The organism is Streptomyces sp. NK08204, assembly GCF_020400585.1.
Taxonomy (GTDB): domain Bacteria; phylum Actinomycetota; class Actinomycetes; order Streptomycetales; family Streptomycetaceae; genus Streptomyces.
This window is the reverse complement of record NZ_JAINVF010000012.1, coordinates 111,526-217,659: the sequence shown is the minus strand read 5'-3', so window position 1 is coordinate 217,659 and position 106,134 is coordinate 111,526. Positions and strand designations below refer to the sequence as shown.

General features: G+C 70.3%; 91 protein-coding genes, 2 pseudogenes and 1 riboswitch (1 of these 94 only partly in view). Of the genes and pseudogenes, 37 read left to right on the top strand and 56 right to left on the bottom strand.

Annotation, left to right across the window (positions count from 1 at the left end; translation table 11 throughout):
- Positions 1-246 (bottom strand): FAD-dependent monooxygenase (locus K7G59_RS20450; protein WP_308295066.1); only part of this gene is annotated, 246 nt, incomplete at its 3' end.
- Positions 247-764: 518 nt separating this feature from the next.
- Here K7G59_RS20450 and K7G59_RS20445 point away from each other — a divergent pair.
- Together K7G59_RS20445 and K7G59_RS20440 are read left to right on the top strand one after the other, a co-directional pair.
- Positions 765-1,553 (top strand): metalloregulator ArsR/SmtB family transcription factor, encoded by a 789-nt coding sequence (locus tag K7G59_RS20445; RefSeq protein WP_225836254.1) that lies wholly within the window; start codon positions 765-767, stop codon positions 1,551-1,553.
- A 65-nt stretch (positions 1,554-1,618) separates the two neighbouring features.
- Complete coding sequence (locus K7G59_RS20440; RefSeq protein ID WP_225836232.1) at positions 1,619-2,134, top strand: hypothetical protein; 516 nt, start codon at positions 1,619-1,621, stop codon at positions 2,132-2,134.
- 246 nt (positions 2,135-2,380) lie between these two features.
- Here the strand turns inward: K7G59_RS20440 and K7G59_RS20435 are convergent, their stop codons facing one another.
- From K7G59_RS20435 to K7G59_RS20395, 9 genes are all read right to left on the bottom strand, one after another.
- The gene (locus K7G59_RS20435) at positions 2,381-2,962 is read right to left on the bottom strand and encodes a hypothetical protein (RefSeq protein WP_225836230.1); all 582 of its coding nucleotides are present in this window, start codon (positions 2,960-2,962) and stop codon (positions 2,381-2,383) included.
- Between the two features lie 79 nt (positions 2,963-3,041).
- Entirely contained in the window at positions 3,042-3,503 is a 462-nt protein-coding gene (locus K7G59_RS20430) for a hypothetical protein (protein ID WP_225836229.1), read from the bottom strand.
- A gap of 401 nt (positions 3,504-3,904) precedes the next feature.
- Positions 3,905-4,732, bottom strand: a complete 828-nt coding sequence (locus K7G59_RS20425) for a hypothetical protein (protein WP_225836227.1) — start codon at positions 4,730-4,732, stop codon at positions 3,905-3,907.
- 116 nt (positions 4,733-4,848) lie between these two features.
- Positions 4,849-6,687: an alpha/beta hydrolase gene (locus K7G59_RS20420; protein ID WP_225836226.1), complete on the bottom strand. Its 1,839-nt coding sequence runs from the start codon at positions 6,685-6,687 to the stop codon at positions 4,849-4,851.
- A gap of 9 nt (positions 6,688-6,696) precedes the next feature.
- Entirely contained in the window at positions 6,697-7,161 is a 465-nt protein-coding gene (locus tag K7G59_RS20415; protein WP_225836225.1) for a hypothetical protein, read from the bottom strand.
- A gap of 123 nt (positions 7,162-7,284) precedes the next feature.
- Positions 7,285-8,580: a hypothetical protein gene (locus tag K7G59_RS20410; protein ID WP_225836224.1), complete on the bottom strand. Its 1,296-nt coding sequence runs from the start codon at positions 8,578-8,580 to the stop codon at positions 7,285-7,287.
- A gap of 55 nt (positions 8,581-8,635) precedes the next feature.
- A complete protein-coding gene (locus K7G59_RS20405; protein WP_225836223.1) occupies positions 8,636-9,574 on the bottom strand; it encodes an N-acetylneuraminate synthase family protein in 939 nt (312 codons plus the stop codon).
- Positions 9,575-9,588: 14 nt separating this feature from the next.
- Positions 9,589-10,806: an N-acylneuraminate cytidylyltransferase gene (locus K7G59_RS20400; protein ID WP_225836222.1), complete on the bottom strand. Its 1,218-nt coding sequence runs from the start codon at positions 10,804-10,806 to the stop codon at positions 9,589-9,591.
- A 35-nt stretch (positions 10,807-10,841) separates the two neighbouring features.
- Positions 10,842-12,188, bottom strand: coding sequence for a DUF6716 putative glycosyltransferase (locus K7G59_RS20395; RefSeq protein WP_225836221.1), 1,347 nt, complete (start codon positions 12,186-12,188; stop codon positions 10,842-10,844).
- A gap of 198 nt (positions 12,189-12,386) precedes the next feature.
- Here K7G59_RS20395 and K7G59_RS20390 point away from each other — a divergent pair, with 198 nt between their 5' ends.
- Positions 12,387-13,367: a glycosyltransferase family 2 protein gene (locus tag K7G59_RS20390; RefSeq protein ID WP_225836220.1), complete on the top strand. Its 981-nt coding sequence runs from the start codon at positions 12,387-12,389 to the stop codon at positions 13,365-13,367.
- On the top strand, positions 13,367-14,740 hold the full coding sequence (locus K7G59_RS20385; protein WP_225836219.1) for an alpha-2,8-polysialyltransferase family protein: 1,374 nt from the start codon (positions 13,367-13,369) through the stop codon (positions 14,738-14,740). The genes K7G59_RS20390 and K7G59_RS20385 overlap by 1 nt, the downstream gene beginning before the upstream one ends.
- 353 nt (positions 14,741-15,093) lie before the next feature.
- Here the strand turns inward: K7G59_RS20385 and K7G59_RS20380 are convergent, their stop codons facing one another.
- Both K7G59_RS20380 and K7G59_RS20375 read right to left on the bottom strand, forming a co-directional pair.
- Positions 15,094-16,443, bottom strand: coding sequence for an alpha-2,8-polysialyltransferase family protein (locus K7G59_RS20380; protein WP_225836218.1), 1,350 nt, complete (start codon positions 16,441-16,443; stop codon positions 15,094-15,096).
- Entirely contained in the window at positions 16,440-17,426 is a 987-nt protein-coding gene (locus K7G59_RS20375) for a glycosyltransferase family 2 protein (protein ID WP_225836216.1), read from the bottom strand. The genes K7G59_RS20380 and K7G59_RS20375 overlap by 4 nt, the downstream gene beginning before the upstream one ends.
- A gap of 194 nt (positions 17,427-17,620) precedes the next feature.
- Here K7G59_RS20375 and K7G59_RS20370 point away from each other — a divergent pair, with 194 nt between their 5' ends.
- The 4 genes from K7G59_RS20370 to K7G59_RS20355 all read left to right on the top strand — a co-directional run bounded on the left by K7G59_RS20370 (position 17,621) and on the right by K7G59_RS20355 (position 21,378).
- Positions 17,621-18,574, top strand: coding sequence for a helix-turn-helix domain-containing protein (locus tag K7G59_RS20370; RefSeq protein ID WP_225836214.1), 954 nt, complete (start codon positions 17,621-17,623; stop codon positions 18,572-18,574).
- Between the two features lie 89 nt (positions 18,575-18,663).
- A complete protein-coding gene (locus K7G59_RS20365; RefSeq protein ID WP_308295065.1) occupies positions 18,664-19,563 on the top strand; it encodes a helix-turn-helix domain-containing protein in 900 nt (299 codons plus the stop codon).
- Between the two features lie 132 nt (positions 19,564-19,695).
- Positions 19,696-20,187 (top strand): RICIN domain-containing protein, encoded by a 492-nt coding sequence (locus K7G59_RS20360; protein ID WP_225836212.1) that lies wholly within the window; start codon positions 19,696-19,698, stop codon positions 20,185-20,187.
- A 90-nt stretch (positions 20,188-20,277) separates the two neighbouring features.
- Positions 20,278-21,378 carry a S1 family peptidase gene (locus K7G59_RS20355; RefSeq protein ID WP_225836210.1) on the top strand — a complete coding sequence of 367 codons (1,101 nt, stop codon included), beginning with the start codon at positions 20,278-20,280 and terminating at the stop codon, positions 21,376-21,378.
- A gap of 9 nt (positions 21,379-21,387) precedes the next feature.
- On the opposite strand, the gene leuE is transcribed toward K7G59_RS20355, so the two are convergent.
- Entirely contained in the window at positions 21,388-22,041 is a 654-nt protein-coding gene (gene leuE, locus K7G59_RS20350) for a leucine efflux protein LeuE (protein WP_225836207.1), read from the bottom strand.
- A 57-nt stretch (positions 22,042-22,098) separates the two neighbouring features.
- A complete protein-coding gene (locus tag K7G59_RS20345; protein WP_225836205.1) occupies positions 22,099-23,679 on the bottom strand; it encodes a methylmalonyl-CoA mutase in 1,581 nt (526 codons plus the stop codon).
- Positions 23,680-23,766: 87 nt separating this feature from the next.
- Here K7G59_RS20345 and K7G59_RS20340 point away from each other — a divergent pair, with 87 nt between their 5' ends.
- On the top strand, positions 23,767-24,585 hold the full coding sequence (locus K7G59_RS20340; RefSeq protein ID WP_225836203.1) for a L,D-transpeptidase family protein: 819 nt from the start codon (positions 23,767-23,769) through the stop codon (positions 24,583-24,585).
- 250 nt (positions 24,586-24,835) lie between these two features.
- Here the strand turns inward: K7G59_RS20340 and K7G59_RS20335 are convergent, their stop codons facing one another.
- The 6 genes from K7G59_RS20335 to K7G59_RS20310 all read right to left on the bottom strand — a co-directional run bounded on the left by K7G59_RS20335 (position 24,836) and on the right by K7G59_RS20310 (position 31,179).
- Entirely contained in the window at positions 24,836-25,972 is a 1,137-nt protein-coding gene (locus K7G59_RS20335; protein ID WP_225836201.1) for a hypothetical protein, read from the bottom strand.
- Complete coding sequence (locus K7G59_RS20330; protein WP_225836199.1) at positions 25,972-26,634, bottom strand: RNA polymerase sigma factor; 663 nt, start codon at positions 26,632-26,634, stop codon at positions 25,972-25,974. The genes K7G59_RS20335 and K7G59_RS20330 overlap by 1 nt, the downstream gene beginning before the upstream one ends.
- A 764-nt stretch (positions 26,635-27,398) precedes the next feature.
- Positions 27,399-28,055, bottom strand: a complete 657-nt coding sequence (locus K7G59_RS20325) for an RNA polymerase sigma factor (RefSeq protein ID WP_225836197.1) — start codon at positions 28,053-28,055, stop codon at positions 27,399-27,401.
- A 431-nt stretch (positions 28,056-28,486) separates the two neighbouring features.
- Positions 28,487-29,458: an RNA polymerase sigma-70 factor gene (locus K7G59_RS20320; RefSeq protein WP_225836196.1), complete on the bottom strand. Its 972-nt coding sequence runs from the start codon at positions 29,456-29,458 to the stop codon at positions 28,487-28,489.
- A 205-nt stretch (positions 29,459-29,663) separates the two neighbouring features.
- Positions 29,664-30,089 carry a hypothetical protein gene (locus tag K7G59_RS20315; protein ID WP_225836195.1) on the bottom strand — a complete coding sequence of 142 codons (426 nt, stop codon included), beginning with the start codon at positions 30,087-30,089 and terminating at the stop codon, positions 29,664-29,666.
- Positions 30,090-30,297: 208 nt separating this feature from the next.
- On the bottom strand, positions 30,298-31,179 hold the full coding sequence (locus K7G59_RS20310) for a hypothetical protein (protein WP_225836194.1): 882 nt from the start codon (positions 31,177-31,179) through the stop codon (positions 30,298-30,300).
- Between the two features lie 290 nt (positions 31,180-31,469).
- On the opposite strand from K7G59_RS20310, the gene K7G59_RS20305 reads away from it, so the two are divergent.
- Positions 31,470-32,630 carry a hypothetical protein gene (locus K7G59_RS20305; RefSeq protein ID WP_225836193.1) on the top strand — a complete coding sequence of 387 codons (1,161 nt, stop codon included), beginning with the start codon at positions 31,470-31,472 and terminating at the stop codon, positions 32,628-32,630.
- A 66-nt stretch (positions 32,631-32,696) separates the two neighbouring features.
- Here the strand turns inward: K7G59_RS20305 and K7G59_RS20300 are convergent, their stop codons facing one another.
- Together K7G59_RS20300 and K7G59_RS20295 are read right to left on the bottom strand one after the other, a co-directional pair.
- Entirely contained in the window at positions 32,697-33,146 is a 450-nt protein-coding gene (locus K7G59_RS20300) for a DUF5959 family protein (RefSeq protein ID WP_225836192.1), read from the bottom strand.
- Between the two features lie 99 nt (positions 33,147-33,245).
- The gene (locus K7G59_RS20295; RefSeq protein ID WP_225836191.1) at positions 33,246-34,493 is read right to left on the bottom strand and encodes a hypothetical protein; all 1,248 of its coding nucleotides are present in this window, start codon (positions 34,491-34,493) and stop codon (positions 33,246-33,248) included.
- A 353-nt stretch (positions 34,494-34,846) separates the two neighbouring features.
- Between K7G59_RS20295 and K7G59_RS20290 the strand changes: the two genes are divergently transcribed.
- Positions 34,847-37,564: an FG-GAP-like repeat-containing protein gene (locus K7G59_RS20290; protein WP_225836190.1), complete on the top strand. Its 2,718-nt coding sequence runs from the start codon at positions 34,847-34,849 to the stop codon at positions 37,562-37,564.
- 114 nt (positions 37,565-37,678) lie between these two features.
- On the opposite strand, the gene K7G59_RS20285 is transcribed toward K7G59_RS20290, so the two are convergent.
- The 3 genes from K7G59_RS20285 to K7G59_RS20275 all read right to left on the bottom strand — a co-directional run bounded on the left by K7G59_RS20285 (position 37,679) and on the right by K7G59_RS20275 (position 40,570).
- Positions 37,679-38,065 (bottom strand): hypothetical protein, encoded by a 387-nt coding sequence (locus K7G59_RS20285; protein ID WP_225836189.1) that lies wholly within the window; start codon positions 38,063-38,065, stop codon positions 37,679-37,681.
- Positions 38,066-38,190: 125 nt separating this feature from the next.
- Positions 38,191-38,808 (bottom strand): hypothetical protein, encoded by a 618-nt coding sequence (locus K7G59_RS20280; protein WP_225836187.1) that lies wholly within the window; start codon positions 38,806-38,808, stop codon positions 38,191-38,193.
- A 106-nt stretch (positions 38,809-38,914) separates the two neighbouring features.
- Positions 38,915-40,570: a glycoside hydrolase family 20 protein gene (locus K7G59_RS20275; RefSeq protein ID WP_374114255.1), complete on the bottom strand. Its 1,656-nt coding sequence runs from the start codon at positions 40,568-40,570 to the stop codon at positions 38,915-38,917.
- Positions 40,571-40,724: 154 nt separating this feature from the next.
- On the opposite strand from K7G59_RS20275, the gene K7G59_RS20270 reads away from it, so the two are divergent.
- From K7G59_RS20270 to K7G59_RS20240, 7 genes are all read left to right on the top strand, one after another.
- Positions 40,725-41,297: a 2-oxo-4-hydroxy-4-carboxy-5-ureidoimidazoline decarboxylase gene (locus K7G59_RS20270; protein WP_225836185.1), complete on the top strand. Its 573-nt coding sequence runs from the start codon at positions 40,725-40,727 to the stop codon at positions 41,295-41,297.
- A gap of 192 nt (positions 41,298-41,489) precedes the next feature.
- Positions 41,490-41,870, top strand: coding sequence for a succinate dehydrogenase, cytochrome b556 subunit (sdhC, locus tag K7G59_RS20265; RefSeq protein WP_225836182.1), 381 nt, complete (start codon positions 41,490-41,492; stop codon positions 41,868-41,870).
- A gap of 5 nt (positions 41,871-41,875) precedes the next feature.
- Positions 41,876-42,355: a succinate dehydrogenase hydrophobic membrane anchor subunit gene (locus K7G59_RS20260; protein ID WP_225836180.1), complete on the top strand. Its 480-nt coding sequence runs from the start codon at positions 41,876-41,878 to the stop codon at positions 42,353-42,355.
- Positions 42,356-42,374: 19 nt separating this feature from the next.
- The gene (sdhA, locus tag K7G59_RS20255; protein ID WP_225836178.1) at positions 42,375-44,129 is read left to right on the top strand and encodes a succinate dehydrogenase flavoprotein subunit; all 1,755 of its coding nucleotides are present in this window, start codon (positions 42,375-42,377) and stop codon (positions 44,127-44,129) included.
- A complete protein-coding gene (locus K7G59_RS20250) occupies positions 44,129-44,893 on the top strand; it encodes a succinate dehydrogenase iron-sulfur subunit (RefSeq protein ID WP_225836176.1) in 765 nt (254 codons plus the stop codon). Before sdhA ends, K7G59_RS20250 begins: the two co-directional genes overlap by 1 nt.
- Before the next feature lie 153 nt (positions 44,894-45,046).
- Positions 45,047-45,676, top strand: coding sequence for a Uma2 family endonuclease (locus tag K7G59_RS20245; protein ID WP_225836175.1), 630 nt, complete (start codon positions 45,047-45,049; stop codon positions 45,674-45,676).
- A 52-nt stretch (positions 45,677-45,728) separates the two neighbouring features.
- Complete coding sequence (locus K7G59_RS20240; protein ID WP_225836174.1) at positions 45,729-47,099, top strand: FG-GAP and VCBS repeat-containing protein; 1,371 nt, start codon at positions 45,729-45,731, stop codon at positions 47,097-47,099.
- Between the two features lie 7 nt (positions 47,100-47,106).
- Here K7G59_RS20240 and K7G59_RS20235 read toward each other — a convergent pair.
- From K7G59_RS20235 to K7G59_RS20225, 3 genes and pseudogenes are all read right to left on the bottom strand, one after another.
- Positions 47,107-47,496: pseudogene (locus K7G59_RS20235) on the bottom strand (Uma2 family endonuclease); the annotation flags it as partial.
- A 105-nt stretch (positions 47,497-47,601) separates the two neighbouring features.
- Positions 47,602-47,919, bottom strand: coding sequence for a hypothetical protein (locus K7G59_RS20230; RefSeq protein ID WP_225836173.1), 318 nt, complete (start codon positions 47,917-47,919; stop codon positions 47,602-47,604).
- 12 nt (positions 47,920-47,931) lie between these two features.
- Positions 47,932-55,242 (bottom strand): polymorphic toxin-type HINT domain-containing protein, encoded by a 7,311-nt coding sequence (locus K7G59_RS20225; protein ID WP_374114254.1) that lies wholly within the window; start codon positions 55,240-55,242, stop codon positions 47,932-47,934.
- A 493-nt stretch (positions 55,243-55,735) separates the two neighbouring features.
- On the opposite strand from K7G59_RS20225, the gene K7G59_RS20220 reads away from it, so the two are divergent.
- The 5 genes and pseudogenes from K7G59_RS20220 to K7G59_RS35375 all read left to right on the top strand — a co-directional run.
- Positions 55,736-59,227, top strand: coding sequence for a DNRLRE domain-containing protein (locus K7G59_RS20220; protein WP_225836172.1), 3,492 nt, complete (start codon positions 55,736-55,738; stop codon positions 59,225-59,227).
- Between the two features lie 102 nt (positions 59,228-59,329).
- Positions 59,330-59,740 (top strand): VOC family protein, encoded by a 411-nt coding sequence (locus tag K7G59_RS20215; protein ID WP_225836171.1) that lies wholly within the window; start codon positions 59,330-59,332, stop codon positions 59,738-59,740.
- A 61-nt stretch (positions 59,741-59,801) separates the two neighbouring features.
- The gene (locus K7G59_RS20210; RefSeq protein ID WP_225836170.1) at positions 59,802-60,548 is read left to right on the top strand and encodes a TetR/AcrR family transcriptional regulator; all 747 of its coding nucleotides are present in this window, start codon (positions 59,802-59,804) and stop codon (positions 60,546-60,548) included.
- 32 nt (positions 60,549-60,580) lie between these two features.
- Positions 60,581-61,006 (top strand): Uma2 family endonuclease, encoded by a 426-nt coding sequence (locus K7G59_RS35380; RefSeq protein ID WP_374114253.1) that lies wholly within the window; start codon positions 60,581-60,583, stop codon positions 61,004-61,006.
- A gap of 13 nt (positions 61,007-61,019) precedes the next feature.
- Positions 61,020-61,085, top strand: a pseudogene (locus K7G59_RS35375) (Uma2 family endonuclease); the annotation flags it as partial.
- A 180-nt stretch (positions 61,086-61,265) separates the two neighbouring features.
- Here the strand turns inward: K7G59_RS35375 and K7G59_RS20200 are convergent.
- Positions 61,266-62,825, bottom strand: coding sequence for an ABC transporter substrate-binding protein (locus tag K7G59_RS20200; RefSeq protein WP_225836169.1), 1,560 nt, complete (start codon positions 62,823-62,825; stop codon positions 61,266-61,268).
- Positions 62,826-63,046: 221 nt separating this feature from the next.
- A complete protein-coding gene (locus K7G59_RS20195; protein ID WP_225836168.1) occupies positions 63,047-63,286 on the bottom strand; it encodes an SCO4848 family membrane protein in 240 nt (79 codons plus the stop codon).
- A gap of 91 nt (positions 63,287-63,377) precedes the next feature.
- On the opposite strand from K7G59_RS20195, the gene K7G59_RS20190 reads away from it, so the two are divergent.
- Positions 63,378-64,622 (top strand): D-alanyl-D-alanine carboxypeptidase, encoded by a 1,245-nt coding sequence (locus tag K7G59_RS20190; protein ID WP_308295064.1) that lies wholly within the window; start codon positions 63,378-63,380, stop codon positions 64,620-64,622.
- On the opposite strand, the gene K7G59_RS20185 is transcribed toward K7G59_RS20190, so the two are convergent.
- The 4 genes from K7G59_RS20185 to K7G59_RS20170 all read right to left on the bottom strand — a co-directional run bounded on the left by K7G59_RS20185 (position 64,570) and on the right by K7G59_RS20170 (position 69,173).
- Positions 64,570-65,628, bottom strand: a complete 1,059-nt coding sequence (locus tag K7G59_RS20185) for a YihY/virulence factor BrkB family protein (protein WP_225836163.1) — start codon at positions 65,626-65,628, stop codon at positions 64,570-64,572. The genes K7G59_RS20190 and K7G59_RS20185 overlap by 53 nt on opposite strands.
- A 216-nt stretch (positions 65,629-65,844) precedes the next feature.
- Positions 65,845-66,429 (bottom strand): 2'-5' RNA ligase family protein, encoded by a 585-nt coding sequence (locus K7G59_RS20180; RefSeq protein ID WP_225836161.1) that lies wholly within the window; start codon positions 66,427-66,429, stop codon positions 65,845-65,847.
- Positions 66,430-66,598: 169 nt separating this feature from the next.
- Entirely contained in the window at positions 66,599-67,612 is a 1,014-nt protein-coding gene (gene trpS, locus K7G59_RS20175) for a tryptophan--tRNA ligase (protein ID WP_225836150.1), read from the bottom strand.
- 109 nt (positions 67,613-67,721) lie between these two features.
- Positions 67,722-69,173, bottom strand: coding sequence for a glycine hydroxymethyltransferase (locus tag K7G59_RS20170; protein ID WP_225836148.1), 1,452 nt, complete (start codon positions 69,171-69,173; stop codon positions 67,722-67,724).
- Between the two features lie 32 nt (positions 69,174-69,205).
- Positions 69,206-69,294, bottom strand: a riboswitch (ZMP/ZTP riboswitch).
- Between the two features lie 122 nt (positions 69,295-69,416).
- On the opposite strand from K7G59_RS20170, the gene rocD reads away from it, so the two are divergent.
- Positions 69,417-70,622 (top strand): ornithine--oxo-acid transaminase, encoded by a 1,206-nt coding sequence (gene rocD / locus K7G59_RS20165; protein ID WP_225836146.1) that lies wholly within the window; start codon positions 69,417-69,419, stop codon positions 70,620-70,622.
- A gap of 21 nt (positions 70,623-70,643) precedes the next feature.
- Here the strand turns inward: rocD and K7G59_RS20160 are convergent, their stop codons facing one another.
- Together K7G59_RS20160 and K7G59_RS20155 are read right to left on the bottom strand one after the other, a co-directional pair.
- The gene (locus K7G59_RS20160) at positions 70,644-71,828 is read right to left on the bottom strand and encodes a glutathionylspermidine synthase family protein (RefSeq protein WP_225836141.1); all 1,185 of its coding nucleotides are present in this window, start codon (positions 71,826-71,828) and stop codon (positions 70,644-70,646) included.
- 11 nt (positions 71,829-71,839) lie between these two features.
- Positions 71,840-72,268: a hypothetical protein gene (locus K7G59_RS20155; RefSeq protein WP_225836139.1), complete on the bottom strand. Its 429-nt coding sequence runs from the start codon at positions 72,266-72,268 to the stop codon at positions 71,840-71,842.
- A gap of 116 nt (positions 72,269-72,384) precedes the next feature.
- Here K7G59_RS20155 and K7G59_RS20150 point away from each other — a divergent pair, with 116 nt between their 5' ends.
- Positions 72,385-73,245, top strand: a complete 861-nt coding sequence (locus K7G59_RS20150) for a DMT family transporter (protein ID WP_225836244.1) — start codon at positions 72,385-72,387, stop codon at positions 73,243-73,245.
- Positions 73,246-73,298: 53 nt separating this feature from the next.
- On the opposite strand, the gene K7G59_RS20145 is transcribed toward K7G59_RS20150, so the two are convergent.
- Positions 73,299-74,693, bottom strand: coding sequence for a PLP-dependent aminotransferase family protein (locus K7G59_RS20145; protein WP_225836137.1), 1,395 nt, complete (start codon positions 74,691-74,693; stop codon positions 73,299-73,301).
- 47 nt (positions 74,694-74,740) lie between these two features.
- On the opposite strand from K7G59_RS20145, the gene K7G59_RS20140 reads away from it, so the two are divergent.
- From K7G59_RS20140 to K7G59_RS20130, 3 genes are read left to right on the top strand one after another with little or no spacing between them, the layout of a single operon-like run.
- Positions 74,741-75,241, top strand: coding sequence for a carboxymuconolactone decarboxylase family protein (locus tag K7G59_RS20140; RefSeq protein WP_225836135.1), 501 nt, complete (start codon positions 74,741-74,743; stop codon positions 75,239-75,241).
- Positions 75,238-75,681: a carboxymuconolactone decarboxylase family protein gene (locus K7G59_RS20135; protein WP_308295063.1), complete on the top strand. Its 444-nt coding sequence runs from the start codon at positions 75,238-75,240 to the stop codon at positions 75,679-75,681. The genes K7G59_RS20140 and K7G59_RS20135 overlap by 4 nt, the downstream gene beginning before the upstream one ends.
- Positions 75,678-76,400 (top strand): isocitrate lyase/phosphoenolpyruvate mutase family protein, encoded by a 723-nt coding sequence (locus tag K7G59_RS20130; protein ID WP_225836133.1) that lies wholly within the window; start codon positions 75,678-75,680, stop codon positions 76,398-76,400. Before K7G59_RS20135 ends, K7G59_RS20130 begins: the two co-directional genes overlap by 4 nt.
- Before the next feature lie 122 nt (positions 76,401-76,522).
- Here the strand turns inward: K7G59_RS20130 and K7G59_RS34740 are convergent, their stop codons facing one another.
- The 8 genes from K7G59_RS34740 to K7G59_RS20090 all read right to left on the bottom strand — a co-directional run bounded on the left by K7G59_RS34740 (position 76,523) and on the right by K7G59_RS20090 (position 84,276).
- Positions 76,523-77,743, bottom strand: a complete 1,221-nt coding sequence (locus K7G59_RS34740; RefSeq protein ID WP_263976524.1) for a hypothetical protein — start codon at positions 77,741-77,743, stop codon at positions 76,523-76,525.
- A gap of 10 nt (positions 77,744-77,753) precedes the next feature.
- The gene (locus tag K7G59_RS20120; protein ID WP_225836131.1) at positions 77,754-78,107 is read right to left on the bottom strand and encodes a hypothetical protein; all 354 of its coding nucleotides are present in this window, start codon (positions 78,105-78,107) and stop codon (positions 77,754-77,756) included.
- The gene (locus K7G59_RS20115) at positions 78,094-79,881 is read right to left on the bottom strand and encodes a hypothetical protein (RefSeq protein ID WP_225836129.1); all 1,788 of its coding nucleotides are present in this window, start codon (positions 79,879-79,881) and stop codon (positions 78,094-78,096) included. The genes K7G59_RS20120 and K7G59_RS20115 overlap by 14 nt, the downstream gene beginning before the upstream one ends.
- A gap of 132 nt (positions 79,882-80,013) precedes the next feature.
- Entirely contained in the window at positions 80,014-80,232 is a 219-nt protein-coding gene (locus K7G59_RS20110; protein ID WP_374114252.1) for a DUF664 domain-containing protein, read from the bottom strand.
- An 84-nt stretch (positions 80,233-80,316) separates the two neighbouring features.
- Entirely contained in the window at positions 80,317-81,306 is a 990-nt protein-coding gene (locus K7G59_RS20105; RefSeq protein WP_225836128.1) for a malate dehydrogenase, read from the bottom strand.
- A 372-nt stretch (positions 81,307-81,678) separates the two neighbouring features.
- A complete protein-coding gene (locus tag K7G59_RS20100; protein ID WP_225836125.1) occupies positions 81,679-82,692 on the bottom strand; it encodes an XRE family transcriptional regulator in 1,014 nt (337 codons plus the stop codon).
- Positions 82,693-83,012: 320 nt separating this feature from the next.
- Positions 83,013-83,432 (bottom strand): DUF3017 domain-containing protein, encoded by a 420-nt coding sequence (locus K7G59_RS20095; protein ID WP_225836123.1) that lies wholly within the window; start codon positions 83,430-83,432, stop codon positions 83,013-83,015.
- On the bottom strand, positions 83,422-84,276 hold the full coding sequence (locus tag K7G59_RS20090) for a bifunctional methylenetetrahydrofolate dehydrogenase/methenyltetrahydrofolate cyclohydrolase (RefSeq protein WP_225836121.1): 855 nt from the start codon (positions 84,274-84,276) through the stop codon (positions 83,422-83,424). The genes K7G59_RS20095 and K7G59_RS20090 overlap by 11 nt, the downstream gene beginning before the upstream one ends.
- Positions 84,277-84,554: 278 nt before the next feature.
- Between K7G59_RS20090 and K7G59_RS20085 the strand changes: the two genes are divergently transcribed.
- On the top strand, positions 84,555-85,220 hold the full coding sequence (locus tag K7G59_RS20085; protein WP_225836118.1) for an RDD family protein: 666 nt from the start codon (positions 84,555-84,557) through the stop codon (positions 85,218-85,220).
- A gap of 81 nt (positions 85,221-85,301) precedes the next feature.
- Here K7G59_RS20085 and K7G59_RS20080 read toward each other — a convergent pair whose 3' ends face one another.
- The gene (locus K7G59_RS20080) at positions 85,302-85,526 is read right to left on the bottom strand and encodes a DUF397 domain-containing protein (RefSeq protein WP_225836116.1); all 225 of its coding nucleotides are present in this window, start codon (positions 85,524-85,526) and stop codon (positions 85,302-85,304) included.
- Positions 85,504-86,358 carry a helix-turn-helix transcriptional regulator gene (locus K7G59_RS20075; protein WP_225836113.1) on the bottom strand — a complete coding sequence of 285 codons (855 nt, stop codon included), beginning with the start codon at positions 86,356-86,358 and terminating at the stop codon, positions 85,504-85,506. Before K7G59_RS20075 ends, K7G59_RS20080 begins: the two co-directional genes overlap by 23 nt.
- Before the next feature lie 121 nt (positions 86,359-86,479).
- Between K7G59_RS20075 and K7G59_RS20070 the strand changes: the two genes are divergently transcribed.
- The gene (locus K7G59_RS20070) at positions 86,480-86,686 is read left to right on the top strand and encodes a hypothetical protein (protein WP_225836111.1); all 207 of its coding nucleotides are present in this window, start codon (positions 86,480-86,482) and stop codon (positions 86,684-86,686) included.
- Complete coding sequence (locus K7G59_RS20065) at positions 86,683-87,093, top strand: ATP-binding protein (RefSeq protein ID WP_225836109.1); 411 nt, start codon at positions 86,683-86,685, stop codon at positions 87,091-87,093. The genes K7G59_RS20070 and K7G59_RS20065 overlap by 4 nt, the downstream gene beginning before the upstream one ends.
- Here the strand turns inward: K7G59_RS20065 and purH are convergent.
- Positions 87,065-88,648 carry a bifunctional phosphoribosylaminoimidazolecarboxamide formyltransferase/IMP cyclohydrolase gene (gene purH, locus K7G59_RS20060; protein ID WP_225836107.1) on the bottom strand — a complete coding sequence of 528 codons (1,584 nt, stop codon included), beginning with the start codon at positions 88,646-88,648 and terminating at the stop codon, positions 87,065-87,067. The two genes, K7G59_RS20065 and purH, sit on opposite strands and share 29 nt — an antisense overlap.
- Positions 88,645-89,283: a phosphoribosylglycinamide formyltransferase gene (purN, locus tag K7G59_RS20055; protein ID WP_225836106.1), complete on the bottom strand. Its 639-nt coding sequence runs from the start codon at positions 89,281-89,283 to the stop codon at positions 88,645-88,647. The genes purH and purN overlap by 4 nt, the downstream gene beginning before the upstream one ends.
- A gap of 306 nt (positions 89,284-89,589) precedes the next feature.
- Between purN and K7G59_RS20050 the strand changes: the two genes are divergently transcribed.
- Positions 89,590-90,387: a hypothetical protein gene (locus K7G59_RS20050; RefSeq protein ID WP_225836104.1), complete on the top strand. Its 798-nt coding sequence runs from the start codon at positions 89,590-89,592 to the stop codon at positions 90,385-90,387.
- A 77-nt stretch (positions 90,388-90,464) separates the two neighbouring features.
- Here K7G59_RS20050 and K7G59_RS20045 read toward each other — a convergent pair whose 3' ends face one another.
- A complete protein-coding gene (locus tag K7G59_RS20045) occupies positions 90,465-92,315 on the bottom strand; it encodes a DUF6350 family protein (RefSeq protein ID WP_225836102.1) in 1,851 nt (616 codons plus the stop codon).
- Positions 92,316-92,396: 81 nt separating this feature from the next.
- Here K7G59_RS20045 and K7G59_RS20040 point away from each other — a divergent pair, with 81 nt between their 5' ends.
- The gene (locus tag K7G59_RS20040) at positions 92,397-93,734 is read left to right on the top strand and encodes a helix-turn-helix domain-containing protein (protein ID WP_374114256.1); all 1,338 of its coding nucleotides are present in this window, start codon (positions 92,397-92,399) and stop codon (positions 93,732-93,734) included.
- Between the two features lie 118 nt (positions 93,735-93,852).
- Here the strand turns inward: K7G59_RS20040 and sucD are convergent, their stop codons facing one another.
- The 5 genes from sucD to K7G59_RS20015 form a co-directional block, all read right to left on the bottom strand.
- Positions 93,853-94,737: a succinate--CoA ligase subunit alpha gene (gene sucD / locus K7G59_RS20035; RefSeq protein WP_225836097.1), complete on the bottom strand. Its 885-nt coding sequence runs from the start codon at positions 94,735-94,737 to the stop codon at positions 93,853-93,855.
- Positions 94,738-94,764: 27 nt separating this feature from the next.
- Entirely contained in the window at positions 94,765-95,946 is a 1,182-nt protein-coding gene (gene sucC, locus K7G59_RS20030; RefSeq protein WP_225836095.1) for an ADP-forming succinate--CoA ligase subunit beta, read from the bottom strand.
- Positions 95,947-96,759: 813 nt separating this feature from the next.
- Positions 96,760-98,028, bottom strand: coding sequence for a VWA domain-containing protein (locus K7G59_RS20025; protein ID WP_225836094.1), 1,269 nt, complete (start codon positions 98,026-98,028; stop codon positions 96,760-96,762).
- Positions 98,025-100,487 (bottom strand): DUF5682 family protein, encoded by a 2,463-nt coding sequence (locus K7G59_RS20020; RefSeq protein ID WP_225836093.1) that lies wholly within the window; start codon positions 100,485-100,487, stop codon positions 98,025-98,027. Before K7G59_RS20020 ends, K7G59_RS20025 begins: the two co-directional genes overlap by 4 nt.
- Positions 100,484-101,659 (bottom strand): AAA family ATPase, encoded by a 1,176-nt coding sequence (locus K7G59_RS20015; RefSeq protein ID WP_225836241.1) that lies wholly within the window; start codon positions 101,657-101,659, stop codon positions 100,484-100,486. The genes K7G59_RS20020 and K7G59_RS20015 overlap by 4 nt, the downstream gene beginning before the upstream one ends.
- Before the next feature lie 133 nt (positions 101,660-101,792).
- On the opposite strand from K7G59_RS20015, the gene K7G59_RS20010 reads away from it, so the two are divergent.
- Together K7G59_RS20010 and K7G59_RS20005 are read left to right on the top strand one after the other, a co-directional pair.
- On the top strand, positions 101,793-103,166 hold the full coding sequence (locus tag K7G59_RS20010; RefSeq protein ID WP_225836092.1) for an SWIM zinc finger family protein: 1,374 nt from the start codon (positions 101,793-101,795) through the stop codon (positions 103,164-103,166).
- A gap of 55 nt (positions 103,167-103,221) precedes the next feature.
- On the top strand, positions 103,222-104,916 hold the full coding sequence (locus K7G59_RS20005; RefSeq protein ID WP_225836091.1) for a DUF5691 domain-containing protein: 1,695 nt from the start codon (positions 103,222-103,224) through the stop codon (positions 104,914-104,916).
- Positions 104,917-104,995: 79 nt separating this feature from the next.
- Here K7G59_RS20005 and K7G59_RS20000 read toward each other — a convergent pair whose 3' ends face one another.
- Positions 104,996-105,412, bottom strand: a complete 417-nt coding sequence (locus K7G59_RS20000) for a cobalamin B12-binding domain-containing protein (protein ID WP_225836090.1) — start codon at positions 105,410-105,412, stop codon at positions 104,996-104,998.
- A 224-nt stretch (positions 105,413-105,636) separates the two neighbouring features.
- On the opposite strand from K7G59_RS20000, the gene K7G59_RS19995 reads away from it, so the two are divergent.
- Positions 105,637-106,134, top strand: partial view of a triacylglycerol lipase gene (locus K7G59_RS19995; protein ID WP_225836089.1) — the 5' portion only. Its footprint extends 357 nt past the window's final position; only the first 498 of its 855 coding nucleotides appear in the window; the start codon lies at positions 105,637-105,639; its stop codon lies off the right edge, out of view.

Here is a 106,134-nt window from a genome sequence, read left to right as displayed (position 1 = left end):
ACTGTCACAGAAGACGTGCTCGGCCGTGGCCACTCCGAGGGCGGCGAGGTCGTCGCCGAGGCCGAGTTCGGTCAGCTCCCGGACCCCGTGCGGAAGGAGGTTCATCCCGACGCCGAGCGGCCGGATATCGCGGGCGCTCTCCAGTACGACCGCGTCGATACCCGCGGCGTGCAGGCTCAGCGCCGCTGTGAGCCCGCCGATCCCGGCGCCGGCTATGAGCACAGGCGCCTTGGTCATGTCTTTCATTTTCCGCCTCCCCCAGGCGTTGAATTACTCATGCTGTGTCCGGACGACGGCTTGACACCATCGACACCATTGACACCATCGCCACCGTATGAACGTGGACTTGGCGGCGACTTGGTCCGCGGCCTGGTATCGGCCTCGACAACGGCCCTGCCGAGGCCGACGCCGCCGCCCGGCAAACGCCGACTCGTCGGTCAGTTCAGGCCAAGTCAGTAGCGAATGCTGTGACAGCGCGGCATCGGGAAGAGGGGCGCCGTCAGCCACCGACCACCGGTCCGGATGGAGGTCTCATGAGGCTCAGCTGTGAGTGCCGCTCTTCCCCGGTGGGGGCCGTCAAACATCGCGCTCACCGACTTCGGCTTGTCAGTGTGACGTAGGGGCATCGAGCAGGACAGGCGTGCTGGGGCGGCCCTGGAGGTCGGTGCACATCGCTGCGCTCAGCTCGCACGGCTGGCCTCGTCCTTGACGATAGGCAGGCGAACGCCTGCATAATGTCGAACGTGAGCCTCGAAGCAACAGCGATGGACTTGGTGTTCAAGGCGCTTGCCGATCCCACCCGGCGGCTCCTGCTTGACCGGCTACGCGAGCACAACGGGCAGACACTGCGCGAACTGTGCGAACGCCTTGAGATGACGCGCCAGTCGGCGACGCAGCACCTGGACATGCTCGTGCGGGCCAACCTCGTCACCGTGGTTCGGCGGGGCCGGGAGCGGCTGCACTACCTCAACCCGGCCCCGATCCATGAGATCGAGGAGCGCTGGATCTCCGGCTTCGACAAGCCCCGCCTGCAAGCGATCAGCGCCATCAAGCACCAGGCAGAGGAGTACACCATGACCGACGCACCCACACCGGTGCCGGATTACGTATACGTCACCTACATCCGCGCCAGTGCGGAGCGGGTGTGGCAGGCCCTGACCGACGCCGACCTGACGGCGCGCTACTGGGGACACGCCAACGTCTCCGACTGGCAGCCGGGTTCGGCCTGGGAACACCGGCGAGCCGACGGCTCAGGCAAGATCGACGTGGTGGGCCGTGTCCTGGAGGCCGAGCCCCCGACCCGGCTGGTCATCACCTTTGATGACGTCCCCGATGCCGAATCGCCGCGAGAGCCGTCGGTCGTCACCTTCCTCGTCGAACCGCATCAGGACATCGTTCGCCTCACCGTGACCCACGAGAACCTCCCCAACCAGGAGATGCTGGGCGGCATCTCGGCCGGCTGGCCGGCCGTGCTGGCGAACCTCAAGTCGATGCTGGAGACCGGCGAGGTCCTGCCGCAGGCGCCCTGGGAGATGAACCGTGCCCACAGCTGAGCCGCGCCTCTCCGCCCCTTGTCCATTCCGTTTCCGTATGACGCCCGCATAGAGAGGTACACGACATGCTGGACGCGGCCCCACTCCAGGACGCCTACCGGGCACTGCTCGACGCCGCCACCACCGTGGCCAACGCCGATGACCCCAGCCCCGCCCCGCCAGACGGTGAGTGGAACGCCGACCAGATCCTTGCGCACGTCTCTCTCGTCAGCGCTGCCACCATCGCCGCTGTCGCAGGTGTCGCAGCGGGGGGCAACACGACGTACGACAACCGGATCGCCCTCGACGCCTGGACTATCGAGCAAACCATCGCGCACGCCGGCGGCAACGCCGGGCTCCGGGACCGCATACGCTGCCAGGCAGCCGCCCTGTGCGCACTCGCCGGAAGTGCGGCGCTCAGCGATGCCGAGCTCAGTACCCCTGCACCCGCCCGGCTCCTGTCCAACGGCACCCTCATGGTCGATCAGCCCATGCCGCTGCGCGACATCGTCACTGGACTGGCGGAGGCAGAACTGCCCGGCCACACGAAACAGCTCCTCGCCCTCCTCCCCGACCGGGCCGAGGCCGAGGCCACGCGGTGACCAGGTCGTAGCGACCTGACTTCGGCTCGTCAGTGAGATGTCCGGGGAACTTGCCGCTACTGATGGACTGTCGGCTGTAATCCACGATGTGTGAGGCGGACGGGGGCGGGTTGACGCCGGAGGCACGTCGACGCCGAGAGGCGGGGCGGATGCCGGCGGTGGCACTGTTCGCCCAGCTGACGGTCTTCCCTGACGCTCACTCCCAAAGGGCTCGAGAGCGGCGCTCGGCCTGCTCGTCGGTGGGGCTCATTGAAAGGAGGCGGGGTCGGCCGTGCTGGAGCTGTCCGCGGCGAAACAGGGGGAGGTCACGCTGATCGCTGCCAAGCCCTCCCCCTTGGCCCTGTCCACGACACCGGTGAGTGCGGTCATCCAGAAGTCGTCAGGGACGGTACGCATGCTCACGGATGGGAAGGGGTCGGACCAGTCGCCATCCGAATTCTGGAATGTGTAGCCGCGCTTCACCCAAGCATCCCTGGCCTGACGCACGAGCTTCTTCGCCGCACTGCCTGGCACCCCCGTCAGTTGGTACGTGACATGGGCCTGCATGCGCTTGCCTGAGCTGTTGTCGTCGGCGAGGCATGGGCCGAGCGACTCGAGCGGAGTGCGCTTGAGGGTCGGCTTCGGGGACATGCCATCCACGGCCTCGTGGACGATTGCTTCTGCGCGATCGGTTGCGTGCTGCGCATCCATCCTGGCCTGCTCCGTTGGTGTGCCGTCGCCCTTGTTGCCCGTCTGCCCCGTTCCGCACGCCGCCAGCCCGATCGCCATGGCCAACGCGGCAACAACCGACATCGTCCGTGGCAGCCACACTGGGTTGCCTCCGGTCATGGTCTTCGCATTGTTTTTAGGGAGTTCCTCTCCCTGGTCTTCGAGTGGGCGGGTATGACGCCGTCGGCAGCTCACCGCGTCAGCCGTTGCCGACCGCAGTTCCGGGCTTGCTCCGGAAACAGTCAGACACCACGGTGACTTCAATCATGGACGAACGCTCGCTCTCGGAGGGCTCGATCCACAGTCTGAGGTCGGCGGACATGTGGCCGTCAGGCGAGTTCGCCACAATCTGGGGAACTTTAGCCGGACTCTTGTCGGGGCCATCCTTGACGATCTTCCAACCCTTCACTGGAAGCTCCTTTCGCAGGCGATCCATCACTCCCTTGAGGGCTTCGCCCGATACGTCATAAATGCTCCACGGATGATGCATGCGGTGTACTTTCTCATCCGAATCGTAGGACGAGCAGGGGACGGAAAAGGCGCCCGACTCGATCACCTTGCCCTTCACCGCCATAACGCCGAGAATCTCACTCGATGCATGCTCAATACTTTCCTTGACTCTTTGCTCGTCGCGGAGTTCGGCCTTTTTCTCGTCGCTCACCTGAGAGCACCCTCCCAAGAAGACAGACACCAATGCCATAGACGCAGCAACAGTCCGAGTCATACGTTTATTCACGAGTCACCTTGCCATACCGTCCCGCGATTACGAGACCTTGATCGCGTAGGCTCTTCGAACCCTCATCCCAGAAGGCTCTAGAGCTCCGGCGACCGATTCCATGATGCTGGCTCCGATTTCAGGATCGGTAGGATTGGCTCGCCCGCGCCAAAAGCCGCCAGAAGGGAGGGTCCGCCGTGCCGGCGGGCCTCGTGGCGAAACAGGGTGATGAACACTGGTGACCGCGACCCCTCGCCCTTGGCCTTGTGTCGACGCCACCGGCGAGTGCGGTCATCCCGAAGTCGTCAGGCACGGTAAGCCGATTCCAGATATTGGCGGTCGCGCTGTCACGCAGTCGCGGTCCTCGGGCGTTCCACGGGAGTCGTCACTGCCACCCGCAACGCGCCGTCGACGGACGGGGCCAACTGGGCCACTGTCCCGTCAGCGGTGTTGCGGGCCAGGAGTGCAGGGGCACGCGTTGCCGTCGGGACGTGCCGTACCATCCAGCCGCTGCTCTGGAAGTAGGCGCGCCCCCGCTCCAATACCTTGGCCGTAGCCTCCTCCCCCAGCGGCCGGGTCGACCAGGTGTGGTGGGCGTAGGTGTCGTCGCCCTCCTGGTAAGTGGCCAAGCGCTCTCCCTCCCGTGTCGGCGCGTGTGGCACCCGGAGCGCGTCGTAGATGCGGCTGGAGTGGTCGAGGGCGCGGCGCTCTGCCAGTTCGTCGGTGGGGGCCTGCTGGAAGGAGGCGGGGTCAGCCGTGGAGGCAGCATTGGACGCAAAACAAGGTGAGGTCACCCCTATGGTTGCCAGACCTTCCCCTTTTGACCTGTCCAGGACACCAGTGATGGCGTACATCCAGAAGTCGTCGGGCTCTGTACGCATGTTCACCGTGGGGAAAGGGTCGGACCAGTCGCCATCCGACGACTGGAACTTGTAGCCCAGTTTCACCCAGGCGTCCCGCGCCTGCCGGACAAGGTTCTTGGCCTGGCTGCCCGGCACTCCGGTCAGCTGGTAAGAGAGGCTGACCTGTTGACGCTCGCCAGAGCTGTGGTCATCGGCAAGACAGGTTCCAATCGGCACGGGCCCGATCCGTTTGAGGGTCGGCCTCGGCGACATGCCGTCCACTGCCTGATGAATGATCTCCTCCGCGCGCTTCATTGCTTGCTGCTCATCCATGGCAACCTGTTTCGATGCGTCCTTCCCCGCCCTGCCCGTGCCCTGATCCGATCCGCATGCAGCTACCGCGACCACCGTGATCAGTAGTGCGACAGCCGATACCGCTCTGCGTGTTTTCACGGCCTTCCTCCGGTTACGATCTTCGCCATATTCTCCAGGGAGTCGCCATCCCAGTACTGCGAGTGAGCAGGCACCTTCCCACTCCATGTAGGCGGCTTGCCGTCAGCTACATGGAACGTCTGTCCACCGAAATCATCGGACGTTGGATCATTTCCATACATAATTGAGTGATCGTTAAAGAGGCGCCAGTACGCCATCGGGTTCAGTGGTGCAAGCGTTCCGGCCGGCGGCGGCACGAGGTTCACGAGGTCGTTTTTGGCGGTAGCCGCCCAGACATGGTCGGCGCCGATATGCAGGTCCTTGGCGTGATTCACTCCCGCACCGGGGCTGCCCACCAGGATCGCGTTGTCCACGGGTAGGTCTGGGTGGTCGCGCATCGTCTCTCCAGCGACGAGGCTTCCGTAACTGTGACCCAACAACGTGGAATTTACGGGCCCATCGTGGGCCGTGTCGATGCCCGTCAGGAAGTTACTCAGCGGCTCGCGTGCGTGGTCGGCGAAACTGGTGTTATATGCCGCATCACCAACGAGGCTCTGCGGCGCGTCGTAGCCGAGCCAGAGGAGCGATGCCGTCGAATGGCTGGGGTCCAAATACTGCGCTTTTGCCTGAAGCGCCTGGGCACGATTGATGTCACCATCAATATTGTTCAGATTAGCACCGGTTCCCGGCACATAGGTGACCACGTTGTCCGCAGTGTCAGGATTTCCTATCGACACGATAGCGTGACCCCGGTTCTTGGTATCGAAGCCGAGTAAGTAGGGCCGAGCGTCCTCGCCTGTGGAGGTGTCGAAGTGTTTCTGGATCGCCTCCATGCCGTCGAGCCCACCACGGGCCTTCTTCCGCGCCTTGTCCCAGTCCTTCCATTCCTGGGTCTCGACCAACGCCCCCTTCACTTCCGTACCTGTCATCGGGTTGAAGTAGTTTTCATACCGCTTGGGTTCAGGGTGCTTCTTCAACCAGTCCTCGTAGTCCAGTTGCGCCTGTGCGTGAGTCTCGTCGAGCACAGTTCGGTTGGCCTGGTCCCGCACGGTAGCTGGCAGCCCGTCCATCGCGCCGATCGAGTCGGGGTGTACGGACAGGTAGTCCGCCTGCTGCTGTGGAGTGAGCTGATCCCACCAGACCTTGTTGTCCTTCGGGCTGTCGCCCTGGGGCGGGTGGGGCAGGGAGTCAAGGTAGTTCTTGCCCGCATCGCGGACACCGTCCGTGTCCGACGTGACGTCGGTCCAGTCCCGGTTGGAGACCACCAGGTCGTCGTCGGCCTTCAGGGCGCGCAGCTTCGGCGCCCACTTCGCGTCCGCGTCGGTCGCCTCCTTCAGGGCGTCACCTACGCGGTAGGCCAGTTCTATCGCCTTGCCGAAGTTCGGATTGGGGTTGATGTTGGCCGCCTGCCGGTCGACCGCCACCACCATCGGGTCCGCCGGGGTCACTCCAGGCGGGACCGTGCCGCCCTCCGGCGTCTTGCCGTCGGCCTCCTTGCCGCCCGCCGGGTAGTTGACCGAACCGTCCGGGCCGACTGTGCAGTTGGTCGCCCGGGCGTCCTCCAGGGCTGCCTCCAGCTTCTGCTTCGCCACGGCCAAGTCGAAGGCGAAGCCGTCCAGCGCGGTGCTGACCAGCGCGCACTCGGCCTGGACGTAGTGAAAGTTCTTCGACAGTTTCTTCAGCTCTCGCAGCGCGGCGTCCGCCGTCTCTCCCCTGAGCTGGTTGCGGATCCCCGCGCTGATCTTGTTGTCGATCGTTTCCTTGGCCGTACCGGCCATCTCACTCGTGGCTCGGTATCCATCTGCGGCCTGTTGGTATTCGTTCGGCTCGAGAGCCTGCAGCGTGGCGAGATCCATGACCGTCGATCACCGCCCGCTCGCCTGGCCACCGACGGGCTCGGTGTCCTGGTATTTGAGCTTGAGCTTGTCCAGTTCGGCTTTGACGTCCGCGTCGGTCATCGACAAGTCAGTTCCGGACCGCGCCAGCAGTCCGCCCAACTCAGCACAGCGGGCGCTCACGTCGCCGACGTATTTCTTCCAGGAGTCGTACAACTCCTTCTGTGTCGCCGCGGACTGGCATCCGGCCGTGTCCCCCAGGCCATCCTGCCCGGAGTCCAGCTTCGTCAGCGCCTTCGTGACATCGTCTGTCAGCCCGTTGGTGTCCCCGCCTGCTTGGGCCCATGCCTTCTTGTCCGACTGCAGCCGGCCCGCACCGGCGCCGGGCGCAGGGCCACCGCCGCTCCCGTCGGCCACCGCCTGATTCAGCTGCATGTGAGTGGACCCACGCGCCGCCGCGTCCGCCTTTAACTGCTCCCACTCGTCCCAGGACATGCGTGTACCACTCCCCGTTTCCCCGCTGCCGCCTTTTCTGCGGTCGTCGGCACCGTAACGGCGCGCCAAGGGCAGTCGACTGAGTATTCGTACTCATGTCTGGGAAAATGACGGAAAGCCGTCCTAGGCCAAGCCGGTCACCGCCGCCAGCCGATGCACGTCCCGTGCGGTCCCGGTCACCCCGGACAGGAAGCCCTGGGCCCTCGGCGAGGCGTTCTCGGTCAGCCACGACGGGTCGATGTCGCATACCGCGACGCGGACACCCGTACCGGCCAGAGCCAGGGGCAGGGTGTGGACGACCGTCGACGGGAAGCTGAGGATCGTGCGGCCGATGGGGCCCCGGCGGGCTATCAGTTCCAGGGGGAGGTCGGGGCGGACTATCTCCAGGCCCGTCTCCGCGGCCAGGCGGTGGAGTTTCTCCACGCTCTCCCTGCGGTGGGCGAAGTAGCGCTTCACGCCGTGGGCCCTGGACAGGGCACGGACCGCCTCCAGATAGCGGTCGCCGTCCACGACCCCGGTCTCCACCAGGGACGTGCCGACCATGTCCGCGCCCCTGGTGATGCGTGGCGGGCCGAAGCGGGCGCGGGTCCAGGAGAAGTCGTTGGCGGTGACGGTGACGCCTTCCGGGGTCTCCTCGACCGGCATGGAGGAGAAGACCTCGACCCGGCGGCCGACACTGGGCGTCAGACGGCGGCGGGCCGAGGAGGAGACCGGGGCGAACAGCAGGTCCCTGGGCCCAGGACGGCCGCCCTTGCGGTGCCAGCGGACCAGGCGCTCGCCCCGGGCCAGCTGGGCCACGAACTCCATCGTCGCCGTGCCGTCGTCCACCACGACCAGGTCCTTCGCCCGGGTGATGGTCAGCAAGAGCTGTACGTAACGGGAGAAGGGGTCCCCCATGACGATCCGGTCGGCCCGGCGGAGCGGGCCCGCCAGGCCGCCGATCGTCGAGAAGGGCGCCGTCGTGCCGCCCCGCGCCTCCTCCCAGCGCACCCGGTACCCCTCGTCCCGGGCCAGGTCCGCCATGCGGCGCAGCTGGCCCCGGGTCATGGGGTCCCTCGGGGACAGGACGACGACCGTGAGCTCGGCGCCGGCCGGCAGCGACGAGTCGCCGACCGGGAGCGACGCCTCACCGGCCGACGACGACTCACCGGCCAGCGGTGACTCACCGGCCGACGGCGGCGAGTCGTCGACCGATTGCGGCGACTCGTCGACCGATTGCGGCGACTCGTCGGCCGACGGCGGCGAGTCACCGGCCCCCGCCCGCCGCACCTGCGCAGGCACGGACGGCAGGATGTCCGGCTCCGCGCCGCGCAGGCCGTGCAGGTGTGCCCACTCCAGTACGTTCAGCAGCTGGACCGGGCTCTCCACGAAGGCGAGCGTGCGGGGAGACTGGCCGGCGCGACCGGCGCGGGGGCTCATCGGCGTACGACCGTCCCGTCGTAAGGGAAGTGAGGGCCTCAAGGAGCCGACGGGGTCAGACCGCGACCGGCTCGCCCGCCGCCGCCGCGATCTCCGCCTCGGCGACGACACCGGCGACGCGGCGCAGCTTCTTCATCGGGCCCAGCTCCGAGTCGTAGACCTTCTTGACGCCGTCACCGAGGGAGGCCTCGATGGTGCGGATGTCGCGCACCAGGCGCGTGAGACCCTGCGGCTCGACGGAGGCGGCCTGGTCGGAGCCCCACATCGCGCGGTCCAGGGTGATGTGGCGCTCGACGAACACGGCGCCCAGGGCGACCGCGGCCAGCGTGGTCTGCAGGCCGGTCTCGTGGCCGGAGTAGCCGATCGGGACGTTCGGGTACTCCTTCTCCAGCGTGTTGATCACACGGAGGTTCAGCTCCTCGGCCTTGGCCGGGTAGGTCGAGGTGGCGTGGCACATGACGATGTTGTCGCTGCCCAGGACCTCGACCGCGTGGCGGATCTGCTTCGGGGTCGACATGCCGGTGGAGAGGATGACCGAGCGGCCTGTCGCACGCAGGGCGCGGAGCAGTTCGTCGTCCGTCAGGGAGGCGCTCGCCACCTTGTGGGCGGGGACGTCGAACTTCTCCAGGAAGGCGACGGCCTCGGTGTCCCACGGGGAGGCGAACCAGTCGATCCCCTTCTCCTTGCAGTACGCGTCGATCTGGCGGTACTCGTCCTCGCCGAACTCCACCCGGTGGCGGTAGTCGATGTAGGTCATCCGGCCCCAGGGCGTGTCGCGCTCGATGTCCCACTGGTCGCGCGGGGTGCAGATCTCCGGGGTGCGCTTCTGGAACTTGACGGCGTCGCAGCCGGCCTCGGCGGCCACGTCGATCAGCTTGAAGGCGTTCTCCAGCTCACCGTTGTGGTTGATGCCGATCTCGCCACAGATGTAGACGGGACGGCCGGGGCCGACCTCGCGCGAACCGAACGTGCGCAGACGGGAGTTGGTGCTCATGGCAGGAGATGTCCTTACTTGGGGAGGGAATCGAGAGAGGGGCCGAGGATCCAGCTGGCGATCTCCCGGATCGCGCCGTCACCGCCGGGGACGGTGGTGACCGCGCGTGCGGCGCCGCGTACGACGTCATGGGCGCTCGCGACCGCCACGGGCCAGCCGACGAGGGCGAAGCACGGGAGGTCGTTGACGTCGTTGCCGACGTAGAGCACGCGCTCCGGCGCGATGCCCTGCTCCTCGCACCACTGCTTGAGGGCGAGGTCCTTGCGGTCGATGCCGTGCAGCACCGGGAGCTTGAGCTTCCGGGCGCGGGCGGCGACCACCGGGTTCTGTTCCGTGGACAGGATCAGCATCTTCAGGCCGCTCCGGCGGAGGGCCGCGATGCCGAGTCCGTCGCCGCGGTGCACGGAGACGAACTCCCGTCCCTCGGAGTCGATCAGCACCCGGTCGTCGGTCTGGGTGCCGTCGAAGTCGAGGACGACGGCGTCGATGTCGTCGTGGGTCGGCAGCGAACCGGGGCGGTCCGCGTCGAAGAGAGGGGCCAGGGCACGTGCCCGGGCCAGGTCGTGCGGGTCGTCGATCTCCAGCACCCGGGCGGGGTCGGTGCGGACGAGTTCCGTACGTCCGAAGAAGCGGTGCTGGTGCTTGCGGAAGCCGGACGCGTCCATCGCGTAGGCGGCGCCGGTCTCCAGGAAGTCCTGGGGGCGGTCCTGGCGGCGCGGGCGGAAGGACTTGTCGTGGTTGACGCCGAGGCCGCCCTCGTCCGCCTCGTCCGAGTGTCGCCAGACGAAGCCGTGGAAGGGAGCGACGGTGACGGCGGTGTCCGCACCCTGCTCGGCGACCGCGCCGGCCACGCCGTCGATGTCCTCGCGGACCAGGAAGGGGCTGGTGCACTGCACCAGCAGGACGACGTCGACGGGGGCGCCGTGCAGGGCCTCATGGGTGTCCATGGCGTGCAGGACCGCCGCCTCGGAGGTCGCGGTGTCACCGGCGATGACGGCGGGGCGCAGCACGACCTCGGCGCCCGCCTCGCGGGCCGCGGCGGCGATGGCCTGGTCGTCGGTGGAGACGACCACGTCCGTGACGAACCGGGTGGCCAGGCACTCGCGGACCGCGCGGGCGACCAGCGGCACGCCGCCGACGGGCGCCAGGTTCTTGGCGGGCACTCCCTTGGAGCCGCCGCGCGCGGGAATCACTGCGAGGACACGGCGTATCCCGACTGCGTTGTCGGACATGGGTATCTCTCCTTGAAAGCTCAGAGCTTGAAAGCTCACAGCTCCCCCATCCGCCGGATCACGGGTGCCACGCGCTGGACACCGTGCCGGTAGGCGCCGCGCGCGGCCCGGCGCACGATCTGGCGGACCGGTCCGGGCGCCTTGTCGGCGGCGGGGGCGCCGGGCAGCGGGGCGCCGTCGGGGCCGAGGTGGTGGCGGGCGAGGATGCCGGGCAGGTAGCCGGGCGCGGTCTCGGGGGTGTAGTAGGGGTTCAGGGGCGGCAGACCGCCGGAGCGCTCCAGGAGCCCCGCGATGCGCTCACGGGCGGTGTCGAAGGCGGTCGCGTACGAGCCGCCCCCAGAGGGGGTACCCCCAGCGGCGACGCCCTGCCGGGCCACCCACTCCTCGTCCGGCACCGGGCGGTGCCCGGCGTCGAGCTGGTCCCAGGAGGCGAGGCACCCGGAGCCGGTGAAGTGGTGGTTTCCGAGCACCTCGCGCACACCGAGGTCGGTCAGCACGACCGTCGGGATGCGCCGGTGCAGGGCCTCCAGGGCGGCCGTTGAACTGACCGTGACCAGCAGGTCGGTACGGTCGAGCACCTCGCCCATGTGGCCGTACACGAGGCTGAAGTTGGCCGGCACGTCCCTGCCCTGGACCAGCTTCTGGTACGGCAACTCCTCGATGTGGGTGGTGTGTTCGCCGGGCTTGGAGCGCAGCTTGAGCAGCACCTCGCGCTCCGGGTGCCTGCGGGCGTGCTCGATCAGCCGGTCCAGCAGGTACGCACGGTCCTTCCGGTTGTCCGGCACGGACGGCTGGGCCGCGAACACCACGGTGTACGGGTCGTGTTCACCGGTGTACGGCTCCCCGCCGAGGAACGGCAGGGCCACCTCGGTGACCGCGGAGGCGTCGGCGCCGACCCCCTCGAACACGGCCCGGAACCGGTCCGCGTCGTGGCGGGAGTTGGCGAGGACGAGGTCCGCGCCGTGCCGCAGCAGCAGCCCGTCGGTGAGCTTCTCGTAGACGACACCGACGTAGCCGGTGACGACGACGGGGCGCTCGCCGCAGCCGCCCCAGATGTTGCGCAGGCCGTGCAGCATGGCCTGCACTCCGCCGCCGACCAGGGCGAGGACGAGGATGTCGTACGAGTCCTCGCCCGTCGTCCGCTCGGTCATCTCGCGCAGGAACTCGACGCCGGTGACCTCGCGGAGGGAGTCGGCGCGGACGCCGACCTCCTCGAGCTGACGGGCGGTCGGGGTGGCGCGGCCCCGCAGGAGGTAGCCGTCGAGCCGGATCCCGGCATCCGCGGGAGTGAGACGCTGGGCGGTGAGCGCCCCCCACTTCCATCGGGTGTCGGAATCCGCGAGGACGGCGACCCGCAGGGCCTTCGTTGCACTGGCTGGCACGTCGCAGACGCTAGGAAGCCATTCCGAGGTTCCGCCCAACCCGAATGCAACAAACGGTTAACAGCACATCGCCGAATGGGGAATCAGGCCGCGAATGCCCCTGGGAATCACCTGATTCACAGGCTCGCCATGTTCAGTTCACCCAATATCAAGCACACGGTCAGGCCGAATGACGGGCAGCCCCCTAGCGTGAGGCAGGTGGTGAAGCTCTCGGTCATCGTGCCGTTCTACAACGTCCAGCAATACGCACCGGACACGCTGAAGAGCCTGCGTGCGAACGCGCGCCAGGACTTTGAATTCATCCTCGTCGACGACTGCTCGCGCGACGGGACGCCAGAAATCCTTGAGCACGCGGAGCAGGAGCTTCCGGGTGCCGTGCTGGTCCGGCACGAACAGAACGGAGGTCTGGCGACCGCGCGCAACACCGGAATCGACAGGGCGCGCGGCGAGTACCTGACGTTCCTCGACGGCGACGACTGGCTCGCCCCCGGTCACTTTCCCCGACTGGTCGCGGCCATCGAGGAGTTGGGCTGTGACTTCGTACGTACGGACCATGTGCAGTGCACGGGCCGGGCGCGTTCGCTCCACAGGGTCCCGCACGGCCGGCGGGGGGTCGTGATGAACCCGCGGGACGCGATCCTGCCCGCCGACCGCTCCACCTCTGTCGACTACGCGTATGCGTGGGCGGGTGTCTACCACCGCCGGCTGGTCGACCGGGGTTTGCTGCACTTCACGCACGGGCTGCGCACGGCGGAGGACCGGCCGTGGATCTGGAAACTGCACCGGGAGGCGGATTCCTTCGCCACGGTGGGCCTGCTGGGCGTTTATTACCGGCGCGGCGTCGCCTCGTCACTCACCCAGATCGGCGATGTGCGGCAACTGGATTTCATTCGCGCGTTCGACCAGGTGATCGAGGAAACCGCACGAGACCCGGAGGCCGATAAGCTCCTGCCGAAAGCCGTCCGCACATATTGCGCGGTCATGGCCCACCACCTGGGTTCGATCGAGAGGTTCGAACCCGCCGTGGCTCGACAACTGCGCTCCATGAGCTCAGCCGCCCTGAAGCGACTGCCGCAGGATGTGCTGGCGCAGGTGATGGAATCGATGGACCCCCAGCGCGCCGACCGGCTGCGCCGAGTGAAGCGCCGGCCCCTGACCGGCCGGACGGTGGCCGCCTGATGCCTCGTACGACCCACATCTTCTGCGCGTCGACCCTGTACGGTGCCGCGACCTTGGCTGCGGCCCTCGACGCCGGACTGTTCGAACCGGCCGACCGACGCCTGCTCCTGGTCACGAACAACGCGGCCATTCCCGAGACCACCCCCTCCGTCGACACGGTGCCGGGCTTCGAGCGGGTACGTGAGCGCTTCGACGGCGTGCTGTCCTGGAACGACACCATCGCCCCTTTCCATCCGAGCGGCTGGGGTCCGCGAGCCGGTGACGTTCCCATGTGGGAGCGGTACGTACGGCTGCTGTGGCGGCTCGGTGATGATGAGATCCGGCTGACCGTGGAGTCCGTGCAGGTCAATCCGGCGCTTGCGCTGTGCCAGGTGTTCACCGGCGCTCCCGTGGATGTCTATGCGGATGGCCTCATAAGCTATGGCCCCACTCGCGACAAGATCGACCCGCTGGTCGGCACCCGCATCGGCCGACTGCTGCACCTCGATCTCGTCCCTGGGCTGACCCCGCTGCTGCTCACCGAGTTCGGCGTACGGCCTGAACTGGTTCCGGCGGAGGCCTTCCTGAAGGTGCTCGGGGAGATCGCCGAGACCGAGGCCGTCGGAACCGGTCCGGCCGAACTGCCCGCGACCGGCGGCATACAGGGCGACACGCGACCGGCCCTGCTGCTCGGCCAGTACCTCTCGGCGCTGGGCATCCTCAGCGTCGCCGAGGAGGAGGAACTGCACCTGCGGATGGTGCGCGGCGCCGTGGCGCTCGGGCACCGCACGCTCGCCTTCAAGCCGCACCCTGTGGCCCCCGCCGGCTGGTCGCGGCGCCTTGCGGACGAGGCGTCCCGGCTGGGCGCCGAACTCACCATGCTGGAAGGGCACGTGCTCGCCGAGGTCGCCTTCCAGCGGATACGGCCCGCCCTGGTGGTCGGCTGTTTCTCCACGGCCCTGTTCACCGCGGCCGGTCTGTACGGCATCCCGGTCGCCCGCGTCGGCACCGACACCGTGCTGGCCCGCATCGCGCCCTACCAGAACAGCAACCGCGTGCCGGTCACCATCGCCGCCGAACTGCTGCCCGACCTGGGCGAGAAAGACGTGGTGGCCGACTGGTCGATGCCCCCGCGGGAGCGAGTGGAGGAGCTGAACGCACTGCTGACGGCGGTCGGCTTCGCCATGCAGCCGAAGATCTACCCGCAGCTGCGGGAGGCAGCCGAGAGCTACCTCTCCCAGCATCTGAACCCGCACACTTGGCAGTACTTCAAGCGCCGCCGGCTGACCTCGCTGGCACTGCCGGGCGGCGTACCGGCCCAGCTGTCGTTCATCCCGCGCAACGCGACCGTACGTCGGCTCGCGCGCAGGGCCAAGGCTCTTTCGAAGCGTTAGGCGCCGCCAGGTACCCCGCTCCATCAGGGAGCGGGGTTCTGTGTGCCCTCCCTTGCCCCAGAGGTCAGGCCACCACCCGGTCCGGCGCGATGCCGGTCGGCCCGCGGGCGGCAGGACTGCACAACGTGGATGTGCGCGCACGGCCTGGACGTCGGCAAGACCGCCTTCTGTCTGATCCACGAGCACCTGGCTGGTTCGGCATCCGGGTGCTGCGCCGCGGCCTCCGTCTCGCTCCACGGCCGACGTTCCCGCCACCGTGACGAGTCTGCTGGTCCTGGCCGACGCGCTGAACGCCAGAAGGCCGGCGAGTGCTCCTCGCGCCCGCCGGCCTTCGCGTTGCCCGTGTGACCGGGTCAGCGCTGTCGTGCCCTGATCTGTCGCACGGCCTTGCGCACCGCCGGATGGCGGCGCAGCGCCTCGGTCCGGATCGGGCTCCCGCCGGGCAGGCGGAGCGCGGTCAGGCGGCGCTTCTTGAAGTACTGCGGGTGCTCCGCGAGGTGCGCGGTGAGCCAGGAAGCCGCCTCGTCGTGCAGACCTGGGTGCTTGCGGGACTGCATGCAGTAGCCAACAGTCCGCACGAGTGGCCCCAGATTCTCCGCCAGAGCGTCGAGTTCGAGCGGAAGGCCGAGGGTTTCCCGCTCCGCGTCGGGCAGCGCCGCGTCGATGATGGTGAGCGGAACCCGGTTGCTGTTCTCGTACGGGGTGATGCGGTCGAGGAGCAGTTCCGTGCCGACGCGGGCGACCGGTATGCCGTAGAAGGCGGCGGCGGTCATGAGGGCGGTGGAGAAACAGCCGATGACGAGTTCCGGCTTCAGATGGGCGAAGACGGTCTCGGCGAGGACGGGCTCGTTCAGGATTGTCAGCCGGGCCCCGAGTTCCGCTGCTGCCGCCTCCAGCGACTTGTTGTAGACGGAGGGGGCGCTGGGGTGGGGCTTGAACAGCACGCTCTGGTGTCCGGCGCGGACGGCGGCGTGCAGCATGCGGACGTGGAGCTCTTCTTCCTCTTCCTGCGTGATGAGATTGATGGCGGAGAGGTACTGGCCGAGGAGCACGGCAGTGGGTCGGTGCGCGGCGGGGATCCTGTCGGCGAGGGCACCAGCACCCTCGTCGCCGATCTCGGCGAGCACCTCCACGATGGCCTTGTTCGGAACGGGCTCGGGCTCGACCCCGTACTCGGACAGGAGCATCGGGCGCAATCCGGGTATCAGGTCGAGGTGCAGCACACGCGCGATGCGGCTGCTCATGCCGTGCGGAATGCGGTTGCGGGTGGGGCCGTAGCTCATCAGGCCGTCCGCGTACACGTGGATCGGGCTGTCGGCGAAGATGTCGGCGACCGCGCGGGAGGGGTTGGCCTGGATGGACTCGCAGGCGATCTCGACCGGCTCGTCGCCCAGGTTCCAGGCGAGGCGTACGGCCTTCTCCCACAGCAGGGCGTCCTGGGCCCGCGGGGACCAGCCGGCCGGGTGGTGCGGAGAGATGAAATCGTTCCAGGAGCGCACCTCGTCGAATTCGGGACGCAGCTTCTCGAAGCCGGCCATCCGGTCCAGCGGGGTACCGACCTCGGGAACGGCGGCGGTGTTGCTGACGACGAGAATGCGACGGTGGACCTCGCGGGGACCGAACAGTCCGGCGCGGATCGCAGCGGTGACGGTGGCAGCCGCGTACTGGGTGGCCGAGAAGAATATCTGGGTCGTATCCCTCATGCCGCGACTCCCTTCATGCCGCCGCGTATGCGCCGCAGCGTGTGTACACGTTCTTCGCCCATACCGACGAGGGCCTCGTTCAGCTCTTCCTCGGTCATCCTGCCCAGGGCCTCGGCGGCCAGCTGCCGCAGCTTGGCGGCGACGCTGCGTTCGAAGCGGCTTCGGTCGGCGAGTTGGTGGGCGATGACCACGCAGTAGTTGCGCAGCGCCTTCATACGCAGCTTCCGGGCTTCGGGGTCCTCGGCGAGTTCGGCCAGGACGAGATCGAAGGAGCGGAAGAAGTCCAGCTGGCGGACGTCGCCGATCTGGGTCAGCGAAGTGGCCACACCCCGGCGGTAGAAGACGCCGCGCAGGCCGGCGACCACGTAGGAGTCGGCCTTGCGGTGGAGTTCCCAGATCCAGGGACGGTCCTCGGCGGTGCGCAGTCCGTCGTGGAAGCGCAGCAGGCCGCGGTCGAGCAGTCGGCGGTGGTAGACGCCTGCCCAGGCGTAGGGGTAGTCGACCATGGTCGTGTCGTCGACGGGCAAGATCGAGGAGCGCGGGTCGAGCGGAGTGTGCCGACGTCCTTCCGGGGCCCGGTGGACGGCGCGTTCGATGCCGGTGACCTGGACGTGGTCGGTGCGGACGAAGTCGACGTCGAAGCGTTCGGCGCAGTCGAGCAGGTCGGTCAGATAGCCGGGGGCCAGCCAGTCGTCGCCGTCGAGGAAAGTGAGGTAGGTACCTTCGGCCGCATCGATGCCCGTGTTGCGTGCGGTGGCCAGTCCGCCGTTCTGTTCATGCCGGATCACCCTGCTGTTCGGGAGCCGCTTCGTCAGCTCCAGCAACGCCTCGTAGGTGTAGTCCTTCGTCGACCGGTCCTCGACGAATATGAACTCGAATTCGTCCCGGGCGTTGTTGACGAGGCTGGTCACGGTGTCCGAAACGTACGTCTCGATATTGAAACAAGGAACGATCACGGACAGTTTCGGGGGCCGGTTGGTCACGCGAACACCTGTGCTCTCTGTGGGCAGATCCCTGCGACGGTAAGAGATCTTCGACGCGGTTCACCGACCCTTCAGCGAACATCAGGTGAACGTGAGGTGATGCCACGGCCTTCCTTTCCTGGGAAGACACCGGTGATCCACTCATACTCCCCTCGTGCATATGATCGACGGCTGGATGTCCGAGGAGGGATTCCGTGATCACCACGGTGTTTTGCAGTGAGGACCTGCCTCCGGCCGAGCGACTGCCCTACTTCGACGGCTTCCTGCTCAACAGCGGGTATCCGATGCGGGTGACCAGCACGAGTCCCGAGCACTTCCGGGCCACGGTGCGGGCGCTGTTCCTCGGACCGGTGACCGTCATGGAGCTGACCTGCTCGCCGTCCGTCGTACGGCGCACCGCCGCACTGATCCGCCGGTCCGATCCCGAGATGTACTCGGTGGTGTTCCCGCGGCGAGGCGACCTGATGGTGACCCAGGCAGGCCGCGAGGCGATGCTGAGCGGGCGGGACTTCGCGCTCTGTGACAGTTCGCAGCCGTTCGAGACACGGATCCCCGGCGAGGGGACGACGACCCTGGTGTACGCGCACGCACCCCGCGCGCTGCTCCCGTTCCCGGCAGAACGGACCCGTCGGCTGCTCGGCACACGACTGCCCGGGCAGATGGGGGTGGGGGCACTGCTCACCCAGTTCCTGACCGACATGACCGTCGACTCCGCCTCCCTGGCTGTCGGTGCCACGCAGCTGAGCACGACGGCCCTGGACCTGATGGCTGCCTCGCTGGCCCATCACCTCGACGGCTTCGCCTGGGCCGAGGACGACTCGGACCAGCACGCCATGCTCCTGCGCATCGAGTCCTTCATCCACGAGCACCTGTCCGATCCGGATCTCTCCCCGCAGGCCGTCGCCACCGCCCACCACATCTCGGTCAGCTATCTGCACCGCCTCTTCCGTGTCCGCGACACCACGGTCATGGAACTGATCCGCCGGCAGCGCCTGGAACGCGCCCGCCGCGATCTCGCCGACCTGCGGCTGCGGGACATTCCGGTCCACCGCATAGCGGCCAGCTGGGGGTTCAGGGACCACGCCACTTTCACCCGGGCGTTCCGCGCTGCTTATGGCATGCCCCCGTCGATTGCGCGACGCAATTAGGAAACGCACCGTTCACCCGAAGGGCTCAACTCCCCTTTTACCTTCCTTGGGTCTCGATACGCACAGCACGTGATTCGGCGGGGGAGATCATGAGGGCGTTCACAGACATGTACGGCTGTTGTTTGACGGACCTCTCAGGGGAGTTACAACTCACCGAGCTCGGGGCGATGTCGGTGTGGGCGGCGACCTTGCCACCGCACATCCACGAAGGAACCCTTGAATCGGCTGTGGGCTCCACTGCCAGGCACTACCACTTGGCGCTTCTCCTCTCGGGTGATGCGGTGGTCAGCCATGAGAACCGGGAAACGGCCCTCTCTGCCGGCGACTTCTGCTGGCTCGACTGCTCCCGGCCGTACGAGCTCCAGACCAGTCTGATCAGTGCCGTGGGTATCGTCGTCCCCGAGGCCCTTCTGCCCCTGCGCCGGGGCGAGGCCGACCTGACGCTGGGCCGCCGCATCGGAAGCCGCGACGGTGTGGGCGCCCTGCTCGCCCGGTTCCTCAAGCAGGTGACCGGAGACACCGGCGCCCACAAGCCCACCGACGGACCGCGTCTGGCCATCGTCCTCGGTGACATGGTCGCCGCGCTGCTCGTCGGTGCCCTGGAATCCGACCGCCGTCTCCCGACGCGGCAGCCGCACCTCACCCTGACGCCACGCATCGAACGATTCGTCCAACAACACCTCTGGGACTCGCAGTTGACTCCCCGGAGCATCGCTGCCGCGCACGGCATCTCCCTGAGCTATCTGCACCGGCTGTTCCAGGACCAGAAGGAGACCGTCGCCGCCTACATCCGCAGGCAACGCCTCGAGCGTGCACGCTTCGACCTGGCCGACCCGGCTCAGGGCACCACTCCCGTCCACGCCATCGCCACCCGCTGGGGCTTCTCGCGCGCCACCGACTTCACCCGCGCTTTCCGCGCCGCGTACGGCATCCCGCCCACCGTCTACCGTCGCCACTCCCATGCCCTCGGTCGACGGATTGCCATATGAGTGTGCTCTGACCGCCAAGGCCTCAACCGCGCTGGCTTGGCACGCTGTTCATCCGGACGGCACCGGCACCCCACACCCGCGGGACCGCTGCCCTCCGAGCTCTCCACTGGCAGCACTCAGGAAGAGGTTCTGGTGAAGAAACTCCGTCTCGCGGCCGTCACCGCCGTCAGCACCCTCGCCGCCGGCGCGGGCCTCATGTTCCCGGCCTCCGCCCAGGCGACACCCACCTACTGGACGTTCCAGAACGAGCGGTTCGGCACCTGTCTGACCGCCGGCGACAGCGGATCGGCTTACGCCACCTACTGCCAGGGCTGGAACCGCCAGCAGTGGGACTGGGTGGGCAGCGGCCACAACGGCTACCTCCAGCTCAAGAACCGCGAGACCGGCCGGTGTCTGATGACCGACAACAAGACGAACACCAATGCGGTCTGGATGAGCGACTGCAGCACCGGGGCCGCCGGTCAGTGGTGGTACTACGACGCTTCCTACAAGGAGCTGTTCAACGAGCTCGGCACGACGAACGACGGTTACTTGAGGACGAGTGACGTCAAGGACGCCGTCTACTCCACCGACCTGGGCCAGGTGGACATCTCCTACTACCACTGGACCGGCAGGACCGTCTGACGGACCAAGCGGCTGGTGCTCGGGGGTTGGACAACCTCCGAGCACCAGCCGTTCGTCCAGTTCCACCCATTCGACGTAAGGACCGCATGCATGTCCAGGATGCTCGCTTCCACCGGTAAGACCCTGGTGGCCGTCTCCCTTCTCGGCGCTGCGCTGACCGTGGCGCCCGAAGCGAGCGCCCACACCGAGCCGGCCGCTCGGCAGACGCATGACGTCCCGGTGGCCGGAGGCCCGAGCGGCGACGCGAGCCAGAAGCTCGCCGACCGTCTTGGCATATCCCACACCGCCGGTATCTATCTCGACCGCACCAGACGTCGGTTCGTCGTCACCGTCACCGACGACAAGACCGCGCAGGCGGTGAAGGACGCCGGCGCCATCCCACGGCGGGTGGCCTACGACACCGCCTACCTGAATGGCATCAAGACCAAGCTCGACGCCGGCTTCCGAACTCCCGGGACCATGTGGGGCGTGGACATCCCTGCCAACCAGGTGGTGGTCCGCGCGGACAGCACGGTCAAGGCCGACGACTTCGCGGCACTGAAGAAGTTCGTCGCGCCCTACGGCAAGGCCGCTCGTGTCGTACGCATGACGGGTAGGACCGAGCGGACAGCGGGGGCCATCAACGGCGGGGACTACATCGAGAATGGTGTGGTCTCGTGCTCCTACGGTTTCACCGTACGCAGTAAGACGGATTCGAGCTACAAGGCGTTTCTCACCGCAGGCCACTGCACCAACACGTCCGGGACAGACTGGCGGAAGTCCGATGGAACTTACATCGGCTACACCACCGGGCACAACGTCGCCAACGGGAACGACTTCGGCCTTGTCCGGGCCTACAACGCAAATGTGACGTACTACGGCAACGTCGAAGGCGCGAACGGCGTGTCCCAGGACATCACCTACTCGCGCGACAGCAAGGTCTACGAGACCGTGTGCGCCTCCGGTTACCGCAGCGGATACGGCTGCGGCGAGCTCGGTCTCAAGAACCAGACCATCAACTACACCGACGGTATGACGGTCACCGGCATGGACGTCGCGAGCATCTGCCGCAATCACGGCGACAGCGGTGGACCGCTCTACGCCCAAGACGCCGCGCTGGGTCTGCTGTCCGGTTCCAACGACAGCGAGTGCTTCAGCTACTACCAGCCGGTCAACGAGGCCCTGGCCTGGTACGGGATGGAAGTCTTCTGATCCTTTGGCCTACGCGCCCGCCATCGACAGCTTCACCGCGAAGCCGAGGAACAGCGCACCCGCCGCCGTCGTGGCCGTCGCCGACAGCCGCTTGCGGCGGCGGAAGGCGGCGGCCAGGCGGGTGCCGCCGAATATCAGCGCGCTCAGGTAGAGGACGCTGGCCAGCTGCGCGAAGGTGCCGAGGACGGCGAAGGACAGCGCCGGGTAGGCGTAGCCCGGGTCCACGAACTGCACGAAGAAGGCGACGAAGAACAGGATCGCCTTGGGGTTGAAGAGGCTGACGACGAAGGCGCGCCGGAAGGGCCGCTCGTCGGTGGCAGCGGCGGCCGGACCGCCCTCGTCGGCGGCAGGCTCCCGCCTGGTGCGCCACATCTGCCAGGCGGCGCGCAGCATCCCCACCGCCAGCCAGCTCAGATATCCGGCACCGGCGTACTTCACGATCCCGAACAGCACGGCGTTGGCCTTCAGCAGCGAGGCGACCCCGGCCGCGGACAGCGTCATCAGCACGGTGTCCCCGCACCAGACGCCGGCGGCGGCGGTGTACCCGGCCCGCACTCCGCGGCGGGCGGCCACGGACAGCACGTACAGCGAGTTGGGGCCTGGCAGCAGGACGATGAGGGCGAGACCTGCCAGGTAGGTGGGGAGATCGATGACGCCGAACATGAGAGGGAGTGTCGCACGCGGGTACGACACCCTGGCGTCGGTGCCCAGAACGCGGACTCAGAAGGCATCGCTCGGCTCGTAGCTGCTCCACACCTCCCGGAGCGCGTTGCACACCTCCCCCACGGTCGCCTGTGCCCGCAGCGCCTCCTTCATCGGGTACAGCACGTTGTCCTCGCCCTGCGCGGCCTCCTTGAGGCGGGTCAGTGCCGCGTCCACCGCCCCCTGGTCCCGTCCGGCGCGCAGCTTCGCGAGCCGTTCCGCCTGCCGCGCCTCGATCGCCGGGTCCACGCGCAGCGGCTGGTAGGGCTCCTCCTCGTCGAGCCGGAAGCGGTTGACGCCGACCACCACCCGCTCCCCGGAGTCCGTCTCCTGGGCGATGCGGTAGGCGTTCCGCTCGATCTCGGCCTTCTGGAAGCCCCGCTCGATCGCCGCGACCGCCCCGCCCAGGTCCTCCACCCGCCGCATCAGGTCCAGGGCGGCCTCCTCCACGGCATCCGTGAGGCTCTCGACGGCGTAGGAGCCCGCGAACGGGTCCACCGTCGCCGTCACGTCCGTCTCGTACGCCAGCACCTGCTGGGTGCGCAGCGCGAGCCGCGCGCTCCTGTCCGTCGGCAGGGCGATCGCCTCGTCGAAGGAGTTGGTGTGCAGGGACTGGGTGCCGCCGAGCACGGCCGCCAGGGCTTGCACGGCCACCCTGACCAGGTTCACCTCCGGCTGCTGGGCCGTCAGCTGGACCCCGGCCGTCTGGGTGTGGAAGCGCAGCATCAGCGACTTCGGATTCCGCGCGCCGAACTCCTCCCGCATCACGCGGGCCCAGATCCGCCGTGCCGCGCGGAACTTGGCGACCTCCTCCAGCAGCGTCGTACGGGCCACGAAGAAGAAGGACAGTCGGGGTGCGAAGTCGTCCACGTCCATGCCCGCCGCCACCGCCGTACGGACGTACTCGATGCCGTCGGCGAGGGTGAAGGCGATCTCCTGCGCGGGGGACGCGCCCGCCTCCGCCATGTGGTAGCCGGAGATCGAGATCGTGTTCCACTTCGGGATCTCGGCGGTGCAGTACCTGAAGATGTCCGCGGTCAGACGCAGCGACGGCTTCGGCGGGAAGATGTACGTCCCGCGCGCGATGTACTCCTTCAGCACGTCGTTCTGGATCGTGCCCGTCAGCCGGTCGGCGCTCACTCCCTGTTCCTCCGCCACCAGCTGGTACAGGAGCAGCAGCAGTGCGGCCGGGGCGTTGATCGTCATCGAGGTGGAGACCTGGTCCAGCGGGATGCCGTCGAACAGCACCCGCATGTCCTCGACCGAGTCGATCGCCACGCCCACCTTGCCGACCTCGCCGTGCGCGAGGGGTGCGTCGGAGTCGTGGCCCATCTGGGTGGGCAGGTCGAAGGCCACCGACAGGCCCGTGGTGCCGTGGGCGATCAGCTGCCGGTAGCGGGCGTTGGACTCGGCCGCCGTGCCGAAGCCGGCGTACTGGCGCATGGTCCAGGGGCGGCCCGTGTACATGCTGGAGTAGACCCCCCGGGTGAAGGGGTACGCCCCCGGTTCGCCCAGTTTCGCGTCCGGGTCCCAGGTCTCCAGGGCCTGCGGCCCGTAGACCGGCTCGATCGGCAGTCCCGACTCCGACTCACGCGTCATGGATGCCTCCGCAGTACGCAGTACGTCGTATCCCCCCTCACCATGCCCTGTAGTTCGGCGGCGGTCACGCTGGGAAGCATCCCCGGCATGAGGATCACGGGCAGACTCGCCGCCGTACTCGCCTCGGCCGCCGCGCTCGCCGCCCTCTGCGGCTGCACCGTGCAGCCCGCGCCCGCAGACGGCAGGCCCCCGGCATCCGCGCGGCTCCGGACCCCGGGGAGCCACGCTGCCGGTCCCACCCGTACGGCCCAGCAGCCGCCGGCCGCACCCGCACCCCGGGTGCTGTGGTCTCGGGGTGACAGCGGAACCGGGGTGCGGGAGCTGCAGGCGCGGCTGCGGCAGGTGGGCTGGCTGTTCGACGGACCGACGGGGTCGTACGACGATCTGACCGAGCGGGCCGTCAAGGGCTTCCAGGGCAAGCGCGGGCTGCCGCGTACGGGGCAGACGGACACGGTGACCTGGCGGCGGCTGCTGGCGATGACGCGTCCGCCGGGCCGCTGGGAGCTGTATCTGATGGGCGGCCAGCCGGCAGCCGCGCCCGATGTGCGCTGTCTGAGCGGGCGGGTGCTGTGCATCAGCAAGACCAGCCGGACACTGCGCTGGATGGTGGACGGACGGACGCTGTCGACGATGTCCGTGCGCTTCGGCACGCAGTACACCCCCACCCGCGAGGGTGTGTTCCAGGTCTACTGGAAGTCACGGCACCATGTGTCGACGCTCTACCACTCGCCGATGCCGTACGCGATGTTCTTCAGCGGCGGGGAGGCGGTGCACTATTCGTACGACTTCGCGGCGCGCGGCTACGCGGGCGGCTCGCACGGATGCGTGAACGTGCGGGACGAGACGGCGATCGCCCGGTTGTTCGCGCAGGTACGGGTGGGCGACAAAGTCGTCATCTCCTGGTGAGGGTCTGCCGACGAGCGTCCCTGGGGGAGATGCGGGGCGCGGGCGGGACCGGGGGAACGTGTCCCGCCCGCGCCATGTGCACGAGCCTCGGGTACGGGGGGAACCCCGGCTCAGTGCGACGGCCGATGACCAGTCGGCTCACTCAGTACTGCGTCGCGGGCTCCGAAAACGTCACACCTTGAGCGAAGAAATTTTTCGCCGGGCCCGAAGACCCCTCGGCAAGGCACATCGGAAGGCGTGGGAACGCAGGTCAGCGTGTGCGGGAGGACCGGCTCGGCGACGGCGTCGGCGAGGCGTCGACGGTCCGTGCGTGGCGGCTCGGGGCGAGGGCCGAGGGGGTCGGCGCGACCCCGCTCAGGTGCCGGTCCTTGCCGCCGCCCCTGCCCTTGTCGTCACCGCGCCGGCCGGGGTGGCTCTCGTCGTCACCGCTCTGGCCGTTCCCGTCGCCCTTGCCGCCGCCGTCGGAGCCGGTGCCGCTCTTGTCACTGTCCTTGCCGGAAGCACCGGCGGAGGCATCGTCCGCGGCCAACAGGGCCTTGCAGTAGCTGCTCACACGAGTCGAGCCGCCCGCCAGGCTCTCGAGGCTGCGCCTGCGGACGGCGTCCAGCTCCTTGCCGTCGCGGATGTCACGGCAGGCGGCACCGGCGTCGCGCCACCAGGTGCCGGCGGTCCCGGAAGGCTTGACGGCGCCGGAGACGCCCTGGTCGGCGCCCCCTGCGCTCTGGCCGGTGCCCTTGTGGGTTCCGGAGGTGCGGCCGGTGCCGTCGCGGTCCGCTCCGCCCGTGCCGGCGTCGGGCGTGCCGGAGGGGGCGCCGCTGCCCGCGGTGGCCCGCGGGGACGTCGAGGCGAGCAGGCGGTCGGGACCCTGGGCCGTGGAGGTCGAGGAGGCGGGGCCGGGCCGGCCGCCGCCGAACGGCACGGGCAGCACCCCGGTCCCGGCGGCCACGGCGACCCCGCCGAGCGTGCCCGCGGCCAGCGCCGCGGCGAGCGCCAGCCGCACCGGGCGGGCCCAGTGGGGCCGGCCGGAGCGGGGGCGGGTGCGGGCCGGAGTTCCGGTTCGGGCGCGGGTGCCGCTGCGGACCGTGCCCTCGCCGACGCCGGGCGCAGGCACGGCGGAGCGCCGGCCAGGGGAGCCATCGGCCAGGGCGGCGGCGGTCCGCTCGGCCTCGGCGGCCTCGCGGGCCTTGCGGAACGCGGCCAGCGCGGCCTGCTCGCCGGGGAGTTCGCCGGTGGTGGGGGCCGCCTGCACGGACAGGGCGCCGAGCGCCTCGGAGAGACGTTCGGCCTGGTCACGGGCGGCGGCGTCGACGGCTTCGTCCAGCGGCTCCCCGCGCAGCAGCCGTTCGGCCGTCTCACGGTTCAGCCACTTGTAGTGCTCGTCGGCCATCACATGTCCTTCTGCGTCCGTGCTCGCGTATGCGTCACACTCACGGACGTCGCCGCGCCGCGGCTTGGTTCACGCTGGGGCGGGAGTGCGTCGAGCACACCCGAGGATTCCGGATCGTCGCCGAGGAGTTCCGCGAGCCGTTTCAGCCCGCGGTGCGCGGCGGTGCGTACGGCGCCCGCGCGCTTGCCGAGCGTGTCCGCGGCGGTCTTGGCGTCGAGTCCCACCACCACGCGCAGGACGACCGCCTCGGCCTGGTCCTGCGGGAGCCGCGCGATGAGGGAGAGGGTGCGGTCGGTGGTGAGGGCCTCGATGGCCTCGCCCGCGGTGTCGGACTCGGCGGCCCGGCCGGTCAGCTCCGTCTCGTCGCCGCCTATCGCGGGGCGGCGGCCGCGCATGCGTATGTGGTCCAGGGCACGGTTGCGGGCGATCCGGGCGGCCCAGCCGCGGAAGCGGTCGGCGTCGCCGTCGAACCGGTCCAGATCGCGGGCGATCTGCAACCATGCCTCGGACGCGACGTCCTCGGCGTCCGGATCACCGACCAGTGTGCGCACATAGCCGAGCAGCCGTGGGTGCACCGCGCGATAAACAGTACGGAACGCGGTCTCGTCCCCGTCCTGCGCCGATCGCACCGCGGCGGTCAGCTCCGCGTCGTCCCCCAGCACCTGACTCCCTCTACGCCCGTGTTCGGTCGGCGCGAAAGGCACGTTACGGCGTCAAACCGCCGCTCGTCCACGTCGATAGAAGATGCAACTAACTCGTGACGCAATCGGATGCCGACGGGGTGTGACAGAAAACGCGTGTGCGGCGCTGAAGAGAGTACGGGCCGCCGCGCGGCCCGTGCCGCGCGACGGCCGGGGCCTCTCCTGTGGGGGGTGGCGGCCCCGGCTGTCGTCTCGGCATCGAAGGGGCGGGCGAGTGGCCGCACGAACGGCCTCGCCGATGGCTCCGATCCGCCACACCGTACCCCTTGCCGCTCGTACTGCTGTTGCTGCCGTTGGCGGTGTCGCGTCCTTCGTCGGCGTTCCGCCCCGCGCACGCACCGCTTGCTCGGCGCAGTGGGCGGCGGCCTGCTCCCCGCCGCCCGCGGCAAGGACGAGCCGCCGCCAGACCGTGGCGTCCAGGGCGGGGGCCGGTACCGGCTCCTGGGTGGGCGACCGGCGGGGATCGCCGATCCGCCGGTGGTCCCGGCGCCGGGTACGCGCCTGGTGTGCGCCGGCGACGTGCGGCCACGGCCAGGCGCTCCCCCGGCTCTCACAGCCGGCCGTCACGCTCCCGCTCGCCCCTGCCCGTTCCCGTGCCCCTGCGGCCCGTCCGCCGGTCGCCGGAAGCCCCCGAGCCGGCCACTGTGTCCGGCTTCTTGGTTCGTACGGCCCTCAGCCGCTCCGCGTTCCGGGGGTGTCCGAGGCCGGCCGTCGCCGTTCACCGTTCATGCCGACTCCTGCGACGTCCCGGGAGCCTCGCCCGTCACGCCGCCGTCCACGCCCCGCTCCGCACCCTGCTCTGCGGCGGTCCGGATGCCCAGCTGCCTGGAGAGACGTTTCAGCCCGCGGTGCGCGGCCGTACGGACCGCGCCTGGGCGCTTGCCGAGGACCCGCGCGGCGGCGGGGCCGTCGAGACCGACGACCACCCGGAGGAGCACGGCCTCGGCCTGGTCGCGCGGCAGCCCCCGGACCAGTTCCAGGGCGCGGGCGGTGGAGAGGGACTCCTGGGCCTGCTCGTACGTGCCGTGCTGTCCGGGCAGCTCCAGCACGTCCTGCTCGAGCGTGCCCGTCCGGGGCCGTACCCGCTGTCTGCGCAGGTGATCCAGGGCCCGGTGCCGGGCGATGGTGGCGGTCCAGCCGCGGAAGCCGGCGCCGTCGCCCTTGAACCTCCCCAGATCCCGGGCGATCTGCAGCCAGGCGTCGGAGGCCACGTCCTCGGCGTCCTCACCGACGAGGCCGTGCAGATAGCCGAGCATGCCGGGCTGCACGATCCGGTAGGCGACCGCGAAGGCGGTCTCGTCACCGTCCTGGGCCCGCGCGACGGCCGCGCCCAGCTCCCCGTCGTACGCCTGCCGGCGGCCGGGTTCCCCTCCGTGGCCCAAGAACCGTCCTCGTCCATGCCGAGCACGTGCCCCTCGTCGGACCTGTGCTCGCGCTCGTAGCAATCCCCGGCGAATCCCCACGGCGGGACACGACGTGCCCTATCCCGCAGCCCCCAGGGACATCAGCGTCACGGCTCACGGAAGTGTCACAGCTTCCGTGCCGCGCAGACTTCGTCAGCCGATGGGGATGCGGGGGTGGGCGCCGGGCCGGTTCCGGGCCATGATCCGGTCCGTGGTGGTGCGCGGCACCGACACGCGACCGGCCGTGGCTCCGCTGCCGTTGACGTGCAGGAAGATACCGGCTCACCGACCGGGCTGGCCGGGCCACCGATCGAAGCTGATGACGAGCGCCTTGGCGTACGGGGACCGGGGGTCCTCCACCCATTGGTCGGAGCTGTTGACGACGTGGTACGGCATGCTCGTCCGCCTCTTCACAGGAAGGACCGCCCCACCGAGACGGACCGGCCCTCAGTCCCGGACTCCTGCCACCTGTGACGGGCCTGCTTCACCTCGCGATTGACGGCCCAGGCGTCCGCGACCGGGCCGAGATGGCCTAGTTTGTCGGGATTGACCACCGCACGGATGGCCTGGATCCGCCCGTCGAGCACATCGAGGACCATGGTGCTCAGGATCCTGCCGTCCTTGTCGCGGAAGATCCCGCCGGGCTGGCCGTTGAGCTCGCGCGCTTCGAACGTCACACCGATCCGCATCTTCACGGGGAAGACCGCACCCAGGACCCGGGCCACGTTCTCCGCTCCCGCGACGGCGTTGGCCAGCTGCGGGGCCTTGCCACCGCCGTCCCCGACCAGTTGCACGTCGGCAGCCAGAAGGTTGCGCAGGCCGCCCACGTCGCCGTTCTTCAACGCGTCGAAGAACCGCGTCGCCAGCTCCTGCCGCTCCTGCCGGTCCGCCGCGAACCGCGGGCGCCCGGCCTCCATATGGCGACGCGCCCGTACCAGCAGCTGGCGGCAGGCCGATTCCGAACGTCCCACCGCCGCGGCGACCTCGTCGAACCCGAAGCCGAACACCTCCCGCAGCACGAACACCGCCCGCTCCAGCGGGCTGAGCCGCTCCAGGAGCAGCAGCGCCGCCATCGAGACCGAGTCGGCCAGCTCCACCGACCGCGCCGGATCCTGGTAGGGATCGCTCAGCAGCGGCTCGGGGAACCACGGGCCCATGTACTCCTCCCGCCGTACCCGCGCGGAACGCAGTACGTCGATCGAGATCCGGGTCACCGCGGCCGACAGATAGGCCTTCGTCGACGTGGGCCGGGTCGCCGAGTTGTCGAAGCGCAGCCATGTCTCCTGCACCGCGTCCTCGGCCTCGCCCACGCTGCCCAGAATCCGATAGGCGATCGAGAACAGCAGGGGCCTCAGTTCCTCGAACTCCTCGACCTTGCTCACGCCGGATCACCCCTCCTCAAGTCGTCACTGACCCCACCGGCCGCTTCCGCCACCGGGATCTGACTCACGCGCAGCGCATCAGTTCGCGGTTCGTCAGTGGCCACCCCTTGGACGGGGTGGCCCGACCCCCTGTGACACGTACGAGAGTGACCTGCGTCTCCCCGTCGTCCGCCGGAACAGCGCCCGCCGCGAGCATGAGGCACGGTCACTCATCTGAAGCACACCCTGGGGCCGAGGCTCGGCCGGCGTCCTGCCGCACCCGCCCGTGCAGCTTCAGCCAGAAGGCCTGCAAGGACTCCTCCGGGGCGTCGGCGTCGAAGCGGTTGCGCACCTTGCCCAGCGGATTCCACACCCGCCCGTCCGGCATGCGCACCCCCACCCGCTGTCCGAAGTACGCCTGCTGATCGGCGTCGAAGTCCACCCACACCGCCCCCGCCCGGCGCACGAGCACCTCGCCGACGTACGCGCCGAGCCCGAAGAGCACATCACGCGCACGCTCACGGTCACCCCCGCCCTTGCGCAACCCGTCGATCAGGAAGTCGACGACGCGCAGGCTGCGCTCGGAGTAGTCCAGTGGCAGCCGGCTGCGAACGGTGGCACGTGCGACGAAGGCCACCGCGTGCGCCCGCATGTCACTCGCACACGGCCGAGTGTCCACTCCACCCATGAGTCCGTTCCCCTTTCGCTCGGACAAAGGGGGATCAGGACCCCTGTCCCCTCCCCCGTTCACCAAGCGGCAGCGGCATCTGCAACATCACGGGTCGCAGACATGTCAAGAAACACACAGGAAGGCCACAGTGGACGTACAACCTTTTCAGAGCCTGGCGCGTCGCACCCCGTCACTGCGCGCCGGCGGGCAAGGCCACGCTCCCGCTGAACACGCCGCGGTTGTCCGCCCGCACCTCCTGGCTGATCGTGATGTCCCCGCCCCTGAAGGGGACCAGGAAGGTGAACGCGTAACGGTGCGCTGTGGGCCGATACCCATGCCTGGCGTCCAGGTCCCACGTCTCCGTGGAACTCTGCAGCGTGATCTGGCCGTCGGTCGCCGTCACCCCGGCCCTGCGCAACTGCGCCAGCGTGGGCTCGACCTCCCGTACCGCTCGCTGGAGCGCTGGCCGGCTCCGGGCAGCCGGCAACTGCCAGCCGGAGGCGGTGACTTCGAGCCGCACGCTCCCGCCGCCGGCCCCCGGACGAGTCACCTTCGCGCTCTTGGAGTAGCCCGCGAACGCGTCCAACTCGGCCACTGGATCCTCGACGTCATTGGCGATGTCGGCCTGGGACACAGGCCCCTTCTTCCACCCCGCGTCCCCCTCCTTCACGTAACCGACCCCACCGACGACGTACACCACCTCGGCCTTGCGCTCCCCCTTGCCGGTGGTGATCGTCCCGGTCTGCTGAAGCGCGGCGGGCGCGGTGGTGCGGTGCACGGTCGCGGCGTACGTGGCGGTGTTGGGCGCCTGCCCCTGCATCACGGCGGACTCGCTGCCCCGTAGCGCGAACGTCCACCCCTTCTCGGCGCTCAGGGCCTGCCGGGCACGGACGACGAACTGCACGGCGGTCTTCGGCGCCGGGGCGGGCACGGCCGTGGTGGGTGACGTGCCGTTCGGCTTCGGATGGGCCTGCGCCGTCCTGGAGGAAGCGTGCCGCCCAGCCGCCCCCTTCCGCTTGCCGCTGTGCGGTGAACACCCCGCCGACACGGCCACGACGGTCGCGACCAGCACGACACCGACGGCACGACACCGGCTCGGGGCGACGGATATTCCGGTTGGGGGCAGCACGATCAACCCTTCAGCAGCACGGCGGACTTCGAGGAGGGACAGGGGCCCGGTTATACAGCAGCCACCGGGGCGCCAGCGAACGACCGGATGAATGACGGCGAACAGGACATCCACACCGCGTCGCGTCGTATGTGCGGCATATCCAGTGGAATGTCCTTCGAATAGACGTACGAATGCAGGCCGTGTTAGCTTCGCGCCCGCTCGACGGACGGCACTCCACTCGGAGGTACTGCATGCACCAGAGGCACCCGCTCCCGACCGGCCCGGCCCGCCACACCGTGGCCCGTGGCTCCGCGACCCTGGCCGCTCTGGCGGCACTCACCCTCGCCACCGCAGGCCTGATCACATCCGCGCCCGCCGCACACGCCGCGCCCGTGCCCGCGGCGGCCCCGGCCCACGGGACCGGCTTCGCCCCGGACACCACCGACCAGGTCCAGTACGCACAGGACGACGTCTACGCCGCAGGAGACCTCGGCTATCTGCACCGCCGGGCCAACGCCGACGGCTCGCCCGGACCGTACACCTGGCACGCCTACGACGGGACGGAGCAGACGCTCGCCTCGTACGGCGGCGCGCTCCCGGGGCAGTACGGCTACTACGGCAACGGCAGCGACACCCTCCTGACCTCCCCGCAGTACTCCGGCGGCCAGGCCCAGCTGCGGAACACGGCCACCGGGGCGACCGTCGACGTCACCGTGCCCGACGGGCAGTACGTGGCCGCCGCCTTCGGATCCACGGTGATCACCCAGGAGTACAACGACGTATGGCAGATCGCACGCCTGCACCTGCTGCACGTCACCGACACCGGCGAGATCACCTCCGACATCCCGGTGGACCCGCCGTCGGACCAGTTCTTCCCCAAGGACCAGGCGGTGCTGGCCGGTGACGGCACGTCCGCGCTCGTCCGCTTCCGCCACGCGACCGCCATCGGCCTGCTCGACCTGAGCACGGGCGCCCTGACCAGCATCAGCACACACGCGACCGACGACGACCCGGTCTACCTCCAGGCCGCCCTGTCTCCGACGCACATCGCCGTGTACCACGAGGGCGCGAGCCAGGCCCGGGTCGTACGCCGCGACGACCCCACCGGCGCCCAGACCGCCGTGAACGTCCCCCAGTCCACGACGGGCACCGCCTTCATCGGCCTGACGGGCGAGTGGCTCCTCACCACCTACCGCCCGCCGGCCGGTACCACCCCCGGCCCCGGCGGCCCGCTCCTCGCCACCCCGCTGTCGGGCGGCACACCCCTGACCCTGCTGCCCTCCGCGGGACCGCAGATCGCGCAGATTCCGGCAGGCGGTGCGATCGCCGTCGGGGAGGCGGCCGACGGCACCTGGACGGCCCACGTCATCACGACCGCCCCCAACGGCAGGCCCACGGCCCAGCCCCTCTGATCCGCACAGTCCACGCCCCGGGGCGCGCCCTCACCCGAGCACCGGGGGCGCGCCCAGGGGGCTGGTTCAGGCGCCGTCCAGGGGCCAGGTCTCCCAGACCGTGTCCAGACGGCGGTACGCGTCGTCGAACCAGGCATCGGTCAAGGGGACGGTCACCGTCACCGCCGTCAGGGACATCGAGTGGTCCTCGATCGTGACACGGCACCGGTCGTCGTCATCGTCGAGTTCGATGAACAGCCACGGGGCCCGTGTGTGCTCGCGCCATGCGCTGTCCAGCCCTGTGTCGAGCCGGTCCAGGGCCTTCTGCCACTGCCGCAGATCCTCCGCCTGGAGCCAGGTCCGCAGACTGCCGCGTACGAAAGGCGTGTCGACGAGGAACTCCGCGGCCAGGACACCGGTCTCGGGAACAGGCCCGGCCCCGTTCCTGCCCGCCCTCGTCTCCCTCCCCGTGATCCGGAGAACGACGCTGTTGCCCTCACCCTCCAGGCGGATCAGATCGATCGGCCCCTCAGCCATGACTGCCCCTCCCGGCTCCCGCATACCGCCGAACACTAGCCCCTGGAAGACGCAGAAGGGTCCCGTCGCTGTCGGAGTCGTCGCAGTCCTCCCGGAGTCTCAGGTCGTACGAACACGGTGCCCGCAACGGTGGGCGGACCAGACGTCGGCGAGCCCGCACGCAGCCACCGTCGTCACCAGGAACGCCGCCGTCGCGGACAGCAGCGTGACCTCGTAGTAGGACCGCGGCGTCAACCGTGCGGCCAGCCAGGCGGCGCCGGTCCCGGTCAGGACGGCGCAGGTCAGTCCCCGGACCAGCAGGAAGCCCGGGGACCGTCGTCCAGCGGAACGCCCGTCCCGGCCGTCCGCCGTCTTCCGCGCCTCGTCCAGAACGTCCCGTGCGGCCAACGCGCACGCCGTCGCGGCCGTCGCCAGTCCCGCGCAGGCCGCCAGTTGTGGTGTCCCGAACAACACGCCGTACCGCACGGCCAGCGCCGGTACGAAGAAGAGACACAGCCAGTAGCACAGGAAGTACCGCAGGAAGGTGAGCGTCAGTCCCTGGCGGGCACGTTCCCCCTGCAGCCGGGACGCCGCCCGGCGCAGACCCAGCAGCGCGCCGGCGGCCGCCAGCGCGAGCGGCAGCCGCTCCGGCAGCCGGCCCAGGTTGTAGAGGAGCGCGGTGTCGTAGACGACCAGGACGAGAACACCCAGAGCACCCAGCGAGCCGATGAACGTCAGCAGCCCGGGCACGGAGGCGGGAGTTCGGGTCGTTCTCCTGTCCCGGGCAGCACAGAGGGCGACGAGGACCGGCGCGAGGACGGCCGAGACGGCCCTTAGCACGAGGTCGTCGACCGTGTAGGGATTGCGCAGGTCCCACTCGACCAGACAGAACACGGCCGTGTACGACACCGACGCCAGCGGCAGGAGGGCGGAGCGGGCGATCCGTCGGTACAGTCCGGCGTCCAGCCAGCGCACCACCGTGGCGAACGCCAGCAGGACGAAGGGGAGTTCCAGAAGGGCCTGCACGCGCAGCACGGTCGGCGCGAGGAGCCCGGGCGCCGGGAACAGCCCGGCCAGGTGGCGCAGGGCGGGACTGTCCGACGCCAGATCGAACCAGCCGGCCGGCAGGTACCGCGCGACGAACGACGGGTCCCCGTCGTGGACGCGCAGGACGTAGACGGTGAACAGGACCTGGTTGACGTAGACCAGGCCGGTCACCAGCGCCAGCGCTGCGGTCGGCGAGAGGACGCGACGGCCCGCGGCCCGGACCTGGCCGGAGCGGCGGGCCAGGACACCAGGGGCGAGGGAGAGGGCCGAGGAGACCGATGCGACCACCACCACGTCCACGAGCATCCGCACGTTCATCATGGCGGTAGGTAACACCCTGCGTCCCGCGCCTGTCCGGCGGGTCACCACGCCCGCCGGCTCGCCTCTGTCCCGAAGGCAGCGCCCGTCCTCGTCCTCGCCGGGCCAGCCTGGCACGCGCGAACACCTGGCCTGACGGCGACGCCCCCTCCCCGGAGGAGGCCTTGCGCGACCCGCTGCCGGAGACGAAGCCGGGCACCGCGGCCTTGAACTCTCCTGCACCACACGGGAAGTGGGGCAGGGCGAGTGACATGAGTCACCTGAGTGACGTCTGGGGCGCCTTGTGCGCTCTACAAGTACCGCCTGTCTGTCTGTGACGGGTGGGTCATCGTGTTCATTTACTAGGGGTGGGACAGTTGAGTCCTCGCAGGACCCATGCGTACAAGCCGCTCAGTCTGAAGAGGCGGGCGTGGCTGACCGCGGGCGCGGTCGTGCTGAGCGGCGCGGGGATCGTGACGTACGCGATCGCGGATCCGGCGGCGCAGTCCGACGGCAAGGGTCAGAGCCGCAAGGCGTCGATCCACACGCTGAAACTCGCGGACAAGGGTTCGGGCCGCAAGGGCCTGGACAAGACGGACACCGACCGGTTCAGCGCGGTGCTGCTGACCTGGGACAACCCCGACGCCAAGAGCAAGGGCACGCCCGAGGTGCGTACCCGGGACGTCGAGACCGGCAAGTGGTCGGGCTGGCAGAAGCTGGTGGACGACCCCTTCCAGGCCGACGGTGCCGAGGGCGACCGGGCCGGCGCCGTGCGCGGCGGTACCGCCTCCGTGTGGACCGGTGACTCCAACGGCGTCCAGGTGCGTCTGGTGAACGCCGACGGCACCGAGGCGCCCGGCCAGCCGGCCGGCATGGACGTCAAGCTGCTCGACCCCGGCACGGATCCCAAGGGGACCACGGAACCCGCCGCGTTCGCGCAGGAGACCACCGCCCCGGCGACGGACTCACCCTCGCCCACCGACACGGCGACTGCCACGGCCTCGTCCTCACCCACCGACACGGCGACCGCCACGGACTCGTCCTCGCCCGCCGGCACGCCGGTGACGAGCGACTCGCCGTCGGCCTCGGTCTCCGACTCCGCGTCCCCGTCCGGCTCCGTCTCCCCCTCCCCCTCGCCTTCCAGCACGGTCCCGGCCCCGCGCCCCTCCACGGTCGTCAAGCCGCCGATCATCACCCAGGCCGAGTGGGGCGCCTCCACCGACTACGACGGCACGCCCAGCTACGGCACCGAGATCAAGGCGGCCGTCATCCACCACACCGGCGTCGACAGCGACAACACGCTGTCCTGCGCCGACTCGCGGGCCCGGATGCGCACCATCCAGCAGGAGCACTTCTCCCGCGGCTACTACGACATCGGCTACAACTTCGTCGTCGACCGCTGCGGGCAGATCTTCGAGGGCCGCAGCGGCGGCATGGACCTGCCGGTGATCGGCGCGCACGACATCGGGTTCAACACGAACACCGTCGGCATCTCCTACATCGGCAACTACATGACCGCCAAGCCCGCCCGGGCCGCGCTGGACTCCATCGCGCGGATCGTGGCGTGGAAGTTCGGGATGTACGGCATCGACCCGACCGGCAAGGTGACGCTCACCTCCGGCAGCCCCAAGGGCGTGGACGGGAACCTGATCGACCAGGGCACCCAGATCACGCTGCCGCGCGTCTTCGGCCACCGGGACACCAACGCCACCGCCTGCCCCGGCGACTACCTCTACAAGAAGCTGTCGCTGATCGCCACGCTCGCCAAGACCCCCGGCATCTCGCACGCCCTGCCCACCTCGGACTACAACCGGGACGGCCTGGCCGATCTGGTCGCGGGTACCCCCAGGGCCAACTCGCTGACGGTCGTGCCGGGCGGGGTCAACGGGCCGGTCGCGTCGAAGAAGGTCACGCTCACCCAGAACAGCTCGGGGGTGCCCGGCACCACCGAGACCGGTGACAACTTCGGCGCCGCCACCGCCTGGGGCGACGTCAACGGGGACGGCTACGCCGACCTCGCGATCGGCGTGCCCGGCGAGGACGACACCAGCGGCCACACCGACCGGGGCGCGGTGACGGTGATGTACGGACCCGCGCTCAACACCGGTTTCTCGTACACCACGTCGGGCACCGTCACGGCGACCGGCGCCAAGCTCGGCTCCACCGTCGCGGTCGGTGACTTCAACGGTGACGGCAAGGCGGACGTGTTCTCGGCCGGCACCGGCAAGGGCGGCAACTGGAACGTCCGGCTCACCGGCGGTACCACCACCTCCGGCACGCTGACCACGGCCACCGGCTCGGTCGCCTACCTGGACGCCGCGACCGGCGACTTCAACCGGGACGGCTACACCGATGTCGCTCTCAACTACCGTGACACGGGCGGCATCGGACGCGTCGTCCGGTTCGCGGGCTCGGCGACCGGCCTGACCAAGGCCGGCGTCATCTCGGTCAAGGGCGGCCGGTCGATCGCGGCCGGTGACATCGACGCCGACGGCTACGACGACATCGTGATCGGGCAGCCGTACACGAGCGAGTCCGGCGGGAAGGCGGGCGGCCAGGTCACGATGGTGCGGGGCTCGTCCACCGGGTTCACCACCACCGGCATGGTCACCATCCACCAGGACACCACCGGCGTCCCCGGCACCGACGTCTCCGGCGACGCGCTCGGCGCCTCGGTCTCCGTCGGCGACTACAACGGCGACGGCTACCCGGACGTCCTGGCGGGCGTCCCCTACAAGGACATCACCCGTGACAGCGTGAAGCAGTCCAACGCGGGCACCACGCTGCTGATCAAGGGCGGCGCCACCGGCCTCACGGGCTCCGGCGCGCTCGCGACCTCGGAGGACACCTCGGGCGTCCCCGGCGTCACCGAGGCCGACGACAAGTTCGGCTCGGCGGTGTCGCTGGCCGACCTGTCCGGATACGGGCGCGCCGACCTGGTCCTCGGCGCGGCGGGCGAGGACAGCGCGGACGGCGTCCTGATGTACCTGCCCAGCAACAGCACGGGTCTGGGCTACACCCAGATGACGGTGCTCAGCAAGACGACCCTCGGCACACCGGCCGGGGCGGGACTGGGGACGAACCTGACACCGTGACGACGAACGCGACGGCGTGACGCGGCAGAACCGTCACGCCGTACCCGCGTCCGGCCGGCCGGGACCCGTCCGAGCAACGGGCCCCGGCCGGCCGAGTGTCAGGCGGCAGTCTCCTCACGCCGAGGCGGTCGCGTCCCGGCACAGCAGACGCAGCGAGCCGTGGCCGCCGTAGCAGCGCCGGGCCTCGTCGATGGGGTCCCACAGGCGGCCGTCGGGGGTGCGGACCCAGTGGTCGCCGCCGGTGGCCCACCACTCGGCGCCGGTCTCGCGGACGATCACCTCGCCGGCGTAGGCCCCGAAGCCGCGCAGCACGTGCTCGACCGCCGCGTACGGCGGGTTCTCCTGCCGTATCTCGCCGATCATCCGGTCCACCCGCCACAGGCTCTGCGCCGAGTAGTCGAGCCGCACCCGCGCGCCCTCGCGCAGGGTGGCCACCGCGTCCGCCGCCCACCGCACGGGTTTGGTCGCGGCGTTCGGCCTGGTCTCCTGATGTGCTGTCACGTACTGGGCTGTCACATAGGGAAGAGCGGCTCGGACAGGGCATACGTCACTCGGTCCGGCAGGTTCCACCGGGTGAGGCAGGACCGCCTCAGCTCCGCCGTACCCACGACCGTCACAGGAACCTTTCAGCAACCGGGCTTGACTCCGCCGCGGGCCCGGCGCGAGACCACCGCGCGCAGTACCCGCCGGCCCTCGACCGAGACGTCCAGGGCGCGGCGCAGGCCCCGCTTGCCGTGTTCGGCGAGCAGTTCCAGGACGAGGACCTGGCGTCGCAGCTCGGCGGCCACCAGCGGGGACGCGCTCTCCGGACCGCCCGCCCGCTCGGCCTCGATGTCGTCGGCCGGGGTGGTGTCGTCGACGGCGGGGTCGAGCAGCCGGTGGATGCGCAGGGAGGCGACGGAGCAGGCGTCGGCCCAGGCCCGCAGCGCGTCGGCGGTGCGCTCGGCCGGGGCGGCCTGCAGCATGCGGCGGACGAGCAGCGCGGCCTCGTCCCCGGCGGGCTCCCCGTCCACCGCGGCCTCGTCGCCCGCGTCGTCCGCGTCGCCCGGGTCGCCCGGGTCGAGCGCGGCGCGCGCCTTCCGCAGGCTCTCGGCCCACTCCGAGCCGTCGGCGAGGTGCGCCCACAGGGGGCGCAGCGCCTCGTCGTCGCCGCCGAACAGGGGCACGCACCGATCCAAACAAGCCAGTCCGCCAGCGGCCAGTCCGCGTTCGTCGGCCTGTGCGATCAGTTCCAACAGGCTCATCAAAAGCCTCCCTAGCCAGGGCGCCGACCTATACGGAGCCCGCACTTCCCCTTACTGCGTGCGACGGCCCAGGAGTGTCACAGTGACGGGATTTCAGCCAAGGAGGTCAGCCCAGCCGGTCCGCGAGCCTGCGGAAGTCGGCCCAGGACAGCGGCGGGGCACCCGGGTCCCACAGCTTCTGGACGGTGGCCCGCAGCGGCATCCGGATGCCCGCGGCGACCTGGTCCTGGGTCTGTGCGTCCGGCCGGTCGCTCCAGACGGCGAAGAAGCCGCCGAGGATCTGCCCGTCGTAGCGCGCCGGTACGGCGACCGTGCCGCGCAGCACCCGCGGGTTCCACTGCTCGTAGATCCGCTGCCCCGTCGGGTACACGAAGGTCTGCGGTTGCCCGAGGACGTAGTAGAGGAACTCGTCGTTGTAGTTGACGACCTTCCGGCCCTCGCCCAGGTACTCCGCCGGCAGCCGGGCACCCCGCTCCTTGCCGGTCCAGTAGGCGGCCTGGAGGTCCTTGGCGGGCTGCACGGAGGTGCCGCGGAAGAAGCCGTCGTTCCAGGCCCGCAGGGTCCTGCTGTGCACGCGGGCGGTTCCGGCGCGGTCGTTGAGCCAGCCGGTGGCGAGGTCGGCGACGGTGCCGCCGGGGCCGTAGGCCTTCCGGGCGGCGGCGGCCAGCTGCGGGTACGACGCCTGGGGGTTCGGCACGGCCAGGGCCTGGTACTCGTCCCCGCCCAGATGCCACTGCCCGCCGGTGAACAGGCCCGCGTACTCGTTCAGCAGATCGTCGACGAGTTGTGCGGAGGCGGGCTTGGAGATGTCGATGGCGCCGCGCGTGGCGACCCCCTTCGCGTTGCGCAGCTGCAGCTCGGGGTGGGCGGCCAGGACCGCGCCCAGGTGGCCCGGGGAGTCGATCTCCGGTACGACGGTGATGTGCCGGGCGGCGGCCAGGTCCACGATCCGTTTGACCTGTGCCTTGCTCAGATGGTCCGGGGCGACGATCTCGGGGTGGCTGCTGGACTCGATCCGGAAGGCCTGGTCGTCGGAGAAGTGCAGCCCCAGCTCGTTGAACTTCAGGTCCCCCAGCTCGCGTATCCGGTCCTCGATCCAGGTCTCCGTGTACGGTTTGCGCGCGATGTCGAGATTGAATCCGCGCACCGCCTTGGCGGGCTCGTCCCGCACGACCCCCTCCGGAGCCGCGCCCCCGCCGTGGACCTCCTGCTTCAGGGTGCGGGTGCCGTAGAAGACCCCCGCGTCACCCGGCCCGCTGATGTCGACGCGCCCGCCGCGCACGGTCATGGAGTACGACTCCGGGTTCCCGCCGCCGCCGAGCGCGAGCCGTACGTCGCCCGCCCGTACGTCGTCCTTCTTTCCCGCGTACGTCAGCCCCAGCTCCCCGGCTGTCAGCCGCCCCTCGTCGGCCAGCGCGAGGTCGCTCACCACCACCCGCTCTCCCCTGCGGGGCTGCCAGCCGGGACCGCGCGCCGGGGTGTGGGAGTGCACCGCGGGTATCGTGCGCGGCGCCCGGGACAAGGGGTAGGACCGTGTGGGGGTGGCCTTGGGGCCGGGGCTGTGCCCGGTCGCACCCGTGCCGCTCGCCCGCCCCGAGGAGGCCGGGTGGAGCCCCTTCTCCGGGTTCCCTCCACCCCCGTCCACCGAGGCCCACACGCCGATACCCACCCCGAGCGCGACGGTCCCGGCGAACGCGGCGGCGACCACCGCCCGCTTCCGCGTCACCTGCTGCGACGAGGCACGGTGCCTGTGCTGGCTCACTCGGCCAACCTACGACCTTTCGTCGCCTCATTCGTCATCGAGTCGCTGCGAAACTCTCCCGTTCGGGTGAAATGCGGGCCCCCGTCGGCCACGCTGTGACCACCCTCGATAACGTGACGACACAACTTTCACAGCATCCCCTGCCACACTCCATGTGCCTCGAGGACTCACGCTGCCCGCCCACCGCCTCCCCTCTCTTCCCCACCCGCTGGACGCCTTCAACGCCGCCCACGCCGACGAGGCCCGCGCACTCCTCCTCCACTGCCTGCGCAGTCCGCGCTGGTCCGGCCGCATCACCGACCACCGCCCCTACCCCGACCTGGACGCCCTCCTGGCCGCGGCGGACGAGGCGGCGTACGACCTGGCCCCGGGCGACCTCACCGAGGCGCTGGCCGGTGAGGCCCTGCCCCAGCTCCCGGAGGGCAGCTACTCCGCGGCCCACATGGCCCTCAGCGCGGCACACGCCGCCTATGAGGCCAGATTCGGACACGCGTTCGTCATCTACCTGGGCGATGCTCACCCGGAGGAGGTCATCGACCGCATCCTCGAGGGCATCCGGTCACGATTGACAAACGATCCGGAGGACGAGCGGGTGGTGGCCTGGGACGAACTCCGGCGCCTGGCGAGAGAACGCCTGACACGCCTCCTCCAAGGCGCGGGACCGTGCTCACCTGCGGCTCCGCCGCGCCGCGCCACCAGCCCCCACGCACCCGCACACGGCACATAACGGCACAGACCACCCCGGCAGCCGCCACGGCCTACCCCATCCGGTGCCATTTTGATCACACAAGGTAGGCCCCCCGTAAAGGACGGCCCAGCGCATGGCTACGATGCTGGGGGCCGGTGGACCGTACCCGGCCGGGCCCGACCGACAGTGAAGCCGGCGCGGCCCTAGTCCCCGCTCCCGGAGGGTTCTTCCGTGCCGGCTGGAACGCTGTACCGCGGCCGGGAAGGAATGTGGTCCTGGGTGGCTCACCGAGTCACCGGCGTCCTCATTTTCTTCTTCCTGTTCGTCCATGTGCTGGACACCGCTCTCGTCCGTGTCAGCCCCGAGGACTACGACAAGGTCGTAGCCACCTACAAGACGCCGATCGTTTCGCTGCTGGAGTACGGCCTCACCGCCGCCATCCTCTTCCACGCACTCAACGGCCTGCGCGTCATCGCTGTCGACTTCTGGTCGAAGGGTCCTCGCTACCAGAAGCAGATGCTCTGGTCCGTCGTCGGCATCTGGGTCGTTCTCATGGGTGGGGCGTTCTACCCCGTCCTCGGCCACGCCGCTCGAATCCTGTTCGGGAGCTGACGCCCATGTCCACGACTGAAATCCCCACCGGAGTCGGCCCCGTCGAGGGCGCCCCCGTCTACTCCGTCGACAACCCGGCCCCGCTCATCGAGGCGCCGCGCAAGCGCACCAAGAAGACCCCGAGGTCCACCCGGGGCAACTTCGAGATGGCGGCCTGGCTGTTCATGCGCCTGTCCGGCGTCGTGCTGGTCGTCCTCGTCGTCGGCCACATCCTGATCCAGCTGATGCTGGACGGCGGTGTCTCCAAGCTCGGCTTCGCCTTCGTGGCCGGCCGCTGGGCGTCCCCGTTCTGGCAGGTCTGGGACCTGCTGATGCTGTGGCTCGCGATGCTGCACGGGTCCAACGGCCTGCGCACGATCATCAACGACTACGCGGAGCGGCCGAACAGCCGGCTGTGGCTGAAGGGGCTGCTCTACACCGCCACGGTGTTCACCATCCTGCTGGGCACGCTGGTGATCTTCACCTTCGACCCGAACATCCGCTAGGCACGGGGCTGCGAGAATCATGAAGATCCACAAGTACGACACCGTCATCGTCGGCGCCGGCGGAGCCGGCATGCGCGCGGCCATCGAGTCGACGAAGCGCAGCCGGACCGCTGTCCTGACCAAGCTCTACCCCACCCGCTCCCACACGGGCGCCGCGCAGGGCGGCATGGCCGCCGCGCTGGCCAACGTGGAGGAGGACAACTGGGAGTGGCACACCTTCGACACGGTCAAGGGCGGTGACTACCTGGTCGACCAGGACGCCGCCGAGATCCTGGCGAAGGAGGCCATCGACGCCGTCCTCGACCTGGAGAAGATGGGCCTGCCGTTCAACCGGACCCCGAACGGCACCATCGACCAGCGCCGCTTCGGCGGTCACAGCCGTAACCACGGTGAGGCCCCGGTCCGCCGGTCCTGCTACGCGGCGGACCGCACCGGCCACATGATCCTCCAGACGCTGTACCAGAACTGCGTCAAGGAGGGTGTGGAGTTCTTCAACGAGTTCTACGTCCTGGACCAGCTGATCACCGAGGTCGACGGCGTCAAGCGGTCGGCCGGTGTCGTCGCGTACGAGCTGGCGACCGGCGAGATCCACATCTTCCAGGCGAAGGCCGTCATCTACGCCTCCGGCGGCTGCGGCAAGTTCTTCAAGGTGACGTCGAACGCGCACACGCTGACCGGTGACGGCCAGGCGGCGGTGTACCGCCGTGGCCTGCCGCTGGAGGACATGGAGTTCTTCCAGTTCCACCCGACCGGCATCTGGCGCATGGGCATCCTGCTGACGGAGGGCGCCCGCGGTGAGGGCGGCATCCTGCGCAACAAGGACGGCGAGCGCTTCATGGAGAAGTACGCGCCGGTCATGAAGGACCTGGCGTCCCGTGACGTCGTGTCCCGGTCCATCTACACGGAGATCCGCGAGGGCCGCGGCTGCGGTCCCGAGGGCGACCACGTCTACCTGGACCTCACCCACCTGCCGCCGGAGCAGCTGGACGCGAAGCTCCCGGACATCACGGAGTTCGCGCGCACCTACCTCGGCATCGAGCCCTACACGGACCCGATCCCGATCCAGCCGACCGCCCACTACGCGATGGGCGGCATCCCGACCAACGTCGAGGGTGAGGTCCTGGCGGACAACACCACGGTCGTCCCCGGCCTGTACGCGGCCGGCGAGGTCGCCTGCGTGTCGGTCCACGGCGCGAACCGCCTCGGCACGAACTCCCTGCTGGACATCAACGTCTTCGGCCGCCGGGCCGGCATCGCGGCGGCGGAGTACTCGCAGAAGGCGGGCTTCGTCGAGCTGCCGGAGAACCCCGCCGAGTTGGTCGTCGAGCAGATCGAGCAGCTGCGCAACTCCACCGGCAACGAGCGGGTGGCCCAGCTCCGTCGCGAGCTGCAGGAGACCATGGACGCGAACGTCATGGTGTTCCGCACCGAGCAGACGATCAAGACGGCGGTCGAGAAGATCGCCGAGCTCAAGGAGCGCTACAAGAACGTGGCGATCCAGGACAAGGGCAAGCGTTTCAACACGGACCTCCTTGAGGCGATCGAGCTGGGCAACCTGCTCGACCTGGCCGAGGTCATGGCGGTGTCGGCCCTCGCCCGCAAGGAGTCCCGCGGCGGTCACTACCGCGAGGACTACCCGAACCGCGACGACGTCAACTTCATGCGCCACACCATGGCGTACCGCGAGGTCGGCGCCGACGGCTCGGAAACCGTCCGTCTCGACTACAAGCCGGTCGTCCAGACCCGCTACCAGCCGATGGAGCGTAAGTACTGATGGCAACCCCTGTTCTGGACAAGGCCGAGGCGGACGCCCAGGCGGCGTCCCCCTACATCACGGTCACCTTCCGGGTCCGCCGCTTCAACCCGGAAGTCTCGGCGGAGCCGACCTGGGAAGACTTCCAGCTGGAGATCGACCCGAAGGAGCGTGTCCTCGACGGCCTCCACAAGATCAAGTGGGACCTCGACGGCACCCTCACCTTCCGCCGCTCCTGCGCGCACGGCATCTGCGGCTCGGACGCGATGCGGATCAACGGCAAGAACCGTCTTGCCTGCAAGACCCTGATCAAGGACATCAACCCCGACAAGCCGATCACGATCGAGCCCATCAAGGGCCTGACGGTCCTCAAGGACCTGGTCGTGGACATGGAGCCGTTCTTCCAGGCGTACCGCGACGTCATGCCCTTCCTCATCACGAAGGACACGAACGAGCCGACCCGGGAGCGTCTGCAGTCGGCCGAGGACCGCGAGCGCTTCGACGACACGACGAAGTGCATCCTCTGCGCGGCCTGCACCTCCTCCTGCCCGGTGTTCTGGAACGACGGCCAGTACTTCGGCCCGGCCGCGATCGTGAACGCCCACCGCTTCATCTTCGACAGCCGTGACGAGGCGGGCGAGCAGCGCCTGGAGATCCTCAACGACAAGGACGGCGTCTGGCGCTGCCGTACGACCTTCAACTGCACGGACGCCTGCCCGCGCGGTATCGAGGTCACGAAGGCGATCCAGGAAGTGAAGCGCGCGCTGATCACGCGTCGCTACTGATCTTCCGTCGGCCATGCCGAGGGCCCCGTTTCCCGCTGGGAACGGGGCCCTCGGGCATATGCCACACGATCGGGTGAGCATGGCCGCGAAGGACATGCGGGCTGCCTCCGACCTACGATGATGCTCTCGACACCAGCCCACGGGAGGCACCTGATGTCCGCAGCTTCCGTCGAGCAGCCCTTCGCCCACGAAGACGAAGAGCCGGTCAGCCTCACGACCATCGCCGACGAGATCATGGAGCGCCATCCGGGCTACCGCGTCGAGATCATCGGAGGCCATCTCCTCGTGACCCCGTCCCCGGATGCCCCTCACGCCCGCGCCCTGACCGGGCTCATGATCCCGTTCATCGCAGCAGGTCTGCACGGCGGCGAAACCGAGGTCCTCCAGAACGTCGGACTCTGGCTCCCCACAGGCGACGAGGACTACGTCATTCCCGACCTCGTGGTGGTGGACGCCGACATCGACGACCACTTCATCAGCAACAACTGCTACGACCCGGGCTGCTTCCGCCTCGTCCTGGAGGTCACGTCCAGCAACTGGAAGGACGACCTGAAGACCAAGGTCGTCGCCTATGCCCAGGCCCAGGTCCCCGTCTACGTCGTGGTCGACCGCAAGCACCAGCGCCTCCACGTCCTCACCGAACCGGCCGAGGGCGAGTACGGCAGCCACCGCGTCTACTCTCCCGGCGAGTCGGTCACCCTGCCCGACTCCGTCGGCGCGAAGGTCACCCTGGACGCGACGGAGATCATCGAGGCGGGCCGGCGTCGGACCGTACAACCCTGACGCTCCCTCAGCTGTCTCCACAGTGCACACACAGTTCGCACACAGGAGACGCATGTTCAAGCGCAGGAATCTCCGCCTGGCTCTCGCGACGGCGACGGCCGTCGCGCTGACCGGCGGACTGCTGATCCTCTCGACTTCGTCGGCGACCGCGGTGACCGCACCCGCCAAGTACGCCGACGACTTCAACGGGGACGGCTACCGGGACTACGCGTCCGGCTGGGCCGGTGAGGTCACCGTCACCTACGGCACGGCGACGGGCCCCGGCACCACGACAAAGACGTTCACGCAGGACAGCCCCAACATCCCCGGGACGGCCGGCGACGCCGGAGGCTACGGCGACGGCTTCGGCGACCAGCTGGCGAAGGCGGACTTCAACCGCGACGGATACGCCGACCTCGCCGTCGGCGACCGCAGCGAGATGGTGGGTACGAAGGCCGGTGCGGGCGCGGTCACCATCCTGTGGGGCGCCGCCTCGGGCCTGGGTACGAAGGCCACCCGCATCCCCGTCACGGCCCGTTCCGACTACGGTTTCGGCGCGGCCCTCGCATCCGGCGACTTCAACGGCGACGGCAAGGCGGACCTGGCCGTCGCCGACGGGGTGGGCACCATCTACATCTACCGCGGCGGCTTCTCGCAGACGGGCACGACGGGCCCGGTCACCAAGCACGAGTACTCCGACATCCTGGAGCCGACTGCCCTCGTCGCCGGCAAGGTCACGGCCGACAAGGCGACCGACCTGTACGTCCTCGGCCAGGGCTACACGAACGACAAGATGACCCAGGCCGCCTGGTTCCTGCGCGGCGGCACCACCATCACGCCGGGCAAGTACACGACGTACAACGCCACCTCCCCCGACTACAGCCCGACCGGCGTCATCGCGGACTTCGACAAGGACGGCTACGGGGACCTGGCGGTCGGCGACACCAGGTACAACAACGGCGCGGGCTCCGTCGTCGTCCTGCGCGGCGGCTCCACCGGCCCGGCCACGTCGTACCGCCTCACCCAGTCCACGTCGGGCGTGGCCACCGCCGCCACGGCCCACGACGACTTCGGCGCCGCCCTCTCCGCCGGCGACACCAACCACGACGGCTACCCGGACCTGGCGGTGGGCGTGCCCGGGGAGACCGTCGGCACGCTCAAGGAGGCGGGCGGCGTCCACATCCTGCGGGGCGGCACGCACGGCCTGACCGGCACCGGCTCCCAGTGGTTCTCCCGCGCCACGGCCGGCGTACCGGGCAGCGCGACGCAGGGCGAGCAGTTCGGCACCTACGCCCGCCTGCGCGACTTCGACCGGGACGGCGACGCCGACCTGCTGGTGTCCGCCGACTACTACCGCCCCAGCGTCCTGCTCCGGGGAGGCACGACCGGCATCACGACGACCGGCGCGACGGAGATCAAGCTGACCCCCGGTTTCCCGCAGTAGAGCCCTCTCAGCTCTCCCTCTCCTCCAGCCGACGCCCCGGTCGCTCGTTGATCGCGGTCAGGTCGATGTCGATGTCGAAGGGGACGGAGAGCTTGAGCCGGTCGTGGAAGATGCCGGTGAGGGCATAGGCGTTGGTGGCCGGGTCGATTTCATAGACGTAGACGACGGGCAGTCCCGCCTCTTCGTCCTTCTCCACCCGCCAGAAATGCGGCACACCAGCCGCAGCGTACTTGCGGGGCTTGACCTCGCGATCACGCTCGCGGGAGTCGTCCGAGACGACCTCGACGGCCAGGAGAATGTCTTCGGCCCGGTACCACGTCTGATCGGGCCCGGTGACCGCCTCGGCCGGAAAGACGACGATATCCGGCTCAGGCCGATTCTTCGTGTCCAGCTTGATCAATTAGAATCAGCCAAGGCTGGAGCGGGCCAACGGGTGTAATTCAAAAGTAACCACTCTGACGGCCCGACCAAAGAACTGGCCAGGACCGTCAGGAAATTCAACCTAGTCGCCATACTCCCAAGGGGAGATTTCCCAGGGCGACAATTTCGATTCACGCGTGGCCGCATACCCAATCGGAAGATTCATAACTTCCGCCAGGCTCGCATCCAAACTCACGACATGACCCAGGTGGTAGATACCGCAAGCGCCGTCTTCGTTTGGATCATTAACCCCATCGCCGATAAGCCAGTCCCCTTCATCGTCGTGCACCACAATCAGCGCTGGCAGTTCACCCTTGATAATCGTGCGTTGCACGACGCCAGCCAGACCAGGCGCCACGACGGCACTATGGTCCACCGCACGGAAAGACTCATCGTTCATCGACTCCGGCTCCTAACCTGGTATTCCGCCGTTCGGGAAGGTTCCAAACAGCTCCCACAACTCAGCATACGACAGGTCGTTCTTGATTTCACTGTTACACACTCGACACAGAAGGTCGCCATTGCTGGGGTCTCCAGAGCCTCCTTGCGACTGAGGCTCGCGGTGATCGACAGCCCCCTCATTATCGGGCGGCGTCACGCCTCTCCTGGACTGCTGAGGCCTGACGACATTCTCACCACACAACTCACATTTCGGCACTCCTCCATTCGCGTCCGCATTGGCGTCCCAGACCTTCCGTTTCCCCGCACGGGTGAATGGTTTACCTGGACGACTTCCGGGTGCACCCCCAGCGACCCTGCGGCAACTCGAATTATGAACCAGAACCGGAGTCTCGCCCGCTAGCACATAGTACGTGTGCAGGTCCGCGACCGTCAGGTTGTACGTACGCGCATGCTTCGTGAAGGGTCGGTTGCCCGTGACAATGACCGTGTCGCCCTTGTCGGTGCGCAGCGTCATCCCTGGCTCGAGCTTTCCGGTCGGGACCCAGTCATGCTGGGAGGGGGACCAGAAGGGGTGCTCGTGTGTCGCGGTGAGCTTCTCGATGCCGTTCTTCGTGGCAATGGACAGCTCGTTGAAGTACTTGTCGCCGTCAGTCCGAATGAGGCGAGTCACCTTTTTGGGAACGGTCTCACCGGTCTTCGGATCGGTCGCCAGAACCCTGTCTCCGAGCTTGACGTCCTCGATGTCCTTCGCCGAACCGTCAGCCATGAGTACGTCAGTGCCGGCCAGGAAGCACTTACAGCCTCTTCCAGGCACGCTGGAGCTGCCGGCGGTCGACGGCGTCTCCGCCCCAGGCCGGAAGGGACTTCCCGCAATTCCGCTGACTCTTCCGCCGAACCCCACGGACATCTTGCGGAAGTAATTCATCACTCCTGATGGGCACGACCTTATTTCATAGCAGGCCTGCACCCCCCAATAGCCGAGTTGCTCCGCTCCAGCTTCAGGGTTCGTCGTCCCGTCGGTCAGGTAATCCGGCACGATGCCACTGGTACCGACGGCGGTGTGCACGTACCTATAGAAGATGCGAATAAACTCGTTCCGCTGTTTCCAGTTCGTCGTTACTTTGACGCCGGGGAAAATCTCAGCTGGGTCGTAGTTGTAGCTGGTGCGCGGGCCGTTGCAGAAAGAACACGGGTGCTCACCCTTGCGCTGACCTGTGTAGCCCGCGCGCTCCGGGTCGCCCGCGACGGGAACGCCGTCGCCGCAGATGTCGCGCATACACAGACCTGACGGGTCGCTGTGCGCGACGGGGCTGTTGTTGCTGTACGCGTACCCGTTCATCTGCAGGGGATCTGCAATGTCGAGGACCGGGTCCGCGGACAGGAAACGCCCCGAGTTCTGGTCGTATTCGCGGGCGCCTATGTGGGTGAGGCCGGAGGCAGTGTCGTCGATGCCCACGCCGAGGTACGTGCGCTTGTTGGGCCATGTCGTCGGCTTGGTGCCGCGGAGTTCGCCGTACGGCTTGAAGGCGCGGCGAGTTACCGGCTGGCCGCTCGCCAGATCCACCGACGTGTTCGCCGTGCCCAGTTGGTCGGCTATCAGGACGCTCAGTTTGTGGCCCGTGGTGGAGCCGTTCGTCGTGGAGCGGACCACCGTGGGGGCGCCGGCCTGGGTGTAGGTGCGGGAGGCGCGGGTGATGGTGCCCGTCGCGTCCGTCGTCAGTTCCGTTGCGCCCAGGTAGAGCGTCGAGCCCGACGACGAGTTCTCCAGCAGGCGGTTGCCGTCGGCGTCGTAGACATAGGTCGTCTTCTTGCCGTCGGCGGTGACGGAGTCCAGCTTGTTCTCCGCCGACCAGACCAGGTTCTGTGTCGTGGCGGGCAGGGTGCGGACCGTGGTGTTGCCGGTGGCGTCGTAGGTGTAGGTGCTGCCCTTGCCGACCGGGCTGGAGGTGACGGCCGTCATCGTGTGCGGCTGGGTCGTGCCGCCGCCGGTGACCGTCTTGCCGTAGCCGTAGGTGTACGAGACGTTCTTCGACGCGTCCGAGGTGTTGCAGTCGGTCATCGTGGCGCGGTTGCCGAGCCAGTCGAAGGTGAAGGACTGGCGGTAGGCCGTCGCGCCGGTCGAGACGGTCGTCGTGTCCGGGGCCGCTGCCGAGAGGGTGGAGGTCAGGGAGCTGTCCGGGCTTGTCGTGTCGGTCGCCGCGTCCGGCGCGTCCGTCGCCGGGCCCGACGATGTCGCGTAGTCCGTGCGGTAGCCCCAGGTGGTGCCGTCTGCGGACTTGCATCCCGTGCCGTTGCCGTTCGGTGTGATCGACGACGTCCAGGCGTGCACCAGCTCGCCCATCACGTCGTACGTGAAGCACTGGGTGTCCCAGGTGTCCCCCGTCGACTCGCTGAGTTTGCGGGCGCTGGCGGTGATCGTGCCGGACGTGTCGTAGGCGTAGTAGCCGTCCGCGATGCGGTGCGGGCCGTCGGTCTCGCGGTCCGTCACCGTGCGCTGGAGGCGGCCTGTGGACGGGTCGACGAAGTTGGTCGTCCAGAGGCGGTACGGCTGGGAGCCGGAGACGGTGCGGAGGGGTTCGCCGTAGGGCGAGTACGTGACGTCGGTCGTGTACCAGGTCAGGCCGGAGGTCGTCTCCGGCAGGCCGTCGGAGTCGTAGCGGGTGACGACCTTTTCCCTCGCCAGGCCGCCGGCGGCGGGCAGCGTGACGGACTGAAGCTTGCCGGTGGGCGTGTAGTCGTAGGAGTAGCTGTACGTGCCGGACAAACCGGTCGTCATCGCGTTGGACGGGATGGTCGTCTCGGTGACCATCGGGTTGTAGTCGGCGTCGTAGCCGACGACGCGGTCTATGTAGTCGCCGTCGGCGGTGTGCCGGATGGAGCTGCCCGGCTTGCCGATTCCGCTGCGCGCGTCGTCGTAGGTGTACTCCGTGACGGGGGTGGAGGTGGCGGAGCCCTGGCGGACGTACCGCACGCGGCCGAGGAGGTCGTACTCGGTGAACGTCTCCTGCTGTCGGGCGTTCTTGACGTGGTTGGGGCGGTCCGCCGCGTCGTACCAGGTGGACGTCGTTCCGGTGTCGGGGTCCGTGGAGGAGGTGACCCGGCCGCGGGCGTCGTACGTGTACGACCAGGCGTTGCCCGCCGTGTCGGTGACGGTGCTGCGGTTGCCCCTGGCGTCGTAGCCGTACGTCGTCGAGCGGGCGATCGTCGAGGTGGAGAGGACCTTCGTGTAGTGCTTGACGGAGGTGACGCGGCCGAGGGCGTCGTAGTACGTCCGCATCCGGGGCGTCGTCGAACCCGGCGGGTCGACGTACGTGCTGGTGAAGCCGTAGCTGGTGGTGGTCGCGTACTTGTAGGCGCCGCCCTGGTAGACCGACGCGCGGACCTCGCGCTCCAGGCCGTCGTAGCGGTGCTTGGTCCAGGCGGGGATCAGGTACTTCGACTTGGGAGCGAAGAGTTCCGTGTCCGGGTCGCCCTTCGCGAGGTACGCGCTGGTCTGCTCGTCGACCAGACCATGGTCGTCGTACGACGTGTCCGCGATGATCCGGCCGGGGCCGTGGGCCTCGGTCTGCTTCTGCACCTCACGCATCAGGCCGTCGTAGAGGGTGACCTGAGTGGCGTAGGAGCCGTCGTCCTTGAGGGTCTTGACGGTCATGGCGGCCGGGCGGTTCACGCTGCTCGTGGCGATCGCCGGGTCGTAGTCGATCACCACGTTGGGCGAGAGGCCGTCGGAGGAACGGGACGCGGACCAGCCCTTCACCAGACGGCCGAGGCCGTCGTACTCGCTCCGGGTCACGCGGCCGTTGGGGTCGGTGACCGTGAGGGGGAGGCCGCGGCCAGGGTCGAAGGTGGTCGTGGTGGCGTGGTCCAGGGCGTCGATCGTCCTGGTCTGGGTGACCGGCCCACCCGTCGCGGGGGTGTACTGCGTCTCCGTCGTGCCCTCGCCCGGACTGGTGACCGTGCGGATGCGGCCCAGGTCGTCGTACGTCGTGTCGGCGGCGACCGAGTACGAGGTGCCGGCGCCGTCGATCTCGGATATCGAGGTGACCATGCCCTTGGTCGGCGTGGCACCGTAGGCGAGCTTGTCGTAGCTGAAACGCATCGCCGACTTGAGCCGGGTTGCCGGGTCGGCGGTGGCGTAGTCGGCGCAGGAGGTGCCCGTGGAGCGCTGCTCCTTGGGCAGGCCGATCAGCCAGGCTGTGGTGTTGGGGACGTACGACGACACTGTGCAGGTCTGGTCGGACAGCTTCTCGCCGGTGCCGTCGGGTGTGACGACAGCCGTCTCCACCTGGATCGGCAGACCGTAGGTGTCGTCGACGGTGGTGAGGGTGCGGACGCCCCGCCAGCTGCTGCTTTCCGTGTAGCCGCTGCTGCTTTTCGTGTAGCCGCTGCTGTCCAGGTACTGGATCGCATCCGTCCGCTTGATGCCGGTGCGATGGGCGAGTAGCGGGTCGGCGTCGGTTCCGTCCTCGTTCTCCCGTGGGCGGGACGCCGTCTGTTTGGACCAGGGGTAGTTCAGGGTGCGCTTGAGGGCCTGGCCGTCGGAGTCGCGGTAGGTGATGGTCTCGGCCGTCATGCCCGCGTACTGGGGGGCGTCATCCGCGAGCAGCGTGCGGGTTTTCGTCGAGTCCTTGAACTCGCCGCCGGTGCCCTGGAAGTAGAGCGTCGTCGAGGACGACTGGGACTGCGGGTCGCCCTGCTCGGAACTGGACTTGCTGCCCTTGATCACCGTGACCTGGCGGTATCCGCGCCAGTCGCTGTACGTGCGCAGCGCGGGGCGCGTGAACTCGTCGTCGCTCTTCGACCAGGCGGCGCCGGCGTACGTGTACTTGGTGACGATCGGCTTGCCGTGCGAGGTGACCTTGTCGGTCTCGGTCACGGAGTCGATCACGTACTTGTTGAACCACGCCTTCGGCGGGGTCCTCTGTTCCGTGTCGGGCGACCAGCGGACCGGGAAGCAGGTGCCGTTGTCCTTGCCCTTGTCCTCGCTGGGTTCGACCTGGCAGCCGCCCTTGTACTCGACCTCGATGTCGCCGCCGTACTCGGTGGAGACGGTGCCGATCCGGGGGCGGGTGAAGCCGGGGGTTGCGTCACTCTTGCTCTTGCGTACCAGGTTCGGCAGCTGGCGGTCCTTCAGCCACTTGGACAGGGGCGAGGTGGAGCCGACCTGGTACGGCGCGAAGCTGACGCCGTCCTCGGACTGAAGGGTGCCGGTGGTGTCGCCGGGGCCGTAGCCGGTACGTGTGATGGAGTCCAGCCAGAGGCCGGGGGACGTGTCGTACCAGTTCTCCGGGAACGACTGGTGGAGCGTGTACACGTCCACCTTGCCGAGGCCGGTCTGGCCGGCGCGGGCGGCCTTCGTCGTCACCGTGTCCAGGCGCATCTGTGTCCAGAAGGACGGGAAGGGCGGGCAGAGCTTGGACGTGGACTTGCAGTTGAGGTTGCCCGGGGTGTCCCACCAGGGGCGGTAGGAGCCGGGGTCGTCGGTCTTGTCGAAGTTGGCGTCGGTGCAGACCGTTTCGGACTTCAGGCAGCGCTGCTTGACCCCGAAGTACACCGTCGCGGACGGCTGGGTGAGGTCGTCCGTGCGCATGCCGTACTGGATCGAGGCCGGGTAGGCGAAACGGTCGTACTGCTCAGGCGACTTGGTCTTCTTGCGGACGGCGTAGTAGTTCGTCTCCTGCTTCCAGTCGACGACCATGACGTTGCCGTTGACGTCGACCACCTTGTCCAGGCCCCAGCGCCACGCCTGTTGCTTGCCCGCGCCGCAGCGTGAGTCCGCGAAGGTGTCGGCGTGGCAGGGTTCGCCGGGGTGGTTGCCGAAGACCGGGACGGCGGAGACCGAGTTGGTGTCGGCGTGGCCGCCGCCGACGTGGTTCAGGCCGTAGTAGTACCGGGTGCCGTCGGGCGTGGTGACCACCCAGTACTCGCCGTTGTTGTCGTCGTTGCTGCCGCCGACGCGGTGCTCGACCCGGGTGCCGTCGTCCTGCTGGGGACGGTAGAGCTCGCTGTCCGTCTCGGGGTTGCTGCCGGAGGCGGCGTCGCGGACCAGTTCCGTGGTCTTGCCCGCCAGGGACATCACGGCGTTGTACGACACCCAGCACAGGTCGGAGGTCTTGTCCTTGTCCGCGGTGTTGTTGGGCGTGCCGGCCTTCAGCGTCTTGCGGTCGTCCTTGCAGGTGCGGTAGCGGCGCTCGATGTAGCCGGGGTCGTACGACCAGCCCTCGCCGATCCAGGATGCCTGCGGGGAGGAGACGGCGGTATGGCCGTCCACCGTCTGGGAGTTGTAGTTGAAGGAGATCTTGGGGGCGGGGCCCGCGGGCGGGTTCGGTACGGTCAGCGGGTAGGACCAGGTGAACGCCCCGGAGGAGCCCCCTGCCTCCCACTTGCCGTCGGAGGTGAGCGGCGTCGCCTTGAAGCTGCCGCCGGCCCCGCTGCCCGAGACGCTGCCGCCCGAGTCGAGCGCGCCGACGACGGCCGTGCTGCTGCCGGTTGCCGCCGGGGTCGCCGAGGTGGACGTCCGGTAGGCCGCCTGGATCACGCCGGATCCGGTGGCGGGCGAGGACTTCGCGGTCGCCGGGGTGACCGTGCTGCCGGCCGCCGGGTCGACGGTGGCGGTGATGGAGTCCGACGCCGTGTCGTTTGTCGTGTCCAGTTCCTCGTACTGCTGGCACGCCTCGTCGTCCGGGGTCGTCAGATAGCAGTCGGGGAACTGGACGAAGTGCAGGCGGGATGCCCAGTCGGCGCCGTAGAGGCTCTTGAACTTGGAGTAGTCCAGCTTGACGGAGACGGGGACCGCGCCGGTGTCGGGGGCCTGCAGGACCAGCACGGCGCCGTCCACGCCCTGGCTGACGGCGGAGGTGCGGTCCGGGATGGTGACCTGCCAGGTGCCGCTCGGTGCGGGCTGGTCGGCGGCCTGGCCGAGGCTGACCGGGAGGCTGTCGACGGGGGTCAGGGATGCCTGCTCGGCGGTGGCCGCGGCCGTCCGGAAGGAGGCCGTCGTCGTGGTCGAGCCGAAGGTGACGGAGCCCTGCAGGGCGGACGGCGGGGTCGTCGTGCCGGCCGGCGCACTGAGCTGCTCCTTGGCTACCTCCACCGCCCTCAGCGAGGCCAAGCGGCGACTGAACACGCCGCCGGGAACCGGCAGATCGCGCTTGAGGGCCTCGAGTTGCAGCGTCTCGCGCCCGGTCTCGGCCTTTGACGGGTCCGGTGGCAGTGCCAAGGACTGCGCGGGCAGCAGCCCGACCAACAGCGCGGCGGCCGTGACCGGCACGGCGGCGCGCGCGAGGCGACGCTTGCGGGCACGCGAAAGACGATCGAGCACGACGAGGTCCCCCCGGACCACTTGGAGCGGGGCCGGTGACGGACCACGCGTGACGACGTATCAGACAGTGGGGATTCTGTGAGCAGCCTGTGAGGAAACGCCAGAGGTTACGGATTGATGTGATTACAGTCACGGTGCGTAACGCTCCGCCGCGGGACAAAGGAACTCAAAGAAGAGGGAAGCGCTTTACCGGAATGAACGGCTCTTTAATCAGCTTTGATGCGGGCAGGCACTTCACACGACAAATCACCCTTCGGTTTGCCCGGATCGGGCACGACTTTTACTTTCTACGCCTAGGTGTTTTGCCGCCCGGTTGCCCTGCGGGAAGCCAATTGGTCTCGCCTGTCCACGGCCGCGGCGTCCTCCTGTCCCCTCGCAGGCGACATCTCCGCAGCGTGACGAAGGTTCCCCCATAGGTCATCATCTGCTGGCCCGGCCACGCCTGCAGCGCGCCGGCTCCAAGGGGGAACGAGGGGGAAGGGGAACGCGCCCGATGACGCGCAACTGGCGCCGCACGCCCAGCAGCAGGGCCGGCGCGGCGCTGCTCGCAGCCGCGCTCGCCACTACCGGAATCGTCTACGCCGGGTTCCGGATGGACGGCGACGCCTCGCACGGCGAAAACGGGAACCACAACCGGCCCGCGAAGACCGCCAGCGAGGCCGCCGCCCTGGCCCAAGCAGCGCGGACCGGCAGGAACGTCGAGGTCACCGCTGCCCGTACCGCGCATTCCACCACCTGGGCCCGCCCCGACGGCCTCATGATGAAACGGCTGTACTCCTCCCCGATCCGCGCCAAGGTCGGCGGTGAGTGGAAGAGGATCAACCCGACACTGCACCGCACCAAGGCCGGGTGGGAACCGGCGGCCACCAACACCCGCGTGGTCTTCTCGCCCGGCTCTCACGGAGGCGGCAGTGCCCGGCACGCCTCCCGTTCGACCGTGAGCCGTATCTCCCTGCTGAAGGGGGCCACCACAGCCGACACCGGGACTCCGCTGGTCACCCTGCACGTCGGCGACCATGACGTCCAGCTCACCTGGCCCGACACCGTGCCCACGCCCATTATCGACGGCAACCGCGCGCTGTACCCGGACATCTTCCCGGGCGGCGACCTCGTCCTGACCGCCGACGACGACGGCTTCTCCCAGCTCATCGTGCTGAAGAACCGTCAGGCGGCGTCCGACCCCCACGTCCAGCAGCTCGCGTACGGCCTGCACTCCGCCGACCTCACCTTCCGTCTGAGTCCGTCCTCCGGCATCGTCAGTGCCGAGGACGTCAACGGCGACGAGGTCGCGGTTTCGCCCACCCCGCTGATGTGGGACAGCAGCGGGCTGCCGGCCGTCAGCGACAGCACCGTGGGCGAGACGGCCCAGCCGACCGAGCCCGAGACCCCGGATCCCTCCGACTCCACCGATCCCGCGGCGGGCGACAGCACGAGCCCCAGCCCCACCGAGGAAGCTCCCGTCGAGTCCGACGAGCAGAGCGACACCAACGTCGAAGCCCTGCCCTCGGCCACGGACGGTCCCGAGCCGACCGTGTCGGAGTCCCCGCTGCCGTCGGCCCCGGCCGAGCCGACACCGGGCCCCTCGCAGACCGGCTCGGCGGCGACGCTGAGCCTGCCCTCCCTCGACGGTCCCTCGCCCGACTCGCTCGGCGCCCTGGTCGATGCCGACCTGTCCGCGGGGAAGTGGCTGCTCACCCCCGACCAGGACTTCCTGGCCGACCCGGCGACCACGTATCCGGTGTTCATCGACCCCTCGGTCAAGAAGCACACGCAGAACTGGACCACCGCCTACAACCGCTTCCCCAACGCCACCTTCTACAACGGCAAGGGCTTCAACAAGGGCGGCACCCACGAGGCCCGCGTCGGCTTCGAGTCCGACACCTGGGGCACCTCCCGGTCGTTCTTCAACATCTCCTTCGACAAGGACCTGAAGGGCACCAAGATCACCAGTGCCAAGCTGCGCATGCTGGAGACGTACTCCTGGTCCTGCAGCGCACGCTCGATGAGCGTGCACCTCACTGGAGAGATCGACTCACACACCAACTGGAAGAACGCCCCGAAGCTGCACGACGGCAACAAGCTGGCCAGCAAGAGTTTCGCCCATGGCTGGAAGTCGAGTCGCTGCCACGACGCGTACGAGGCGTTCGACGTGAGGAAGGGCGCCCAGCAGACCGCCGACAAGGGCGAGGACACGATCACCTTCGGCGTGCGCGCCCGCGACGAGCACTCCCAGTACGCGTGGAAGAAGTTCCAGGCCGACGGCGACAACGCCCCTGTGCTGGAGCTGGTCTACAACCGCAGGCCCAGCATCGTCTCCGGCTCGCTCGACCTCGGGCCGGACGCCAAGTGCACCACCACCACGCCGTACGTGCGCATGGGCCCGAGCAACCTGACCTTCACGGCCAAGGCCACCGACAAGGACAAGAACCTCGACTTCCTCAACTTCGACCTGTGGCCCATGGGCAAGTGGGACACCACCGGTGACCTCCTCGGATCCGCCGGCAAGAAGTACGTGGGCGACGACAAGGGCACGGCCCTGGAGACCGCGAGTGCCGACACCGGCGACCTGAAGCTGACCAACGGCACCACCTACTCGTGGCGCGTGGAGGCCCGGGACGACGCCGGCAGTTCGTCCGGCTACGCTCCGGCCAAGACGTCCTGCCGGTTCGTCTTCGACAGCACGGCGCCCAGACCGCCCGTGGTCACCTCCACCGACTTCCCGGACGCCGACCGCGACGACAACGGCTTCGGCAACGACGAGGAGGACGCCAACTGGAGCACCAAGAAGTTCGGCACCCCCGGTTCCTTCACCTTCCGCGCCCTCAACACCGACGTCGTCCGCTACGAGTACGGGTTCAACTCCCCCTACTACCCCTACTCCCTGAGCCGTGCCGCCGGGACCGACACCTCCGTCACCGCCACGATCACCAACGCCAAGCCGCCGACCGCCGGACCCAACGTGCTGTACGTCCGCACCGTGGACAGCGCCGGCAACCCCTCGCAGCCGACGAAGTACTTCTTCTACGTCAGCCCGCGGGACCAGGCCGACAAGGCCGGCGACTTCACCGGTGACGGCATGCCCGACCTCATGGCCGTCACCGAGGGCGGCAACCTCGCCCTGTACCCGTCCCAGGCCGACAAGGACGACCCGAACAAGCCGACGGGTGACCTGGACTACTCCATGTCCGGTGCCTACCGCGCCAACCCCGACAAGGACCCGGCCGGCGACAACCTGCCGCCCTTCGTCGCGGCGCCCCCCGGGCACTTCAAGGGTGCCTTGATCACCCACAACGGCGACATCTACGGCGGCGACGGCCTCCAGGACCTCGTAGTACGCGTCGGCGGCAGGCTCTGGGTCTACCCCGGCGACGGCTATGGCGCCGTGAACATCGACAAGCGCCGGGAGATCCTCCTGCCCGAGGGATCACCCGACCCTGCCGACTTCACCCAGATCATCAGTGCCGGGGACGCCACGGGAGACGGTCGTACCGACTTCTTCGCCACCGTCAGGAACGGCACGGACGACGAGCTGTGGGTCTTCACCGGCTACCACGGCGCGACCATCGACCGGGCGATCCGGCTCTCCGCCACCGCCTGGAAGGACCGCGACCTCGTCACCGCGCTTGACGTCAGCGGCGACGGCGTCACCGACTTCGTCTACCGCAGCAACGTCTCGGGCCGCCTCATGCTCCGCAAGGGCATCGCTGACAGCAACGGCGGGGTCGACCTCAACTCCCTCGCCGCCGGTGCCAACTCCTCGGGCGGTGCCGACCTCGAGTACGCCGCGTCCGGCTGGCTCAGCAGCAGCGTCCCGCTGCTGATCGGCACGCCCAGCACCGACGGGGACAGCATCCCGGACATCTGGGCCGTCCGCTCCGACGGTTCCGTCCGGTTCTACTCGGGGGGCAGGAGCACCCTCACCGGTTCCGGCACCGAGATCATCTCGGCCAAGGACTACTGGCTCACCCGCATCGCCATCGGGTGAGCCGGACCGGCCGGTCCGAGGGTCCTGTTTCCGGTGCTCCGGAAGCAGGGCCCTCGGGCGTTTCGGGCCGGCTTGCCGTCCCTGCCGCTCTAATCTGATGACATGTCAGACAAGGAGTCGTACGAGCTGCTCGGGTTCGACAACGTACTGCTGCCCGTCGGGGACCTCGGGCAGGCCGTCGGGTTCTACGAGCGGGCCGGGTTCACGGTCGGGTTCCGGTTCGACGAAGCCGGGATCGCGCTGCTGAAGGTCGGCGCGGAGACGCCCGGGATCCTGCTGCGGGCGGAGGAGGAGCTGGGGCACCGGCCGCCGCCGTGGCCCTCGCCGCGGGTCTGGCTGGAGGTGCCGGACGCGCGGGCGGCGGCGCGGGAGCTGGCCGCCGCCGGGATCACGGCGCTGGACGAGGCATTCCCCGTGGCCACCGGGTGGACCGTGGAGATCGCCGACCCGTGGGGGAACGTCCTGGGCTTCACCGACTACACCAAGCGGCCGGAGCTGGGGCGCAGGGGATGAAGCTCCCCTTCTCGGTCTCCTGCTCCGGCGGGGTCCGGTGCACTCGTTAGGCTCTCCTGTCGTGCCCGCGAAGAACGACGGCCCCGAGGCGGCCGGCCCCCACAGCAGCAAGTCCGAGCAGACCCGCGCGCTGATCCTGGAGACAGCGATGCGGTTGTTCCAGGAGCGCGGCTACGACAAGACGACCATGCGGGCCATCGCCACGGAGGCCGGGGTCTCGGTCGGCAACGCGTACTACTACTTCGAGGGCAAGGAACACCTCATCCAGGGCTTCTACGACCGGATCGCCGCCGAGCACCAGGTGGCGGTGCGGGCGGTTCTGGAGCAGGAGACCGACCTGGAGGCGCGGCTCGCGGGCGTGCTGACCGCATGGCTGGACATCGCCCGGCCGTACCACGAGTTCGCCGTCCAGTTCTTCAAGAACGCCGCCGACCCGGACAGTCCCCTCAGCCCCTTCTCCCCGGAGAGCGAGCACGCGCGCGAGCAGGCCATCAGCGTGCACCGGGAGGTCCTGGCCGGGTCCAGGTCGAAGGTGGCGCCCGAACTGCGGGACGTGCTGCCGGAACTGATGTGGCTGTCCCAGATGGGGCTGGTGCTGTACTGGATCTTCGACCGCACGGAGGGGCGCGAGCGCAGCTACCGGCTGGCCCGGCGCGGGGCCCGGCTCACCGCGCGGGGAGTCGCCCTGGCCCGGTTCCGGGTGCTGCGGCCGCTCGTGCTGGAGATCCACGAGCTGTTCACGGACTTCCTGCCGGGGATGACGAAGGCGCTGCCGGATCCGGGGAAGAGGGGGCGGGAGGGCGAGTGATCACTTTCGGGTGAACGCGCCGAACGGCACACGTGGTTCAGGGGGCTGCCTACGATGACGCCCTCGACACCAGCCCACGGGAGGCACGTGATGTCCGCGGCATCCGTCGAGCGGCTCCATGGACACCGACCGCTGATCTCGGAAGCCAACCGGCTCATGGAGCGCAACCCGGCAACCGCGTCGAGGTCCGCGGAGGCCGGATCGTCGTGTCCCCGCCGCCGGACGGCTCGCACGCCGTAACCCTGACGAGGCTCATGCGCGCCTTCATCGCCGCAGGTCTGGCCGACGGTGACAGCGAAGTGGTGCAGGGAGTCGGCCTCTGGTTGCCGACCGGCACCGAGGACTATGCGATTCCGGACCTTTCACTCGTCGACGCCGGCTTCCGGGACCACCACATCGAGGACAGCTGTTACGACACCAGCTGTTTCCGGTCTGGTCCTCGAGGTCACGTCCAGTAACCGGAAGACCGATGTGCGTGACAAGGTCAGGGCCTACGCCGGCGCGAAGATCCTGGTCCATGTGATCGTCGACCGCAGGCACCAGCGGCTCCACGTGCTGACGGATCCCACGGGGGACGGGTACGAGCACCACCGTCCCTGGTCCCCCGGGGGAGACCGTCGTTCTGCCCGCCGCCATCGGGACCGGTGTCGCCTTGGACGTGACACCGGTCCTGGCAGCGGGCAGGCCCGCGGTCGAGTGATCAGATCGGTCGAGCGATCAGATCCAGTTCAGGCGCCACAGCCGGAACACACCCGTGCCGTCGTCGAGGTACTGGCCGCCGCCCACGTCCTCCGTGCTGACCACGTACTCCTTGCGCTGCCACAGCGGAATCAGCGGGACGTCGCTGGCGACGGTCGCCTGGATCTCGCGGAAGTCGTTCCCGGCGCGGCTGCGGTCGGCGAACTGCTGGCTGTTGAGGATGAGGTTGTCGACCGCCTTGTTGCTGTAGCCCGTGTTCATGGTCGAGCCGGTGCCCACGAGGGGGGAGCCGAAGGTGTCCGGGTCCGGGTAGTCCGCCACCCAGCCGACCGCCCAGGCATCCATCTTCCCGGTGACCCAGCGCTTCTGGAATTCGGTCCACTCGTATCCCTGGACGTCCACCTTGAACAGGCCGCCCGCCTCGAGCTGCTCCTTCAGCGCCGCGGCCTCCTCCGCACCCGCGCCCCGGCCCTTGCCGTAGCCGAAGGTGAAGCGCACAGGGAGCGTGACGCCGGCCTGGGTGAGCAGTTCGCGGGCCTTGGCGACGTTCTGCGTCGGGTACGTGTCGAAGAACGACGTGGTGTGGCCGGGAATGCCGGTCGGGATCAGCGAGTACAGCGGGTCGACCGTGCCCTGGTACACCGTGGCGGCGAGCTTCTCGCGGTTGACCAGCCAGGCCATCGCGCGGCGCACGCGCACGTCGTGCAGCGGCGAGCCGGCCCGGGTGTTCAGGTACAGGTTGTGGGTCTCGGAGCTGTCGGACTCGGTGACACGCTTCTTCGGGTCACTCGGGTTCAGCCCGGACAGCACGTCCGGCGGCAGCGTCCGGCTGGCGACGTCGATCTGCTTGGCCCGCCAGGCGGCGTCGAGCTTCTCGGAGTCGCCGTAGTAGCGCAGCTCCACGGGGCGGCCGGTGTCGCTGAGGTCGCCCTGGTAGCTCGTGTTCGGCGTGAGGACGGCCTTGCTGTCCTTCACGTACGACGTCAGCTGGTACGGCCCGCTGCCGTCGGCACCGGAATCGGTGCGCAGGCTGGTGGCCGGGTACCGGTCCTTGTCGACGATCGAACCGGCGCCGGTCGCCACCTTCTGCGGGAACGTGGCGTCCGGGGACGACAGGTGGAAGGTGACCGTCGTCTCGTTGTCTGCGCTCACCGAGCCGAGCGTGGAGAACAGGGACGACGGGCCGACGTCCGAGTCGATCTTCTTGACCCGGTCGAAGGAGTACTTCACGTCCTCGGCGGTCATCGTGCGCCCGCTGGGGAAGGTGATCCCCTCACGCAGCGTGCACCGGTACGTCTTCAGGCCCGAGCCCTGGAACGAGCAGCTCTTCGCCGCGTCCGGGACCGGCTCGACCCCGCCCGGCTCGAAGGTCAGCAGCGACTGGAAGACGTTGCTGAACAGCGCCCAGGAACCGGCGTCGTAGGCCCCGGCCGGGTCCAGTGACGTCACCGCGTCCGTTGTTCCGACCCTGATGGTCTTGTCTTTGTTGTCCTGCGACGGCAGCAACTGCCAGCCGCCGATGCCCACGACCGCGAGCGCGATCAGCGTCACGAGAATGCGCATGCGAACCGATCGCATGGTGGTGCCCCTCCCAGGCCCTACGGCCCTACCCCTGGCCAGCACAATTACGCCACTCCCCTAAGTGGCGCCGCTCACCTAATCACAGGTCTTTGACCTGGGGGAAGGGCTTTCTGACCAGACAGGGCAAGAACTTACCCAGAGTGTTGTTACCCCCCGGTTTTAGTTGCCTCCACGGACACAGAAAGCGATTTCCCGCCACCCGTGCGTAACGGCCGGTGCTATGGCGTGCGGCGCAGTGCGCGCAGTCCGCGCAACCCGATGACCCCGATGACCGTCCCCATTACGAAGGAAACGATCGCCAGTAGTAGATGCACCCAGAAGTAGGCGGTCGGGTGGCCGTCGTCGAAGGCGAGCCCGCTGCTGTCCTTGGCGAGATTCTTAACGAAAGTGACCCAGATGACCCAACTCCACACTCCGAAGACGAGCAGGAACCAGGAGACCGGGCGGCTGAGCTTCATAGGGTCAGTATCGCTGGCCGGTGCCCGGCTCCATGGCGGGGGTGAGGAGGGGCGCGGGACGTCGGTGTTCGCTCCAGGTACGTTCTCGATCGTGTCCGCACCGAAAAAGACCGCAAGGCGATCCCTGCTGGTCACCTCCGCCACGCTGCTGTCCCTGCTCTCCCTGTCCGTCACCGCGCCCGCCGCGCTCGCGGCCCCGCATCCCTCGGCCAGCCCGACGGCAGCGCCCCCGGCCCATATGTCGACATTGGGCGGGGTGCGGCTCGGGCAGCCCGGCACGCAGGTGGATTCCGCCCCCGGTGTGCCCACGCTGCCGAAGGACCTCACCGCCCGCGCCTGGATCGTCTCCGACGCGGAGTCCGGAGAGGTGCTGGCCGCGCACAACGCGCACTGGCGGCTGCCCCCGGCGAGCACGCTGAAGATGCTGTTCGCGGACACCGTGCTGCCCCGCTTCCCGAAGTCGGCCACGCACAAGGTGGCGGCGTCCGACCTCGCGGGCATGGGCGTCGGCAGCAGCGTCGTGGGGATAAAGGAGGGCCGCACCTACAGCGTGCGCGATCTGTGGCTCGGCGTCTTCCTGCGCTCGGGCAACGACGCCGTGCACGTGCTGGCCGCGATGAACGGCGGTGTCCCGCAGACCGTCAAGGACATGCAGGACCACGCCGACGAACTCCAGGCGCTGGACACCCATGTGATCAGCCCCGACGGCTACGACGCGCCGGGACAGGTGTCGTCGGCGTACGACCTGACGCTGTTCGCCCGTTCCGGGCTGCAGAAGAAGGACTTCCGCGACTACTGCTCCACCGTCCGCGCGACATTCGGTTCGGCCGAGATCCAGAACACCAACCGGTTGCTGAGCGGCGACACCGACGTGCCGGTCTACCAGGGCATCGCGGGCGTGAAGAACGGCAACACCACCAACGCGGGTGCCACGTTCACCGGTGTCGCCGAGCGGAACGGCAGGGTGCTGCTGGTCACCGTGATGAACCCGGAGAAGCACGAGCACAACGAGGTCTACAAGGAGGCCGCGAAGCTGCTCGACTGGGGCTTCCAGGCATCCGGCAAGGTACGGGCGGTGGGCGAACTGGTGCCGCCCAGGGGCGCCGTGCAGGCCGGCGGGCAGCAGAGCGCCGGTGCCTCGGCCGGCGAGGCGGGTTCCGCGACCGGCGGGTCCGGCTCCAAGCGGGTGGCGAGCGCCGCCGGGGGTCGCTCCGGCGGGGCGGGGATCGCACTGGGCATCGCGGGCGGGGTGGTGGTGCTGCTCGCCGGCGCGGCGTTCCTGGTCAACCGCCGTTGGCCGCTGCCGGACCTGATGCGCCGTCGGCCGCGCCCCTGACGCCCCCGGACGCGGGCGCGGGCTCGGGCTCGGGCTCGGGCTCGGGCTCGGGCTCGGGCTCGGGCTCGGGCTCGGGCTCGGGCTCGGGCTCGGGCTCGGCCGCAGGCTCCGCGACCTCTTCCGTCCCCTCTTGCGTCCCTGCTGCCTCCTCCTCGGCCTCCTCGCTCTCCGTCGCCGTCCAGGCGGCGCAGAACAGGACCACCCTCGAGGTGAAGTTGATCCACAGCAGCAGGGCCACGGGGACGCCGAACGCGCCGTACATGCTCCTCGCGGCGACTCCCTGGATGTAGCCGCTGAGCAGCAGCTTCAGCGCTTCGAAGCCGACCGCGCCGAGCAGCGCCGCGACCAGCAGCCGACGGCGCGGCGGCTCCACCCCCGGCAGCAGCGTCAGCACGTAGAGCAGGACCAGGAAGTCGGCGAGCACGGAGACGGCGATCGCGGCGACTTGCAGCAGGACGCTGCCGAAGCCGTGGTCGGCCAGGCCGAGGTGGTGGGAGAGCTGCCCCACGGCCGCGTTGGCGACGGTGGAGACGGCGAACGTCACCAGCAGGGCGCCACCGAGACCGAGCAGGATGCCCGCGTCCTTGACCTTGGCGAGGACGGGGTTGTGCTCACGGTCCGGCAGCTCCCACACCGCGCGCAGGCAGTCCCGCATCTGGCCGACCCAGCCGATGCCGGTGAGCACCAGGAAGGCGCCCGCGATCAGGCCGACGGTGCCCGCGTTGTGGACCAGGCCGCTGATGTCCAGCTGCTGGGAGATGCCCGGGAACTGGTCGCTGATCCTGTGCTCGACGGACTTCTGGCGGGCCGGGCTCAGCGTGGCGGCGGCGACCGCGACGGCCAGGGTGAGCAGCGGGAACAGCGACAGGAAGCTGACGAAGGTCATGGCACCGGCCAGGCGGGACCACTTCACCCGGTCCAGACGCTCATAGCAGTGCCACGCGTGCGTGGCCATCAGCCGGGTGACGGCCGGCCCGATGACAGGCAGTCTCTTCAGCCAGTCCATGATCCGTTCCTGCCCTCGTCGCACCGCCCGTGTCTCGGCCCCTTCCGGCCGGCGTCGGCTCGTGTCGGGTACCCAGAATCCCAGGCCGGACAGGACTGACCCGATCGCGGCGACAGGGCCGGGGTCGGCGGCGGCTGGTGATGTGGGCGCTGCGGCACCCGCCGGGCGCGCTGTCGCGCAGGCTGCCGGTCCGAGGCCGGCCGGAGAGCGGAAACCCTAGCGGCTGGCGATCGTGTCGCGCTCGGCGCCCGCGTGGCCGGCCTGCGTGGGCACCACGGCTCCCCTGAACGTGTAATCCCGCAGCTTGCGCCACACCTCGTCGGCGCCCTGCTCGTACAGCGCGAACCCGGTGCACGGCCACTGGGCGTCGTAGTCGGCCAGCTCCGCGAAGGCACGGTCCATCGCCGCCTCCTCGATGCCGTGGGCGACGGTGACGTGCGGGTGGTACGGGAACTGCAGCTCACGCGCCACGGGCCCGGAGGCGTCGCGCACCCGCTGCTGCAGCCGGGCGCACTCCTCGGCGCCCTGCACGACCCGGACGTAGACGACCGGCGACAGGGGCCGGAAGGTGCCGGTGCCGGACAGGCACATCGGGAAGGGGCGGCTGCCGGCGGCCACCTCGGCGAGGTGGGCCTCGATGGCGGGCAGCTCCGCCTCGTCCACCTCGGTCGGCGGCAGCAGGGTGACATGCGTGGGAATGCAGTGAGCCGCGGCGTCGCCGAAGCCCGCGCGCCGCTCCTGGAGCAGGCTGCCGTGAGGCTCCGGGACCGCGATCGACACGCCGATCGTTACGGTCCCCACGTCGTCTCCTGTCGTCCGGTCGGTCCGGTCGGTCGGGTCTTCCCCGTCTGTCTTCCCGGGCAGGGTGCCTGCCCGGAGCAGCTTTCGGCTATCGACTGTACGGCCACTGCGGCCGTGTTGTACGTCTCCGGACGTGTGCTCTACGGCTCAGTGCTCCGTGCCGTACGGCTCAGTGCTTCGCCCGCAGGAAGCCGACCCGGTCGTAGGCCTGCGCGAGGGTCTCCGCGGCGACGGCGCGCGCCTTCTCCGCGCCCTTGGCCAGGATCGAGTCGAGCGTCTCGGCGTCGTCCAGGTAGTGCTGGGTGCGCTCCCGGAACGGCGTCACGAAGTCGACCATGACCTCGGCGAGGTCCGTCTTGAGCGCGCCGTACATCTTGCCCTCGTAGTCCGCTTCCAGCTCGGCGACCGACTTGCCGGTGAGCGTGGAGTAGATGGTGAGGAGGTTCGACACGCCCGGCTTGTTCTCGGCGTCGTAGCGGATCACCGTGTCGGTGTCCGTGACCGCGCTCTTGACCTTCTTCGCCGTCGTCTTCGGCTCGTCGAGGAGGTTGATGAGGCCCTTCGGCGTGGACGCCGACTTGCTCATCTTGATCGACGGGTCCTGGAGGTCGTAGATCTTCGCCGTCTCCTTGAGGATGTACGGCTTCGGGATCGTGAAGGTCTCGCCGAAGCGGCCGTTGAAGCGCTCGGCGAGGTCGCGGGTCAGCTCGATGTGCTGGCGCTGGTCCTCGCCGACCGGCACCTCGTGGGCCTGGTACAGCAGGATGTCGGCGACCTGGAGGATCGGGTAGGTGAACAGGCCGACGCTCGCCCGGTCGGCGCCCTGCTTGGCGGACTTGTCCTTGAACTGGGTCATGCGGCTGGCCTCGCCGAAGCCGGTGAGGCAGTTCATGACCCAGGCGAGCTGGGCGTGTTCGGGGACGTGGCTCTGGACGAAGAGCGTGCAGCGCTCCGGGTCGAGGCCGGCCGCGAGGAGCTGGGCGGCGGCGAGCCGGGTGTTGGCGCGCAGGGCCGCCGGGTCCTGCGGGACCGTGATCGCGTGCAGGTCGACGACCATGTAGAACGCGTCGTGGGACTCCTGCAGGGCCACCCACTGGCGGACGGCGCCGAGGTAGTTGCCGAGGTGGAACGAGCCGGCGGTGGGCTGGATACCGGAGAGCACGCGGGGTCGATCAGAGGCCATGTCCACCATTCTCGCAGGTGTCGGTGGCCTCCTTGACGGGAGCGCCCCCCGGAAAACGGAAAGCGCTCCCGCTCACGGCCTTGCTGCCGGCCGGGCTGTCGGCCGGGCCTCAGCCGAGGTCGACCTGCGGGTACAGCGGGAACGCGGCCACCAGATCCGTGGCCCTCTGGGAGATCTCCCGCGACACCTTCTCGTCCAGGACGTGCGCCGCCTTCGACGGGGCGCCCGACTTGGTGGTGCCCGGCTCGGTGGTGGTGAGGACCCGGTCCATCAGGGCCGCCACCTCGTCCATCTCCGCGGTGCCGAGGCCGCGCGTGGTCAGCGCCGGGGTGCCGACGCGGATGCCGGAGGTGTACCAGGCGCCGTTCGGGTCGGCCGGGATGGCGTTGCGGTTGGTGACGATGCCCGAGTCGAGCAGGGCTGCCTCCGCCTGGCGGCCGGTGAGGCCGTAGGAGGTGGCCACGTCGATCAGGTTCAGGTGGTTGTCCGTGCCGCCCGTCACCAGGGTGGCGCCGCGGCGCATCAGGCCCTCGGCGAGCGCGCGGGAGTTGTCGACGATGCGCTGGGCGTAGTCCTGGAAGGCGGGCTGCCGGGCCTCGGCCAGGGCGACGGCCTTGGCGGCCATGACGTGCGGGAGCGGGCCGCCGAGGACCATCGGGCAGCCGCGGTCGACCTGGTCCTTGAGGGAGTCGTCGCACAGCACCATGCCGCCGCGCGGGCCGCGCAGGGACTTGTGCGTGGTGGTGGTGACGATCTGGGCGTGCGGGACCGGGTCGAAGTCACCGGTCAGGACCTTGCCCGCGACGAGGCCCGCGAAGTGGGCCATGTCGACCATCAGCGTCGCCCCGACCTCGTCGGCGATCTCCCGCATGATCCGGAAGTTCACCAGACGGGGGTACGCCGAGTAGCCCGCGACGATGATCAGCGGCTTGAACTCGCGGGCCTGGGCGCGCAGGGCCTCGTAGTCGATCAGGCCGGTGGCCGGGTCGGTGCCGTAGGAGCGCTGGTCGAACATCTTGCCGGAGATGTTCGGGCGGAAGCCGTGGGTGAGGTGGCCGCCCGCGTCCAGGGACATGCCGAGCATGCGCTGGTTGCCGAAGGCCTGGCGCAGTTCCGCCCAGTCGGCCTCGGAGAGGTCGTTGACCTGGCGGGCACCGGCCTTCTCCAGGTAGGGGACCTCCACCCGGTCGGCGAGGACGGCCCAGAAGGCGACGAGGTTGGCGTCGATGCCGGAGTGCGGCTGGACGTAGGCGTGGCGGGCACCGAAGAGTGCCTTGGCGTGCTCTGCGGCCAGGGACTCGACCGTGTCGACGTTGCGGCAGCCGGCGTAGAAGCGGCGGCCGATGGTGCCCTCGGCGTACTTGTCGCTGAACCAGTTGCCCATCGCGAGCAGGGTGGCCGGGGAGGCGTAGTTCTCGGAGGCGATCAGCTTCAGCATCTCGCGCTGGTCGGCCACCTCCTGGCCGATCGCGTCGGCCACCCGGGGCTCCACCGCGCGGATGACGTCGAGGGCCGCGCGGAAGGCGGTGGACTCGGTGGAGAGGGGCTGCTGCTCTGGCATGGGGACCTCCGGACGGTGTGCGTACAGCGTTCGCGTTCGGCCCAGGCGCACGGCACTGTTTTCTGCCGGGCCGCTCCCCGATGGTCCGTCCCATCCCAGCGCGCCAGTCACGGCCCGCCGATCAGCCTACCGGGCACCGCCCGCTGCCACGCGGCGGTGACCGCATGTTGAACGCGGCCCCCGGCGGCCTCGCGGGGGAGGATGGGGCAGGCAGGGGGGCGCCAGTCGTAACCGGGAGAGGCCGTGACCACTGCACAAGACCTCATCGCCGCCGCCGACGCGCACTGCGCGCCGACCTACCATCCGCTGCCGGTCGTCGTGGCCACGGCCGAGGGCGCGTGGCTGAGGGACGTGGCGGGGCGCCGGTACCTGGATCTGCTGGCCGGTTACTCCGCGCTGAACTTCGGGCACTGCCACCCGCGGCTGGTCGACGCGGCCAAGCGGCAGCTGGAGCGGGTCACGCTGACCTCCCGCGCGTTCCACCACGACCGGTTCGCGGCGTTCTGCACGGAGCTGGCGGAGCTGTGCGGGATGGAGATGGTGCTGCCGGTGAACTCCGGTGCGGAGGCGGTGGAGAGTGCGGTGAAGACGGCCCGCAAGTGGGGGTACCGGGTGAAGGGGGTGCCCGGGGAGATGGCGAAGATCGTGGTCGCGGGCGGCAACTTCCACGGGCGTACGACGACGGTCATCAGCTTCTCGACCGACCCGGAGGCACGCGCGGACTTCGGTCCGTACACGCCCGGATTCCAGATCGTGCCGTACGGAGATCTGACCGCGATGAGGGCCGCGCTCACCGAGAACACCGTCGCGGTGCTGCTGGAGCCGATCCAGGGCGAGTCCGGGGTGATCGTGCCGCCGGAGGGCTATCTGCCCGGGGTCCGGGAGCTTACCCGTGAACGGAACGTGCTGTTCGTCGCCGACGAGATCCAGTCGGGGCTCGGCCGGACCGGGCGGACCTTCGCGTGCGAGCACGAGGGGGTCGTACCGGACCTGTACGTGCTGGGCAAGGCGCTGGGCGGCGGGATCCTGCCGGTGTCGGCGGTGGTCGGCGGCGCGGATGTGCTCGGGGTGTTCCGGCCCGGTGAGCACGGGTCGACTTTCGGCGGCAATCCGCTGGCCTGTGCGGTGGCGCTGGAGGTGATCGCGATGCTGCGCTCGGGCGAGTTCCAGGAGCGGGCCGCGCTCCTCGGGGAGCGTCTGCACCGCCAGCTGGCGGGGCTGCTCGGCACCGGCACGGTGACGGCGGTGCGCGGGCGCGGCCTGTGGGCGGGGGTGGACATCGCCCCGAGGATCGGCACCGGACGGCAGGTCTCCGAGCGGCTGATGGACCGGGGCGTGCTCGTGAAGGACACCCACGGCTCCACCATCCGCATCGCACCGCCGCTGATGATCAGCGAGGACGACCTGGACTGGGCGCTGGAACAGCTGCGTGGGGTGCTGGGCGTCTAGGGATCGCGCCGGGCCGGGCGGCTAGAGGATCACGTGGGGCAGGAAGCGGGCGTACTCGTCGGTGACCAGGCCCGAGGACTCGCGGATGCCGAGGCCCGCCGGCTCGTCCTGGACGACCCAGGCACCGAGCACGACGTGGTTGCCGTCGAAGGCGGGCAGCGGGGCCAGCTGCTGGTAGCAGCAGCGCTCTTCGCGTACGACGGGGTCGGCGCCCGGCGCGTGCACGGTGACGCCCGCGCCCTCGCGGCCGAGCAGGGGCTTGGCGACGTAGCCTGCGGTGACCGCCAGTTCGCGGGGGCCGTCGAGGTAGGCGGGCAGCAGGTTGGGGTGGCCCGGGTACAGCTCCCACAGGATCGCCAGCAGGGCCTTGTTGCTCAGGAGCATCTTCCAGGCGGGTTCGATCCACAGGGTGCTGCCGGTGCCGCCGCCGTTGTCGAGGGTGTCGAGGACGTACCCGCCGAAGGCGTCGGTGGTGAGCCACTCCCACGGGTAGAGCTTGAAGACGGCCCGGATGAACCGGAGTCGGTTGTCCACGAAGCGGCCCGAGAGGGTGTCCCAGCCGATCTCCTCCATGGAGAGCCAGTCGGTGTCGAGGCCGGCCTGTTCGGCGGTCTCCTTCAGATAGGCGACCGTCATCAGGTCCTCGCCGAGTTCGTCGGCCGCGGAGTGCGCGAAGTGCAGGGGGCTGCCGGGCGGGAGCAGTGCGGCCTGCCCCCGCCAGGCGTCGACGAGGCGTTCGTGCAGGGAGTTCCACTGGTCGGCGCCGGGGAAACGCTCCTCCATCCAGAACCACTGGGGGGAGGCGGCCTCCACCAGCGAGGTGGGTGTGTCGGCGTTGTACTCCAGCAGTTTCGCCGGGCCGGTGCCGTCGTAGCGCAGGTCGAAACGGCCGTAGACGGAGAGAAGTTCGGCGCGGCGCCGCCAGGCCTCGGTGACGGCCGCGGCGAGGCGCGGGTCGGTGATGCCGAGGTCGGCGAGGCGGTCCTCGGCGACGATGTGCTCGGCCGCGGCGAGGCACATGCGGTGGAGTTCCGCGACGGTCTCCTCCAGCGCCTCGACCTCGTCCAGGGAGAACACGTAGTAGGCGCTCTCGTCCCAGTACGGGCGCAGGACGCCGTCGGGGTACCGGGTGAGCGGGTAGACGAGGCCCTGCTCCTCGACGGTCTGCTGCCAGCCGGGGCGCGGTGTAGTGGTACGCCGTTGCACGGGCGGGCTCCTCAGCCGCCGGAGCTGTGGTGGCCGCCGCCGAAGCCGCCGCGGTGGACGCCGCTGTGGTGGCTGTGCCGGTCGTCGTGGGAGCCGCTGGAGCCCCCGTCGGGCTTGGTGAAGGAGCCGCCGTCGACCCAGCCGTGCTTCGCCTTGCCGCCGTAGTACCAGGCGGCGTCGACGGAGACCTTGAGGGACTTGTTGATCTGGGGGGACCCCGAGGACTTCGAGGACTTCGAGGACTTGCCGAACTTCAGGGACCGGCCGGACTTGCAGTACTTGTCGGCGATGATCCTGTAGCCCTTGGCGAGCCGGTAACTGTCCTGGTCGACGCAGCGCTTGTCCGGCTCGGAGGAGCAGGCGGTGAGGGCGGTGGCGAGGAGGCCCATGCCGCCCAGGACGACCGTGGTGGAGCGGAGTTGCCTGCGGGCGTTCGCCATGTGTGTCTCCCCCGTCGGTGTGCGGTGTTCGACGGCCAGCCTAGGGGCCGGCGGGAGAGCCCCCCGAGGGGCCCTGCGGTCGCGGCCTCCCCTAGAGTCGCTTTGTGCTGTTTGGAATGGTGTGCGCCCTCGGCGCGGCGGTCTGCTTCGGTACGGCAACGGTGTTGCAGGCGATGGCCGCGCGGGCGGCGGCCACGGACGAGGCCGGGGGCGGGGATGCCGCGTTGCTCCTGCGGGCGCTGCGGCAGTGGCGCTACATCGCGGGGCTGGCGCTGGACGGGCTCGGCTTCCTGTTCCAGATCGCGGCGCTGCGGTCCGTGCCGATCTATGCGGTGGGCGCGGCCCTGGCGGCGAGCCTCGCGGTGACCGCGGTGGTGGCGGCGCGGCTGCTGCGGGTGCGGCTGAGCCGGCCGGAGTGGGCCGCGGTGGCGGTGGTGTGCGCGGGGCTGGCGATGCTGGGGCTGGCCTCGGGGGCGGAGGGCGACCGGCAGGGGCCCCGCTGGCTGGCGTACGCGATGGTCGCGGCGGCGGTGGGCGTGCTGCTGCTCGGCGGGGTCGGCGGGCGGCTGTCCGGGCGGACGCGCGCACTGCTGCTCGGGCTCGGCGCGGGCCTCGGCTTCGGGGTGGTGGAGGTGTCGGTACGCCTCATCGGCTCCCTGCGCCCGGCCGAGCTGTTCGCCGGCCCGGCCACCTACGCCCTGCTGCTCGGCGGGGGCGCCGCGTTCCTGCTGCTGACCTCGGCCCTGCAACGCGGGTCGGTGACGACCGCGACGGCCGGCATGGTGATCGGCGAGACGGTCGGTCCGGCGGCGGTGGGCGTCATCTGGCTCGGCGACCACACCCGCGCGGGCCTGTCGTGGCTGGCGGCCCTGGGCTTCACCGTGGCGGTGGCGGGGGCACTGGCCCTGGCCCGGTTCGGCGAGGCCCCGACGACGGAGTCCGAGACCTGTGTTTCCCCCGAGGAACACGCCGCCTGAAGGAAGACCCTTCGAAAAGAAGCCCCTTCGATCCGTGACGCGATGGCGGCCCCTTACGGCAGTACGCGGCACAAGGCCTCCAAGGCCCCGCCCCACGCACTGTCCGACGGCGTGCCGTACCCCACCACCAGCGCGTCCACCGGCTCGGCGACGGCCTCCGGGTGGCGGTGGAAGGCCAGCCCGTGCAGGGCCAGCCCCTGCCACGCCGCGGCCTGCACCACCGACCGCTCGGTGCCGGGCGGCAGCCGCAGCACCGCGTGCAGTCCGGCCGCTATCCCGGTGACCCGTACCCGGGGCGCACGGTCGGCGACCGCGGCGGCGAGCGCGTCGCGGCGGCGCCGGTACCGCAGCCGCGCCGAGCGCACGTGCCGGTCGTACGCGCCGGAGGTGATGAACTCCGCAAGCGTGAGCTGGTCCAGCACGCCGACGGAGTGCAGGGTGCCCTTGGCCGACGCCACCTCGTCGACCAGGGCCGGCGGCAGCACCATCCAGCCCAGCCGCAGGCCCGGCGCGAGGGACTTGCTCGCGGTGCCGAGGTAGGCGACGCGGTCGGGGTCGAGGCCCTGCAACGCGCCGACGGGCTGCCGGTCGTAGCGGAACTCGCCGTCGTAGTCGTCCTCCAGTATCAGGGCGCCGGTGCGCCGGCACCGGTCCACGAGGGCGGCCCGCCGGTCGGGGTGCAGGGGCGTGCCCATCGGGAACTGATGGGCGGGCGTCAGCAGCACCGCCCCGGCATCACCCGGCTCCGTGGTGTCGGTGCCGAGTTCGTCGTACGGCAGCGGCGGCGTCGCCAGCCCCGCCGCGTGCAGCAGGCCCCGGTGGACGTCGAGCCCGTACGACTCCACCGCCACCGTCCGGACCCCGCGTGCCCGCAGCACCGTGCCGAGGACGCGCAACGCGTGCGAGAAGCCGGCGGTGATCACGATCGTCTCGGGGTCGGTGCGGACCCCGCGTGCGCGGGCGAGGTAGCCGGCGAGGGCCGCGCGCAGTTCCGGCCGACCGCGCGGGTCGCCGTAGCCGAGGGCGTCGTACGGGGCGGCGGCCAGGGCGCGGCGCGCTGCCTTGAGCCACTCGGCGCGCGGGAAGGAGGCGAGGTCGGGGGTGCCGGGGACCAGGCTGTGGGCCGGGCGGGTGGCTTCGGGGCGCCGCGGTGCCCTGCCGGTGCCCTGCTGCGCGGCCACGGCGCGGTCGGAGACCCGGGTTCCGGAGCCCTGCCGGGCGGTGAGCCAGCCCTCGGCGACCAGGTCGGCGTAGGCGTCGGCGACGGTGTTGCGGGCGATGCCGAGGTCGGCGGCGAGGGAGCGGGAGGAGGGCAGCCGGGTGCCGGGGGCGAGGCGGCCGGTGCGTACGGCGTCCCGCAGGGCGTCGGTCAGGCCCCGGCGCAGCCCGCCGGTACCGGCCGGTTCCAGGTGGAGGTCGACGCCCAGAGTGGCCCGAGATCCTGACATGGAAATGGACCATACTCCTGGGCTGCCTGGCCCCTAGGGTCGACGGTATGAGCACAGCACACGACACCGTCGAGTACGCGGCCGAGCATGCTCCGCGGCTGCACTTCGCCAAGCTCGCCCCCGAGGTGTACAAGGCGATGATCCAGCTGGACGCCGCCGCCAAGCAGGGCCTGGACCCCAAGCTGTACGAGCTGGTGAAGATCCGCGCCTCGCAGCTCAACCACTGCGCCTACTGCCTGGACATGCACACCAGGGACGCGCTCGCGGCCGGGGAGAGCGTCGAGCGGATCGTGCAGCTCAGCGCGTGGGAGGAGTCGCGGCACTTCTACACGGAGAAGGAGCTGGCGGCGATCGAGCTGACCGAGGCGGTCACCGTACTGACGGACGGCTTCGTGCCCGACGAGGTCTACGACAGGGCCGCCGGGCACTTCGAGGAGGCCGAGCTGTCCCAGCTGATCGCCGCGATCACGGTGATCAACGCGTGGAACCGCATCGGCGTCACCACCCGGATGGTCCCGGGTCGCTACCGGCCGGGGCAGTACAAGTGAGCCGTACCCAGTTGCTGGACCGGGAGGTCGCGCGGTCGATGTCCGCGCTGAGCGCGGCGGCGAAGAAGGGGCTCGGTGACGCGGTCCTCGCCGAACTGGTCATGATCCGCGCCTCCCAGATCAACCACTGTGCCTTCTGTCTCGACATGCACCTCCAGATCGCCCGCAGGAACGGGGAGTCGGAGGACCGCATCCAGCTCCTCAACGCCTGGGAGGAGACCGAGGACCTCTACAGCGAGCGGGAGCGGGCCGCGCTGGCCCTGACCGAGGCGGTCACCGTCCTGACCGACGGCTTCGTGCCGGACGCGGTGTACGAGCGGGCCGCCGAGCACTTCACCGAGGGCGAACTCGCTCACCTCATCGCCCTGATCACCGTCATCAACGGCTGGAACCGCCTGATGGTCAGCCGCCGAGTCCTGCCCGGGGGTTACCAGCCATGAGCAAGGTGGACGTATTCCGCGCACTGCACCTGGGGCGCGCCCCGGGCGATCCGCTGGTGCTGCCCGGTCCGTGGGACGCGGCCAGCGCCCGGGTGTTCGCCGAGGCCGGGTTCCCGGCGCTGGCCACGCCCAGCGCGGGTGTGGCGGCGAGCCTCGGGTACGCGGACGGGGCGACCCCGGCGGACGAGATGTTCGCGGCGGTGGCCAGGATCACGCGGGCCGTGGACGTGCCGGTGTCGGCGGACGTCGAGGGCGGGTACGGGCTGGCGCCGGGGGAGCTGGTGGAGCGGCTGCTGGAGGCGGGCGCGGTCGGCTGCAACCTGGAGGACTCGGCCGGCGGTGCCCTCAAGGACCCGCACGAGCACGCCGAGTTCCTCGCCGAGGTCCGCTCGGCCGCCGCGGACCGGTTGTTCCTCAACGCGCGGGTGGACACCTTCGTCCATGGGGACGGCGATGTCGAACGGGCCATCGAACGGGCCGGGTTGTACGTGGCGGCGGGCGCCGACTGCGTGTATCCGATCCTCGCCCCGGCGGACGCGCTGCCGCTGCTGCGGGCCGGGATCCAGGGCCCGCTCAACATGGTCGCCCGCCTGGACGGCGAGGGCCTCTCGCCCGCCGGACTCGGCGCGCTCGGGGCCACCCGCATCACGTTCGGGCCGGGCCTTCAGTACCGGGCCATGGCCGGTCTGCGGGAGATCGCCGACGGCCTGGTGAAGTGATGACGCTCAGGACAGCCACCGCTCGTGCGTGACGGAGGACGGCGAGCCGTCCGCCGACCGTCACGGGCGGAAGCCGGGCACCGCGCTCCGGAAGGCGCGGGTGCCCGGCGGTCCGGTCGGCGCTAGTCCGTGTCCATCGGCGTGTCACAGCTCGCACCGGCTGGGCAGAACCGGCTCAACGCGGTGTCGAGCAGCTCCAGTTCGTCGTCGCCGCCGTCGCGGTCAGGGCCGTAGGCGGCGATGGCGTAGATGTTGCCGTCCCCGGCGACGAAGCGCTCGTCGTAGACGTGCCAGGTGCCGACGTCGGGTTCGCCCTTGATGGTGTCGGCGGTGTACTCCAGGCGGGAGCCCACGAAGTCGCCCTGGTCGAGGTTTTCCAGGGAAAGCTTCTGGAAGCCGTCCGGCTTGGGGGTGTCGTCGGACAGGTACTGCTCGAACGAGGCGTCCGGGGACGACTCGGACACCCGGTAGACCTGGAGTCGGTGTTCCCCGTCCTGGCTGCGGTAGTTGACGACCACGACGCCGTACGAAGACGTGCTCGAGGAGCGTGACCAGCCCTCCGGGTGCGCTATTCGGAAGCCCTCCGCGTCGTCGTACGACTCGTAGCCCGCCGGGAGCCGGGGCGCCGAGGCGGACGGCGAGGCCGTGTCGTCGCCGGGTGACGGGGAATCGGTGACGTCGTCGCCCGGCGTGGGGGAGGCGGAGACGGCGGACGCGGACGCGCTCGGCGAATCGCCTGCCCGCTGGGGCGACTTGTCGTCTCCGTTCCGCACGACGAAGGTCAGTACGAGGCTCGCGGCGACACCGACCGCGGCGGCCCCGACGACGACGGACCAGACCGTACGGCGACTGAACCCACGGGCGGGCGCGGACGCCCGGCCGGGGTCCGCCGGCCCGGCACCTCCCGGCCCGGGCCACTCGGGCGTGGACCAGCCGCCGCTGCCGCCGTAGGGGGCGTCGGGGCTGTACCGGTTGCCGGAAGGACTCGCGCCGACGGCCGTGTCCGCGTCCGCGTTCGGTCCGCGCCACCAGTCGACCGGCTGCGGCGCGCCAGACGGCGGCGGGTCCGCCGCCCCGGCCGGTGCCGTCTCAGGCGCCGAAGGCACGGAGGGCGGGGACGGCACGGAGGGCGGGGACGGCACGGAGGGCGGGGGCGGCACAGCCGCGTCCTCCCCCGAGGTGCCCCCCGCCGACGCCCCCGCCCGCGGTCCGGCCGGCGGCCACACCGGCGGCCGGTCCGGCATGGCCGGCGGTGGCGGCGTGGCCGGTGCCGCGGGCTGCGTGCCGTCGCCGTCCTCCCAGCGCTGGGTCTCCTCGTTCCAGAACCGTGCTCCCCCGCTCATCGTCTCCCTCTCACAGCCCCACCAGGCCGGCCAGCGTGCCCGCCGAGGCGAGTACGGTGAGCAGGGCCTGGGAGTCGTCGAGGAGGCGGCGCAGGCGCTCGCGGCGGGTGGGGGTCGCCTGGCCGGTGCGGGTGATCTCCTCCTCGGTGTCGGCGAGGGCCTCGTCGAGTTCCTCCGTCCGGTCGGTGGTCCGCACCCGGGCCAGGTCGGCGCGCAACTCGCGTACTGCGCCCAGCAGTTCCTCGGCCTCCGGGTCGCGCGGAGCGCTCGTGCCGTGGTGGCTCTCGGCGTGTGCGTGGTCGCCGATGGCGAAGGTGCTGTTGGAGACGTCGCCGATGCTGATCCTGGTCTCATCCGTTGTCATGTGCGTCGGCTCCCTTCTGCGGCGCGCCGCCGCCTGTCGTGGAGGAGGCGGAGGCCTGGTCACCGACGGCGAAGGTGCTGCCCTCGACCTTGCCGATGTGTACGCCTCCGTTGCTGATGTTGTTGATCTGCTGGACGAACTCGCCGGTCTGGTAGCCGGATTCGGCGAGCGCGGCCCGCACGCCGTTGGCGACCCGGTCCTGGATGCTCTTGAGGTAGCGGGAGACGTCCATCTCCTGGAAGTGCGACCCGGCTTCCACCGACCCCAGCTCCCGCACGGACAGCGCGGGCCCGTCGGGCAGCGCGTTGGTGTACCCGCCCGTCAGCAGCCGGCATCCGTAGGCGACGGACTTGCCGAGCACGGCCAGGGAACGGACCAGCGAGCCCGGCATCCGGGCCATGGCCCAGACGGCCTTGCCGAGCACGTTGTTGTGCCGGAACCGGTGTGCCGCACGGTCGGCGTCCTTGAAGTCCGCGCGCACCGGCAGCAGCACGTGCGGCGCTATCTCCAGCATGAGCATGCGGCCCTGGGTGTGGATGCGCACGAACACCGTGACGACCAGTTCCTCCTCCCAGCCGCCCACGCGGATACGCAGGAAGTGGCGGCGCTTCTCGGCGCCCTCCTCGACCGCGTGCGCCCGGTGCTCCTCGAAGGCCTGCGGGTGGTACGGCGCCTCCTCGCGGCGCAGCAGTCCCTCGGCGGGCAGGAACACGCACTCGTCGATCTCCAGCCAGCGCAGCCGGTCGCGCACGCCCGGTCCCGCGTATTCGGCGGGCAGCCGCAGCCGTTCCACCAGCGGCCGGATCTTCTCCAGCACCAGCCGGTTGCTGATCGGCTGCTGCTTCTTCAGCGGGTCGGGCTTCAGCTCGACGGCGAGGACCCAGTCCGGGTAGGCCGCACCGGCCCCGCAGAACGGCCGCAACTCGTGGTACATGGCCAGCGGCGCGTGCTGTTCGGTCCGGATCCGGTGCTTGAGCCACTGGAACCGCCGGCTCTCACCCTGCTCGGCGGGGTCGCCGGCGGCGTCCGGGAAGCGCTGCGGGGACAGTTCGGCCGCCAGGACGCGTGCGAACGCGCCCCGCTGGCCCGCCGTGCACAGCACGATCGCCGCGAAGACGACGAGCGCGGCCCATGCCTGCCAGGGCTTGATCGTGCCCGAGAGGCCCTTGAAGCCGAGGACGAACAGGAGGATGTCGATCAGGTTCAGCGGGCCGGAACCGTCGCCGGACAGGCCGTCGTACGAGTCGTACCCGTCGCCGTAGGGGTCGGACGGGGAACTGTCGCCCCCGCCGCCGAACGCGGCGACCACGTTGATCGCCAGCAGTGCGGCGAACATGAGGCAGCCCCACCAGCGGAAGAGGAAGGCGGTCACCCGCCGGTACACGGGCGGCGCCGGGTTGCGGCCCTTGATCCACGAGCCGATGGCGAGATAGAGGCTGGGCCCCAGGAAGGCGATCAGCAGACCGTCGGTCAGCGCGGCGCCCACCACCCACAGGCCGAGGATCGCCGCGGACCACGCGAGTTCCTGCCGGCGGGCGCGCAGCGCGTGCGCGAGGACGCGGGCCGCGTCGAAGCCGAGTGAGGGTGCCACGAAACGCTGGCTGTTGAGGTGGAGTTCCTCGATGACCCGGTCACGGTAACCGGAATCCAGATAGGTGCCCGCGCACAGCAGCCGCGTGGCTTCGCTGGCGTGCGGAGGGGTGGCCGGTGGCGCGGGTGGTGGTGCCGCATGCTGCGGTTGCTGCGGTTGCTGCGGCACGTAGGCGGTGCTCACGCGAGTCCCCCGAGGCGTGGAAAGTCACTCGTTCACAGATGAATTGACGGGGCATGAGCATAGGGTGACGAGCCGTGCGGGGGAAAGCGGAACCGCGTCGCGGGGACTCCTGCGGCCGAAGTCCGTCGCCGGTCAAGGGTTGTTGGCGTTGGTCTGCGGCGGGTCCTCCCCCACCGGTCCGTCGACCGCCTCGCGGATCAGATCGGCATGGCCGGGGTGGCGGGCGTACTCCTCGATGACGTCGATCAGGACGCGCCGCGGGGCCCTGGAGGAGCACCTCGCGGAGGGCTGGTCCCACGAGGTCGGGGTGGTCGTCGACGCCTCGGGCGAGCAGGTCGGTACGCCGGCCATCGGCCCGGCAAACGGCTGGGCCCCGCGCCGGAGGAGATCCGGCGCGGGGCCCGTGCGGAAGAGTGACGGCTGAGGCCGTACGGCTCAGATGAGGCCGAGGGCGCGGACCGCCTCGCGCTCCTCCTCCAGCTCGTTGACGGAGGCGTCGATGCGGGCGCGGGAGAACTCGTTGATGTCCAGGCCCTGGACGATCTCGTACTTGCCGTCCTTGCAGGTGACCGGGAAGGAGGAGATCAGGCCCTCCGGGACGCCGTAGGAACCGTCCGACGGGATGCCCATGGAGGTCCAGTCGCCCTCGGCGGTGCCGTTGACCCAGGTGTGCACGTGGTCGATCGCGGCGTTGGCGGCGGAGGCGGCGGAGGACGCGCCACGGGCCTCGATGATCGCGGCACCGCGCTTGGCGACGGTCGGGATGAAGTCGTCGGCCAGCCACTTCTCGTCGCCCACGACCTCGGCGGCGTTCTTGCCGGCGACCGTGGCGTGGAAGATGTCCGGGTACTGGGTGGCGGAGTGGTTGCCCCAGATGGTCAGGCGCTTGATGTCGGCGACCGTCGAACCCGTCTTCTTCGCGAGCTGGGTCAGCGCGCGGTTGTGGTCCAGGCGGGTCATCGCGGTGAAGCGCTCGGCGGGGACGTCCGGCGCGGCGGCCTGCGCGATGAGCGCGTTGGTGTTGGCCGGGTTGCCGACGACGAGGACCTTGATGTCGTCCGCGGCGTGGGCGTTGATGGCCTGGCCCTGCGGCTTGAAGATGCCGCCGTTGGCCTCCAGGAGGTCACCGCGCTCCATGCCCTTGGTACGCGGGCGGGCGCCCACGAGGAGGGCCACGTTGGCGCCGTCGAAGGCGACGTTCGGGTCGTCCGAGATGTCGATGCCCTGGAGCAGCGGGAAGGCGCAGTCGTCCAGCTCCATGGCCGTGCCCTCGGCGGCCTTCAGGGCCGGGGTGATCTCCAGGAGGCGCAGCTTGACCGGCACGTCCGCGCCGAGCAGCTGGCCGGAGGCGATGCGGAAGAGCAGGGCGTAACCGATCTGGCCGGCCGCGCCGGTGACGGTTACGTTCACGGGAGTGCGGGTCATGGCGTTCTCCGTATGACAGCTGGCGGTGGGGCGTCACTGCCCCGGACGGATGATCGATCTCTTGGTATCAAGAGAATCCAGCGGTCAGGCTATCGCGCATCCGGCATGCGAGACGTCCGGGGCCCTGTGGCTCACCCCACAAGTCTGCTCCGTACACAAGAGCGGCGGCGGTGAACGGTAGTGGCGGCCGTCCGTCCGGTGGAGGCTGGACGCGGACGGCCGCCGTGGGGGTTACCGGAGTACCGGCTTCCCGTGGGGGTACCGGTCGCCTGCCCGGGATCCGGCGGGCCATGCGTCCGTCACCCGAAATAGTGCACGTTCACGCTCCCGCAGCCGCGCACCATGCGCCCGCTGCCCCGTGCACCGCGTGCGCTATCTCGTGCACCCGGTCCGCCCGTCGGCCAGGGTCGCGCAGGCTTCGGCCGTGCTCACGTCCCGTACGGCCACCATCGGCGTGTACGCGATGGTGTCCCCGGCGCCCGCGACGTCACCACTCCGCCGGACCTTGCCCACGGAGAGCCGCACCGTGTCACCCGGGGCGGCATCGGTGATCCGTCCCCAGGCGGCGCCGCACGTCCTGCTGTACCGCACCTCCAGGGTGACGGTGCCGACGGTGGCGGTCTTCGCGGTGGTCACCAGCTCGCCGCTGCACCCCATGGCCTCGGCGTCCTTGCCGGTACAGGCGGAGCGGGCGCACTTGACCCCGGGGGGCAGGGTCGGATGCGTGGCGGAGGGGGAGGGCGGTGGCGCCGCGGCGGGCTTGCGCTCCGCCCCCTTGTCACCCTTTCCTCCGCCCTGGTGGGTGAAGAGGAAGACGCCGGCGATGACGACGAGGACGCCGGCCAGCCCTGCGAGGAACCTCGTCACACGGCGTCTGTTTCCGCTGGCCTCTCCTGCGGGGCCCGGCCGCGGGGCCCGCGTGTCATCGCCGTACGGCTCGGAGACCGCCGACGCGCCGGACGCCCGCGGGGAGACCCCCGCGGGTGCGGGGAACCCAGCCGTCACGGCCGGACCACCCTTGCTGCGGGCTGGCTCGCCGGATTCCTGGGACTCCCCCGGCGCCGTGTCCGCCTGGACGATCCGGAGCGCCTCCATGGTGCGGTCGTCCCGCAGCCCCGCCCGGCTCCAGGCGCGTTCGGCCAGCTCCCACATCGTCGAGAGGTGGGCCGTGCCGGCACCGGTGATCTCGGCGAGCGCGACGACCGCGCCCTTCGGCGCGAGCAACTGGCCGCTCAGGTAACGCTCCCAGGACGTCTTGTCGTAGCCCGTGCGGTCGGCCAGCACCGCGGTGCTCAGGCCGTCACGGTCGACGAGCCGCCGCAACTGGCCGATGAACTCCGTGATCTGCGGATCCAGATCGTCCGGCAAGGCTGTCCAACGAGGCATCGCTTCCCCCCAATACGCCGTACGCCCCATGGTCCACCGTGCCTCCCGCACCAGGCACGTTGGCCCAGACATGTGGCAGTGCGCGGACACGGTAGCGGAACGGTCACCTCCGTGCCACAGCGCACAGACAGGCGTTGAACAGGCACTTCCTGGCAGGGAAGGCTGGGTTGCGACGGCGGCCCGCCCCTCATCGGGGGAGGGGGCGGGCCACCGTTCCGCCTGTCCGCGCGTCCTGGGGGAAGACGCCCGTGGCCCGCGTCCTCCAGGGAGGCGCGGGCCACGGGACCTGCGGGCACCGCTGCGGGTGACCGTGAAGTGCGCTACTTGGTGACCGTGAAGTGCAGGGTGTCCTTGAGGAAGGGAATCTGCAGCCACGGTTTGGGCTGGGCCATCATCGCCAGCAGGACGATCGTGAGGCCGAGGATGCCGTAGGTGGTGATGTCCGTGAACCGCGAGCGGACGGCGAGCATGCCGACGCTCGGCAGTATCCAGCGCAGGACCGCGCCGGCCAGCAGGGCGGCGCCGATCAGCAAGGTGCCGTAGCGGAACACGTCGAGCGCGGTCAGCAGCAGGCCGAGGGCCACCGTGCCCAGCACGACCAGCATCGGCCACTGCCGGTAGGGCGCCGGCGCGTCACCGCCGGCGGCCCGGCCGCCCCCCTCGGGACGCGCGGTGTCCCTCGTGATCCGGGGGAAGCGGCGCGACGCCGGACGCCCGCCGCGGGCGTCCTCAGCCGGCACGGCGCTCCGCCGCCTCGACGACGTTGACCAGCAGCTGCGCCCGGGTCATGGGACCCACACCGCCCGGGTTCGGGGAGAGGAACCCGGCCACCTCGGCCACGTCCGGGTGAACGTCGCCGGCGATCTTGCCCTCCGCGTTGCGCGAGACACCGACGTCGAGGACGGCCGCGCCGGGCTTCACGTCCTCGGGGCGGATCAGGTGCGGGGAGCCGGCCGCCGCGATGATGATGTCGGCCCGCTTGAGGTGGGCGGACAGGTCGCGGGTGCCGGTGTGGCACTGGGTGACGGTGGCGTTCTCGCTGCGCCGGGTGAGCAGCAGCGGCATCGGACGTCCGATGGTCACACCCCGGCCGACGACCACGACCTCGGCGCCCTTGGTCTCCACGCCGTAGCGGCGCAGCAGGGTGAGCACACCGTTCGGGGTGCAGGGCAGCGGGGCGGGCTCGTTGAGCACGAGACGCCCGAGGTTCATCGGGTGCAGCCCGTCCGCGTCCTTCTCCGGGTCCATCAGCTCCAGGATGCGGTTCTCGTCGATGCCCTTGGGCAGCGGGAGCTGGACGATGTAGCCGGTGCAGGCCGGGTCCTCGTTCAGTTCCCGGACGACCGCCTCGATCTCCTCCTGGGTGGCGGTGGCGGGCAGCTCGCGCTGGATGGAGGCGATGCCGACCTCGGCGCAGTCGCGATGCTTGCCGGCGACGTACTTCTGGCTGCCGGGGTCGTCCCCGACGAGGATCGTGCCGAGGCCGGGCGTGATGCCCTTCTCCTTCAGCGCCGCCACGCGGGCGGTCAGATCGGACTTGATCGCGGCTGCGGTGGCCTTGCCATCGAGAATCTGGGCGGTCATGACTCCATCCTCGCGGATGACCGGCCCCCGGTTCCAATCCGGGGCCCTCCCGCCGGGCACCGGGCGTGTGCGGCCCGCCCCGCCGCCGCTGTCCGCGCCTGGTCGCGGATGTTGCACTCGCACAACACATGACGTACACCGCTGGACAAAATCAAGCCCCTGCCATGACGATGAGCCGCGCAGTATCGCGGTCCGGTGGGGGGACAAAACCGCTCAGAACCTTACGTACCTCCGTGCCTTCCGCGTCGTCCCCGCAGCGTCAACGGAGGAATCCCGCCATGAGTTTCGGCTCGCCAGACAACCCCTACGGCCAGCCGCAGGATCCCTACGGCCACCCGCAGCAGGGCCAGCCCTACGGCTACCCCCAGGCCCCGCAGGGCTACGGCTACCCGCCGCAGGGGCCGGGATACCCGGGATACCCGGGATACCCGCAGGGCGGATACCCCGGCGGCACCGCTCCCCGCCTGGGCTCGATGGCCCGCCGTCTCGGCGCCCGCCTGATCGACACCGTCGTCTTCGGCGTCGTCTACATCGCCCTGACCGTAGCCGGTGTCGCCAGCTTCGTGAACGACGCCCAGGACTGCGACCCCGGCGCCGCCAACTACGACACCTGCCTGAACACCGCCAGCGACGACTTCGCCAGCAAGGTCGGCGCGGCCGTCGGCGTGCTCTTCGTCATCAGCCTGCTCTACGAGTGGCTGATGGTCGGCCTGGCGGGCCGCACCCTGGGCAAGATGGCCGTCGGCCTGCACGTGGTCAAGGCGGACACCGGCCAGAAGCCCGGCCTCGGCTCGTCGTTCATACGCTGGATCATCCCGATGGTCGGCAGCTTCGCCTGCGGCATCGGCCAGTTGGTCGTCTACCTGTCCCCCTTCTGGGACAAGTCCGGCCGCCAGCAGGGCTGGCACGACAAGGCCGCGAACACGATGGTCATCCAGAACTGAGCCTCCGGGCCGGACGACGGGCCGTGCACCCGAGGAGGGCGCACGGCCCTTTGTCATGCCGGCAACGGATGCGTTCCCCCGTCACATGCCCCGCGAGAGCCCGTCCTTGAGCGCGTGGAGGAAGGGCGCCCAGCTGTGTGCGGGGAAGAGGAGGACGGGACCCCCGGGGTTCTTGGAGTCACGGACGGGGACGACGCCCGGGAGGGCGGCGTCGGCTACTTCGACGCATTCACCGCCGGTCCCATTGCTGTAGCTGGACTTGCGCCAGCGGGCCAGACTCAGGTCACTCGTGATGGTGGGCTTCATTCGCGTAATCCTCTGCCAGAGCCTCGATCATCGCCAGGGACGCCTCCGGCGGCAGTGCGGCGGCCCTGAGCAGATCGTACGACTCGCAGTAGTCCTTCACGAGGGCTGGATAGTCGATGAGTTGGCCGCTGTGCAGACCCTCGATGTACACCACGGGCGGCGCGTCGAAGAAGGTCATGATCCGGGTCGTCCCCATCATGAACGGGTGAGCAGCGGTCGCTTTCGGCACGATCTGCAGAATGGAGTGCGTGCTCCTGATGACCTGAGCCATGTGTTCCAACAGCTCAGCCATACCTGCTGGCGGAAGTACGCGGCGCCGGATGACCGACTCATCCAAGATCGCCCAGAACTTGGGCGGCGCCTCCCCCGCGAAGAGCATCGCCCGCTCGATGCGAGCCTCCACCTTCTCCTCGACCTCGTGGTGGGAGGCTCGCGGCATGGCCGACCGCGTGAGCTGCGCTGCGTAGGCCCTGGTCTGGAGGAGGCCCGGCACCAACATGGGTGCCCAGTCCTCAATGCGCTCCGCGTGTTTCTCCATCTCGGCGACATCTGCGAAGTACTCGGCGATGCCGACGCGCCGCGCCCTGGCTACGTCTTCACATCGCCGCTGGAAAAACCCGTCCGTACCCAGCCGCACGTCCACGTGCTTGGCCAGGTCCAGCGGCATCCGGCGCTCACCGCGCTCGATCTGGCTGAGGAACGAGATTCCCCGGAAACTCCCCTCCGCCAGTTGCTCCAGCGTCAGCCCGGCAGCCTCCCGCTTGTAGCGCAACTCCGCGCCGTAGAAGCAAGGGACGCTGGCCGATGCGTCGGGGTCCTTACGTGCAGGCACAACTCACCACCGCCGTTTACCAGTTACCGCGCGCAACCGAAACGTCTTCCACGGTACGGCAATCAGCGTCATTCTGTGAGCGATTGGTCACAGACCGCACAGGCTGCAGAAAGGCGCGCCCATGCACCCCCACGATGACGCCCAGACCTGCGTCGACCAGCTCCGCACGGCCCTGGCGGCGAACGGCATCACGCTTCCCTCGTTGGGCGTCGACCTGCCGACCTTCGCGGATGCATACACCTGTTCGCCACTGGTCGCGCTCGGAAACTGCAATACGGAGACCGCGCGTGCCCTCGTCGCCGCCCTGCGCAGGGCGGCCGGGCGGTGAACGAGCCGCTGGTTCTCGAGCTGCTCGCGTTTCCGAAGGCAGTACCCGAGGTGCGCAGGTCCGTCCGCGAACACCTCGGCGGCCCGTGTCCTGAAGTGCAGCTCTGTGTCAGCGAGTTGCTGGCCAACGTGATCCGGCACCTCGGCGAGGGCACCGCGGTCACCGTACGGGTGGCCCGCATGGGCGGCGGTCGTACCCGGCTGGAGGTCACCGATCCGGACGCGCACGCCTGGCTCGTACGACGGCGCCCCGGCGCGGACGAGGAGTCCGGCCGGGGCCTGCTGCTGGTCGACGCGGTGGCCCTGCGCTGGGGCGTGGAGCACTGCCCCGGCGGCAAGACCGTGTGGTGCGAACTGCCCGGCGAAACCGCCGCGGGCGTCAGTGGAAGAAGTGGCGCGTACCCGTGAAGTACATGGTCACGCCTGCCTTCTTCGCGGCCTCCACGACGAGTTCGTCACGGATGGAGCCGCCCGGCTGGACGATCGCCCGGACACCGGCGTCGATCAGGATCTGGGGGCCGTCGGGGAAGGGGAAGAAGGCGTCGGAGGCCGCGTACGAGCCGCGGGCGCGCTCCTCGCCGGCCCGCTCGACGGCGAGCTTGCAGGAGTCGACGCGGTTGACCTGGCCCATGCCGACGCCGACCGAGGCGCCGTTCTTGGCGAGCAGGATCGCGTTGGACTTGACGGCACGGCAGGCCTTCCAGGCGAAGGCCAGCTCCTGCAGCTCCTCGGGGCTGAGCGCCTCGCCGGTGGCCAGCGTCCAGTTGGCGGGGTCGTCACCGGCGTCCTGGAGGCGGTCGGCCTCCTGGAGCAGGACACCACCGTCGATCTGCTTGGCCTCCACCCGGTTGGACGGCCCGTTCGGGGCCTTCAGCACGCGGATGTTCTTCTTCTTGGTGAGGGCCTCCAGGGCCCCCTCCTCGTAGTCGGGCGCGACGATGACCTCGGTGAAGATCTCCGCGACCTGCTCGGCCATCTCCTTCGACACCGGGCGGTTGACGGCGATGACACCGCCGTACGCGGAGACCGGGTCGCAGGCGTGCGCCTTGCGGTGTGCCTCGGCGACGTCCGCGCCGACCGCGATGCCGCACGGGTTGGCGTGCTTGATGATCGCCACGCAGGGCTCGTCGTGGTCGTACGCGGCACGGCGGGCGGCGTCCGTGTCCGTGTAGTTGTTGTACGACATCTCCTTGCCGTGCAGCTGCTCCGCGTTCGCGAGGCCGGCGCCGCTGCCGTCGACGTAGAGGGCGGCAGGCTGGTGCGGGTTCTCGCCGTAGCGCAGGGTGTGCGCGCGCTCGAAGGTGGCGCCGAGGAAGTCGGGGAACTCGGAGGTGTCCGCGGGGGCGTAGCCGGAGGCGAACCAGGACGCCACCGCCACGTCGTAGGCGGCCGTGTGCTGGAAGGCCTCGGCGGCCAGGCGCTTGCGGGCGGTGAGGTCGAAGCCGCCGGACCGGACGGCCGCGAGGACGTCGGCGTAGCGGGCCGGGTCGGTGACCACGGCGACCGACGGGTGGTTCTTGGCGGCGGCGCGGACCATCGACGGGCCGCCGATGTCGATCTGCTCCACGCACTCGTCGTCCGAGGCGCCGGAGGCGACGGTCTCGCGGAACGGGTAGAGGTTGACCACGACCAGGTCGAACGGCTCCACGCCCAGCTCCGCGAGCTGCTCGCGGTGGCTGTCCAGCCGCAGGTCGGCGAGGATGCCCGCGTGCACCCGCGGGTGCAGGGTCTTGACCCGGCCGTCCAGGCACTCGGGGAATCCGGTCAGCTCCTCGACCTTGGTGACGGGCACGCCGGCGGCGGCGATCCGGCCGGCCGTGGAGCCGGTGGAGACCAGCTCGACACCGGCCTCGTGCAGCCCGCGGGCCAGCTCCTCCAGCCCGGTCTTGTCGTAGACGCTGACGAGCGCGCGGCGAATGGCCCGCTGGTCGCTTCCGGCCGTGACTGTGCTCTCGGCGGTCACTGGATTACTACCTTTCGTCCCTCAATGCGATAGCCGTTGCGGGCGAGCCGCCCCACGACCTCGACGAGCAGCCTTCGCTCGACTTCCTTGATGCGCTCGTGCAGCGCGCTCTCGTCGTCCTCGTCCCGGACCTCGACCACGCCCTGGGCGATGATCGGGCCGGTGTCGACACCGTCGTCGACGAAGTGGACGGTGCAGCCGGTGACCCTGGCGCCGTACGCGAGCGCGTCGCGGACGCCGTGGGCCCCGGGAAAACTGGGCAGCAGGGCCGGGTGGGTGTTGACGAACCGGCCGCCGAAACGGGCCAGGAACTCCTTGCCCACGATCTTCATGAACCCGGCGGAGACCACGAGGTCCGGCTCGTAGGCGGCGACGGCCTCGGCGAGCGCCGCGTCCCACTCCTCACGGGTGGCGAAGTCCTTCACCCGGCAGACGAAGGTCGGCAGGCCGGCCCGCTCGGCGCGGGCGAGCCCCTCGATGCCGTCGCGGTCGGCCCCCACGGCGACGATCTGCGCGCCGTACTGCTCGGCTCCGGTGCGCTCGATCTCGTCCAGGAGCGCCTGCAGATTGGTGCCGGATCCGGAGACCAGCACGACGAGGCGCTTGACCGCTGGGCCAGGGGTGGTGGCGGCCACGGTGGGGCCCTTTCTCGGGAAGCGATGTGCCCGGCGGCTGTTGCCCCGCCGGACGGTTTGTGCGGTCGTACGAATGCTTCGCCCCCCGCGATACGGGGAAGTCTACGAATCGGCCGACGTCAGCAACGATACCGGCACTCCGGAAGGCCCCCTCGGGACGGGGGCGTGGCCGGAAGGTAGCGTTCGGAGGGAATCGAGAACGAGCAGCCTCGGGAACGCGGTCGTCGTGCGGTGCGTTCCATGGGGTGGAAGCTCACGGAAGCTCATCGACACTGCCGTACTCACGTAGGGGAAGACGCTCCTTTGATGCCCGATCGCAGCCTGCGACTCCTCCCGTTTCCCTCGCGCCCGGCATCTGGTGGCGTGCCTGGCGCCGGGCTGCTGCGGGAGCGGCCGGCGTCGCCGCCCGAGGCGTCCCCGGGCGGACGAGGCGGCGACGGACAGAGCGGTGAGCAGCAGGACGACAATCCGTTCGCGCCACCGCCGGAGGGCACGCCCGACCAGCCGTGGCAGCCCCGCCACCCCGCAGGGTCCTCGGGCTCCGGAGAGTCCTCGGGCTCCGGGGGCGGTTCCCCCTGGGGCGGGCAGTGGAGCGACCGGCAGCCCGGCCGCTCTCCCGGCGGGTTCGGCGAGCGCCCCGGCGGCGGACCCCAGGGGCCGGGCGGCCCGGGTGGCCAGGGGGGTCCCGGGATGCGCTGGGACCCGACCGACCCGGCCCAGCGCCGCGCACGCTACGCACTGCTGTCGGGCATGTGGTCCGTCTTCTTCGTCCTGTTCAGCTGGCCGTACGTGGCCCTGCTGCTGGGAGCGCTGGCCCTGTACTGGGCGGTCAGCGCCCTGCGCGCCAAGCCCCGCACGCCCCGTCCGGACGCCCCGGTGACTCCGGCCGCGTCGGCGGCCCGCCCCCAGGTGACAGCGGCCCTCGGCGGCCTGCTCTCGGCGTCCCTGGCCCTGGTGCTGGTGGGCGCGACCTTCACCGTGCAGCTGGTCTACCGCGACTACTACACCTGCGTGAGCGACGCCCTGACCCACGAGGCCAAGCAGTCCTGCAAGCAGCTCCTGCCGCACGAGCTGCGCGGGGTGCTGAGCGTGAACAACGGCTGACGCCTGCCCCTGACCCGGGCGGTGGCCGTCCGGGGCGGGGTCTCGGAGCTGCCGGTCACCGTTCGGCCATGAGCCGGTCACCGTTCGGCCATGGGATCGGCGGGGGGATGGGCGGACGGGTCGGCGGGGAGTTCCCTCCGGGCCGCCGCCTCGCGCAGGGCCGCCCAGCGGGTCTCGCGGGACAGGTCGCCGTGCCAGTCGGGGAGCGGGGTGAACGGGTCGTCGGCGGGGAGGAAGTCGTACAGATCGTCGTCGCTCTCGTCGTCGTCCGTCTGGTCGTACGCGTCGTCGTTCGCCTGGTCCTTTTCTGCGTCCTTCTCTGCGTCCTTCTCTGCGCCCTTCGCGCGGGCGTTCGCGTGGCCTTTCGCGTGGGTGTTCTTGTCGTCGGCCTTGCCCGCGTCCTCGTCCTTGGCGGGCTGGTGAGCGGTACCCGGGGAGGCGAACGGCTTCTCCGCGCGGAGGCTCGCCTTCGTCGGCCCGCCCAAGGTCGCGCCCTTCGCCGGAATCTCGCCCCGCGCCCGCAGGCCCCGTAGCCGCCAGGCCCGCACCGTCAGGGCCACCGGCAGCGCGAGCAGCATGATCCACAGGGCTGTCGCTGCGCCGGTCTGCCACCACACCGGGCCGAAGCGGGCCAGCGCGGCCACGCCCAGCGGACCGCCCGCCAGCTCGGCCAGCACCGCGAGGGCCGCCGCGGCGAGCACCACCGTCAGGAGGACGACCCCGACGGTACGCCCGGCCGACCAGCGGACCGGCGCCGGCTCCCCGGCCCCCGGCCGCCCCACGCCCCCGGGTTCCCCGTGCCCCACACCCCCGGGCTCCCGGCGGCCGGCGCCCTTGGACCCCGGACGCCCCACCGCGCCCCGCGCCACGAACCACCCCGCCGTCACCCCGGCCGCCACGGGCACCAGCGCCGCCGCCCAGTTCAGCGGCGACCCGGCGCCCGGGTCGGGCACCGCCGCAAGCAGGGGGAACGGCGGCAGCAGCGGGGCCGGGTCGGAGGCGAGCGGGTACACCGCATGCCCGGCACCGAGAGCGAAACCGGGGCCGAGGGCGTAGGACGCGGCCCACACCGCCGCGTTCGGGACGAGCGCGATGCCGAGCAGCAGGACGGCGAACCGTCCCGTCCAGCCCTCCGTCAACTGGACGAAGGCCAACCGGGCCACGCCGCCGTGCCACACCAGCGACACACCGACCAGCAGCGCCCCGCCCCCGACGAGCACCGCCGTCGCGGCCCCGGCAGCCCGTGCCGCCGTACCGAGCCGGACTCGCGCGTCCGCCCCGCACACCAGCCGCCGCACCGGCCCCGGCAGCATCACCAGCACGCGCAGCAGCGGACGGCGGGGGCGGCCGTACGCCGACCACACACCGGCGCCCGCCGCGCCCGCCGCGACGAGCGGCAGACATGACGTCACCCCACGCCAGTCGGGCCGCAGTTCGCCGCTGGAGCAGTACAGGGCGACCCCGGAGCCGACGGTGAGGTAGCCGAGCACGACGCCCGTCCACACCGTGCGCGCCGGTACCGGGGGCGGCCCCGCGGCGTCGGCGGGCGGCGCGTCCACCCCGTCCCGGGCCGCCCGGTACAGCAACACCAGCGGGAGCGCGAGCAGCAGCAACGGGGTGACGCCCACGGGCAGGGGGGCGCCGGAGAGCGTGTCGGTGCGGACCAGTTCGACGCCGTGGGCCAGCAGCCAGAGCGCGGCGGCAATGTTCAGCGCACCACCGGGCCCGCTGTCGGGGTACGGCGAGCTGATCCACAGCACCATCACGAGCACGGCGAACGAGCCGACCCCGAGCCCGGCCGCGACCGCGCCGCCCAGCAGGCTGTTGGCCAGTCCGGGCGAGCGGTCGCGCAAGCGGGTGAGCAAGGACGACGACAACGACGACAACGACGACGATCGGCGAGCGGTCAAGGGCATCACGTCAGCCATGCTCCCAACGACACGCGATTTCCCGTTGTAACGGGCGAAGCACCGATGTGTCGCCCAATATATGTTTATGGTATTTTCCGTATGGAGGGGCGCCCGGTGACACTGAGCCCTGCCAGCCCGCTGCCGCCGCCGAAGGAACGTCGACGACTGCGCGAGTCGCGGTCGCTGACGCGGGCCCAGGTCGCCGCGCAACTTGGCGTCAGCCGCGCGACCGTACGCGCCTGGGAGAAGGGCCGTGACACGCCGGGCGGAAGCGCGGGCGAGGCGTATGCGCAGCTGCTGGCCACGTTTGCCGGATGGACGGGTGGTCAGGAACCGACGGACGGCCAGAGGCCGACGGGTGGCCAGGAACCGACGGACGGCCAGAGGCCGACGGGTGGTCAGGGACCGACGGGTAGGCAGGGCCCATCGGACGGTCAGGGACCGGCGGGTAGGCGGGTGCCATCGGACGGTCAGAAAACAGCAGGCGGTCCGAAAACAGCAGGCGGTCAGGAAACACCGGGCAGTCAGGAAACACCGGGCGGTCAGGGACCGATGGCTGGTCGGGGGTCATCGGACGGCCCGGAAACCCCGGGCGGTCAGGAACCGAGCGCCGGTCCCGGGCCATCGATGGCGGACGGGCCGCTGACGCCTGCTCATGCCTTCGATGCGCTGTACGCATTCTGCGCACCCGCCCTCGTACGCCAGACCTACCTGCTCACCGGGCGTCGGGAGCTGGCCCGGGAGGCCGTGGAGCGGGCCTTCCATCTGGCGTGGCAGCGCTGGCCGGAGGTGGCCCGGGACCGGGACCCGGCCGGGTGGGTACGGGCTGCGGCGCACGACTACGCCCTCTCCCCCTGGCACCGGTTCCGCCCGCGCCACCGCGCCCCGGATCCGCCGCCCGCCACCCCCGCCGACCGGGTGCTGCTGCACGCACTGCTGACACTTCCGTCGGCGTACCGGCGCACGCTCGTCCTCTACGACGGCGTCGGCCTCGGCCTGCCGGAGACGGCGGCGGAGACGGAGGCGAGCACGCCGGCCGCCGCGAACCGGCTCACCCACGCCCGCGAGACGCTGGCAGCGCGGCTGCCGGAGCTGGCCGACGCCGCGGCACTGCACCGACGCCTGGCCGAACTGGCCTCCACGGAGCGACTGCGCTCGGCCGAACCGCCGGCGGTGCGCGACGGCAGCGAACGCCGCAACGTGTTCTGGACCCGGGCCGCCATCGCCTTCACGGTCACGATCATCGGCGCGACGACACTCACGCTGCGGACGGCACCGACGCACTACGAACCCCCGATCGCCCCCGCGCAGGCGGTGCAGGGGGTTCCGGCGCCGGTGGCTCTGGGCCCGCTGTCCCAGGCCCAACTGGCGCTGCGGACGAAACTGCAGCGATCGCAGGGGCGCGGCCCGGACAGGCTGCTGCCGCTGGCGAGGTGAACGCGTGTGGCCGCAGGGCAGTCGCGAGCGAGAACGCCGGTAGGCCCGCCCGGGCAACGGGACGGGCCTACCGGCGTTCAGCCAAGGCGCTACGGCCTGTCGGCGTTCAGCCAGGTGCTCAGGCGCTGAGGATCTCGCGCGCGAGCTTCGCCGTCTCGGTCGGGGTCTTGCCGACCTTGACACCGGCGGCCTCGAGGGCCTCCTTCTTCGCCTGGGCCGTGCCGGAGGAGCCGGAGACGATGGCGCCGGCGTGGCCCATGGTCTTGCCCTCGGGAGCGGTGAAGCCCGCGACGTAGCCGACGACCGGCTTGGTCACGTTCTCCTTGATGAACGCAGCCGCGCGCTCCTCGGCGTCGCCACCGATCTCACCGATCATGACGATCAGGTCGGTCTCGGGGTCGTTCTGGAAGGCGGCCAGGGCGTCGATGTGCGTGGTGCCGATGATCGGGTCACCACCGATGCCGACGGCGGTGGAGAAGCCGATGTCACGCAGCTCGTACATCATCTGGTACGTCAGCGTGCCGGACTTCGAGACCAGGCCGATACGGCCCGGCTTCGTGATGTCGCCCGGGATGATGCCGACGTTCGACTGGCCCGGGGTGATGATGCCGGGGCAGTTCGGGCCGATGATGCGGGTCTTGTTGCCCTTCTTGCCGACGTACGCCCAGAACGCGGCCGTGTCGTGCACGGCGATGCCCTCGGTGATGACGACGGCCAGCGGGATCTCGGCGTCGATGGCCTCGACGACCGCGTCCTTGGTGAACTTCTCCGGCACGAAGATGACGGAGACGTTGGCGCCGGTCTTCTCGATGGCTTCCTTGACGGTGCCGAAGACGGGTACCTCGGTGCCGTCGAAGTCCACGGTCGTGCCCGCCTTGCGCGGGTTCACGCCGCCCACGACGTTGGTGCCGTCGCCGAGCATGAGCTTCGTGTGCTTCATGCCGGTGGCGCCCGTCATGCCCTGGACGATGACCTTGCTGTCCTTGTTGAGCCAGATAGCCATGGTGTGTTGTGTCCTCGTCCTGAGTGCTTACTTGGCGGCGTGGGCCAGCTCGGCGGCCTTGTCGGCCGCGCCGTCCATGGTGTCGACGCGCTGCACCAGCGGGTGGTTGGCGTCGGTGAGGATCTTCCGGCCCAGCTCGGCGTTGTTGCCGTCGAGACGGACGACGAGCGGCTTCTCGACCTTCTCGCCGCGGTCCTCCAGGAGCTTCAGGGCCTGGACGATGCCGTTGGCGACCTCGTCGCAGGCAGTGATGCCACCGAAAACGTTGACGAACACGGACTTGACGTCCGGGTCGCCGAGGATGATCTCCAGGCCGTTCGCCATCACCTGGGCGGAGGCGCCACCGCCGATGTCGAGGAAGTTGGCCGGCTTGACGCCGCCGTGGTTCTCACCGGCGTACGCGACGACGTCCAGGGTGCTCATGACGAGACCGGCGCCGTTGCCGATGATGCCGACCTCACCCTCGAGCTTCACGTAGTTGAGGTTCTTCTCCTTGGCAGCGGCCTCGAGCGGGTTGGCCGCGGCCTTGTCGTGGAGCTCCTCGTACTCGGGGTGACGGAACTCGGCGTTGTCGTCCAGCGAGACCTTGCCGTCGAGGGCGATGACGTCACCGGAGGCGACCTTCGCGAGCGGGTTGACCTCGACGAGGAGGGCGTCCGACTTGATGAAGGTGTCCCACAGCTTGATCAGGACGTTGACGACCTTGTCCGCGACCTCGGCCGGGAACTTGGCGGCCTCGACGATCTCGCGGGCCTTGGCCTCGTCCACGCCGTCGATCGGGTCGATCGGCGTCTTGGCGACGGCCTCCGGACGGGTGGCCGCCACCTCCTCGATCTCCATGCCGCCCTCGACGGAGGCGATGGAGAGGAAGGTGCGGTTCGCACGGTCGAGGAGGTAGGAGACGTAGTACTCCTCGAGGATCTCCGGAGCGGTCTCGGCGATCATGACCTTGTGGACCGTGTGGCCCTTGATGTCCATGCCGAGGATGTCCGTCGCGCGGGCAACGGCCTCGTCCGGGGTGGCGGCGAGCTTCACGCCACCGGCCTTGCCACGACCACCGACCTTCACCTGCGCCTTGACGACGGACTTGCCGCCCAGCCGCTCGGTGATCTCGCGCGCCGCCTCAGGCGTGTCGATGACTTCACCGGCCAGCACCGGTACATCGTGCTTGGCGAAGAGGTCCCTCGCCTGGTACTCGAACAGGTCCACGCGCTTCCGTCCCTATCAGTGATCTCGCGGTTCGTTGGATGCGTGGGCGTGCCGCGAAGGGCAACGTGACGTCCGCTGTCACTAGGGAGGCGCACACGGTGTCCGAGCGCGCGGCATGTCCGTCTCGCAGGTTATCTCTGCTTGCGTGGGGGCTCTAAATCGCGAGTCACACCCGAGCGGTGATACCTGTCACATGATGCCGGGATGGCTGACACAGCGTGCCACCGTGTGGGTGACGTACGCCCTGTCTTCGCCGGTCTTCGCCGGTCTTCATCGGCCTTCGCCGGTCTTCATGGGTGTTCGATCGATGTGCGAGACCACCGGGCCGGGGTTCACCCGGTGAGACCTCAGGGCCGCGGGGCACCGGCCGGACGAACCGACGGCGGCGTTCGGCCGTCCGGGTCCACCTGGCCACCGCGGAGCCGTTCGGGGCGCTCAGCCCCGTGCCGGGAGCCGGAGGTCAGGGCCGGGGCGCTGCCCAGGGGCACCCAGCGGGCGATCCGCTCGGTACCGGTCCCCACGTGCCCGGCCGACGGGCCCGCGGCCTCCTGCACCGCGCCGCCGAGGCCGTACGCGAAGCCCCCGGCACGCTGCGCGAGTGGTCCGTCCGGCCGCGCCGGTGACCCCGGCGACGAAGGACCTGGCCTCAGTCGCCACGCCGTACGCCAGCCCGGCCGCACCGTCAGCCCGGCCGCACCGTCAGGGCGGCACCCGGCCGGTCCGCCTCGGCGGAGAGCCCGGCCGGCCCGGTGACGCACGCCGCACGCCTGCGAGTGTTTACCGATGGGTAGCCACGTCCTTTTCGGGTCCCCGTCACACCGCGTCCGGTATCGGCAGCGGTCGTTTCTCGATGGCCGCCGCCATCACCTCGGGGAACAGGTCGGGCGTGCAGGCGAACGCCGGTGCGCCGAGCGCCGCGAGTGCCGCGGCGTGCTCCCGGTCGTAGGCGGGCGCGCCCTCGTCGGAGAGGGCGAGCAGGGCGACGAACTGCACTCCGGACGCCTTCATGGCCGCAACCCGCTTGAGCATCTCGTTGCGGATGCCGCCCTCGTAGAGGTCGCTGATCAGCACGACGACCGTGTCCGCGGGCCGGGTGATCCGGGACTGGCAGTACGCGAGGGCCCGGTTGATGTCGGTGCCCCCGCCGAGCTGGGTGCCGAAGAGCACGTCGACGGGGTCGTCGAGCTGATCGGTGAGGTCCACGACCGCCGTGTCGAAGACGACCAGCCGGGTGCTGAGCGACCGCATGGAGGCGAGCACCGCCCCGAACACGGACGCGTAGACCACGGACGCCGCCATCGACCCTGACTGGTCGATGCAGAGGACGACCTCCTTCTTCACGGACTGCGCGGCCCGCCCGTACCCGATGAGCCGTTCGGGCACGACCGTGCGGTACTCGGGGAGGTAGTGCTTGAGGTTGGCCGCGATGGTGCGGTTCCAGTCGATGTCGTGGTGACGCGGGCGCTGGATGCGCGCGCTGCGGTCGAGGGCGCCGGTGAGGGTGGCCCGGGTGCGCGTGGCGAGCCGTTTCTCCAGGTCCTCGACGACCTTGCGCACGACCGCCCGTGCCGTCTCCTTCGTCGTCTCCGGCATCGCCTTGTTGAGCGAGAGCAGCGTGCCGACCAGGTGCACGTCGGCCTCCACCGCCTCCAGCATCTCCGGTTCCAGCAGCAGGGCGGAGAGCCCGAGCCGGTCGATGGCGTCGCGCTGCATGACCTGGACGACGGAGGAGGGGAAGTAGGTGCGGATGTCACCGAGCCAGCGCGCCACGGACGGTGCCGAGGCACCGAGGCCGGCCGAGCGGTCCCGCCCCGCCTGCGTCTTGGCGTTCTTGTCGTAGAGCGCGGCGAGGGTCCCGTCCATCGCCGCGTCCCGGCCGGACAACGTGCACCCGGTGCCGTCCGCCTGGTCGCCGCCGAGCACCAGCCGCCAGCGCCGCAGCCGCTCCCGCGCCAGGTCGCCGGGGGCGGTGAGCGTCGCCGCGACGCTGCCGGTGCCGGTGTCGTCGGCGGTGATGCCGGCGGCGGTGTCGGCGGCGGTGCCCGCATGCGTCGTGATCGGGTCGGTTGTCTCGGTTGTCATGTACCCACCCCCGCGAGGCAGTTGTCGTCGGCCGTCTCCGGCTCGGTGTCGTCCAGGCCGAGCAGCAGCCGCAGCACCGGCAGCACGGCCTCCGCGCGCTCGGCGTCGGCTTCCTCGGCGAAGCCGGGCGTCGCGCCCTCATCCCTGGTCCGGCCGCTCGCCTGCCCCGGGCCGCGCCGGACCAGTTCGCCCAGGGTGCGGCGCACCCCGGGCTCGTACGCCGAGAACGTGCGCCGCAGGAGCGGCAGTACGTCGGTGAACGCCTCCGCCGGCACCTCGGTCAGCCAGGTGTCGACCAGGCCGAGCAGCCGTTCGTCGTGCACCAGCAGCATGCCGCCCCCACCGCCGACGAAGCCTTCGATCCAGGCGGCGGCGTCGGCAGGCGGTGTCCCCGGCGACAGCACGAGGCCCATCAGGCGTGCCGCCTCCCCGGGCTCCAGTTCCCCGTCGTCCAGCAGCAGCCGCACCGCCCGCCCCCGCACGACTCCGGGCACGGTGTCCCGCAGGGCCAGGGCGCGCAGCACGGCACGCCACCGGCTGCGCAGGTCACCGTGGGCCCCGGCGAGGCCGTCGGCCGGGGTCTCCGCGAGCAGCCCGACCGCCGTGTGCACGGCGTCCACGTGGCCGCGCATCTCGTCCGCCGCGTCCGCGCCCAGCGCGGCGCAGGCCGGGGGCAGGCCGACGAAGATCCGCTCGGCGAGGCCCGCCGCGACCTCGGCCAGCGCGCCCGTGTCGGTGCCCCGCACATCGCCGTACCGCAGGGATCGGACCAGGGCGGGCAGCGCCTGGGCGAGCTGACCGACGTCCGTGTCGAGGGCCGCGCGGTCGGCGAGCACCCGCATCACCCTGGGCAGCGCGTCCGGCAGGCCGGCGAGCAGGCACTGCTCGGCGAGGGCGGTGACCTCCGCGAGTGTCTGCGCGGCCGTCGCGTCGGCCTCCGCCTTGGCGGTGGCCGCGGCGAGTACGGTCGTCCCCCACACGCCCGCCTCGGCGACCCGCACGGACAGCTCCGGCTCCCAGCGCAGCCGCCAGGTCTCGCGGAACGTACCGGTGCTGCCCCGCGACCGCGCGGGCTCCCCCCAGCCGACGCCGAGCAGCCGCAGCCGGTGCAGCAGCCTGCTGCGGCCGGCGTCGGTGTCACCGCGCAGGTCCAGTTCCAGCTCGCGCTCGAGCGCCTCCGGCTTGAGCCGCAGCGAGCGCTGCTGCCGTCCCAGGTCGCGCTGCAACGGCACGGCGGGGGCGGTCTCCGGGACCTCTCCGAGCACGTCCCCGACCACCAGCCTGTCGTGCACCAGGGCCAGCGGTACGTCGGAGCCGTCGCACATCACCGCGCGTACGGCGTCGGTGGTCTCGCTCAGGCCGGGCAGCGGGCGCCCGCGCATCGCCGCCAGGGTCCCGGCCAGCCGCACCGCCTCGATGACATGCGCGGACGACACGATCCGGTCCTCCTCGCGCAGCAGTCCGGCCACCTTGGTCAGCCAGCGCTCGACCGGCCGGTCGGGGGCGCGGAACAGATGCCCGTACCAGCCCGGGGAGTCGATGCCCGCGCCGTACCCGCTCGACCGGGCCAGCCGGCGGTGCGTCCACGGCACCCAGGTCAGGTCCGCCTTCACTTTGGGCAGCCCCTTCAGCAGCGCCCGGTCGGCGGTGACGGTGGCCCTCGCCCGCAGCGCGGGCACGTGCCAGGCGCCGCACACCACGGCCACCCCGTCCCGGAACTCCTTGCGTGCCGCGCGCAGTCGGAGCCGCATGTGCGCCTCCCGCACCAGGTCCCGGGGCCGCCCGCCGGCGCCGTACCGCTCGCGCAGTGCGCCCATCGCCTCCTCCAGGGCGGCGAACGGTGCGAACGGAGCGCGCTCCCCTGGGCCCCGGTGCTCGACGACGTCCTCCCACCACCGTTCGGGGTCGTCGTACCCGGCGGCCTCGGCGAGGACCGCGAGCGGATCGACCCGAAGTTGCTCCTCGGCGACGATGCGGGACTCGGGGGGCGCGGAGGGTTCGAGGGGCTCCTGGGGTTTTGGGGACTCCTGGGGTTCGCTTTGAGGCTCTGGGGGTTGAAGTCGGGGCTCTGGGGACTCGGGGTGTCCGGCGGCTTCCCCGTCCGTCTGCCACGCCAGCGTGTGCACGGCCGGCAGGTCGATGAAGCGGGCCGGGACCCCGTGGTCGAGGGCCCAGCGGATCGCGACCCATTCGGGGCTGAACTCGGCGAGCGGCCAGAACGCCGAGCGGCCGGGCTCGTCCACGGCGTGGGCGAGCAGGGCGACCGGGGGCCGCATCTCCGGGTCGGCGGCCAGCGGGATCAGCGCGTCGGCCTCCGGCGGGCCCTCGATCAGTACGGCGGCGGGGCGGGCGGCGTCCAGGGCGGCGCGTACCGCGCGAGCGGAGCCGGGCCCGTGGTGCCGTACGCCGAGGAGCAGCGGTCCCGGGCCGTATGCCTCGCTCCCTGCGGGGTCGTTCATCCGCTCACCTCCCGGCACGCGCGGTAGAAGTCCTTCCAGCCGTCGCGCTCGCGGACGACCGTCTCCAGGTACTCCTGCCAGATGACCCGGTCGGCCGCCGGGTCGCGGACGACGGCGCCGAGGATCCCGGCGGCGACGTCGCCCGGCCGCAGCACGCCGTCGCCGAAGTGGGCCGCCAGGGCCAGCCCGTTGGTGACGACGGAGATGGCCTCGGCGGTGGACAGGGTCCCGCTCGGCGACTTCAGCTTCGTGCGGCCGTCGGTGGTGATGCCGTCGCGCAGCTCCCGGAAGACGGTCACGACCCGGCGGATCTCGTCGATGCCGTCGGGCGCAGCCGGCAGGTCGAGGGAACGGCCGATCTGCTCCACTCTGCGGGTGACGATGTCGACCTCGGCGTCGGGACTCTCCGGCAGCGGCAGCACCACGGTGTTGAAGCGGCGGCGCAGCGCGCTGGAGAGGTCGTTGACGCCACGGTCCCGGTCGTTGGCGGTGGCGATGAGGTTGAAGCCGCGGACCGCCTGCACCTCCTCGCCCAGCTCCGGGATCGGCAGGGTCTTCTCGGAGAGGATGGTGATCAGCGTGTCCTGCACGTCGGCCGGGATGCGGGTCAGCTCCTCGACCCGGGCCGTCATGCCCTCCGCCATGGCGCGCATGACGGGGCTGGGCACGAGGGCGCCCCGGCTGGGGCCGTGCGCGAGGAGCTGGGCGTAGTTCCAGCCGTACCGGATCGCTTCCTCGGGGGTGCCGGCGGTGCCCTGTACGAGCAGGGTGGAGTCGCCGCTGACGGCAGCCGCCAGGTGTTCGGACACCCAGGTCTTGGCGGTGCCGGGCACGCCGAGCAGGAGCAGGGCGCGGTCGGTGGCGAGTGTGGTGACGGCCACCTCGACGATGCGGCGCGGGCCGACGTACTTGGGTGTGATCACCTGCCCGTCCGGCAGGGTGCCGCCGAGCAGATAGGTCGCCACCGCCCACGGCGACAGTTTCCAGCGGGCCGGGCGTGGGCGGTCGTCCTGGGCGGCCAGCGCGGCGAGTTCGGCGGCGAAGGCGCGCTCGGCGTGCGGTCGCAGGGCCTCGCCCGCGGATGCGGGTGCGGATGCTGACGGGCCCGCGTTCGCGGGCGCGGAGTGGTGCTGGCTCGGTTCGACGGACGTGGCGTCCACGGACACGGACATGGCTGAGGCCCCCTCCAGCTCGGCCGGTACGACATCTGCCATCCACCGTGCACCACACCACTGACAATCGCCGTGACCTGCACAAACGCGCTTGCAGGGCCGATTGTCAGTGGGGGGATCTACCGTCGTTGGCATGACTCAGCAGGGGGTGCGCTGGACCGCGGAACAGGTGCTGGCGCTGGCGCCTGACGCCGCGTCACGCAAGGCGGGAAGCAAACTGGGCGCGGCCGGACCGTGGTCGGGGACCGGGAGTTGCGGAGAGGGGACGGTGTGGGGACTGTGCAAGGGCAGTGGCGGCAGGCCGTACCAGACGGTGGTGGACCTGACGGACGCGGCCGGCCCCGGATACAAGTGCACGTGTCCGAGCCGTAAGTTCCCTTGCAAGCACGCGCTCGGGCTGCTGTTGCTGTGGGCGGGTGACGGCGGCGCGGAGAGCGCCGTGCCCAGTCCGGCGGACCCGCCGGACTGGGCCGAGGAGTGGCTCTCGGGCCGGCGCAGACGGGCGGAGAGCAAACGGGAGAAGGACGGCGGGACTTCCTCCTCCGGACCGGCTGATCCGCAGGCGGCTCGACGTCGGGCGGAGCGGCGGGCCGAGCGGATCACGGCGGGGGCGACCGAGCTGGAACAGCGCCTGGCCGACCTGCTGCGCGGCGGCCTCGCCTCCGCCGAGCAGGCCGGGTACGGGATGTGGGAGGAAGCGGCGGCCCGCATGATCGACGCCCAGGCGCCCGGACTGGCCGCCCGGGTGAGGGAGTTGGGGGCGATACCGGCTTCCGGTCCGGGCTGGCCGGCCCGGTTGCTGGAGGAGTGCGCCCTGCTCCACCTGCTCGACCAGGGCTGGCTGCGCCGCGACCGGCTGCCGGACGCCCTCGCGGCCACGGTGCGCTCCCGGCTCGGCCTGCCCGCCCCGGCGGACGGCCCGGCGGTGCGCGACCACTGGCTGGTCCTCGCCCAGTACGACACGGTGGACGCGAAGCTGACGACGCGCCGGGTGTGGCTGTACGGTGCCGGGTCCGGCCACACCCGGCTGCTCCTTTCCTACGGCGCGGCCGGCCGCGCTCCCGAGCTGTCACTGCCGGTCGGACTGGCGCTGGAGGCGGAGCTGTCCGCGTATGCGGGAGCCGGGCAGTCGCGGGCCGTCCTGGGCGAGCAGTTCACCCGCCCCGCGCCGGCCGGCATCCGCCCGCCGGGCGTGAGTACGGACGAGGCCGCGGCCCGCTACGGCGAGGCCCTGCGCGCCGACCCCTGGCTGGAGTCGGTCCCCGTCACCCTGGACCGGGTCGTGCCGGCCCCGGGCGGCGAGCCGGGCTCCTGGCAACTGGCGGACGCGGACACGGACACGGCACTTCCGCTCACCCCGGCCGCCCGCACCCGCCCCGGCCTGTGGCGGCTGGTCGCCCTCTCCGGCGGCGCCCCCGTCAAGGTCTTCGGCGAATGCGGCCACCGCGGCTTCACCCCGCTCACGGCCTGGCCGCAGGGTCCGGGCGAGGCGGTGACCCTGTGCTGAAGGACCACCCGTCAGCCACCCTCACAGACCCTCAACCGCACCGGAAGGGACGGTCATGAACGGGCTCACGGCCGCCACGGCGTCCACGACACCGGCGTCCACCGCCACGGCATCCACCGCGACGGCGTCCACCGCACCGGCGCCCTCCTGGGACGACCTCCTCACCGCGGCCCTGCTGGGCACCGACCGGCGGCCGGTGCCCGACGGCGGACCCGGCGTGCGGGCACCCGGCCGGGAAGCGCCGCTCGCGCTGCTGGACATGGCCGCCCTGGCGACCGTACGGCGGCGGGCGGGCCTGCGCGCCGCGCGGGCCGCACGGCGGCCGGAGCCGGCGCCCGAGGATCCGCGCCCCGCCCTGCCGCGGGCCGCGGCGCACAGACTCGCGACACTGCTGGCCGGCCGTTCCGCAGGGGCGGGCGGTGGCCGCCGGGGCAGTTCCCCCGACCTGATGGAGCTGCTCCCGCAGTGGCTGGCGGCGGCAAACGCCCGCGGGTACGCCGCACCCCCGCAGGCGCTGCCCGCCCTGCTGGACGCGGCCCGGGGCCGTACGGACCTGCGCCCGGCGGCGCTGGCGTTCGCCGGGCCGCGCGCGCTGTGGCTGGCCCGGCTGAACCCAGACTGGCGGTTCGCGCTGCGCGCCGCTGCCGGTGGCGGTGCGGTCCTGCCCGACCTCGGCGACGAGGAGGCGGTCCTGCGGCTCTGGCAGGAGGGTCTGTTCGCCGAGCGGGTCGCCCTGCTGGGCGCGCTGCGGGATCGTATGCCCGACTCCGCGCGGGAGCTGCTGGCGGCGACCTGGGCGACGGAGCGGGCGGAGGACCGGCTGATGTTCCTCGACTCGCTGCGCACGGGCCTGTCCGCGGCCGACGAGCCCTTCCTTGAAGAGGCGTTGGACGACCGCAGCCGTAACGTCCGCTCCACCGCGGCTGAGTTGCTGTCCACACTGCCCGAATCGGCGCTCGCCGCGCGCATGGCGGTACGGGCCGCCGGGTGCGTGTCCCTCGATCCCATGGCGGACGCACCCGCGATCGCGGTGGAGGCCCCCCTCAAGTGCGACACCGGCATGGAGCGGGACGGTGTGACGGCCAAGCCCCCCACCGGCAGAGGGGAACGGTCGTGGTGGTTGGGCCAGTTGGTGGAGGCGGCGCCGCTCGGCACCTGGCCCAGGCGGCTGGGCGGACGCACACCCCAGGAGATCGTGGCGCTGCCGGTGACGGACGGCTGGCAGGGCGAGCTGCACGCGGCCTGGTGCCGGGCGGCCGTGCGGCAGCGCGACGCGGAGTGGTCGAAGGCGCTGCTCGGCTCTCCGTCGGCACCGGAGGCCGGCGGGCCGGGGGCGGTGTCCCTGGCGGAACGGGCGAAGCTGCTCGGCACGCTGCCGCCCGGGGAGCGGGCCGAATGGGTGGCCGGGTTCATCGCGGCGCACGGCCTGTCGGAGGCGTTCCAGCTGCTCGGGGTGTGCGCGGTCCCCTGGGCGCCACCGCTGGGCCGGGCCGTGGTGGACGCCCTCGACATCGCGCGGGACGCGGGCAGTTACCCCTGGAGTTTCAGCGGGGTCATGGGCCTGGCGGAGCGCTGCCTGGACCCGGCCGAGGCCGCCCGCCTGGACGGCCTGCTGGCGATACCGGACGAACGCGAGGACGCCTCGCCGGGGGCCGGGGGGTACTGGACGGAGGCGTTCTTGAGGCTGGTCACGACCTTGCGGCTGCGCGCGGCGATGGCCGAGGAGCTCGAACCGGCCGACAGCCGCTGAGCACGCCGGTCGCCCTGCCGGCTGCCCTGCGCGAGCTGCCTGCCCTACGCCTCCGCAGTGCCGTACGGACCGGTCTGTGCTACGCCTCGGCCGTCTGCCGCACGTGCCCCCGCACCCACTCCACGATCGACGTGGTCGTCGCCCCCGGGGTGAAGATCTCCGCGACGCCCTTCTCCTTCAGCGGCGGAATGTCCTCGTCGGGAACGATGCCGCCCCCGAAGACCACGATGTCCTCGGCGTCGCGCTCCTTGAGCAGGTCGATGACCGCGGCGAAGAGGGTGTTGTGGGCGCCGGAGAGGATAGACAGGCCGATCGCGTCGGCGTCCTCCTGGATGGCGGTGTCGACGATCTGCTCCGGCGTCTGGTGGAGGCCCGTGTAGATGACCTCCATACCGGCGTCGCGCAGGGCGCGCGCGATCACCTTGGCTCCGCGATCGTGGCCGTCGAGGCCCGGCTTGGCCACCACCACGCGAATCGGACCGGCTGCCACACCCATCAGTTCCTCCATCAACCGACTACGGAAGCGACCGCTTCCGTTGTAACGACAAGTACCGCACATCTCACGCGTTCCGTCACTCGCCGTGAAAGTGAACGAACGTTATCTACAGCATCTCGCAAGCGGCAGTTTTGCGGTGCCCAGCGAGGGGGAAATCACATAGGTGGGACATGAAGGCACACGGGGGAGCGAGGCCTCCCCCTGGTGCCGACAGGAGGTCGGCCATGAAGGTCTCCGGAGTAGTACCACTCTTCCTCCCGCTCTGCCGCCGTCTCTGGCCCGGCAGACTGACCGGATTGTCCATGGCCCTGCTCAAAGCGACCGCTCTGGAGGCCGCGATCCTCGCCGGCCACCTCGTGCTGTATCCGACCGGCCTCGTCCAGGAACGGCGCTGCGCCGTGGCCGCCATGCAGGACGGCGCCACGCGGTTGCCGGTCCGATCCGCCCCGCCGGTCGTTCTGCTGCACGGGTTCATCGACAACCGCTCGGTCTTCGTGCTGCTGCGCCGCGCCCTGACCCAGAACGGTGGGCGCAGGGTGGAGTCACTCAACTACTCACCGCTCACCTGTGACATCCGCGCCGCGGCCGAACTGCTCGGTCGGCATGTCGAGGAGATCTGCGAGCGCACGTGCAGCGACCGGGTCGACATCGTGGGGCACAGCCTCGGCGGCCTGATCGCGCGGTATTACGTACAGTGCCTGGGCGGTGACCGGCGGGTGGGA

Excerpts from the sequence above, each read along its gene's own strand:
- K7G59_RS20445 (WP_225836254.1), top strand. The coding sequence starts at position 765 with ATGGACTTGGTGTTCAAGGCGCTTGCCGATCCCACCCGGCGGCTCCTG.
- K7G59_RS20440 (WP_225836232.1), top strand. The coding sequence starts at position 1,619 with ATGCTGGACGCGGCCCCACTCCAGGACGCCTACCGGGCACTGCTCGAC.
- K7G59_RS20435 (WP_225836230.1), bottom strand. The coding sequence starts at position 2,962 with ATGACCGGAGGCAACCCAGTGTGGCTGCCACGGACGATGTCGGTTGTT.
- K7G59_RS20425 (WP_225836227.1), bottom strand. The coding sequence starts at position 4,732 with ATGGATGAGCAGCAAGCAATGAAGCGCGCGGAGGAGATCATTCATCAG.
- K7G59_RS20420 (WP_225836226.1), bottom strand. The coding sequence starts at position 6,687 with ATGGATCTCGCCACGCTGCAGGCTCTCGAGCCGAACGAATACCAACAG.
- K7G59_RS20415 (WP_225836225.1), bottom strand. The coding sequence starts at position 7,161 with ATGTCCTGGGACGAGTGGGAGCAGTTAAAGGCGGACGCGGCGGCGCGT.
- K7G59_RS20410 (WP_225836224.1), bottom strand. The coding sequence starts at position 8,580 with ATGAGCCCCCGCGCCGGTCGCGCCGGCCAGTCTCCCCGCACGCTCGCC.
- K7G59_RS20405 (WP_225836223.1), bottom strand. The coding sequence starts at position 9,574 with ATGAGCACCAACTCCCGTCTGCGCACGTTCGGTTCGCGCGAGGTCGGC.
- K7G59_RS20400 (WP_225836222.1), bottom strand. The coding sequence starts at position 10,806 with ATGTCCGACAACGCAGTCGGGATACGCCGTGTCCTCGCAGTGATTCCC.
- K7G59_RS20385 (WP_225836219.1), top strand. The coding sequence starts at position 13,367 with ATGCCTCGTACGACCCACATCTTCTGCGCGTCGACCCTGTACGGTGCC.
- K7G59_RS20380 (WP_225836218.1), bottom strand. The coding sequence starts at position 16,443 with ATGAGGGATACGACCCAGATATTCTTCTCGGCCACCCAGTACGCGGCT.
- K7G59_RS20365 (WP_308295065.1), top strand. The coding sequence starts at position 18,664 with ATGAGGGCGTTCACAGACATGTACGGCTGTTGTTTGACGGACCTCTCA.
- K7G59_RS20355 (WP_225836210.1), top strand. The coding sequence starts at position 20,278 with ATGTCCAGGATGCTCGCTTCCACCGGTAAGACCCTGGTGGCCGTCTCC.
- leuE (WP_225836207.1), bottom strand. The coding sequence starts at position 22,041 with ATGTTCGGCGTCATCGATCTCCCCACCTACCTGGCAGGTCTCGCCCTC.
- K7G59_RS20345 (WP_225836205.1), bottom strand. The coding sequence starts at position 23,679 with ATGACGCGTGAGTCGGAGTCGGGACTGCCGATCGAGCCGGTCTACGGG.
- K7G59_RS20340 (WP_225836203.1), top strand. The coding sequence starts at position 23,767 with ATGAGGATCACGGGCAGACTCGCCGCCGTACTCGCCTCGGCCGCCGCG.
- K7G59_RS20335 (WP_225836201.1), bottom strand. The coding sequence starts at position 25,972 with ATGGCCGACGAGCACTACAAGTGGCTGAACCGTGAGACGGCCGAACGG.
- K7G59_RS20315 (WP_225836195.1), bottom strand. The coding sequence starts at position 30,089 with ATGCGGGCGCACGCGGTGGCCTTCGTCGCACGTGCCACCGTTCGCAGC.
- K7G59_RS20305 (WP_225836193.1), top strand. The coding sequence starts at position 31,470 with ATGCACCAGAGGCACCCGCTCCCGACCGGCCCGGCCCGCCACACCGTG.
- K7G59_RS20300 (WP_225836192.1), bottom strand. The coding sequence starts at position 33,146 with ATGGCTGAGGGGCCGATCGATCTGATCCGCCTGGAGGGTGAGGGCAAC.
- K7G59_RS20295 (WP_225836191.1), bottom strand. The coding sequence starts at position 34,493 with ATGATGAACGTGCGGATGCTCGTGGACGTGGTGGTGGTCGCATCGGTC.
- K7G59_RS20280 (WP_225836187.1), bottom strand. The coding sequence starts at position 38,808 with ATGAGCCTGTTGGAACTGATCGCACAGGCCGACGAACGCGGACTGGCC.
- K7G59_RS20260 (WP_225836180.1), top strand. The coding sequence starts at position 41,876 with ATGTCCACGACTGAAATCCCCACCGGAGTCGGCCCCGTCGAGGGCGCC.
- sdhA (WP_225836178.1), top strand. The coding sequence starts at position 42,375 with ATGAAGATCCACAAGTACGACACCGTCATCGTCGGCGCCGGCGGAGCC.
- K7G59_RS20250 (WP_225836176.1), top strand. The coding sequence starts at position 44,129 with ATGGCAACCCCTGTTCTGGACAAGGCCGAGGCGGACGCCCAGGCGGCG.
- K7G59_RS20245 (WP_225836175.1), top strand. The coding sequence starts at position 45,047 with ATGTCCGCAGCTTCCGTCGAGCAGCCCTTCGCCCACGAAGACGAAGAG.
- K7G59_RS20240 (WP_225836174.1), top strand. The coding sequence starts at position 45,729 with ATGTTCAAGCGCAGGAATCTCCGCCTGGCTCTCGCGACGGCGACGGCC.
- K7G59_RS20230 (WP_225836173.1), bottom strand. The coding sequence starts at position 47,919 with ATGAACGATGAGTCTTTCCGTGCGGTGGACCATAGTGCCGTCGTGGCG.
- K7G59_RS20220 (WP_225836172.1), top strand. The coding sequence starts at position 55,736 with ATGACGCGCAACTGGCGCCGCACGCCCAGCAGCAGGGCCGGCGCGGCG.
- K7G59_RS20215 (WP_225836171.1), top strand. The coding sequence starts at position 59,330 with ATGTCAGACAAGGAGTCGTACGAGCTGCTCGGGTTCGACAACGTACTG.
- K7G59_RS20200 (WP_225836169.1), bottom strand. The coding sequence starts at position 62,825 with ATGCGATCGGTTCGCATGCGCATTCTCGTGACGCTGATCGCGCTCGCG.
- K7G59_RS20195 (WP_225836168.1), bottom strand. The coding sequence starts at position 63,286 with ATGAAGCTCAGCCGCCCGGTCTCCTGGTTCCTGCTCGTCTTCGGAGTG.
- K7G59_RS20185 (WP_225836163.1), bottom strand. The coding sequence starts at position 65,628 with ATGGACTGGCTGAAGAGACTGCCTGTCATCGGGCCGGCCGTCACCCGG.
- trpS (WP_225836150.1), bottom strand. The coding sequence starts at position 67,612 with ATGGCCTCTGATCGACCCCGCGTGCTCTCCGGTATCCAGCCCACCGCC.
- K7G59_RS20170 (WP_225836148.1), bottom strand. The coding sequence starts at position 69,173 with ATGCCAGAGCAGCAGCCCCTCTCCACCGAGTCCACCGCCTTCCGCGCG.
- K7G59_RS20155 (WP_225836139.1), bottom strand. The coding sequence starts at position 72,268 with ATGGCGAACGCCCGCAGGCAACTCCGCTCCACCACGGTCGTCCTGGGC.
- K7G59_RS20150 (WP_225836244.1), top strand. The coding sequence starts at position 72,385 with ATGGTGTGCGCCCTCGGCGCGGCGGTCTGCTTCGGTACGGCAACGGTG.
- K7G59_RS20145 (WP_225836137.1), bottom strand. The coding sequence starts at position 74,693 with ATGTCAGGATCTCGGGCCACTCTGGGCGTCGACCTCCACCTGGAACCG.
- K7G59_RS20140 (WP_225836135.1), top strand. The coding sequence starts at position 74,741 with ATGAGCACAGCACACGACACCGTCGAGTACGCGGCCGAGCATGCTCCG.
- K7G59_RS20130 (WP_225836133.1), top strand. The coding sequence starts at position 75,678 with ATGAGCAAGGTGGACGTATTCCGCGCACTGCACCTGGGGCGCGCCCCG.
- K7G59_RS34740 (WP_263976524.1), bottom strand. The coding sequence starts at position 77,743 with ATGAGCGGGGGAGCACGGTTCTGGAACGAGGAGACCCAGCGCTGGGAG.
- K7G59_RS20120 (WP_225836131.1), bottom strand. The coding sequence starts at position 78,107 with ATGACAACGGATGAGACCAGGATCAGCATCGGCGACGTCTCCAACAGC.
- K7G59_RS20110 (WP_374114252.1), bottom strand. The coding sequence starts at position 80,232 with ATGGCCGGCGTACCGACCTGCTCGCCCGAGGCGTCGACGACCACCCCG.
- K7G59_RS20105 (WP_225836128.1), bottom strand. The coding sequence starts at position 81,306 with ATGACCCGCACTCCCGTGAACGTAACCGTCACCGGCGCGGCCGGCCAG.
- K7G59_RS20100 (WP_225836125.1), bottom strand. The coding sequence starts at position 82,692 with ATGCCTCGTTGGACAGCCTTGCCGGACGATCTGGATCCGCAGATCACG.
- K7G59_RS20090 (WP_225836121.1), bottom strand. The coding sequence starts at position 84,276 with ATGACCGCCCAGATTCTCGATGGCAAGGCCACCGCAGCCGCGATCAAG.
- K7G59_RS20085 (WP_225836118.1), top strand. The coding sequence starts at position 84,555 with ATGAGTTTCGGCTCGCCAGACAACCCCTACGGCCAGCCGCAGGATCCC.
- K7G59_RS20080 (WP_225836116.1), bottom strand. The coding sequence starts at position 85,526 with ATGAAGCCCACCATCACGAGTGACCTGAGTCTGGCCCGCTGGCGCAAG.
- K7G59_RS20070 (WP_225836111.1), top strand. The coding sequence starts at position 86,480 with ATGCACCCCCACGATGACGCCCAGACCTGCGTCGACCAGCTCCGCACG.
- K7G59_RS20050 (WP_225836104.1), top strand. The coding sequence starts at position 89,590 with ATGCCCGATCGCAGCCTGCGACTCCTCCCGTTTCCCTCGCGCCCGGCA.
- K7G59_RS20045 (WP_225836102.1), bottom strand. The coding sequence starts at position 92,315 with ATGGCTGACGTGATGCCCTTGACCGCTCGCCGATCGTCGTCGTTGTCG.
- K7G59_RS20040 (WP_374114256.1), top strand. The coding sequence starts at position 92,397 with ATGGAGGGGCGCCCGGTGACACTGAGCCCTGCCAGCCCGCTGCCGCCG.
- sucD (WP_225836097.1), bottom strand. The coding sequence starts at position 94,737 with ATGGCTATCTGGCTCAACAAGGACAGCAAGGTCATCGTCCAGGGCATG.
- K7G59_RS20025 (WP_225836094.1), bottom strand. The coding sequence starts at position 98,028 with ATGACAACCGAGACAACCGACCCGATCACGACGCATGCGGGCACCGCC.
- K7G59_RS20020 (WP_225836093.1), bottom strand. The coding sequence starts at position 100,487 with ATGAACGACCCCGCAGGGAGCGAGGCATACGGCCCGGGACCGCTGCTC.
- K7G59_RS20015 (WP_225836241.1), bottom strand. The coding sequence starts at position 101,659 with ATGTCCGTGTCCGTGGACGCCACGTCCGTCGAACCGAGCCAGCACCAC.
- K7G59_RS20010 (WP_225836092.1), top strand. The coding sequence starts at position 101,793 with ATGACTCAGCAGGGGGTGCGCTGGACCGCGGAACAGGTGCTGGCGCTG.
- K7G59_RS20005 (WP_225836091.1), top strand. The coding sequence starts at position 103,222 with ATGAACGGGCTCACGGCCGCCACGGCGTCCACGACACCGGCGTCCACC.
- K7G59_RS20000 (WP_225836090.1), bottom strand. The coding sequence starts at position 105,412 with ATGGGTGTGGCAGCCGGTCCGATTCGCGTGGTGGTGGCCAAGCCGGGC.